This is a genomic window from Gabonibacter chumensis (assembly GCF_024741215.1).
GTDB classification, from domain to species: Bacteria; Bacteroidota; Bacteroidia; order Bacteroidales; family Marinifilaceae; genus Gabonibacter; species Gabonibacter massiliensis.
On record NZ_JANSKB010000001.1, the window covers coordinates 634,386 to 749,728 of the forward strand.

At 42.1% G+C, this 115,343-nt stretch carries 107 protein-coding genes, 3 tRNA genes and 1 riboswitch (1 of these 111 only partly in view); of the genes, 49 read left to right on the top strand and 61 right to left on the bottom strand.

Translation table 11 applies throughout. The features are described from left to right. From uvrC to NVS78_RS02775, 3 genes are all read left to right on the top strand, one after another. Window positions 1–34 carry the 3' end of an excinuclease ABC subunit UvrC gene (gene uvrC / locus NVS78_RS02765; protein WP_286358451.1) on the top strand. Its footprint begins 1,766 nt before the window's first position, so only the last 34 of its 1,800 coding nucleotides appear in the window; its start codon lies beyond the left edge, outside the window; it ends in the stop codon at window positions 32–34. A gap of 170 nt (window positions 35–204) precedes the next feature. Further along, window positions 205–1,137 carry a cysteine synthase A gene (gene cysK, locus NVS78_RS02770; RefSeq protein ID WP_286357819.1) on the top strand — a complete coding sequence of 311 codons (933 nt, stop codon included), beginning with the start codon at window positions 205–207 and terminating at the stop codon, window positions 1,135–1,137. Between the two features lie 5 nt (window positions 1,138–1,142). Further along, the gene (locus NVS78_RS02775) at window positions 1,143–2,048 is read left to right on the top strand and encodes a serine O-acetyltransferase (protein ID WP_286357820.1); all 906 of its coding nucleotides are present in this window, start codon (window positions 1,143–1,145) and stop codon (window positions 2,046–2,048) included. Here the strand turns inward: NVS78_RS02775 and NVS78_RS02780 are convergent. Together NVS78_RS02780 and NVS78_RS02785 are read right to left on the bottom strand one after the other, a co-directional pair. After that, a complete protein-coding gene (locus NVS78_RS02780; protein WP_286357821.1) occupies window positions 2,045–2,692 on the bottom strand; it encodes a response regulator transcription factor in 648 nt (215 codons plus the stop codon). The genes NVS78_RS02775 and NVS78_RS02780 overlap by 4 nt on opposite strands. 19 nt (window positions 2,693–2,711) lie before the next feature. After that, window positions 2,712–3,803: a bifunctional 3-deoxy-7-phosphoheptulonate synthase/chorismate mutase type II gene (locus NVS78_RS02785; protein WP_286357822.1), complete on the bottom strand. Its 1,092-nt coding sequence runs from the start codon at window positions 3,801–3,803 to the stop codon at window positions 2,712–2,714. A 156-nt stretch (window positions 3,804–3,959) separates the two neighbouring features. Here NVS78_RS02785 and polA point away from each other — a divergent pair, with 156 nt between their 5' ends. The 7 genes from polA to NVS78_RS02820 all read left to right on the top strand — a co-directional run bounded on the left by polA (window position 3,960) and on the right by NVS78_RS02820 (window position 10,773). Then, the gene (polA, locus tag NVS78_RS02790) at window positions 3,960–6,659 is read left to right on the top strand and encodes a DNA polymerase I (RefSeq protein ID WP_286357823.1); all 2,700 of its coding nucleotides are present in this window, start codon (window positions 3,960–3,962) and stop codon (window positions 6,657–6,659) included. A gap of 24 nt (window positions 6,660–6,683) precedes the next feature. Next, window positions 6,684–7,514 carry a DUF4271 domain-containing protein gene (locus NVS78_RS02795; RefSeq protein ID WP_286357824.1) on the top strand — a complete coding sequence of 277 codons (831 nt, stop codon included), beginning with the start codon at window positions 6,684–6,686 and terminating at the stop codon, window positions 7,512–7,514. Window positions 7,515–7,526: 12 nt separating this feature from the next. Next, complete coding sequence (locus tag NVS78_RS02800) at window positions 7,527–8,288, top strand: uroporphyrinogen-III synthase (RefSeq protein ID WP_286357825.1); 762 nt, start codon at window positions 7,527–7,529, stop codon at window positions 8,286–8,288. A gap of 18 nt (window positions 8,289–8,306) precedes the next feature. Beyond that, complete coding sequence (rnpA, locus tag NVS78_RS02805; protein WP_286357826.1) at window positions 8,307–8,762, top strand: ribonuclease P protein component; 456 nt, start codon at window positions 8,307–8,309, stop codon at window positions 8,760–8,762. Continuing rightward, window positions 8,719–8,943, top strand: coding sequence for a membrane protein insertion efficiency factor YidD (yidD, locus tag NVS78_RS02810; protein ID WP_286358452.1), 225 nt, complete (start codon window positions 8,719–8,721; stop codon window positions 8,941–8,943). Before rnpA ends, yidD begins: the two co-directional genes overlap by 44 nt. Before the next feature lie 56 nt (window positions 8,944–8,999). Beyond that, window positions 9,000–10,649, top strand: a complete 1,650-nt coding sequence (locus NVS78_RS02815; protein WP_286357827.1) for a S41 family peptidase — start codon at window positions 9,000–9,002, stop codon at window positions 10,647–10,649. 53 nt (window positions 10,650–10,702) lie between these two features. Continuing rightward, a tRNA-Gln gene (locus NVS78_RS02820) sits at window positions 10,703–10,773 on the top strand. 82 nt (window positions 10,774–10,855) lie between these two features. Here the strand turns inward: NVS78_RS02820 and NVS78_RS02825 are convergent. From NVS78_RS02825 to NVS78_RS02845, 5 genes are all read right to left on the bottom strand, one after another. After that, a complete protein-coding gene (locus NVS78_RS02825; RefSeq protein ID WP_286357828.1) occupies window positions 10,856–11,263 on the bottom strand; it encodes a hypothetical protein in 408 nt (135 codons plus the stop codon). Window positions 11,264–11,267: 4 nt separating this feature from the next. Beyond that, window positions 11,268–11,474, bottom strand: coding sequence for a hypothetical protein (locus NVS78_RS02830; protein WP_286357829.1), 207 nt, complete (start codon window positions 11,472–11,474; stop codon window positions 11,268–11,270). 211 nt (window positions 11,475–11,685) lie between these two features. Further along, window positions 11,686–13,317, bottom strand: a complete 1,632-nt coding sequence (locus NVS78_RS02835) for a DUF8614 domain-containing protein (protein WP_286357830.1) — start codon at window positions 13,315–13,317, stop codon at window positions 11,686–11,688. 245 nt (window positions 13,318–13,562) lie between these two features. Then, a complete protein-coding gene (locus NVS78_RS02840) occupies window positions 13,563–14,387 on the bottom strand; it encodes a PorT family protein (RefSeq protein WP_286357831.1) in 825 nt (274 codons plus the stop codon). Window positions 14,388–14,440: 53 nt separating this feature from the next. After that, the gene (locus NVS78_RS02845; protein ID WP_286357832.1) at window positions 14,441–14,959 is read right to left on the bottom strand and encodes a hypothetical protein; all 519 of its coding nucleotides are present in this window, start codon (window positions 14,957–14,959) and stop codon (window positions 14,441–14,443) included. 92 nt (window positions 14,960–15,051) lie between these two features. Between NVS78_RS02845 and dusB the strand changes: the two genes are divergently transcribed. Next, window positions 15,052–16,083 (top strand): tRNA dihydrouridine synthase DusB, encoded by a 1,032-nt coding sequence (gene dusB / locus NVS78_RS02850; protein WP_286357833.1) that lies wholly within the window; start codon window positions 15,052–15,054, stop codon window positions 16,081–16,083. Here dusB and NVS78_RS02855 read toward each other — a convergent pair. Both NVS78_RS02855 and glpK read right to left on the bottom strand, forming a co-directional pair. Further along, on the bottom strand, window positions 16,033–16,773 hold the full coding sequence (locus NVS78_RS02855; RefSeq protein ID WP_286357834.1) for an MIP/aquaporin family protein: 741 nt from the start codon (window positions 16,771–16,773) through the stop codon (window positions 16,033–16,035). The two genes, dusB and NVS78_RS02855, sit on opposite strands and share 51 nt — an antisense overlap. A 135-nt stretch (window positions 16,774–16,908) precedes the next feature. Further along, window positions 16,909–18,405, bottom strand: coding sequence for a glycerol kinase GlpK (gene glpK, locus NVS78_RS02860; protein WP_286357835.1), 1,497 nt, complete (start codon window positions 18,403–18,405; stop codon window positions 16,909–16,911). 227 nt (window positions 18,406–18,632) lie between these two features. Between glpK and NVS78_RS02865 the strand changes: the two genes are divergently transcribed. Further along, window positions 18,633–19,169, top strand: coding sequence for a nitroreductase family protein (locus NVS78_RS02865; RefSeq protein ID WP_286358453.1), 537 nt, complete (start codon window positions 18,633–18,635; stop codon window positions 19,167–19,169). 70 nt (window positions 19,170–19,239) lie between these two features. Here NVS78_RS02865 and gltX read toward each other — a convergent pair whose 3' ends face one another. The 8 genes from gltX to pyrH all read right to left on the bottom strand — a co-directional run bounded on the left by gltX (window position 19,240) and on the right by pyrH (window position 27,339). Continuing rightward, entirely contained in the window at window positions 19,240–20,760 is a 1,521-nt protein-coding gene (gene gltX, locus NVS78_RS02870; protein WP_286357836.1) for a glutamate--tRNA ligase, read from the bottom strand. Between the two features lie 12 nt (window positions 20,761–20,772). After that, a complete protein-coding gene (locus NVS78_RS02875; RefSeq protein WP_041503210.1) occupies window positions 20,773–21,054 on the bottom strand; it encodes a hypothetical protein in 282 nt (93 codons plus the stop codon). Then, on the bottom strand, window positions 21,054–21,188 hold the full coding sequence (locus NVS78_RS02880) for a hypothetical protein (RefSeq protein ID WP_286357837.1): 135 nt from the start codon (window positions 21,186–21,188) through the stop codon (window positions 21,054–21,056). Before NVS78_RS02880 ends, NVS78_RS02875 begins: the two co-directional genes overlap by 1 nt. 55 nt (window positions 21,189–21,243) lie before the next feature. Continuing rightward, window positions 21,244–22,383 (bottom strand): 1-acyl-sn-glycerol-3-phosphate acyltransferase, encoded by a 1,140-nt coding sequence (locus NVS78_RS02885; protein WP_286357838.1) that lies wholly within the window; start codon window positions 22,381–22,383, stop codon window positions 21,244–21,246. 178 nt (window positions 22,384–22,561) lie between these two features. Next, window positions 22,562–23,761, bottom strand: coding sequence for a pyridoxal phosphate-dependent aminotransferase (locus NVS78_RS02890; RefSeq protein WP_041503213.1), 1,200 nt, complete (start codon window positions 23,759–23,761; stop codon window positions 22,562–22,564). A 219-nt stretch (window positions 23,762–23,980) separates the two neighbouring features. Continuing rightward, window positions 23,981–24,679, bottom strand: a complete 699-nt coding sequence (locus NVS78_RS02895) for a Crp/Fnr family transcriptional regulator (protein ID WP_286357839.1) — start codon at window positions 24,677–24,679, stop codon at window positions 23,981–23,983. A gap of 18 nt (window positions 24,680–24,697) precedes the next feature. Beyond that, window positions 24,698–26,575, bottom strand: coding sequence for a 1-deoxy-D-xylulose-5-phosphate synthase (gene dxs / locus NVS78_RS02900; protein ID WP_434802115.1), 1,878 nt, complete (start codon window positions 26,573–26,575; stop codon window positions 24,698–24,700). A 59-nt stretch (window positions 26,576–26,634) separates the two neighbouring features. Beyond that, window positions 26,635–27,339 (bottom strand): UMP kinase, encoded by a 705-nt coding sequence (pyrH, locus tag NVS78_RS02905; protein ID WP_286357841.1) that lies wholly within the window; start codon window positions 27,337–27,339, stop codon window positions 26,635–26,637. 144 nt (window positions 27,340–27,483) lie between these two features. Here pyrH and NVS78_RS02910 point away from each other — a divergent pair, with 144 nt between their 5' ends. Next, entirely contained in the window at window positions 27,484–28,215 is a 732-nt protein-coding gene (locus tag NVS78_RS02910; RefSeq protein ID WP_286357842.1) for a glycosyltransferase, read from the top strand. Between the two features lie 35 nt (window positions 28,216–28,250). Then, on the top strand, window positions 28,251–28,865 hold the full coding sequence (locus NVS78_RS02915) for a lipid-A-disaccharide synthase N-terminal domain-containing protein (RefSeq protein ID WP_286357843.1): 615 nt from the start codon (window positions 28,251–28,253) through the stop codon (window positions 28,863–28,865). Between the two features lie 4 nt (window positions 28,866–28,869). Here the strand turns inward: NVS78_RS02915 and NVS78_RS02920 are convergent, their stop codons facing one another. Next, a complete protein-coding gene (locus NVS78_RS02920; RefSeq protein ID WP_286357844.1) occupies window positions 28,870–30,411 on the bottom strand; it encodes an ArnT family glycosyltransferase in 1,542 nt (513 codons plus the stop codon). Window positions 30,412–30,597: 186 nt separating this feature from the next. Between NVS78_RS02920 and NVS78_RS02925 the strand changes: the two genes are divergently transcribed. Beyond that, a complete protein-coding gene (locus tag NVS78_RS02925) occupies window positions 30,598–32,235 on the top strand; it encodes an ArnT family glycosyltransferase (RefSeq protein ID WP_286357845.1) in 1,638 nt (545 codons plus the stop codon). Between the two features lie 2 nt (window positions 32,236–32,237). Here the strand turns inward: NVS78_RS02925 and NVS78_RS02930 are convergent, their stop codons facing one another. Then, complete coding sequence (locus tag NVS78_RS02930; protein WP_286357846.1) at window positions 32,238–32,858, bottom strand: HAD family hydrolase; 621 nt, start codon at window positions 32,856–32,858, stop codon at window positions 32,238–32,240. Between the two features lie 259 nt (window positions 32,859–33,117). Here NVS78_RS02930 and NVS78_RS02935 point away from each other — a divergent pair, with 259 nt between their 5' ends. The 6 genes from NVS78_RS02935 to NVS78_RS02960 all read left to right on the top strand — a co-directional run bounded on the left by NVS78_RS02935 (window position 33,118) and on the right by NVS78_RS02960 (window position 39,471). After that, complete coding sequence (locus NVS78_RS02935) at window positions 33,118–34,029, top strand: hypothetical protein (protein ID WP_286357847.1); 912 nt, start codon at window positions 33,118–33,120, stop codon at window positions 34,027–34,029. A 24-nt stretch (window positions 34,030–34,053) separates the two neighbouring features. Continuing rightward, window positions 34,054–35,127: a FimB/Mfa2 family fimbrial subunit gene (locus NVS78_RS02940; protein ID WP_286357848.1), complete on the top strand. Its 1,074-nt coding sequence runs from the start codon at window positions 34,054–34,056 to the stop codon at window positions 35,125–35,127. A 167-nt stretch (window positions 35,128–35,294) separates the two neighbouring features. Next, window positions 35,295–36,311: a hypothetical protein gene (locus tag NVS78_RS02945; RefSeq protein WP_286357849.1), complete on the top strand. Its 1,017-nt coding sequence runs from the start codon at window positions 35,295–35,297 to the stop codon at window positions 36,309–36,311. A gap of 17 nt (window positions 36,312–36,328) precedes the next feature. Then, window positions 36,329–37,822 carry a hypothetical protein gene (locus NVS78_RS02950; RefSeq protein WP_286357850.1) on the top strand — a complete coding sequence of 498 codons (1,494 nt, stop codon included), beginning with the start codon at window positions 36,329–36,331 and terminating at the stop codon, window positions 37,820–37,822. A gap of 24 nt (window positions 37,823–37,846) precedes the next feature. Further along, a complete protein-coding gene (locus tag NVS78_RS02955) occupies window positions 37,847–38,377 on the top strand; it encodes a DUF3575 domain-containing protein (protein ID WP_286357851.1) in 531 nt (176 codons plus the stop codon). 11 nt (window positions 38,378–38,388) lie between these two features. Next, entirely contained in the window at window positions 38,389–39,471 is a 1,083-nt protein-coding gene (locus NVS78_RS02960; protein ID WP_286357852.1) for an OmpA family protein, read from the top strand. 22 nt (window positions 39,472–39,493) lie between these two features. Here the strand turns inward: NVS78_RS02960 and NVS78_RS02965 are convergent, their stop codons facing one another. The 7 genes from NVS78_RS02965 to NVS78_RS02995 form a co-directional block, all read right to left on the bottom strand. Beyond that, window positions 39,494–40,171 carry an HAD family hydrolase gene (locus tag NVS78_RS02965; protein WP_286357853.1) on the bottom strand — a complete coding sequence of 226 codons (678 nt, stop codon included), beginning with the start codon at window positions 40,169–40,171 and terminating at the stop codon, window positions 39,494–39,496. 62 nt (window positions 40,172–40,233) lie between these two features. Beyond that, on the bottom strand, window positions 40,234–41,052 hold the full coding sequence (gene tsf / locus NVS78_RS02970; protein WP_286357854.1) for a translation elongation factor Ts: 819 nt from the start codon (window positions 41,050–41,052) through the stop codon (window positions 40,234–40,236). Window positions 41,053–41,132: 80 nt separating this feature from the next. Continuing rightward, window positions 41,133–41,948, bottom strand: coding sequence for a 30S ribosomal protein S2 (gene rpsB, locus NVS78_RS02975; RefSeq protein ID WP_286357855.1), 816 nt, complete (start codon window positions 41,946–41,948; stop codon window positions 41,133–41,135). A 93-nt stretch (window positions 41,949–42,041) separates the two neighbouring features. Then, window positions 42,042–42,428, bottom strand: a complete 387-nt coding sequence (gene rpsI / locus NVS78_RS02980; protein WP_041503223.1) for a 30S ribosomal protein S9 — start codon at window positions 42,426–42,428, stop codon at window positions 42,042–42,044. 6 nt (window positions 42,429–42,434) lie between these two features. Further along, entirely contained in the window at window positions 42,435–42,890 is a 456-nt protein-coding gene (gene rplM, locus NVS78_RS02985; protein ID WP_041503224.1) for a 50S ribosomal protein L13, read from the bottom strand. A gap of 258 nt (window positions 42,891–43,148) precedes the next feature. Then, entirely contained in the window at window positions 43,149–43,940 is a 792-nt protein-coding gene (locus tag NVS78_RS02990) for a DUF4249 family protein (protein ID WP_286357856.1), read from the bottom strand. 1 nt (window position 43,941) lies between these two features. Next, on the bottom strand, window positions 43,942–46,179 hold the full coding sequence (locus tag NVS78_RS02995; protein WP_286357857.1) for a TonB-dependent receptor: 2,238 nt from the start codon (window positions 46,177–46,179) through the stop codon (window positions 43,942–43,944). Window positions 46,180–46,299: 120 nt separating this feature from the next. Here NVS78_RS02995 and hemW point away from each other — a divergent pair, with 120 nt between their 5' ends. The 4 genes from hemW to NVS78_RS03015 all read left to right on the top strand — a co-directional run bounded on the left by hemW (window position 46,300) and on the right by NVS78_RS03015 (window position 51,222). Beyond that, window positions 46,300–47,418, top strand: coding sequence for a radical SAM family heme chaperone HemW (hemW, locus tag NVS78_RS03000; RefSeq protein ID WP_286357858.1), 1,119 nt, complete (start codon window positions 46,300–46,302; stop codon window positions 47,416–47,418). Between the two features lie 190 nt (window positions 47,419–47,608). Then, window positions 47,609–49,054, top strand: a complete 1,446-nt coding sequence (asnS, locus tag NVS78_RS03005; protein WP_286358454.1) for an asparagine--tRNA ligase — start codon at window positions 47,609–47,611, stop codon at window positions 49,052–49,054. Between the two features lie 59 nt (window positions 49,055–49,113). Further along, entirely contained in the window at window positions 49,114–50,604 is a 1,491-nt protein-coding gene (gene rpoN, locus NVS78_RS03010; RefSeq protein ID WP_286357859.1) for an RNA polymerase factor sigma-54, read from the top strand. An 18-nt stretch (window positions 50,605–50,622) separates the two neighbouring features. Continuing rightward, window positions 50,623–51,222 carry a PAP2 family protein gene (locus NVS78_RS03015; protein WP_286357860.1) on the top strand — a complete coding sequence of 200 codons (600 nt, stop codon included), beginning with the start codon at window positions 50,623–50,625 and terminating at the stop codon, window positions 51,220–51,222. Here NVS78_RS03015 and NVS78_RS03020 read toward each other — a convergent pair. Both NVS78_RS03020 and NVS78_RS03025 read right to left on the bottom strand, forming a co-directional pair. Beyond that, on the bottom strand, window positions 51,219–51,680 hold the full coding sequence (locus tag NVS78_RS03020) for an SPOR domain-containing protein (protein ID WP_286357861.1): 462 nt from the start codon (window positions 51,678–51,680) through the stop codon (window positions 51,219–51,221). The genes NVS78_RS03015 and NVS78_RS03020 overlap by 4 nt on opposite strands. A 10-nt stretch (window positions 51,681–51,690) precedes the next feature. After that, on the bottom strand, window positions 51,691–52,098 hold the full coding sequence (locus NVS78_RS03025; RefSeq protein ID WP_286357862.1) for an SPOR domain-containing protein: 408 nt from the start codon (window positions 52,096–52,098) through the stop codon (window positions 51,691–51,693). A gap of 111 nt (window positions 52,099–52,209) precedes the next feature. On the opposite strand from NVS78_RS03025, the gene NVS78_RS03030 reads away from it, so the two are divergent. Then, a complete protein-coding gene (locus NVS78_RS03030) occupies window positions 52,210–53,013 on the top strand; it encodes a peptidylprolyl isomerase (RefSeq protein ID WP_286357863.1) in 804 nt (267 codons plus the stop codon). 54 nt (window positions 53,014–53,067) lie between these two features. Here the strand turns inward: NVS78_RS03030 and mutS are convergent, their stop codons facing one another. Then, complete coding sequence (mutS, locus tag NVS78_RS03035; RefSeq protein ID WP_286357864.1) at window positions 53,068–55,683, bottom strand: DNA mismatch repair protein MutS; 2,616 nt, start codon at window positions 55,681–55,683, stop codon at window positions 53,068–53,070. A gap of 228 nt (window positions 55,684–55,911) precedes the next feature. Between mutS and deoC the strand changes: the two genes are divergently transcribed. After that, complete coding sequence (deoC, locus tag NVS78_RS03040; protein WP_286357865.1) at window positions 55,912–56,772, top strand: deoxyribose-phosphate aldolase; 861 nt, start codon at window positions 55,912–55,914, stop codon at window positions 56,770–56,772. A gap of 89 nt (window positions 56,773–56,861) precedes the next feature. Here deoC and NVS78_RS03045 read toward each other — a convergent pair whose 3' ends face one another. The 4 genes from NVS78_RS03045 to NVS78_RS03060 all read right to left on the bottom strand — a co-directional run bounded on the left by NVS78_RS03045 (window position 56,862) and on the right by NVS78_RS03060 (window position 61,485). Beyond that, window positions 56,862–59,228, bottom strand: a complete 2,367-nt coding sequence (locus tag NVS78_RS03045; protein WP_286357866.1) for an efflux RND transporter permease subunit — start codon at window positions 59,226–59,228, stop codon at window positions 56,862–56,864. Window positions 59,229–59,277: 49 nt separating this feature from the next. Beyond that, window positions 59,278–59,607, bottom strand: a complete 330-nt coding sequence (locus NVS78_RS03050) for a nucleotide pyrophosphohydrolase (RefSeq protein WP_286357867.1) — start codon at window positions 59,605–59,607, stop codon at window positions 59,278–59,280. 108 nt (window positions 59,608–59,715) lie between these two features. Continuing rightward, complete coding sequence (gene dtd / locus NVS78_RS03055) at window positions 59,716–60,168, bottom strand: D-aminoacyl-tRNA deacylase (RefSeq protein WP_286357868.1); 453 nt, start codon at window positions 60,166–60,168, stop codon at window positions 59,716–59,718. Between the two features lie 96 nt (window positions 60,169–60,264). Then, window positions 60,265–61,485, bottom strand: a complete 1,221-nt coding sequence (locus tag NVS78_RS03060) for an aminotransferase-like domain-containing protein (RefSeq protein WP_286357869.1) — start codon at window positions 61,483–61,485, stop codon at window positions 60,265–60,267. 362 nt (window positions 61,486–61,847) lie between these two features. Between NVS78_RS03060 and NVS78_RS03065 the strand changes: the two genes are divergently transcribed. The 5 genes from NVS78_RS03065 to NVS78_RS03085 all read left to right on the top strand — a co-directional run bounded on the left by NVS78_RS03065 (window position 61,848) and on the right by NVS78_RS03085 (window position 66,156). Continuing rightward, window positions 61,848–61,919, top strand: a tRNA-Arg gene (locus NVS78_RS03065). Window positions 61,920–62,254: 335 nt separating this feature from the next. Then, on the top strand, window positions 62,255–63,229 hold the full coding sequence (locus NVS78_RS03070; protein WP_286357870.1) for a polyprenyl synthetase family protein: 975 nt from the start codon (window positions 62,255–62,257) through the stop codon (window positions 63,227–63,229). Between the two features lie 4 nt (window positions 63,230–63,233). Beyond that, window positions 63,234–63,659: a deoxycytidylate deaminase gene (locus tag NVS78_RS03075; RefSeq protein ID WP_286357871.1), complete on the top strand. Its 426-nt coding sequence runs from the start codon at window positions 63,234–63,236 to the stop codon at window positions 63,657–63,659. A 15-nt stretch (window positions 63,660–63,674) separates the two neighbouring features. After that, on the top strand, window positions 63,675–65,273 hold the full coding sequence (locus tag NVS78_RS03080) for a S41 family peptidase (protein WP_286357872.1): 1,599 nt from the start codon (window positions 63,675–63,677) through the stop codon (window positions 65,271–65,273). Window position 65,274: 1 nt separating this feature from the next. Beyond that, entirely contained in the window at window positions 65,275–66,156 is an 882-nt protein-coding gene (locus tag NVS78_RS03085; protein ID WP_286357873.1) for a DNA/RNA non-specific endonuclease, read from the top strand. Window positions 66,157–66,323: 167 nt separating this feature from the next. On the opposite strand, the gene NVS78_RS03090 is transcribed toward NVS78_RS03085, so the two are convergent. Together NVS78_RS03090 and NVS78_RS03095 are read right to left on the bottom strand one after the other, a co-directional pair. Next, entirely contained in the window at window positions 66,324–66,872 is a 549-nt protein-coding gene (locus NVS78_RS03090) for a TlpA family protein disulfide reductase (RefSeq protein WP_286357874.1), read from the bottom strand. Between the two features lie 23 nt (window positions 66,873–66,895). Continuing rightward, the gene (locus NVS78_RS03095; protein ID WP_286357875.1) at window positions 66,896–67,102 is read right to left on the bottom strand and encodes a hypothetical protein; all 207 of its coding nucleotides are present in this window, start codon (window positions 67,100–67,102) and stop codon (window positions 66,896–66,898) included. Between the two features lie 98 nt (window positions 67,103–67,200). Between NVS78_RS03095 and NVS78_RS03100 the strand changes: the two genes are divergently transcribed. After that, entirely contained in the window at window positions 67,201–68,145 is a 945-nt protein-coding gene (locus NVS78_RS03100) for a tRNA-dihydrouridine synthase family protein (RefSeq protein ID WP_286357876.1), read from the top strand. Between the two features lie 2 nt (window positions 68,146–68,147). Continuing rightward, complete coding sequence (locus NVS78_RS03105) at window positions 68,148–68,525, top strand: YbaN family protein (RefSeq protein ID WP_286357877.1); 378 nt, start codon at window positions 68,148–68,150, stop codon at window positions 68,523–68,525. Window positions 68,526–68,668: 143 nt separating this feature from the next. Here NVS78_RS03105 and leuS read toward each other — a convergent pair whose 3' ends face one another. Further along, window positions 68,669–71,440 carry a leucine--tRNA ligase gene (gene leuS, locus NVS78_RS03110; RefSeq protein ID WP_286357878.1) on the bottom strand — a complete coding sequence of 924 codons (2,772 nt, stop codon included), beginning with the start codon at window positions 71,438–71,440 and terminating at the stop codon, window positions 68,669–68,671. A 148-nt stretch (window positions 71,441–71,588) separates the two neighbouring features. Here leuS and NVS78_RS03115 point away from each other — a divergent pair, with 148 nt between their 5' ends. Continuing rightward, complete coding sequence (locus tag NVS78_RS03115) at window positions 71,589–73,055, top strand: sodium:solute symporter (RefSeq protein ID WP_286357879.1); 1,467 nt, start codon at window positions 71,589–71,591, stop codon at window positions 73,053–73,055. Here the strand turns inward: NVS78_RS03115 and NVS78_RS03120 are convergent. Further along, on the bottom strand, window positions 73,019–73,882 hold the full coding sequence (locus NVS78_RS03120) for a VIT1/CCC1 transporter family protein (protein WP_286357880.1): 864 nt from the start codon (window positions 73,880–73,882) through the stop codon (window positions 73,019–73,021). The two genes, NVS78_RS03115 and NVS78_RS03120, sit on opposite strands and share 37 nt — an antisense overlap. Before the next feature lie 199 nt (window positions 73,883–74,081). Beyond that, window positions 74,082–74,801 (bottom strand): pirin family protein, encoded by a 720-nt coding sequence (locus tag NVS78_RS03125; protein WP_041503248.1) that lies wholly within the window; start codon window positions 74,799–74,801, stop codon window positions 74,082–74,084. A gap of 124 nt (window positions 74,802–74,925) precedes the next feature. Here NVS78_RS03125 and NVS78_RS03130 point away from each other — a divergent pair, with 124 nt between their 5' ends. From NVS78_RS03130 to NVS78_RS03140, 3 genes are all read left to right on the top strand, one after another. Then, window positions 74,926–75,567, top strand: coding sequence for a SanA/YdcF family protein (locus NVS78_RS03130; protein ID WP_434802116.1), 642 nt, complete (start codon window positions 74,926–74,928; stop codon window positions 75,565–75,567). Between the two features lie 336 nt (window positions 75,568–75,903). Next, complete coding sequence (locus tag NVS78_RS03135) at window positions 75,904–76,950, top strand: hypothetical protein (RefSeq protein WP_286357881.1); 1,047 nt, start codon at window positions 75,904–75,906, stop codon at window positions 76,948–76,950. Between the two features lie 9 nt (window positions 76,951–76,959). After that, the gene (locus NVS78_RS03140; RefSeq protein WP_286357882.1) at window positions 76,960–77,967 is read left to right on the top strand and encodes a Kelch repeat-containing protein; all 1,008 of its coding nucleotides are present in this window, start codon (window positions 76,960–76,962) and stop codon (window positions 77,965–77,967) included. A gap of 72 nt (window positions 77,968–78,039) precedes the next feature. On the opposite strand, the gene NVS78_RS03145 is transcribed toward NVS78_RS03140, so the two are convergent. Continuing rightward, window positions 78,040–78,978 (bottom strand): ribose-phosphate pyrophosphokinase, encoded by a 939-nt coding sequence (locus NVS78_RS03145; RefSeq protein ID WP_041503250.1) that lies wholly within the window; start codon window positions 78,976–78,978, stop codon window positions 78,040–78,042. Window positions 78,979–79,141: 163 nt separating this feature from the next. On the opposite strand from NVS78_RS03145, the gene NVS78_RS03150 reads away from it, so the two are divergent. Further along, window positions 79,142–80,515, top strand: a complete 1,374-nt coding sequence (locus NVS78_RS03150) for a dipeptidase (RefSeq protein ID WP_286357883.1) — start codon at window positions 79,142–79,144, stop codon at window positions 80,513–80,515. A gap of 173 nt (window positions 80,516–80,688) precedes the next feature. Here NVS78_RS03150 and NVS78_RS03155 read toward each other — a convergent pair whose 3' ends face one another. The 10 genes from NVS78_RS03155 to rbfA form a co-directional block, all read right to left on the bottom strand. Continuing rightward, a complete protein-coding gene (locus tag NVS78_RS03155) occupies window positions 80,689–82,146 on the bottom strand; it encodes a COG3014 family protein (RefSeq protein ID WP_286357884.1) in 1,458 nt (485 codons plus the stop codon). A gap of 30 nt (window positions 82,147–82,176) precedes the next feature. Next, window positions 82,177–82,773, bottom strand: a complete 597-nt coding sequence (locus NVS78_RS03160; RefSeq protein ID WP_286357885.1) for a penicillin-binding protein activator LpoB — start codon at window positions 82,771–82,773, stop codon at window positions 82,177–82,179. A 150-nt stretch (window positions 82,774–82,923) separates the two neighbouring features. Continuing rightward, window positions 82,924–83,772: an N-acetylmuramoyl-L-alanine amidase-like domain-containing protein gene (locus NVS78_RS03165; protein ID WP_286357886.1), complete on the bottom strand. Its 849-nt coding sequence runs from the start codon at window positions 83,770–83,772 to the stop codon at window positions 82,924–82,926. A gap of 87 nt (window positions 83,773–83,859) precedes the next feature. Next, complete coding sequence (gene pheS / locus NVS78_RS03170; RefSeq protein WP_286357887.1) at window positions 83,860–84,882, bottom strand: phenylalanine--tRNA ligase subunit alpha; 1,023 nt, start codon at window positions 84,880–84,882, stop codon at window positions 83,860–83,862. A 95-nt stretch (window positions 84,883–84,977) separates the two neighbouring features. Continuing rightward, on the bottom strand, window positions 84,978–85,562 hold the full coding sequence (locus NVS78_RS03175) for a sugar O-acetyltransferase (protein ID WP_286357888.1): 585 nt from the start codon (window positions 85,560–85,562) through the stop codon (window positions 84,978–84,980). A gap of 11 nt (window positions 85,563–85,573) precedes the next feature. Then, window positions 85,574–85,888 carry an MGMT family protein gene (locus tag NVS78_RS03180; protein WP_286357889.1) on the bottom strand — a complete coding sequence of 105 codons (315 nt, stop codon included), beginning with the start codon at window positions 85,886–85,888 and terminating at the stop codon, window positions 85,574–85,576. Between the two features lie 77 nt (window positions 85,889–85,965). Continuing rightward, complete coding sequence (locus NVS78_RS03185; RefSeq protein ID WP_041503262.1) at window positions 85,966–86,373, bottom strand: VanZ family protein; 408 nt, start codon at window positions 86,371–86,373, stop codon at window positions 85,966–85,968. Further along, the gene (locus tag NVS78_RS03190) at window positions 86,373–87,197 is read right to left on the bottom strand and encodes a peptidylprolyl isomerase (protein WP_286357890.1); all 825 of its coding nucleotides are present in this window, start codon (window positions 87,195–87,197) and stop codon (window positions 86,373–86,375) included. Before NVS78_RS03190 ends, NVS78_RS03185 begins: the two co-directional genes overlap by 1 nt. Window positions 87,198–87,201: 4 nt before the next feature. Next, window positions 87,202–88,410 (bottom strand): ABC transporter permease, encoded by a 1,209-nt coding sequence (locus tag NVS78_RS03195; protein WP_286357891.1) that lies wholly within the window; start codon window positions 88,408–88,410, stop codon window positions 87,202–87,204. Window positions 88,411–88,474: 64 nt separating this feature from the next. After that, window positions 88,475–88,810, bottom strand: a complete 336-nt coding sequence (gene rbfA / locus NVS78_RS03200) for a 30S ribosome-binding factor RbfA (RefSeq protein WP_286357892.1) — start codon at window positions 88,808–88,810, stop codon at window positions 88,475–88,477. A gap of 91 nt (window positions 88,811–88,901) precedes the next feature. Between rbfA and NVS78_RS03205 the strand changes: the two genes are divergently transcribed. Then, window positions 88,902–88,974: transfer RNA gene (locus tag NVS78_RS03205), tRNA-Pro, on the top strand. Between the two features lie 270 nt (window positions 88,975–89,244). Then, the gene (gene speA / locus NVS78_RS03210) at window positions 89,245–91,137 is read left to right on the top strand and encodes a biosynthetic arginine decarboxylase (protein ID WP_286357893.1); all 1,893 of its coding nucleotides are present in this window, start codon (window positions 89,245–89,247) and stop codon (window positions 91,135–91,137) included. Between the two features lie 215 nt (window positions 91,138–91,352). Here the strand turns inward: speA and dinB are convergent, their stop codons facing one another. The 5 genes from dinB to lepA all read right to left on the bottom strand — a co-directional run bounded on the left by dinB (window position 91,353) and on the right by lepA (window position 98,001). Beyond that, the gene (dinB, locus tag NVS78_RS03215; RefSeq protein WP_286357894.1) at window positions 91,353–92,429 is read right to left on the bottom strand and encodes a DNA polymerase IV; all 1,077 of its coding nucleotides are present in this window, start codon (window positions 92,427–92,429) and stop codon (window positions 91,353–91,355) included. A gap of 251 nt (window positions 92,430–92,680) precedes the next feature. Next, window positions 92,681–93,703, bottom strand: a complete 1,023-nt coding sequence (locus NVS78_RS03220) for a 1,9-bis(guanidino)-5-aza-nonane synthase (protein WP_286357895.1) — start codon at window positions 93,701–93,703, stop codon at window positions 92,681–92,683. 133 nt (window positions 93,704–93,836) lie between these two features. Next, window positions 93,837–94,700, bottom strand: a complete 864-nt coding sequence (gene speB, locus NVS78_RS03225) for an agmatinase (protein ID WP_286357896.1) — start codon at window positions 94,698–94,700, stop codon at window positions 93,837–93,839. Between the two features lie 179 nt (window positions 94,701–94,879). Continuing rightward, window positions 94,880–96,187: an amidohydrolase family protein gene (locus NVS78_RS03230; RefSeq protein WP_286357897.1), complete on the bottom strand. Its 1,308-nt coding sequence runs from the start codon at window positions 96,185–96,187 to the stop codon at window positions 94,880–94,882. A 26-nt stretch (window positions 96,188–96,213) separates the two neighbouring features. Continuing rightward, on the bottom strand, window positions 96,214–98,001 hold the full coding sequence (lepA, locus tag NVS78_RS03235) for a translation elongation factor 4 (RefSeq protein ID WP_041503271.1): 1,788 nt from the start codon (window positions 97,999–98,001) through the stop codon (window positions 96,214–96,216). 152 nt (window positions 98,002–98,153) lie between these two features. Here lepA and NVS78_RS03240 point away from each other — a divergent pair, with 152 nt between their 5' ends. From NVS78_RS03240 to NVS78_RS03265, 6 genes are all read left to right on the top strand, one after another. Then, complete coding sequence (locus tag NVS78_RS03240; protein ID WP_286357898.1) at window positions 98,154–98,654, top strand: RNA polymerase sigma factor; 501 nt, start codon at window positions 98,154–98,156, stop codon at window positions 98,652–98,654. A gap of 11 nt (window positions 98,655–98,665) precedes the next feature. Further along, on the top strand, window positions 98,666–99,268 hold the full coding sequence (locus NVS78_RS03245; protein ID WP_286357899.1) for a hypothetical protein: 603 nt from the start codon (window positions 98,666–98,668) through the stop codon (window positions 99,266–99,268). Between the two features lie 151 nt (window positions 99,269–99,419). Next, window positions 99,420–100,181: a hypothetical protein gene (locus NVS78_RS03250; protein WP_286357900.1), complete on the top strand. Its 762-nt coding sequence runs from the start codon at window positions 99,420–99,422 to the stop codon at window positions 100,179–100,181. Between the two features lie 106 nt (window positions 100,182–100,287). Then, entirely contained in the window at window positions 100,288–101,166 is an 879-nt protein-coding gene (locus tag NVS78_RS03255) for a YicC/YloC family endoribonuclease (RefSeq protein WP_286357901.1), read from the top strand. A gap of 163 nt (window positions 101,167–101,329) precedes the next feature. Next, a complete protein-coding gene (nadD, locus tag NVS78_RS03260) occupies window positions 101,330–101,932 on the top strand; it encodes a nicotinate (nicotinamide) nucleotide adenylyltransferase (protein ID WP_286357902.1) in 603 nt (200 codons plus the stop codon). 159 nt (window positions 101,933–102,091) lie between these two features. Continuing rightward, a riboswitch (cobalamin riboswitch) is annotated at window positions 102,092–102,288 on the bottom strand. A gap of 268 nt (window positions 102,289–102,556) precedes the next feature. Further along, window positions 102,557–103,468, top strand: coding sequence for a YitT family protein (locus NVS78_RS03265; RefSeq protein WP_041503277.1), 912 nt, complete (start codon window positions 102,557–102,559; stop codon window positions 103,466–103,468). A gap of 237 nt (window positions 103,469–103,705) precedes the next feature. On the opposite strand, the gene NVS78_RS03270 is transcribed toward NVS78_RS03265, so the two are convergent. From NVS78_RS03270 to NVS78_RS03290, 5 genes are all read right to left on the bottom strand, one after another. Beyond that, complete coding sequence (locus NVS78_RS03270) at window positions 103,706–103,999, bottom strand: PG0541 family transporter-associated protein (protein ID WP_041503278.1); 294 nt, start codon at window positions 103,997–103,999, stop codon at window positions 103,706–103,708. Between the two features lie 61 nt (window positions 104,000–104,060). After that, the gene (locus tag NVS78_RS03275) at window positions 104,061–107,225 is read right to left on the bottom strand and encodes an efflux RND transporter permease subunit (protein WP_286357903.1); all 3,165 of its coding nucleotides are present in this window, start codon (window positions 107,223–107,225) and stop codon (window positions 104,061–104,063) included. Window positions 107,226–107,317: 92 nt separating this feature from the next. After that, window positions 107,318–108,361, bottom strand: a complete 1,044-nt coding sequence (locus tag NVS78_RS03280) for an efflux RND transporter periplasmic adaptor subunit (protein ID WP_286357904.1) — start codon at window positions 108,359–108,361, stop codon at window positions 107,318–107,320. A gap of 28 nt (window positions 108,362–108,389) precedes the next feature. After that, a complete protein-coding gene (locus NVS78_RS03285) occupies window positions 108,390–109,676 on the bottom strand; it encodes a TolC family protein (protein WP_286357905.1) in 1,287 nt (428 codons plus the stop codon). 108 nt (window positions 109,677–109,784) lie between these two features. Then, window positions 109,785–110,405: a TetR/AcrR family transcriptional regulator gene (locus NVS78_RS03290; RefSeq protein ID WP_286357906.1), complete on the bottom strand. Its 621-nt coding sequence runs from the start codon at window positions 110,403–110,405 to the stop codon at window positions 109,785–109,787. A gap of 214 nt (window positions 110,406–110,619) precedes the next feature. Here NVS78_RS03290 and dnaG point away from each other — a divergent pair, with 214 nt between their 5' ends. After that, complete coding sequence (gene dnaG, locus NVS78_RS03295) at window positions 110,620–112,554, top strand: DNA primase (protein ID WP_286357907.1); 1,935 nt, start codon at window positions 110,620–110,622, stop codon at window positions 112,552–112,554. Window positions 112,555–112,686: 132 nt separating this feature from the next. On the opposite strand, the gene NVS78_RS03300 is transcribed toward dnaG, so the two are convergent. Beyond that, window positions 112,687–113,376 (bottom strand): response regulator transcription factor, encoded by a 690-nt coding sequence (locus NVS78_RS03300; protein WP_286357908.1) that lies wholly within the window; start codon window positions 113,374–113,376, stop codon window positions 112,687–112,689. Beyond that, window positions 113,366–114,745: a sensor histidine kinase gene (locus NVS78_RS03305; protein WP_286357909.1), complete on the bottom strand. Its 1,380-nt coding sequence runs from the start codon at window positions 114,743–114,745 to the stop codon at window positions 113,366–113,368. Before NVS78_RS03305 ends, NVS78_RS03300 begins: the two co-directional genes overlap by 11 nt. Window positions 114,746–114,856: 111 nt before the next feature. Between NVS78_RS03305 and NVS78_RS03310 the strand changes: the two genes are divergently transcribed. After that, window positions 114,857–115,321 carry a DUF1573 domain-containing protein gene (locus tag NVS78_RS03310; RefSeq protein WP_286357910.1) on the top strand — a complete coding sequence of 155 codons (465 nt, stop codon included), beginning with the start codon at window positions 114,857–114,859 and terminating at the stop codon, window positions 115,319–115,321. The last annotated feature ends 22 nt before the right edge of the window (window positions 115,322–115,343 follow it).

Below are 115,343 nucleotides of genomic sequence, written 5' to 3' on the forward strand. Positions count from 1 at the left end.
AATCGTACGAGACTATTTTAATTCTATGGTATAAGATAGTGCTTTCATCTGTTTATCAATGATCTAAATAGAATCTATTTTTCGAGAAACTTTTTTGCGGTTAAAAACGAATACCATGAACAGGGTATGAAAATACCTTGTTTATGCGATTTTTATTTGTAAAATAAACATTTAGTTTTGATACGACTTAATTAGACAGGTAATATGGGAAAAATAGCAAAACAATTAACGGATTTGGTAGGACATACTCCTTTGTTGGAATTATCTAATTTCAATCGGGATAAAAAATTGAAAGCTAAAATTATAGCTAAGTTGGAGTATTTTAATCCCGCCGGGAGCGTGAAAGATCGTATAGCTTTGGCAATGATCGAGGATGCGGAACGGGCAGGCCTATTGAAGCCGGGTTCGGAAATTATTGAGCCTACGAGCGGAAATACCGGAGTAGGATTGGCCATGGTTGCCGCCTCCAGAGGTTATAGGCTTACTTTGACGATGCCGGAGACGATGAGTATGGAGCGGAGAAATTTACTGAAGGCTTTAGGGGCGAATTTAGTGTTGACTCCGGGTTCTGAAGGTATGCGGGGGGCTATTGCCAAGGCGGAGGAGTTACAGCAGGCAAATCCGAATTCGACCATATTGCAACAGTTTGAAAATCCTGCAAATCCTGCCATTCATGAACGGACTACGGCAGAAGAGATTTGGGAAGATACGGATGGTAGGGTGGATATTTTTATTGCCGGAGTGGGAACCGGAGGTACTATCACGGGGGTCGGTCGTCGCTTGAAACAATTGAGGCCCGGAATAAAAATTATTGCCGTGGAGCCGAGTGATTCCCCTGTGTTATCCGGAGGAGTAGCCGGTCCTCATCAAATCCAGGGAATCGGTGCCGGATTTATTCCCGGGGTTTTTTCAAATGAGGTAGTGGATAGTATCGTACAGGTTGAAACGGAAAAGGCTTTTGAAACGGCACGGGAATTGGCTAAAACGGAAGGTGTATTGACCGGAATCTCTTCCGGGGCAGCTTTGCATGCGGCTGTTATGGTTGCGAGACATCCCGATAATCAAGGAAAACATATAGTGGTATTATTACCGGATACCGGAGAAAGATACCTTTCGACACCTTTGTATAATTATTGATAAATATGAAACGAACCGATACTTTCGATATCTTGCAAAAAAACGTGGAAAAACTTTCTCTTCCATCGGGAGAAGACGAATATATATTGCAACACGAGATGCCGCTTCCTTCTATCGAAAAATTGAAAGAGGTGGTCGATTTGCTGCGTTCTGTCATTTTCTACGGTTACTACGGTGAACCCTGTGTACATCCGGAGACTATTCGATATCATATAGGAGTGAAAATAGAGCGTTTATATCATTTGTTGTCCGAGCAAATTTTATATGGGAGCTGTTTTAATATTCAGGGGCATTGCAGTGCTTCGTCGGAATGTGCCGAGGATTTGGCCTTGTTGTTCATTAATCGGATACCGGAGATAAAACGTTTGTTGCATACGGATGTCCGGGCGATTTTAGAAGGAGATCCGGCAGCTAAAAGTTACGGAGAGGTTATCTTTTGTTATCCGGCTGTACGAGCCTTGCTAAATCATCGGGTGGCCCACGAATTATTACTGTTGGGAGTTCCGATATTGCCGCGTATTATTTCTGAAATGGCTCATTCCGAGACAGGTATAGATATACATCCCGGTGCGAAGATCGGAGAATCTTTTAGCATCGATCACGGAACCGGAGTTGTCATCGGAGAAACTTGTATTATCGGTGACCGGGTTCGTCTGTATCAGGGGGTTACTCTCGGTGCCAAACGTTTTGTATTGGACGAAAAAGGAAGTCCCATGGATGTTCCCCGTCATCCGATTCTGGAAGATAACGTGGTGGTTTATGCCAACACGAGTATTTTAGGGAGGGTAACGATTGGCAAAGATTCCGTTATAGGTGGTAACGTTTGGTTAACGGTTAGCGTTCCGCCCGGTTCTCATGTTTTGCAGCAGAAAGCATTGTCCAATACTTTTTCCGATGGTCTCGGTATTTAACTTAAGTATTCGTCGGGGTTAACGAGCCGAGTACGTATCGCGTATTTTGTGGCTTCATAGGCATTGCGTACTCCTATTTTTCTAAAAATATTTTTCCGATGAGTCAGGATCGTGTGAAAACTCAGCTTCCGTTCATGTGCAATCTCTTTCGTTGTCTTACCGGAAGCAATTTCTTTAAGGATGTCCTTTTCCGTGGGAGTAAGTTTATTTTGTATTTGGAGGCCGGAGCTGTTTATTGTAAGTAATTTGTTACATATACGATTGCATATGAAACGCTCTCCGCATGTTGAACATTTTAAAGCACAGGTAATCTCTTCATTGGAACAGCTTTTCAAAATAACGCTGAATGAGTGGGTGCTGAAAATCAGTTTATTCAGAATATCGTCGCTTAAATTTTCTGAAAATAAAATCCATTTGGCTTGTTGAAAGCGTTCTTTTATTTTCAGCAGTTCATTTATGTCGACGAAATCGAATAACATATAATCTATAATTACAACGGCCTCTGGATCAGAGGTAAGCCGTTGAATCAATTCTTCTTTGTTTTTTACTTCTGAAATGGTTTTAAATCCTTTCAGCTTTTGTGATAAAAAGAGAAGTCCTGCTTTAGTAATATCTTGTATGTCCGCTATGATTAATTCGCTCATGGAAAAAATTCAATCCGTTTTATTCATTCATGATCTCAGTCTGTCTGTCTATGGATGCCTGATGGATGGCTTTAAATACTTTTTCAACCAACTCCCTGTTTAATCCGAGCTGTTTAGCTTCTGCCGTGACCCGGTTCAATATCTTTTCCCATCGGTCGGGTTGTAAGATCGTGATATTATTCTGTTTTTTGTACTGTCCGATGTCTTCTATTATTTTCATTCGGTTGGCTAATGTTTCCAATACCATGTTATCTAAATTATCTATCTTTTCTCGAAGTTCTTCGATCATAAGTTGACAGTTGGAATCCAAGGATTGTTCCGTCCTGATAATTAGCTTCGATAAAATGTGTTTAAGCGTTTGCGGTGTAACTTGTTGTTCTGCATCACTTAATGCTGAAGCGGGACAAATATGAGATTCGATAATTAAGCCGTCAAATCCGAGATCCATGGATTTTTGGGCTATTTCCTGGATGTATTCGGAATGTCCGCCGATATGACTGGGATCACAAAATAGGGGTAGATTTTTAATTCTTCGTTTTAATTCGATCGGGATCTGCCATTGCGGAGGATTCCGGTAGATTAAATTATTATACGAGGAAAATCCACGGTGGATAGCTCCCAATCGGGTTAAACCACATAGGTTCAGACGTTCGAAGGCCCCGATCCATAACTCGATATCCGGATTTATCGGATTTTTTATTAATACGGGAATATCCACTCCTTTTAATGCTTCTGCAATCTCCTGGACCGCAAAGGGGTTAGCCGTCGTCCGTGCTCCTATCCATAACAAATCGATACCGGCAGAGAGAGCCATCTCCACGTGGTGGCCATTGGCAACCTCCGTTGAGACTTTCATGTTCAACTCTTCCTGAACGCGTTTTAACCAGGAAAGCCCTTTGCTCCCGACTCCTTCGAAAGAATTGGGACGCGTACGCGGTTTCCAAAGGCCGGCCCGTAAAATGTCGATGCCGTTATTTTTTAATTCTTGTGCCGTATGGAATAGTTGAAATTCGCTTTCCGCACTGCAAGGACCTGCGATAATCAATGGCCGACGGGTATCGGAGAAAAAATTCCATTCCGTGTATGGATATATATCCGGTTTGGACAACATACTATAATTATTTTGTAATCAATGTTTTGTATATCAGATGTATTTGATTTTATTCGTTAGAAAGAAATCTTTCAAAGATATTCTTTTCTTTTTTAATAGACGCCTAATTGCATATTATTTCTAACTTTGTGAAAACTAATTTGAAAAGAAAAAACGATGATAAATGAGGAAAAAAGGTTGTATTTATTGGATGCTTACGCGTTGATTTACCGCTCGTATTACGCGTTTATCAATAATCCGAGGATTACAACGACGGGGATAAATACTTCGGCAACTTTTGGTTTTTGTAATTTTCTGCTGGAACTGTTGGAAGAAGAAAAACCGACTCATTTGGCTGTTGTTTTTGATCCGGAAGGACCCACATTTCGGCATGAAATGTATCCTCAATATAAGGCCCAGCGTCCTCCCATGCCGGAAGATTTGAAGAAATCCGTTCCCTATATAAAGAGAATAATTCAAGGATTGGGGATCAATTTGATTGCCGTGGACGGTTTTGAGGCGGATGATGTTATCGGAACCTTGGCTAAAATCGGAGAGAAAGAAAACTTTCAAGTCTATATGATCACTCCGGATAAAGATTATGCCCAGTTGGTGAGCGAGCGGGTGTTTATGTATAAGCCGGGACGGGCTGGAAACAAGTCGGAAGTGTGGGGGATTGCGGAAGTTCTGGATCACTTTGGAATAGAGCGGGTGGAACAGGTCATTGATATTTTGGGATTGATGGGTGATTCTGCCGATAACGTTCCGGGATGTTCCGGGGTAGGACCGAAGAGCGCTTCTTCTTTGATTTATAAATACGGGAGTATCGAAGGTATATATCAGCATATAGAAGAGCTGAAAGGGAAACAAAAAGAAAATTTATTGGCTTGTCAACCCACGGTATTTTTATCGAAAGAGTTGGTAACGATCAATAGCGAGGTTCCAGTAAATATCTCTATACAAGATTTAATTCGGACGGAGATAAAAGAAGAGGTGTTGGAACCGATATTTAAAGAGCTGGAGCTTTTTTCCTTGTCTAAACGGATATTTTCGATCGAGCACACTGAAGTTTCGATTGAATCTTTGCACGAGGAAGAGGTTTCTTATCAGGAAATTCAAAGCGAAAGAGAGTTGAATGAATTGATCGGGGTATTGGAAGAGTCCTCGGAATATGTTTTGCATTCAGTATTCGGGGATGGAACCCTCTATAACTCTTATCCGACTTATCTTGCTTTTTCTGTTCGGGCTAATCGGATGCGTTATTTGCGATTACCCTTAGAAAAAGAAGCTGCCGAGAAAATGATCGGAAGGTTGAGATCCGTCTTTGAAAATCCGGATAAAATATTGATTTCTAATGATGTGAAAAATGATATCATCTGGTTACGTCGGGCAGGAATTGAAATTAAAAATCGGATTTTTGATATAAAAATCGCGCATTACGTGTTGCAGCCGGATAGCTCGCACGAGTTGGAACGCATCGCCCTGGAGTTACTGAATTATCGGTTGGTTAAGGGAGATGACGGCGATAGTCAGCAGCTTACGTTGTCTTTTGAAGATGATTCCGTTAAGAATAAGGATTTTGAGGAGAGGACCGATATTCTTTTCCGGTTGAAAGGGAGACTCAAAGAGGCCTTGGAACAGGTCGGCTTATATACTCTTTTCGAGCAGTTGGAGATGCCTTTGGTTTTTGTTTTGGCAGACATGGAGTATGAAGGTGTTGCTATCGATAAGGAGGCATTGAAAGAGTTGTCCGAGGAGTTGAAATTAAAGATTGCAGATTCCGAAAAGGTTATTTATAAAATGGCGGGAAAAGAGTTTAACATCAGTTCGCCTAAGCAATTGGGGGAGGTGTTGTTCGACGATATGAATATCGGGGGAACGAATAAAAAGACCAAGACGGGTCAGTATAGCACTTCCGAACAGGTTTTATCCAAGTTGGAGGGTGAACATTCGATCATTGAACACATATTGACCTACCGTGGATTGAAGAAATTATTAACCACTTATGCAGAGGCTTTGCCTACCTATGTTGATCCGGGTACCGGTAAAATTCATACGCGTTTTAATCAGGCAGAAGCGGCTACCGGTCGTTTAAGTAGTTTGAATCCCAATCTGCAGAATATTCCCGTTCGGACAGAAGAGGGGAGGAATATCCGGAAAGCTTTTATTACCGGGGATCCTGATTACTGCTTCTTTTCTGCCGATTATTCACAGGTGGAGCTTCGATTAATGGCTCATTTGAGCGGAACGAAAGAGTTGATAGATGCTTTTTTGAACGGGGAAGATGTGCATGCAGAAACGGCCGCAAAAATTTATCATGTACCTTTGAATGAGGTTACGCCGGAAATGAGGCGTCGGGCTAAGACGGCTAATTTCGGAATTATTTACGGAATTTCGGCTTGGGGATTGGCCGAGCGATTGAAGATCCCGCGAAAAGAAGGGAAAGAGTTGATAGACGGTTATTTTAATCTTTATCCCGGAGTGAAACAGTATATGGAGAAATCCGTCGAAAAGGCCAGGAAACAAGGATATGTGGAAACCATCATGGGAAGGCGGCGTTATTTGAGGGATATCAATTCCAGGAATGCTGTCGTTCGCGGGGTAGCGGAACGGAACGCCGTAAATGCTCCGATACAAGGATCTGCTGCCGATATCATTAAAAAGGCGATGATCTGTATCCATCAGGAGATCGCGCGGAGAGGGTTAAAGTCCAAAATGATATTGCAGGTACATGACGAGTTGAATTTTAAATGTCATAGGGAAGAGTTGGAAGAATTAAAAGGGTTGGTCGTGGATTGTATGGAAAATGTGATTAAACTTGCCGTACCCTTGACCGTAAGTACCGGATACGGGGAAAACTGGTATGAAGCCCATTAATATTGTGTATAAATAATTTTATTCATGCGTGGAGAACAAGTTGATACGTTGCATTTGCCATTAACAGGAGCATCGGCAGATTCTGTTATTCGGCCTGTTTCTCTTTTTGAAAAAAAGGTATCTGTAAGGGAAGAATTTCTGTTTGACACCATTGCATCCTCAACAGCTCCTATCGGTTCATGGAAGGATGTTCCCTTGAAAGGACAACAAGATGTGGATTTTATGTCCGGGGTATTGTTGTATACGATTATCTTTTTAGGACTGTTGGCGTTTATCCGATTGAGAGGGAAAGGGCTGTTCTCTGGCTTATTCGGTTTCTTTTTTAAACAGAAAAACCAGGAGAAAGTATACACGGAAGGACTTCGTCCCAATTATTTTTTTCTGTTTATAACGTTTTGTCTTTCTGCTTCCGTTCTTTCTATATTTTTGGTTTACCTGATCAATGGCGATTTTATTTTTGACGACTCTGTTATTGTTTTTGCTTTCCTTGCGGGATATCATTTGCTCCTGGTCGGTTTTATTCGTCTTTTGGGTTGGACGTTTAATGCTCGTTATTGTGCCAAAGAGATGGTCACAAACTTGTGGGTTTACAATACGGTGATTGGATTAATGATTTCTCCTTTTGTTATCGCGTTGTTTTATGTCCGTCCGACTTCCGTTCAGCCGTTGATTTATTTTATTTTTACCATATTTTCTATCTATTTGATTTTTAGATTTATAAGATTGATTAAAATATTATTTGAATATAGAGTTTCAATTTTATATATGATTTTGTACCTTTGTGCGCTCGAAATACTGCCATTTCTTGTAATATACAAGATGTTGGAAGAGATAATTGAAGCAAGTGTTAATTAAAAACATACAGCATTGAGGATCAAGAAAATATTAGTTTCGCAGCCTAAGCCAACAACAGAAAAATCTCCCTATTTTGATTTGGCTGAGGAGTATGGTTTGAAATTAGAGTTCAAATCTTTTATTAAAGTGGAGGGTGTCTCCGGAAAAGAATTTCGGCAACAACGAATCAATATACTTGACTATACGGCCATTGTTTTTACAAGTCGAACGGCTATTGATCATTTTTTTAGGATTTGTAACGAGATGAGAGTTGTCGTACCGGACACGATGAAATATTTTTGTATTTCCGAGTCAGTGGCTTTCTACTTGCAGAAGTATATCGTATATCGGAAAAGAAAGATTTTCTATGGCGATAAAAAAGTAGAGGATATGACCAAGGTTTTGTTGAAGCATAAGACAGAGCATTTTTTTGTTCCTCTCTCCGATGTGCATAAAGAAAACGTGCCGGGATTGTTAGACGAATTGCATTTAAAATACACGAAGGCTGTTTTATATAAAACGGTAGCGAATGATCTCGTGGATGAAATTCCTGATTTGAAGGAGTTCGATATCATTGTATTTTACACTCCGGCGGGAATAAAATCTTTATTTCAAAACTACCCGAATTTCGAACAGGGTACGACTGTGATTGCCGCTTTCGGCCCGGCGACAGCAGAAGCAGTGGAAGAAGCGGGTTTGAGGTTGGATATTAAGGCACCCACGGAAAAGGCGCCATCCATGACGATGGCTTTGGAACAGTTCATTAAGGCTTATAATAAAGAGAATAAGAAGTGATAAAATGGACATCGGACGATGTCCATTTTTATTCTGTTTGTGATCATGAATCGAGAGACAATAGGATATACGTTTTGTAAGGCCGAGCGCTTGTGTAGTAGAAGTCGTTTTGAGCGTCTCCTATCGTCGGGTTTTAGCTTTATCTCTTATCCTTTGCGGGTGATTGTATACGTGTCGGAACGAGAGGAAGAGGAATTTCCCGCCCGGATGGCTATCAGTGTTTCTAAAAAACGTTTTAAGAGAGCGGTAAAGCGTAACCGGGTAAAACGTTTGGTACGGGAAGCCTATCGATTGAACAAGTTTCATCTGTATGGAAATATTCCGGAAAATGAAACATGGAATATGTTATTTATTTATCTGAATGACTCGATTGTGAAGTACGATAAAATTGAAAAAGCAATAACAGGTGCCTTTAAGAAAATGGAAACTCATATTAAAAAGGATCGTGATAGGAGTGTTGTTGATACCCCTTAAGTTTTATCAGCATTGTTTATCGCCTTTAAAGCCTCCCACTTGTCGTTATACGCCCACGTGTTCCCAATACGCGATAGAGGCCATACGAAAGCATGGCCCTGTAAAAGGACTGTGGTTGGCCGTCAAACGGATATGTTCCTGCCATCCTTGGGGTGGTTCGGGATACGATCCTGTCCCGTGAATTTGTAATATTCCGGAATATATATTATTTTCGTTCTTATGTAATAAACTAAGGTTATGAATAGAAGTACGCGTATCGTCCTGAGCATTCTCGGTGTTTTCATCTTGACATTGGGAATTTTAAGTTTAAAGGAAGATGAAAAACGTTTTGAAGTCAGTAAAGGTTTAAATATTTTTGCGACCCTTTTTCGGGATGTGAACCTTTTCTATGTCGATGAGATAGAACCGGAAAAATTAGTACAGAGTGGAATTGATGCCATGCTGAAATCGCTGGATCCTTATACGGTCTATTATCCGGAATCGAAGATGGATGAGTTTAAGATGATGACAACGGGAGCTTATGCGGGTATCGGTTCGATTATCAGTATGAAAGACGACTATGTGGTGATTCGGGAGCCTTATCGAAATTCCCCGGCCGATAGAGCCGGACTCCTGCCGGGCGACTTGATTCTTGCCATAGACGGGATGGATATGAAAGGGAAAAATACGGAATTTGTCAGTCAGCATCTGAAAGGGCAACCGGGAAAAGAGGTTACGATAAAGATAAAGCGCTTGGGAGAGGAGAAGCCTATGGAGGTGAAGGTGGTCCGGGAAAACGTTCAGTTGCCGAGTGTCCCTTATTACGGTATGTTCGACGATAAGATCGGTTATATCTATTTTACCGGCTTTACGGATAAGTCGGCGGAAGATGTGCGCCGGGCTATTATGGATTTGAAACAGCAGGGGGCGGAGTCTTTGATTTTGGATCTGCGTGGGAACGGCGGAGGTTTGTTGGATCAGGCTGTGGAAATAGCTAACTATTTTTTACCTCGCAATACATTGGTAGTTAATACGAAAGGAAAGATAAAACAATGGGATAAGGAGTATTTTACTTCCAATAATCCGATCGTCCCCGATATGAAACTGGCCGTTTTAATCGACCGTTCTTCTGCGTCCGCTTCTGAAATTCTTTCCGGTTCTTTACAGGATTACGACCGGGCCGTGATTATTGGAGAACGTTCTTTCGGTAAAGGATTGGTTCAGACGACCCGTGATTTGGTATATAATACGAAATTGAAGGTAACCACGGCGAAATATTATATCCCGAGCGGCCGTTGCATACAGGCCGTGGATTACGCTCACCGGAATCCGGACGGAAGCGTGGGCACCATACCGGATTCTTTGATTACGGCTTTTAAAACGAAGGCGGGACGAACCGTATATGACGGGGGAGGAATTACTCCGGATGTAAAAATAGAACCGGAAAAATACGCTAAAATCACGCAGGAATTGGTAATAAAGGATATGATTTTCGATTTTGTCAATGAGTATGCGTTGACACATCCCTCTATTCCTGCTCCGGCGACCTTTGAGTTAACGGATGAAATCTATAATGACTTTAAAAAGTATTTGAAAGAGCATCAGTTTGAATATGAAACGGCATCGCAAACGGCTTTGGATAAGTTGGTCGAAACGGCTAAGTCCGAAAAATATTATGATCAGGTAAAAGGTCATATAGATCGTTTAAAAGCCGAGTTGGGGCACTCCATCGACCGGGATCTGGATTTGTTCCGGAAAGAGATCGGCGAGATCCTTTCCGACCAATTGATGGGACGGTATTATATGCAGGATGGAGTGATCGAATACCGAATGAGACATGACCGGGATGTGGCCAAAGCTGTCGAAATGCTTTCCGATGAGGAGGAGTACCGGAAAATTTTAAAATAAAAGTAGGCAGTAGTTTTTGATTTTTCAAAAAACTACTATATTTGCAGCGCAATTGCCCTATGGTGTAATGGTAGCACTCCAGATTCTGGTTCTGTCTGTCTGGGTTCGAGTCCTAGTGGGGCAACAAGCTGAAAAATATCCCTTGTAACGTTAAAGTTACAAGGGATATTTTTTTAATCGGATGGGGGAGCGTTTTTATAAATAGTTTAATCGATACGTCTCTTTTGAATAACATCGAACCCTTCACTCGCTTGTCCGTAACCGAATATAAGTCTGATCCTTCTATTTTTGATCGTACTGTTTTTTTCTGTGTTAATATGAATATTGTTATCTTTTATAAAGACGCTAAACCAATCTCCCGTTATTGTATCATTATTATGCCTAACTTCATAGATTGTAATAGAATCAGCTATAGGATAATCACAAAGACGATAAAAAAAATACGGCATCGTAATCTTGTTTATTTTTACGGATATTTCGTGACTCGCCGAATTTAATACTAATGCCTCTACATCGAATAAGGTTTTTGCAAACTCTTCTTCTTTTTCAGAACAGGAATAAATAGAAATAATACAAAGTAGGTAGATGGTATAAAGAAACATGTTTTTTATCATATGTTTATAAGTAAGGTTTAATACTGGGGATCGATATATGGTGAAACGGGTCTAAATCTGCAAATTCTTTGACCAAATCCAAAGCTTTTTGATAATCTTTTTCCACTTTATTTTCAGTTTCATTTTGGGTTGTGGAAATTATTTCATCTGTGTTATTACTGCAACCGGATAAAATAAGCAATACGCATACTATGAGATAAGATGTTTTCATAAAATGAAGATTGAATGACTACTATTGTTGTTTATAATTGGATGTAAATATAGACGAATATTCTATATTTGTATTATTAATTCAATATTAATCTATTGAATTATCGTATTGTATTAACTCGGCGGTGATAAAACAAAAAAGAGGGTATAAAAATAAAAGCGCTATCCCGACGGACAGCGCTTTATAAGTTAAGTAGTCTTAGGGCCGACTGTTATTCCAACCCCAAAACGGTTTTACCTTGTTTGAAGAAGATATCTTTCGGAATTCCGGCTCCGGCGATTTTATCCAAATCTTTTTGGAGGGATGGAGGGATGACTCCTTTGGCTGCAATCAAGGCTTGTGCGCCGGCGATGTCTCCGTTACCTTGCAAGGTAATGTATTCCCCGGCGATAACGCCGATGTCTTTTTTCATTTTTTCAAAATCGATGGTATAGTATCCGGTCGTTTCGTCTTTCGTGATGGCTCCGCTTTCCATGAAATGGTTAAATTGAAGCATGTTGGCTTTCCCGTGTGCGCTGGCTGCACCGAACCGCACGGATCTGAAAATACCGGCCACGAAAGTAACGTAGTTGTCCATCAAATCTTTGTCTTTCAGAATGCCCCAATCGGCTAACTGAGTGAGGCAATACAACCCGAGGATATCGGCTTTGGCCTCTTCGATTGAAGTATAAGTATTTTGTAAAGCGGAGCGAACCTCCTGCTTGTCCTTGATCGTGTAATTGACGCCGAGACCGTGTGCCACTTCATGGAACATGGTGTTTTCGAAGAAGGCATCTCCTTTCACGTGTTTTTGTTGTTCCGGAGTGATCACTAATTTGGAGATAGGAACCACCATCGTCTGGAATTTGGCATCCATCGAGTTCTTGAGCTGCAATTTGCGACTTCCTTTGGCGGCGTGTACTCTTGGATCGTTCGGAAGGTTGATGGCTATATTTTTACTGCCGGCATTGCAATCTCCGGCATAATAGATTACGTCGTAAGCGTTTAAATCGGCGTTGGCATTGGCCTTCTCCTGTTTATAAGCGGACGGTACCGGAAGATTTTCTTGTAATTTGGGTAAATATTGGGCGTATAAGGAGAGCTTTTTACTCCACTCTTTGTCTTTGACTAAAATCTGACCGGAATGTGAAGCCTTGTAACCGAAAAGTTGGTCTTCATAGGTTTCGATCGGACCTACTACAAAATCTAAGGTGTTGTTTTGCATATCCATCCACGCTAAATCGCTGGCGAGATAATCGTCTGTCAAAAGAGCCTGGGAGCGTAGTTCCAAATACTTTTTCAATCCCGGATCTTCTGCTAATTCTGCGGCTCGTTTTAGTAATTCCGCGGCTTTGGCCGTCTCTTCGGGATAAGCCTCGTGGAACGGCACGACAATCAGCTGGCCGGAAGTATCCCGTCTGATAACGCTGTACCAATCGGTTTTCCGTGGATCTTTCAATGCCTGGAACTCCTCTTTGGTCATGTCGGCCGGGTAGAAATTGGCTCCTAAAGGTTTAGGGCCTACGCCTTCGATAAAAGGTTTATTGTCGTTTAACCGATCCCATGGTCCGTAGTTGATTTTGATATATTTCTGTGCATAGGGATCCGGGTTTTGAGCGAGTAATTCTTCTTTATCTCCATAAGCATTTTGCCAGAAAATTTCTTCCATGATGTCCGCTACCTCGATAAGGATAGGTAGCATTTTTTTCTCGTTTTCGGTTAGCTTACTCATGTCCGTCGTGAGTGTAAACTCGGCGTATTGGTCGGCAAGCGGCTTATAAGGGCTTTCTTTGGTCTCCTTTTTGGCCTCTTTACAAGAGAACGCAAAAGAACCTAAAAGTAAAAATAGGAATAGTTTTCTCATTTTGGGTTGTGTTTTTAAGTTATGCCGGCGAATTTATAAAAAGGAGGGGATTAATTGTTATAAAACGAGAAAAAATTGCTGTTTGCAAAAGAACAATAAAGGATTTTCGAAAAGGTTCCTTTTCAATTTGTCCTCTTTTTCATTTGCATTCGAGCTTGAATAGAATCTCCCGCGTGAGTTCTACCGAACTGAATGGGAAAACAGAGTTGTTTCCGGTCGTTGCCGATTACCGGATAAATAACAGGTCAGAATGTGATGCCTATCCCTATGCTATATGGATGTAGTTCTGGTCCTTTATTGGTTTTAAACATCCGGTTCAGGGAATAATTTCCCCATACGGCCAGATGTCCGTATCCGGCACGAAGAGTGGCATCGACCTTGACCGGGGTCATGCTGAAATTCCCGGAATCTTTTAAACGGCGTTTTTTCCCGTCCTCTTTTTTATAGACGACCTTTGTTTTCGTGTGTAACCTCAGACCTCCCGTAAGTCCTCCCGATACAAAGGCTTTGGTTCTACTCTTGCCGGGGAATTGGACTTCGAACAGCAAAGGAATGGTAAGATATAGGTTTTTGAAAGAGCTTTTTTTCACATGCAAATCGGTTAACGGATCGTCATGAATTACTCCGTGTTCATCCTTTACGATCGTATTTTTGTGTTTGAAACGAAAACGTTGATACTCCAGGCCGAGTCCGGTTACCAACCCGATGGTGTTGGACGGATTCAGGCGTATGCCTTTTTGGATTAAATTAAATTGCATAACCCATGAATTCCCCCTGTCCAATTCCATGTAGGCGGTTCCTCCGGATTGGATATAGTTTGTATTGTCGAAATTGATGAAACCGAAGAAGAAACCGCTCCAGTGACCTTTAAAATAGAGGAAATTATTGTTTTGATAAGAGTGACGGTGTAACGGATCGCTTAATATTTCCGTCGGGTTGGCTCTTCTTTTTTCTCTTTTTTCCTGTAAATAGATTTGTTTGAATTCCCCTTTCGTCGTATCTGATTTTGTTTTTTGAGCCCATACGGGACAAGCGATTAGGAGAATCGTAAAAAGAAGTATTGTTTTCATGGTGATGAAGATAGTTTATATTGCTGTATTTTTCGTTTTATCTTATATAAAGGTTACGGTTTCGGATTGAAAGAGACAGAATGGAAAAATTTTTCTTTTTGTATGAGAATTTCATTCAAAAGTTTCGATTTTCCCCCGATGACGATTTGGTACATGCAATTATTTCTGAATATAAACCGTTTATAATAGATCATGTTATCCTTGTCTTTCGTTATAGTATAACAGATTTCTTTTATCTCCATATCTTTATGCGGGATGTTTTTTTCTTCTTTCAGGACGGCCGATTCCATTGTCAGGGTCTCTTTTTTCATTTGTTGGTACAATTGCGTTACGGTAAGGTCTTTGAATGTCCCTTTTTCCGTATTCAATTTCGTACATACGACGCCGAATACACAGGTTAGATTTTTGGTTTGGAAAATCCATGATTGAGCACCTTCGATCTCTTTTTTTAAACGTTGGGCATGATTGGGAAATAGAAACGAGAGGTGATCCGGACCTTTAACCCGTATCCATTCGTCACTTGTTGAACTAAAAGTGAGCAGGCCTGCCAGAACAAGATGAAGTATATGCATATGAATCGTTTTATTTTGAAAGTTAAAGATATTAATTATTATTTTTGTGGCCAAACTTATAAATAAGATCTCTCTAAAATTACGTACATCTTATGATTATTGGAGGAAAAAACGTGGGAGAAAGGCCATTGATATTGGCACCGATGGAGGAGGTTACGAATCCTCCCTTCCGTAAATTTTGTAAGCGTTATGGTGCAGACTGGCTGTATTCCGAGTTCGTTTCTGCAGATGCTTTAGTACGTTCGGTGAATAAGACCGTGAAAAAATTGACGATAGAGGATAGTGAACGACCGGTAACCATACAGATTTACGGACGCTTTATCGAATCGATGGTAGAAGCGGCTAAGATCGTAGAGACCGTGCGACCGGATTTTATCGATATTAATTTTGGGTGTCCGGTGAAACGGGTAGCTGCAAAGGGTGCGGGGGCAGGTATGCTCAGGGATATCCCCTTGATGGTGGAAATGACGCGGCAGATCGTCCGGGCTGTAAATATTCCGGTGACGGTAAAAACCCGCTTGGGATGGGATTGCGATCATATTATGATCGATGAGGTGGCAGAGCGGTTGCAGGATGTCGGAATCAGTGCTTTGGCCATTCACGGCAGAACCCGTTCCCAGATGTACAAGGGAGAGGCTGACTGGGAACCTATCGCCCGGGTTAAAAGTAATCCCCGGATAAGGATTCCCGTTATTGGAAATGGGGATATAGATTCTCCTCAAAAGGTAAAGGAGGCCTTTGAGCGTTATGGTGTCGACGGCGTGATGATTGGTCGGGCTACGATCGGGAAACCTTGGATTTTCAAACAGATAAAACATTATCTCTCCACTGGTGAAGTGCTGCCCGAATTGACGGTAGCAGAACAGATCGATATCATTAAAGAGCAGATACTCTTATCTATGGAGTGGCTGGATGAGGTTCGCGGATTGTTTCACATGCGCCGGCACATGGCTTGTATGTTTAAGGGCTTGTCTCATTTCAGAGATTTAAGGATAGAGATGCTACAAGCCCCTAATATAAAAGTTTTGTGGGAGGTTTTTGACCGGATCAACGAGAGATATGGCTCCGGAGCATTAAACGGAGAGAATTCCGTAAAAGAGGGCGGCGATTCCACACCCGATTAAAGGTCCGAAAACGGGAATCCACGCGTAGTCCCAATGACTGCTGCCTTTTCCGGAAATAGGCAGGATGGCATGCACGATTCTGGGAGCGAGATCCCGTGCCGGATTGATAGCGTATCCGGTGACTCCTCCTAACGAAAGACCGATAGCCCATACGATGAAAGCCACGGGGATGGCACCGATAGAGCCTAAGCCGATGGGAGTGGTCGTATCCACGTCGGCAATGAGTTCTGCCCCGGTGATATAAAAGACGGAAAACATCAGGACGAAAGTTCCGATTACTTCACAAGAAAGATTGATGATGTTATGCCGTATTTCCGGAGCCGTGCAGAATACGCCTAATTTTGTGCCCGGATTATCCGTCGCGTTGAAATGATCGTAATAAATAATCCAGACAAGCAGGGCTCCGAGGGCTGCTCCGATCATTTGGGCGATGAGGTAGAACGGTACGTCGCTCCAGGGAAATTTTTCCGTGATGGCGAAACCGATTGTAATGGCCGGATTCAGATGAGCCCCGCTATATGGCCCTGCAATTACTACTCCGGCAAATACGGCTAATGCCCAAGCCGTGGTAATCGTGATCCACCCCGCGCCGAATCCTTTGGTTTTATTCAATACCACGTTGGCAACCACTCCATCCCCGAGGAGAATCATGACCATTGTTCCGATAAGTTCAGCTGTAAAAGGAGACATGATGATATAATTTTAAATTGAAAATGACGGTTGTAAGTGTTGGATGTAAAGGATAGCGAAAGAATTCAGAATTCGGTGGTTCAAACGAATCGCCCAATCGTGAAATCACGTAATCACCACGGATCGGATTTTATGTTACTCTTCCCAATCGCGTACCCGTTCCACGGCTTTATGCCACATGTGTAAAAGTTGTTTCACATGTTCGTCGGTATCCTGAGGTTCGAAAACCCGGTCGATGCTCCATTGTTCCTGAAGCTCTTCCGTACTTTCCCAGTATCCGGTTGCCAATCCTGCTAAATAGGCGGCTCCGAGGGCTGTCGTTTCCAATACCTTCGGGCGTACGACTTTAGCTTTGCAGATATTACTTTGGAATTGCATAAGAAAGTTGTTGGCTACGGCTCCTCCGTCGACTCTTAATTCCGGAGAGGCTTGTTTCATGTCGTGTTCCATGGCCTGGATCACGTCATATACTTCGAAAGCAATTCCTTCCAAGGCAGCTCTTGCGATATGTTCCGGCGTGGTTCCCCGGGTAATGCCTATGATACCCCCTCGGGCATATTGGTCCCAGTAAGGAGCTCCCAAGCCTGTCAGGGCCGGAACGAAATATACGCCTCCGTTATCGGATAGGGAACTTGCCATAGGCTCGCTGGCAGAGGCCGTGGAGATGAGCTTAACTCCGTCTCTCAGCCATTGGATGACAGCACCTCCCACGAAAACGCTGCCTTCAAGGGCATAGGTAACTTCTCCTTTAATTTTCCAGGCGATCGTGTTCAATAGGTTATTTTTTGATTTGACTACTTTGTTCCCTGTGTTCATTACCATAAAGCATCCCGTTCCGTATGTCGTTTTCGTCATTCCCGGGAAGAGACAAAGTTGGCCGAAAAGAGCAGCCTGTTGATCTCCGGCGATTCCGGCAATCGGTATTTTGGTGGAGAACAAGGTCGTTGCCGTTTCGGAATAGATCTCGCTGCTGGCTTTTACTTCCGGTAATAGGGATTCGGGAATATGGAACAGCTCCAATAGCTCTTTATCCCATTGTAGCGTGTGAATATTGAATAACATGGTCCGGGAAGCATTACTGACATCGGTAACATGGACTTTCCCTTGGGTAAATTTCCAGACAAGCCAGCTGTCGACCGTACCGAAACAAAGTTTCCCTTTCTCTGCGCGTTCCCGTGCTCCTTCGACATGGTCTAATATCCATTTGATTTTTGTTGCGGAAAAATAAGCGTCTATGATCAAACCTGTTTTTTCCCGGATCATATCGCCGTATCCGTTTTCCTGCAATTCCTTGCAAATATCGGCCGTCCGCCGGTCTTGCCATACGATGGCCCGGTAAACGGGAATGGAGGTCTCGCGATCCCATATGATCGTGGTTTCCCGTTGATTGGTGATCCCGATACAGGCAATATCCAATCCTGTCAGGTTACCTTTGGCGATCACCTCGGCCGCAACCGAAGATTGGGAGTACCAGATCTCCGAGGGATCGTGTTCCACCCATCCGGGACGGGGAAAATGCTGTTCTATCGGTTTTTGCGACATGGCAATGACGTTGCCGTTATGATTGAAGAGCATGGCGCGGGAAGAAGTTGTTCCCTGATCCAAGGCCAGTACGTATTTTTCGGTTTTCATGATTCTGTTTGTTTTATCGTTAAGGCTTATCTTCTCTACGGGATTTAGGATTTTTTGTTACAAATTTTATTCTAAAAAGCGTTTTTAACAAAATCATAAGCCATACGGGAGAAAAAAATGTCCTATCTTAGAATCGGTTTTAAAAGAATATAGAGATGAATAAACGAAGTGCTTTGTATGTTTTATTAGCGGCAGTATTATTTATTGTTATATTAAAGACATCCGTTATGGGAGAGAGAAATGAAAAGAAGTCGGCTCTTTTGGAGAAGGGTGCGATAGAAACGATTATGGGACGCAAAAGTGTCCGGAAGTATTTGAATAAACCGGTAGAGGAGGAGAAGATTACGACTTTATTGAAAGCGGGGATGGCCGCACCTTCGGGAAAGGATACCCGTCCTTGGGCATTTGTGGTTGTGACAAAACGGGCTGCGTTGGATTCGATGGCCGCGGGATTGCCTTATGCGAAAATGTTGATTCAAGCTCCTTTGGCTATCGTGGTTTGCGGGGATCCCTCGGTATCCTCCTATTGGTATTTGGATTGTTCGGCAGCCACGCAAAATATACTATTGGCAGCCGAAGCATTGGAATTGGGGGCTGTCTGGACAGCAGCCTATCCGTACGAAGACCGGATGGATGTGGTACGCGAATATAGCCAATTGCCTGAAAATTTGGTCCCGCTCTGTGTTATTCCGATCGGCTATCCCGACGGTCCGCAAAAAGTAAAAGACAAATATGACCCGAATAAAATATCGAGAGTAGAATAAGATAGTGAGATTGGGTGATTCGGCGATTAAAATAATCACAAGGTGGCATAATCACGGAATCGCCCAATTTTTATAGAGTCGCTAATGCTTTTCTCAACCGTTTTAGGGTCTCTTCCTTGCCCAATATTTCGATAATATCGAACATATGAGGCCCGTCGGCCGAACCGATGATGGCTAAACGGAACGGATTCATGACTTTACCGAATCCGATCTCTTTACCGGTAACCCATGCTTTCACGGCTTCTTCGGTATTGGCGGAGGTGAATTCGGATACTCCTTCCAGAATATCGATCAACTCCTGAACAAGGCCCGGCGTCTCCTCTTTCCAACTTTTTTTCACCCCTTTTTCGTCATAGGTTTCCGGTGCTTTATAGAAATACCCGGATGAAGCATATATGTCCGAAACGAAGTTGGCTCTCTCTTTTAATAATCGGCATATCTTTTCCAATTTTTCTATATCATAAGTGATACCGTCTTGGACGAGCATTTCATTCAATAAGATGGCCAGATCTTTGTCATTTTTTTGTACCAAATATTTATGATTAAACCATTTGGCTTTATCCGGATTGAAGCGGGCACCTGATTTATTAACCCGTTCCAATGAGAATTGATCGCAGAGTTCTTGTAGGGAGAAAAGCTCTTGATCCGTTCCCGGGTTCCAGCCCAATAGGGCTAACATATTGATGAAAGCCTCCGGGAGATAGCCGTCCTCCTTGTAGCCATGCCATTTTTCTCCCGTTTCCGGATCGGTAAATTCCATAGGGAATACGGGAAATCCCATTTTGTTTCCGTCTCGTTTACTTAATTTACCGTTTCCTACCGGTTTCAGGATTAGGGGAAGATGGGCGAATTCCGGCATGGTGTTTTCCCAACCGAAAGCTCGGTATAAAAGTACGTGTAGAGGCAGGGAAGGCAACCACTCTTCTCCCCGGATCACGTGCGATATTTTCATTAAATGATCGTCGACGATATTGGCTAAGTGATACGTCGGCATACCGTCGGATTTGAATAAAACTTTATCATCCAAAAGCGAAGTATTGAAATGTACCTCTCCCCGGATGATATCGCGTAAATACAGGTCTTCGTTTTCAGGCATTTTAAAACGGATCACGTAGTGGATACCGCTTTCCAACAAATTCTTAACTTCGTCGTCCTGCATATTCAACGAATTTTTGAGATTTTTTCGGGTAGCGGCGTTATACATGAACGTCTCTCCTTTGGCTTCGCTTGCCGTCCGTTGTGCGTTTAGTTCTTCGGCACTATCGAAAGAGTAGTATGCATTTCCGGATTCTACTAATTGTAACGCGTATTGCTTATACAGGGATTTGCGTTCACTTTGTCGGTAGGGACCGTATTCTCCTCCGACTCCGACACCTTCGTCCACGGTCAATCCGCACCATTTTAATGATTCTATGATATATTCTTCGGCTCCGGGTACATACCGGTTTTGATCCGTATCTTCTATTCTTAAAAGGAAATCACCACCGTGGTGGCGAGCAAATAAATAATTGAATAGGGCCGTTCTGACACCTCCTAAATGGAGTGCACCCGTGGGGCTGGGAGCAAATCTTACTCTAACTTTTCTGTCCATTTTTCAGTTTATTTATTGTAATTGATTATTATCGTCTTTTTCTTCGGTCTCTTTTTCCCGGTCCAATAGATTTCGAAAAAGATCTTTGGCGTATTGAATGGCAAAACGTTCGGCGTCGGCTTTCGCATGGAATCCGCTTCCGATTTGTTCCGCGTAACTAAATGGGGAATCCGGGCTCTCCGTTAAAAGAAACAGGGTGTAATTTGAATGATGATCCCGGCTTTTGCTGGTTAATCCAAACCAGAACTCCATACTTTTCCCTCCGGCATAGATTCGACGTCTGAATTTGTACATTACAGGTTACGTTTATTAGGGTTTTTAAAACTGATGATCGAAACGGCAATAGCGATGGATGCCATTGCGGCGATGTTAACGTAAACGGCGGTACGGTCTCCTCCATGAAACAACGAGAGAACACTTGAGATCATAATTAGAAATGCTGCAAGTATCAGTAGGTATCGAGATATACGCATAAGATCGAAGTTATTGATTGTTTCCTGTCGTGGCGTTTTTTACCGGATTGGCGTAAATTTCCAGAAAAATATTATTTAAAACAGAGCGGTTTCCGTTAAGACGTTCTATCTTTTCTGTCATCACCTGAATGAATTTCTCTTTTTCTTCCTTCGAATATTTCGAGGAAAAACGGGTTGTCCCGTGGAGTAAATCGTAAGCTATATAATTATTCGGCCATAATTTGAATCCGGAATGAATTTTAGAATCGATGTAGGTCGCTAATTCCGCTATCCGATCTCCATTATTCGATTGGGCATCGAGTTCGTCGAGCTCATGTTGAATGGGAGAACAAATCGTAAAGTGTACTCTTCCTTTGTAACCCGAAAGTCCCTGTTGCATGCTTCGCATATCTGCCGCCGGGGTTTTCACGTAATCACCGATACTTTTTTGATAAAGTTCATCGGTTTTTAAATCGTCACAGGGTTCCCATTCATATGAGATCGCAATCGGAACAATACGTAGTTCTTTAAAATTGTCAACAAACCCTTTGGGACCGCTCATCTTAAACATTTTGAGCAGACTGTGTTGCGTCCGGTCGTCCCCGTTCTTTGTTCTTCCCTCTTTTTGGGCGATCCACACGGAGTATTCATTTTCATGAATAATATCCCGGATATAATGTGAACGTAAAGAAGCGCTTGAAATCATATCTCTGACCGGTAATCCCCGTTCAATAATGAAACAGGCATTCAACTTTACCAGGTCCGTGACCCATTTATTTATTAACAGGTTACTTCCGATGGCAGCTTCACAGTAATGATCCCCCCGTTTCCTCAATAGCACATTGAGGATGGCAGAGTCGAGGATGATGTCCCTGTGATTGGTCACGAATAAATAGGATTTATCTTTTTCTATGTGTTCCAAACCTACCGCTGTGACGCCGTCTGTTGTTCCGGCGATGAGTCTTTCCATTACCGGTCCGAAGAAGCGGGCTTGGAATTCGTCTCTGGTTGTGATGCCTTCAAGTTTTTGTGCGATAAGGTTTTTATCGATTTTGGTCATATGAGAAAAAAGTTGCAAAAATTCTTCTGCCTGACTGAGACGCTCAACGGCTTCCGGAATCTCTGATCCTATATATGGCCTGATACTATCAAATTGGGGATCTGAAGTCATGTCTTGATCTTAAATTTAGAAATCTTTGGACAAAGATAGATAAAATGTTTGATAAACGAGTACTTGGTTTGCGATATTAAACGAAATGAACGTTCGTTTTCCCGGATTTCTAAAAAAGACAATAAAAAATAATCCTGAAAGACCGAGGTCATCCAGGATTATATCAAGTAGAAAAATACTATTTTACTCTTCCAGGGTATACTTCCAATGCCTTGGCTAATGTTTCCATCGCTCCTTTCAATTCGGAGATTTTTAAGACATAGGCTATTCTTACCTCGTCTTTACCTAATCCGGGAGTAGAATAGAAGCCGCTGGCAGGAGCAACCATTACGGTTTGCTTGTTGTACTCGAAGTCTTCCAGCAACCATTGAGCAAACTTATCCGCATCGTCTACGGGAAGTTTAACTACCGCATAAAAGGCTCCTTTCGGTTTGGGACAAACAACTCCGGGCATCTTATTTAAAGCTTCTACCATGAAATCCCTTCTCTCGATATATTCGTTGTAAACATCCTTAAAATACTCTTCCGGGGTATCCAAAGAGGCTTCCGCCAGGATCTGACCGATAGCGGGGGCGCACAAACGAGCCATGCCGAATTTAAGTGCGGCAGTCAGAACTTCTTTGTTCCGGGTGATTAAAGCCCCTACGCGCAATCCGCATTCGCTGTATCTTTTGGAAACGGAGTCCAGCAATATGACATTTTGCTCTATTCCTTTCAATTGCATCGTGGAGAAATGTTTGTGTCCGTCGTAACAGAATTCCCTGTATACTTCGTCCGAATAAAGGTAGAGGTCGTATTTCTTCACGATGGAAGCCAATTGTTCCAACTCTTCCTGTGAGTATAAGTAACCGGTAGGGTTATTCGGATTCACGATAACGATACCTTTCGTACGGGGAGTGATCAGCTTCTCAAATTCACTGACGGGAGGCAAGGCGAAGTTGGTCTCTATGCTGGATGTGATGGCTTTTACTTTTACACCGCACATAAGGGCGAAAGCCGTGTAGTTAGCATAGAATGGTTCCGGAATGATAATTTCATCTCCGGGATTTAAGGTAGACATAAAAGCAATGGTGATCGCTTCCGAGCCTCCTGTTGTAATCATGATATTGGTTTCATCGATTTGGATACCAATATTTTGATAATATTTAGCTAATTTTTTCCGGTAAGAGAGATTTCCGGCGGAATTCGTATAAGCGATGACTTTTTCCGTGCAATGTTTTAATGCTTCTAACGCAACATCCGGGGTTTGAATATCTGGTTGTCCGATGTTCAGGTGATATACTTTGATTCCTTTTTCTTTAGCTTTATCCGCAAAGGGAACTAATTTTCGGATCGGCGAAGATGGCATCGCCATCCCTTTTTCTGATATTTGTGGCATAGATTCGTGTTTAAGATGTTAAGTTTTGTGCACAAATATAATGCTTAATAATTAGAATTATCCTAAAAAACGGAGATTTTAAATGAAGTGATTGGGTGATTGAATGATGATGTGATTCGGAGGTTAAATTCGATGACCGGCTCTTTTAATCTGTAATTCGAACCGTCTGTCTGCAATGAGAGCACATTGTACGCCTCCTTGTGAACTGTTCGTGACGAGTTATTCCGCTAATTTTTTTAGCTTGTCGATGTCCAGTAGTTTGATTCTCCGTCCCTTGGATTCGAGAAGGCCTTCGTTTTTCAGGTCGGACAGCAGCCGGATAAGGGTTTCTGTTGCCGTACCTACAAAGTTGCTCAAATCTTCCCGGGTAACGCTTAATTTTAATGTTCCGTCCTCCTCCAAGCCGAAATCCCCGGCAATGAGTAGTAAGATTTCTGACAGTCTTGATTTGACGGATTTCTGTGCGATATCTTTGATATAGCGATTGGCATCTCCTAATTCTTTGCAGGCGATTTGCATCATTTCGTAGGCAAAGTTAGGGCTATTGGTGATCATATGCATCAAGGAGGCGTCCGGTATATAACATAAAATACAGTCCGATAATGTTTCTACGGAAGTACAGGCAGACTCTTTACGGATAACGGAACGAAAACCGAAAATATCACCTTCTTTCCCGAACCGAATGATCTGATCCTTTCCTTCGTTACCTGTCTGGAAAATCTTTACGATTCCGGAATACAGGAAATAACACCCCTTTATTCGAGAGCCTTCTTTGTAGATAAATTCTCCTTTTTTATAATGTTTGATCACGTTATCTGCAAGTAACTTTTCGATTTCCTGATCGGGCACATTCTTAAATGTCTTCTTGAATCTGGCGATGCATTCGATGTTTTCCGGTAATAAGATTTCTGCTTTCATGGCCTGGTTGAATAAACGCTATATCGAACAAATATAATTATAAATTGCTTCCGCATCAAATCCGCATTCTCGATATAATTGCTGTTGACTACCGTGTTCTATAAAACGATCGGGGATGCCCAATCGAATGACTTTGGCCGAATACCCGTGGTCGGCCATGAATTCGAGAACGGCACTACCCAAACCGCCGATGGTTGTCCCGTCTTCCAACGTAATGATTTTGGAGAATTTTTTAAAAACCGTGTGCAGTAACTCCGTATCTAAGGGTTTAAGAAAACGCATATCATAAATTGCAACAGAGCGGGGGGGATTTTTTTCAATTGCCTTTATGGCCTCTCGCCCGATAGCACCGATAGATAATACGGCGACCTCGTCTCCTTCGATAAGGCATCTTCCTTTTCCGATTTCGAGTTCCTTGAACGGAGTCCTCCAATGGAGTGCGGAACCGTTACCGCGCGGATAACGGATTGAAAAGGGACCTTTATCGGGAAGCTGAGCCGTATACATCATATTACGCAACTCTTCTTCGTCGAACGGAGCGGCAATCGTCATATTCGGTATGCAACGGAAGTACGCCAAATCGTAGGCCCCGTGATGTGTAGCTCCGTCTGCCCCGACCAAGCCTCCCCTATCAAGGCAAAAAATCACCTGTAGTTTTTGCAGTGCCACGTCGTGGATAACCTGGTCGTACGCTCTTTGCATAAAAGAGGAGTAAATATTGCAAAACGGGATATATCCCTGTGCGGCGAGTCCGGCGGAAAAAGTTACGGCATGTTGCTCGGCAATACCTACATCGAAACAACGGTCCGGCATCTCTTTCATCATAATGTTGAGGGAACAACCCGTAGGCATGGCAGGTGTAATGCCTACTATTTTTTCATTATTCCGAGCCAGTTCTAAAATAGTATGTCCGAATACATCCTGAAATTTAGGGGGAGTATCGGGCTTGTTTTCTTTGATCAGTTCACCTGTTTCCTTGTTGAATTTTCCGGGGGCGTGCCAGGTGGTCTGGTCCAGTTCGGCTTGCTTGAACCCTTTGCCTTTAACGGTAATGCAATGTAGCAATTTGGGACCCTGGATCGCTTTCAGATCCCGGAGTACCTTGATAAGGTGATTTACATCGTGGCCGTCTACCGGACCGAAGTATCTGAACCCCAGAGCTTCAAACAGATTGCTTTGTTTAAGCAGAAGTGATTTGACACTATTGTCTACTTTTTGAATGAAATTTCGCGCTCCCGGGCTGATCTTATTCAATCGTCCTAAGATTCGCCAAACGTCTTCTTTTAGTTTATTGTAAGTTTTGGAGGTGGAGATATCCAATAAATATTCATTCATGCCGCCGACATTCGGGTCGATGGCCATGTTATTGTCGTTTAAGATAACTAAGAGGTTGGCATTATTTATTCCCGCGTTATTCAATCCTTCGAAAGCCATTCCACCGGTCATGGCTCCGTCACCGATCACGGCCACGGAAAGTCTGTCTTTTTCTCCGTTTAATTTGGCAGCTACGGCCATGCCTAATGCCGCGGAAATAGAAGTTGAAGAGTGGCCGGTTCCGAAAGAGTCGTATTCGCTTTCACTTCGTTTAGGGAATCCGCTAATTCCTTTGTATTGACGATTCGTATCGAAATTTTCTCTTCGTCCGGTTAATATTTTATGAGGATAAGCTTGGTGTCCGACGTCCCATATCAGATTGTCGTAAGGGGTGTCGAAAACATAATGCAAAGCTACCGTAAGTTCAACGACTCCTAACCCTGCACCGAAATGGCCGGGATGTTCGGAACATTCGTCTATGATTTTTTGACGGAGTTCCTGGCACAGTTGAATTAAATCGTCTTCTGGGACTTTCTTTAAGTCGGCAGGAGAGTTGATAGTTTCTAATATATTTTTATTCACGATCAATAGTCTCTAAAGCGGGAAAAGGGATGCATTCTTTTCCGTTTAACTCCTTAAATTTAGTAAACGATTGTCCCGATGTTTTCACCCGTCATGACCTTTTTGAGGTTACCGGGGACATCCATGTTGAAAACGATAATAGGAAGATGATTCTCTTTGCACATGGTCGTTGCCGTTAAATCCATCACCTTCAATCCTCGGGAATAAATTTCGTCGTATGAGATTTTATCGAATTTTACGGCAGTCGGATCTTTCTCCGGGTCGGCAGTATAGATACCATCCACCCGCGTTCCTTTCAACATGACCTCGGCCTCGATCTCTATGGCCCTGAGACTGCTTGCCGTATCCGTGGTAAAATATGGATTGCCCGTGCCGCCGCTGATAATCGTTACATAACCTTCTTGCAGGTATTCCACGGCTTTTGCTTTTGAATAATACTCTCCGATAGGCTCCATGCGTATAGCCGTAAGTACTTTATTCTTACAACCTTCGTTTTCTAAGGCGGAACTTAGGGCAAGGCTGTTGATAACGGTGGCTAACATTCCCATGCTGTCTCCTTTTACCCTGTCAAAACCTTTGTTTGTACCGCTCAACCCCCGAAAAATATTTCCTCCTCCGATGACAATCCCGATCTGAATGCCCAAGTTTGCTATTTCGTGAATCTGGCGTGCATAACTCTCCAAACAAGCGGCGTCTATACCGTATTTTTGTTCTCCCATTAAAGATTCTCCACTGAGTTTTAATAAAATTCGGTTATATTGCATATCTTTGTCCGTTTAGTTTTGAAAACAAAATAATCTGAATTATAGTAATAAATTACGATATTGCATGACCGTAAAACGAACAACAAAGCTAAACAATTTTGTTGTAACTATAATTTAATTTATGCATTTAAATTTTTTTGACTTATGAATAGGACCGCAAACTATCAGTTAACCATTATCGTTCCGGTATATAATGAAGAGGGAAATATTTTGCGATTGGAAAAAGAGTTGGGTGATTTTTTGAAATCGGCGAAAGTCTCTTCTTGCGTTTTATTTGTTAATGACGGTTCGAAGGATGATAGCGAGCGGCTGATTCGTGAAGTATGTTCCAGGAACGAAAAATTCTTTTTTATGAATTTGGCCCGTAACGGAGGATTAAGTGCCGCTATGAAAGCGGGAATCGATCACTCCTTTTCACCGTGGGTCGGTTATATCGATGCTGATTTGCAAACGACGCCGGCCGATTTCAATCGTTTATTGGAATACGTGGGCGGATACGAGATGGTCATGGGGATTCGGACCGGGAGAAAAGATAGCTTGGTAAAGAATATGTCTTCTAAAATAGCGAATGGTTTCCGTCGTATGATGACTCATGACGGAGTGGAAGATACCGGATGTCCCCTGAAGATTTTGCGTACGGATTATGCCAAACGGATTCCTTTTTTCACGGGAATGCACCGTTTCCTTCCGGCTTTGATTCTGCTTCAGAACGGAAAAGTAAAACAGGTCCCTGTAAAACACTTTCCCCGGATTGCAGGTAAATCCAAATACAATTTGACGAATCGGTTGGTAGGTCCTTTTAAAGATTGTTTTGCTTACCGTTGGATGAAAAAGCGTTATATCAATTACCAAATAGCGGAAAATAACTTACAATAGGGAGTAATCAAAGGTTTAATTTAAAGTTCAGCGGCATGGTATATGTCATCGGTTTTTTGGCTCAGCTATTTTTTTCGGCCCGAATATTACTGCAATGGATCTTATCAGAGAGGGCGAAACGGGTTATTTCTCCGACTATTTTTTGGCAGCTTAGTCTGGCAGGCTCTTATCTTTTGTTTATTTACGGATGGATCAGGGATGATTTCGCCATTATATTCGGGCAGTTTATTGCCTATTATATCTATATCTGGAATTTAGATAAAAAGGAGCAATGGAAGAAATGGCCCAGAATAGTCCGAATACTTTTGTTGGTAACGCCCGTCGTGGTCGTTCTTTATTTGTTAAAAGACGCCCGGGCGTTTGCAGAACAGTTTTTCGGAAATGATTCTATCCCGTTATGGTTGTTGATTTTCGGATCGTTAGGGCAAATTGTTTTTACCTTACGGTTTGTTTATCAATGGTTTTATTCCAGGCACAAAGATGAATCTCTGCTCCCATTGGGTTTTTGGGTGATTAGTTTGGTAGGGTCGTTTATCATTGTTGCTTATGCTATTTACCGGCGTGATCCCGTGTTGATTTTGGGACAATCAACAGGTTTTATCGCTTATAGCCGAAATATTTATCTCTCCTTTTCCTGCAAGGGGAATTGATTCCTCAGTTCGGTTTTTCGATGATGTAAAATTTTCCGATGGCTGTATAGCGCGTACGGGACAGCCACGCTCTTAATTCCGGAGATTTTTGAACATCCCGTATCTTAATAAAAATGAGGTTTCCCCCTTTCTCGTATATGCGGAGCATCTTCTCTTTTTCTTTTATTTTAAAAAGGGGACGGTGAAGATAAATGTCCATATTTTCTCCGCTTCGAAAACGGTAAAAGTAAAGGTTTTCAATCGTACGGTTATTGATAATTTCTAAGGCTTTTTGAGATAAAGCGGAAAAGCCGAGATTCGGGTTCAGTTTCGGAAGAGCAAAGGAACTGACAAAGATAGAGAATAATAATCCTAAGGCTGTCGTTCGGATTGCCTGGTGAAGGTTATGCCGACGTAGGCTGACGAAGGCAAACAAAGCGCTGATGAAAAGAATTCCGATGCCTGTACGGATACAGTAAGGTCTGATAAATTCGATTCGGTCGGCCAAGAAAAAGGAGATCGGAAAAGCAAGAATAAATATGACAATAGGGATGTACAGGGTAAAACGGATCCATTTCTCTTTTATTTTTGGAAGGAGCAGTATGGAAAGATAGGCGACAAAAGGATATATAGGCAGTAAATAGATATCTAATTTCGAGCTGAACAACGATAATAGAATGAATGTTGTGGCGATGACGGAAAAGAAAAGTTTTTCCTTATCCGTTGTGATAAGTCTTTTCCAAATACCTGTGACCAGAATCAGGATATAGAAAGGAGACCAGGGAGCCAAAGCGTACCAAATGGTTGTTCCGTAGTACCAGAAAGGCTCTTTATGTTGGAAAGAATCTATTGCCCGGTTTATGGTTTGGTGAAACAGCAGGTCGTACAAGTAAGCATACCCTCCTTCCCAGAATACGCATCCGAACCATATGACGCATAGTGTCAATAGTATGGTAAATTCTTTCCATCCGAGGAATTTTCCGAATTTCCGAATCTCTTTTTTCACTATTAAAAAAACGACAATGGAACATACAGGGACAATAATGCCTATGGGACCTTTTGAAAAGAGGGCCATAAATATGCAAAAGGGTAACCAAAAGTGATTGTGCTTCCGGTCTTGATCCGTGTATCGCTTGTAAAAAATATAGAGGGATAACGTGATAAACATACACATCATCATGTCCATTCTCAATACAAGGGCAGATCCGAGAAAAAGTCCGCTGGTAAACAGTAGTAATGCTACGCTCCGACGGGAGGCCAGGGAACACTCCCGGATCCAACGATCCATTATCCCTATGGTAATAAAAGCGGGAATGACCGAAAACAGGGAGAGAAGGAACATGGAATGACTGCCCCATACGATCTTGCAAAGCATAATGATCCAGAAATATAAGGGTGGCTTATCCGCGTAGATCGTTCCGTGATTATAGAATGTAAACCAATTTCCATGGCGAATGGCTTCATCTGCGATGCTTAAATACTTTAATTCATTATTTGGTGTGAAATCTCGTAATATTAAGGCCGGTAAAACCAAAATGAATAGAAGAAAATACCGTTCTATTTTCATATTTTCCCTTTTTAGTCAGATTTAAACGACGTACAAATTTATATACTAAAATGTTTCTTTTTTGTTACGCGAATTGATTTTTTTTGCCAAAAAATATTTACGTTCATTTCTTTCTCCATTCTATCGCTTCTCTATTAATTTATTTTAAATTTGCGCTCTGACTCAAACAAATAATTATTTGGTGTTATGCAAAAAAGAGATTGGATTCATATATTATTTATCCTTGTTGTTTGTTGGTTTGCTTTTTTCGTGAACAACGATGCGATATTCGTTGATATTATGGAGTCGCGCAACCTCGTAACGGCCCACGAGATGAAGGCTTACGATAATTGGTTGGTGCCTACCATGAACGGGGAACTTCGTTTGGAGAAGCCTCCTTTACCGACGTGGATAGCGGCAGGTATTGATATGATAAGCCCGGATAATATCGCGTTACAGCGAGGGGCTGCCGGGCTTATGGCGACGATAATGGTATTTTTCCTTTATTTTTTTGCATCCGCTTTGACTCAGAATAGATTATTCGGCTTATTATCGGCGTTGGTACTTGCGACGTCGTTTAATGTGATCATGCAGGGGAGGGTTGCAACATGGGATATCTATTGTCATAGTTTTATGCTGGGTGCCATATTCTTTTTTTACCGTGGGATGGCGGCGATGCGGACGAGGTGGTGGGATTTTTGCGTGGCCGGAATATTATTAGGACTATCTTTTTTAGGAAAAGGGCCGGTTTCGTTTTATGCTCTTCTTTTGCCCTTTCTGGTGTCCTATTTCTTTATTTATCGTCCGAAATTCGGACATAAATTATGGCCTGTTTTACTGATGGTTTTGATTTTTATTCTGATCAGCTTCTGGTGGCCGCTCTATTTGTATGTCTTCCATAAAGACATGGCTTTATTTGTGATGGCTAAAGAGTCCACGGCTTGGATAGAGCGGAATGTTCGTCCATGGTATTATTATTGGAAATTTTTTGCGGAGTCGGGTATTTGGTCTTTGTTTTTGTTAACGGGACTATGTTGGCCCTGGTTAAAACATAAAATAACCTTAAAGAAAGAGTATAAGCTGGCGATTGTTTGGACATTGCTTTCTTTGGTTTTACTTTCTTGCTTTCCGGAAAAGAAAACGCGCTATTTGTTACCGTTGCTGATACCTTCCGCTATGGTGGTTGCTCATTATGTGCTATACATTTTTATAGCCGTCAAAGAAAAGAGTTTGACGAAGGGCGATAAGATCGTATTCCGGATAAATGCTTTCCTGCCCGCGATCATTGCCTTGGGAATGCCTGTTGCGTTGTATGTATTGTTTTTTCAAACCCGGCAAATCGGTTGGGTCTACTATATCGTAGTCTCTTTCCTTTTTTGGTTAGTCTCTTATTCTATTTTTGTAGGAGGCATAAGGCTAAAGCCTCTGAAAGTTTTTACGGGAATGGTTATTTTATTGATTCTCGTGGAGACTTTGTTGATGAATTCGGTGGCGACGATGTTTAATAATGAGGAGATAAAAAGTATACGGGCGGTCAGGGAGATTGAAAGTATCAATAAGTTGCCTTTTTATTATCCTCAAGAGGAAGAGTTGCGGATGGAGTTGGTATATGAAGCCGGTCGCCGGATTTTGCCGTGGAATGTACGTCAGGATACATCGATGTTGAATGTACTTCCCATCGTGCTCGTATCAGGGCGTCCAGCTGCAGAAGTATTGCCGGAAAATGTATTAGAACGGGTTAACCTCCGCTTCGTGGACGTGTATGATAATAATGCTCGAAAAAAGAATACCAAATATCACTCCCCGAAATTTGTCCGTTACGTCACAGTTATAGAGAAGAAATGATCCTATATTTTAAATAAAGGCCGGAGATCTTCGTACGGTTGTACCGTATAGGTTCTAAACCCGAAAGGTTTTGCCGCTTCGATATTTTGAGAAGAATCGTCCAGGTAGAAGGTGGTTTCGGGATGAATTCCGGAGCGGCGGATTACCTCTTTGAAAATAGCGGGATCCGGTTTGGTCATTTTTAATTCGTAAGAAAGAAACAGTTCGTCGAAATAGTTTTTCCAGCTTGCGCCTTCGTCCTTAAAGTAGGTATTCCGGATGTAATCCATCATGATTGGGTTCGTGTTGCTTAACAATAATATTTGATAATGCTCTTTTAATTGTCTCAGCATTTCCAGTTTGTACCCTGGAATACCGGCTAATATCTCCCGGTAAGCATCATCTATGCTTTCGTCCGTTACAGATCTTCCGATAAGTTTTCGGACACCTTCGTGAAACTCATCGATGCCGATTTGTCCTTGTTCTAATTGTTTGAAAACTCCTTCTTTAGGGAGGTAAATATCTAAATATTCATCTATATCTTTAAAGCCGATGGCTTGAAATGCCCGTATGCAGGCATTTTTATCCAGGTCTACGAGGACGCCGCCCAGGTCGAATAGGAGCGTTGTAATTTCTTTTTGCATATTGTATTATTTAATGTAATCTAAAGGGATATACGAATTTTTTGTTTTTATGATACATTAAAAATAAGGAATAGAAATGAGTTAGAAAATGGATTTTTTTCCATGATAGAAGAATTATGTATCAAATAAAGATCTTTTTCTATAAACATAACATTAACATAAGATTCACTATTTTCTTTATTAATTAAGTTAATTCGGATGTGTCGGTCAGTAACCTATATTGAAGGAGGTCGTTTAAGATTATATTAATAAACATAAAATGGATACTAAAAAACACCGACCATTCGTGTTACATGGACTTCTGTTAGGGGTTATATACACACTTGTTTTTTCCTCTTGTTTGTCTGAACCGGATAGGAGTTGTCCTGCGGAGTATCAGCTTCGTTTAAGTGTTGGAGACAAAAACTATGTAAATATTTCGGAGATTCCTCAGTTATCACCTAAAGATGAATCGTTACCTTTTCGTGCGTACGTGGGGAATGTTATGTATTGCTTGGAAAATGTAGCCACCGGGCAGGTTTTTATCGATGCCTCGTCCTCTCCTGTAGAAGGAAATGATGGTTTTTACACGCTTCGAACGACCGATATCCCTGACGGACGCTATGCCTTGTCCGTTTTGGGTAGCACCGACGTGACGAATGTGCCTGAGGATGGAGTCTTTGTTTTGCATGCAAATAATCAGGAGAGTTTCGACACCTATTTTTTTCACGATACGATTACATTGAATCAAGAAAAGACGACATACTATTTTTCGTTGAGTCGAGTTAAAGGTTTGTTGGTTGTTTTATTGGAAGATGCTCCCGATTCTTTGGCGAGGGTAGAGGTGAATATAAGTTCCGTACAACAAAACTTCGATTTAGTAAACGGTTATTCGGGAGAATCTTTCGTTCATAAATCCTTTATGAGAGACGGGATTCAACCGGATCTCTTTTCAACTTTTGTTGCTCCGACGGTTTCGGGTAAAAAATCTGTAGTACGCCTTTCTCTTTTTTCAAAGAACGAAACGATGCCTTACGCAATTTTACCGGATATAGAGCTTGTGGTCATGCAAAATGAAATAGCCTTTGCTAAAATTGGTTTCACCTCGTCGGGTGTTGAAATATGGATTTATGTTTCCAGAGCTTGGCAAAAATTGCATAATATGGATATCAATATAAATGGATTAAATTAATTTCTAAAACTAAACTAACTTTGTATGAAAAAATGGTATTTTATGACATTAGCAAGTATATTAATGCTTGCTTGTTCAAAGAATGAGTCCGAGGGACCACGGGATATTTCTCAAGGAAATATCGTATTCGAATTGGCAACGGTTAACCAATCGGAAAACGGAATTAAAGCAAAAACTCGTCCGCTTTACAGTCAGGAAGCAGTTCAAGAAGTGGAAAGGGTATTTATTTATGCCTTTAAGAACAATGGAACCAATTACGTGTATGATACGACGTATACGACAGCTTGGCCAAAAGGAACTACTTTTATGCGTTATTTCGTGGCCAATAACAATAAATTGGAAGCTGGAGATTATCAGTTTTTAGTTGTCGGGCGTGAGCTTACAGATAATTTTACACTTACAACACCGGTAATCGGTACAACGCAAATTACTGATATGACGGCGACAATTCCTTCTGTAGGTAAGGAATCCGAGATTTTTGCCGGAGAGAAAAATGTATCGGTTACTTCCGAGGGTGTGAGGGTTAGTGTGGAGATGACTCGTAAAATAGCCGGTATCTTAGGTTATTTTATAAATGTACCGGCTGTGATCGGTAACGTAAATGTGGCAACATTGCGTCTGACTATTACCAATGCATCCACGCAATTGAATCTGTATAGTGGTTTAGGTTCCAGTCCTACCGGAACGAGTTTTAACGTTTTTAATATAGACCTTACCGGTCAGGCAGTTACCTCGGCTGGTGTATTTGCCGGGAATGATCTGACCGGACAAGGAGTAGTGAAACTCGACAATACGCAGTTGATGGGCCGCTTCTTTATTCCGACAAGCAATATATCAATGACTCTCGGATTGTATGATGCTGCCGGTAATGCGTTGAAAACATGGAGTGTTGTTAACGAAAGCAGTACGACATTCGATCTTCTTCCCAATCATTTTTATACTTTGGGTAAGAAAGTGACGAAAGGGGATACGACTGGAGGCGGAACACCGGATAAAGGAGACGATGATGCTCCGATTGATTTGTTGAAAGATCAGGTTATTGCAATAACAATTAACCCGAACTGGTCGCAATTTCATAATCTTGTCATTCAAAATTAATTAATACTACAAATGCGTTCAAAAAGTACTCGTGAGCGGGTTATTTTTACTCAAAGTAACTTATATCCTCAATTGAAATTTTGCTCTTGGGTGCTTTTTGAACGACTTTTAAAAGTTGTTCGTTTACTCGTTAAGGGATAAGTGTTTTATACTAAATAGGAAGAGAGATGAAAAAGGTAAAGTCATATCTTTTATTCTTCTGTTTGTGTACGATTGTATTTATCGGGTGTACCCGGAAAGAAGAGATAGAACAATCGGAGGTCGTTCTTCCGTTAAAGCTTTTATTCGATAATAATTTAAATGCAAAGGCTTTAGGAGATCCCGTACATTCGGTTAACAGGATTTTGGTGTTGCCTTTTCAAAAACTCAATCCGTTACTCCCCGATAATAATTTAAACAATTATGCTCCACTCTATCTTTTTGCTCGTCAATGGAATGTTGCAAGTTTTCCCGTGGGAAATTTGGTGTTGAAATTGCCGAGAAATTTTGCGTATAAAGTTCTGGTTATCGGATACAATTCAAATGATTACGATTTTAATAATCAAGGGGCGACTTCAAATCGATTCTCTATCGGTTCGGCTGTTTCTCCTACACGTCTCGATAATTTTCATTTGTATCCCAAATCTCCTAATGTAGTTCCTGAATTTTTCACATGTTATCTTACAGCAACCAATGGGTCGATCGTTATCGGAACCACTTTTACTCCCACGAGCGATGTTAATCTTACGTTAAGTGGCCAATTGAATCGCATTGTAAGCGGATTGACCGTGAAAATTACGGCTATTCCCGGTTATGTAAAATCGATATCTCTTATGGCCGAGAGAATGGTGAAGGCTATTCGAGTATCCGACACGATTGCTTCGCTTGTTCAAACAACTGGAGGTACAGAGAGTCGATTAATACAGAAACTTGTTCCTTCGGCGGGACAGGTACTTTTTAGTAACATTCTTCTACCGACGATGACCACCTATAAAACAAAACTCTATTTGAATGTTAGTTATGGGTCTGTGACAGACATATATACGATTAAAATTAATGATTCACAAGTTTCTTCGGATAATAGTATTATTCTTAAACCCAATAGAGTCGTAAATATCTCCGGGCCGTATAATAAGATTAATTTGGGGTTTGAATTGAGTTATACGATTAAATTGGACGATGGGAAATGGGATGGATTACAATAAGTTAAAATGGATTGAATATGAAAAAATGGACCTATATATTCGGAATATTCTTCGTGCTGATAACATGGGGTTGTAACGATGACGTGGAACAATGGGAAACGGAATCTCCTTCTATTGAAATTCCTTCGGAAGTTCCGGAAGGTTATTTTGTAGTTACGTTTAATCAATCGGCTAGGACACCTGTTTCCGGATCCGATACGCGCGTTCAGTCTTTGCTTTATATTCTCTACAAATCTACCGGGGAGTATGTTAAGGAACGTGTCATACTTGTGCCGGGTGGAGCAACTCCTTCTTGGCCGCTTCCGGTTGTTCGAGATACGCTGCCTTTGGGTAAATATCGGGCTGTTTTTATGGGGAATGCCGATAAAACCTTATTTCCTTATAAAGTGACTGGAGGTGGTGGTGCCACGGCTTTGTCCGATATTTTAGTGAATTATCAGTCGACTTATAGTAATGCCAGACTCAACCTTCCAAATGTAGAGTTTGCCGATAACACGGAATATTACTGGGCAAATGACACTTTTTCGCAGAAAACGCCGAATCCTCCCGTGTTGTTGCAACGTATTTTGGGTAAACTCAACGTGCATCGTAATGTTGTGGATGCTCAGCAAGCCCTCAACCAGTTGGTTCAGAATATCGTTACCCAGATGGGGTATAAGAATGTTATACGGAATACGGCCAAAACGATTCTAACGGATAAGGTGAAGACGGCTCTCGGACCGGCCGGTATTTTATTGCTTCCGTTAGGAGGAATTACAGCAGCGACCGACACGATCGTGGGGAGATTACTTAACCCGGTAGTCGATACCTTATACAATCATTTGCTAAAAGAACTTGTCAATCAAATCAGTGTCGCTCTTACGGGAAACTCCGATCAAGCAACTCTACTGGAGAAACTCGGTTCTTTGCTTAATCCTTGGGAATTCAGTCAAGCCAATACCGCAATTGTTACGATTAAAGATTTTCCGAAATCAATCGATTTTAACCTGGTCGTAAAAGAGTTGTATACAGGTAAGAAACGGTTTGCTTGTAAATTCAGTACAGATCAATATTTTAAACAAAAAACGATCAATATAAAGGGCTTTTCGGGCTTGTATAATATTCAGGAGATTAATGTGATCAAAGAGGGACTTATTTCCGGTCTGCTCGTAGACCAGGTAATTGACAATACGTTGTTATTGGATGGTACGTTTGTCGATATCAGAGACTCCTTAAGAAACAATACGGCGACAAACATACAATATAAAGCGGATTATTCTCTTGTGGATATCGGGTTGAAATCGTACGACCCGCAAACGGGGACCTCCCCTTTGTCATTAACGGTTAGACTCGGTAATGTGACGAATATAACTCAACTTTTAACCGGACTTCCGGGGATAGGAGATTTGTTGGCTCTTGTACTTACACCATTAAATAATATTACGGTTACCGTTCCGGTTAATTTGCCTTTGCTTGCCGTTTCGAATTTGACGATCAGTGGGAAATGGAGTGTTCCGGCGGCATATCAATAAGTAGATTGCCATTAAAAAAAGATTATGAAAAAAATAGTTACGTTTTTGTTTGTCTTGTTTACAATACCTTCTTTTGCTCAAGAGATAGCTGTAAAAACCAATGCGGCGTATTGGGTCACGACAACACTGAATATAGGAGCCGAGTTGGCCATTGCTCCGAGAATGACATTGGATATTACGGGAAATTACAATCCTTTTGTTTTTCGGGATAATAAAAAAATCATGCATTGGGCTGTACAACCGGAGTGGCGTTACTGGACCTGTCAACGTTTTATGAGTCATTTTTTTGGAGTACATCTCCATTATGGTCGATATAACGCCGGTCTTGAGAAATATCGTTACAAGGGTTGGCTTGTCGGGGGAGGAGTGTCGTACGGTTATCAATGGCTATTGGGGAAACGCTGGAATCTTGAGGCCGAGCTCGGACTCGGATATGCTTACCTGAGTTATGATAAGTACTGTCGTAGTGCTTGTGGAAAGCGTATCGGTCCCGGACACAAAAACTATGTCGGACCGACAAAATTCAGTATTAGTATTCTTTATGTCATTCGTTAAAATACAATGCTATGAACTATTTATATCTTGCTCTTGTTTCCGGTGTCTTATGTTTAAGTTCCTGTGGAGGATTTCAACATTTCGATAAAAAAGAGGCTTTAACCGTTACGCCCGCCAAATTGGAACTTGTTGTCGATCAGAATACGGATCCTTATACTGTTCCAGTAAAATTCGATATAGATGTCCCGTCTCACTACGTTCCTTCTTGTGCCCGTCTTGTTATTACACCCCGTTTCGTGGGCGAGGGAAATGAGCATGCCTTTTCCCCGATAATCATACAAGGTAAGAAATATACTGAAATGGAACAGCGCCTACTCTATTTGCAAGAGGCTGTACAGGATTATCCGAACGTGAAACGATATCTCTCCACGAGAGAAAAAATGCAGATTCAGGTTGATGAAAAGGTCCCTTTCCAAATCTGGATGCTGAATGCTAAGTTTGTTCTAACCTCCGTACTGGAAACTTGCAATAAGACGCATTCGATTCCTGAACATCTGTTAGCCGACGGTGTAATTTATATTCCGCTCGGTCCCGGACCTGTACGCGTAAAATATGTAAGAACAGTTGAAACACGTAAAGAAGAAGGTTTTACTCGTCTTTTTTATCCCGTGAATGGCTATACCATCGATACGCTTTTGTTTCAGAATCGGGAGCAACTTGCTGAAATGACAACATTGATTCGTAATACATTAAGTGATACTTCTGCACGAATCGATCGTATTGTTGTTACCGGAATCTGTTCACCGGACGGAGCATGGAAATTCAATGAAATGTTGGCTCGGGAACGGGCGAATTCCGTTAAAGATTATTTGGTACACGAGTTGGGAATAGATGCAAGTCTGATTACAACTCAGTATATTGCTGAAGATTGGAGAGGGTTAGTTAAGTTGATTGACGTATCGGATATGGCAAATAAAGAACAGGTTTTAGGTGTGATAAACCGGGTTGATAATGACGATCAACGGGAAGTTGCTCTTCGTAAACTGCCTCAATACAAATACATAAAACAGACCCTTTATCCTCAATTACGAAAGGTTACATACGAAATTTATTATACGGTAGAAGAGGTAAAGGAGACGGTCGAACCGACATAAGAACGAGTATGCGTTGTTATATTTACAATCGGTCGAGAGAATTTTTTAACAACAGGTCGGAGAGGGATTGTATATCTTGAACGATATAATTTGCTCCAGCCTTACTTAATTCTTCTCTGTCGCCGTATCCGTAAAGTACTCCTATGGAGTCTATTCCTGTTTTTCGGGCACCCTCGATGTCATATTTGCGGTCTCCGATCATTACGATGTCTTCTTTATTTTCAATCGAGTTCTGCTCCATTACGAGACGAATGACTTCATCTTTATGCGAAATAGAACCGTCTAAACTACTTCCTCCTATATAAGAAAAATAGGGGGTAAGATGAAAGTAATCGATGATCTGACGTGCGTAGATTGTTGGTTTGGAAGTGGCTAACATCACTTTCTTTTTTGCTTTGTTCAACTCCTTCAATAAAGATTCGATACCCGGATACAGGTTATTTTCGTAAATTCCGATTTTTTCAAATCGTTTTCTGTAAACCTTGATAGCCTCCATTGCCATTTTTTCATTGAATTGATAGTATTCCATGAACGATTCTTTCAGGGGTGGGCCTACGAATTTTTGTAACGTATTGATATCCGTTACTTGAATGTCGAAACAGGATAAGGCATATTGTACGGATCTGGTAATGCCTGGCATGGAATCCGTGACGGTTCCGTCTAAATCCAATAATATGCAAGTGTAATTTTTCTGAGGCACGGTACGTTTTAGGCAAAAAAAACAGGCTATATAGCCTGTTTTTATATGAATTGATCCACCAATTAAGCATTCAGAGTGAAACGTAAAAATCCGGTGGCGGTTAAATCTTTGTCAATACTCTTCAAGTATTCCCTTACGGACATTTTTCCGTCCTGTTCGTAAACTTGATTTAATAGAGTCGATTCTTGGAAGAATTTATTCAGACGTCCTTGTGCGATTTTATCTAACATGGCTTCTGGTTTGCCTTCTTCCCGTGCTTTTTCACGACCGATTTCCACTTCGTGATCGATGACACTCTGGGGAATATCGTCTTTATCCAATGCGACAGGAGCCATTGCTGCTACCTGCATGGCGATGTTTTTCATTGCCTGCATGTCGGCTTCTTTATTGAAGCCTACGACAGTAGCCAGTTTGTTTCCCGGGTGAATATATACAACGGAAGCTTCAGCTTCTAATTTTCCGTAATAACTTAACTCTAATTTTTCTCCGATAACGCCTGTTTGCTCGGCAATCTGTTCCGCGATAGTTCTTCCATCCAGTTGGAGGTTTAACAAAGCTTCTATGTTTTCCGGCATATTAGCAAGAGCTGCTTCCAGAATACGGGTCGTGAATGCGATGAAGCCTTCGTTCTTAGCCACAAAATCTGTTTCACAATTCAGTGAAACGATTACGGCTTTTTTCCCGTCGGTTTTAGCTAATACACATCCTTCTTTAGCATCTCTGTCAGCACGTTTGCTGGCAATAACCAGACCTTTTTTACGGATAATGTCCACGGCTTTGTCAAAATCACCTTCAGCTTCCTGAAGAGCGTGTTTACAGTCCATCATTCCGGCGTTTGTTGCTTTACGCAACTTCATTACGTCTGCTGCTTTTATTTCCATTTGTCTCCTTTTTTTAATTTGTAAATGATCATTTACAGTGGCAGACTTACGATACAATCGTAAGTCTGTAAGATCGTAAATTAATTTTCTTCTTCTGAAGCTGATTCTTTTACCTCTACTTCTTCTACCTCTGCTTCCTCCTGATCTTCCACTTTCTCTGCTTTTTCTACTACGGCTTTTTTGTCTCCGCCCTCTTTTTCCCGTTCAACTTTTCTTTCGGTTAACCCTTCTTTAATAGCAGAAGCCACTTTTTCAATGATCAATGAGATGGAAGTCGAAGCATCGTCATTACAAGGTATTACGAAGTCGATTCCGTCCGGATTAGAGTTCGTGTCTACCATTGCAAATACGGGGATCCCGAGGGTATTTGCCTCTTTAACAGCGATGTATTCTTTCATAACATCGACAACAAAAAGAGCGGCCGGGAGCCGGGTCAAATCGGCGATACTACCCAAGTTTTTCTCCAATTTGGCTCTTTGACGGGAGATTTGGAGTTTCTCTCTTTTTGAAAGATGATCGAAAGTTCCGTCTTTCTCCATTTTGTCGATGGTCGTCATTTTTTTCACGGCTTTCCGGATGGTGGGGAAGTTGGTTAACATACCGCCCGGCCATCTTTCCGTTACATACGGCATGTTGATATTAGAAATTTTTTCGGCAACAATGTCCTTAGCCTGTTTTTTTGTTGCTACAAACAGAATTTTTCTACCTGATTTAGCGATTTGTCTTAAAGCAGCACTTGCTTTGTCCAACATAATAGCTGTTTTGTTCAGGTCGATGATGTGGATATCATTACGCTCCATAAAGATATAAGGAGCCATTTTGGGATTCCATTTACGGGTAAGGTGTCCAAAGTGACAACCTGCATTTAATAATTCGTCGAAATTTGTATTTGACATTTTTGTTTTTTTATAAAGTTTACATTCTTACATTTAATCAATTGCCGGGTAGTTCTCATTAGAAGTCCCGCCAATTTAGATACTAAACCTCCATTAACGTTTAGAGAACTGGAATCTCTTACGAGCACCCGGACGCCCCGGTTTTTTACGTTCCACTTCACGCGGATCTCTGGTCATGAATCCTGCTGCTCTTAATTTTGGTTTGTCTTCGGCATTGATTTTTACCAATGCTCTGGCAATTCCTAAACGTAATGCTTCTGCCTGACCGTTGAAGCCACCTCCTCCAAGATTTACTTTGATATCGTATTGTCCGGTTACTCCTAACAATTCAAGCGGTTGTTTTACAATGTATTGAAGGGTCGGCAAGGTGAAATACTCTTCCAAATTTCTTTTGTTGATCGTAATATTGCCTTTTCCCTCGCTGAGATAAACACGTGCTACTGCCGTTTTTCTTCTACCGATTGCATTAATTACTTCCATACCTTGTTATTTAAGTGAGTTTAAATCAATTACTTTTGGCTGTTGAGCCTCTTGCTTGTGCTCCGTACCGGCGTACAAGTAAAGATTTTTCATGACAGCTCTGCCAAGGCGATTTTTCGGAAGCATTCCTTTAACAGCGTGCTCGATAATTCTTTCCGGGTGTTTTGCCAACAACTGTTGCGGTGTTGAAATTCTTTGTCCACCGGGATACTGGGTGTGTCTGATGTACTGCTTGTCGGTCAATTTCTTACCGGTTAACTGTACTTTTTCCACGTTAATGATAATTACGTTGTCTCCGCAATCAACATGAGGTGTGTAGCTGGGTTTATATTTGCCTCTTAAGAGTTTCGCAACTTTTGAAGCAAGACGTCCCAAAACCTCGTTTTCTGCGTCAATTAAAACCCACTCTTTTTTAGCGGTGGCTTTATTGACGGAAATTGTTTTGTAACTAATTTGATCCACTTCTTTTGTAATTTAAAATTATACTTCTGTTTGTCTTTTTTCGTGGTTTACTTTAGCATCCCTTTTCGGTGAAAACAAACGAGGTTAGTCGGGCGACTGTTGAACGTTTTCATCCTCGGGTCTGCGATGCAAGGTAAATGGCTAAGGTTCACTCCTGCATTTTTTCGAATAAACTACTCCAAAATGAGGGACAAAATTACATAAAATTTCGGGTATACAAAAAGTTTGCGGTAAAAAGTTTGAATATGAAGCGTTTGTTTATTTGAGAGCGATGCTTTTCGTGTCTTCCGTGTAGCAAGTGAAGATTCCCAAAGCTCCCTCGATGTTTCCCTCTAAAGGCACCGGAGTCGTGATACTCCCCTGATTCGCGCTATTGGCTTCATTTAAGGATATCTGATAGTTATAACAATCTTTTGTGATGCGCATCAGGCTGACAAAGGCTATATCTGCCTCTGCGATTTGTGAACAGACGATACGACGTGTTATGGTAGAAACTGATTTGTAATGACTGAGATTCAGGTAGGAAACCTCTTTTCTGAATATCGAATCGTTGGCTGAGAGCTGAAGCGTGTAAATATAGTAATTTTGGGTCGGATCTTCCGAAGTGGAAAAATGGATGCTGGCAACGTTATTTTTGATTTGATATGAATCTATTTTGATCGCTTCCGGAACGGCTGTTTGTGCTGTTATCTGATTTTTTTCGGGCGTTATTATTTTTAAATAGAGCGTGTCGTTACCGGGTGCCAGTTTTTTTTCGCTCCCGTAATTGTAAATGAAATCGGAACCGGGGAGAGTAAAGATGACGTGTTCCATTTTGATCAATTCGTTTGCCCGGATCGAGATATCGAATTCCGTCGAAAAGTCTGGAGCCAAATTGCCCGAGATGGGCAAAACGGGAATGGCACTCAAGGAGAAAGTTTCTTCCGGTTGGCAATAGCACTCGATAAAGTAGCCGGAAACGGTTCCCATGTTTTTTATGGGAAGATCTTCTTCCGGAATGCAGGCGTAAACGGAGAGCAAAATTCCTAACAATACACTTTTTTTCTTCATGTTACCATCTTAAACGTAGCGAAATATACGGAATAAACGGTAACATTACCTTGGATTTGGGTACGAATTTTGTCCCCGTTTGTCCCGTACGTTCCGGTCTGAAATAAATAAATGAGGGATTGGACTGATTGTATATGTTGTACGCGCCTATCGTCAATTTGAAGAAGAGATTCCGGAAATTGAACTTATAGTTGATGTCCGCGTCTAATCTATGATTGTTAGGGAGTTTGTAATTGTAACGGTCTGTATAAACCGGAATAAGAACAGGATGATCCAGAATGTCCGTAATGTTATGCGCGATAACCGCTCCGACGGGGAAAGTAGTGTAAACTCCCGAGGAGAATGACCAGAGTGCGTTCCATGTAAGGCGTGAAGAGAGGTTATAGGAAAAGTTGATAATGATATTGTGCTTGACATCGTAGGGGGGATAAAAAGACCTGCCGTTATTGATCTCCTTGAATTGCCTTTTGGATTCCGATAGGGTGTAGTTCGCGTGTGCGTAAAAGGCTCGGTTATTCAAGGTGAAATCTATTTCGAATCCTTTCGCGTGGCCTTTCCCTTCGATCTGGTTATCGGTTAATGCCGTATATTCCGTTTTTATATCGGATGCAAAATCTTTGACGTGACGCATGTCTTTATAGAAAACTCCCGCGTAGATGGATAAAATTTGACTGACGGTCTGATTTATTCCGATGGAATATTGATGACAGATAGCCGGTTTCGATTTTTTTTCTAACGGATACCAAATGTCGATGGGAGTCTTCACCGTGAAATAGGGATAAAGACTCAAGTATTGGGCGGTCTTGGCGTAGTCCATCCAAAGGGTAAAGCCTCCTTGGGTGTAGCTGATTTTGAAGCGGGGAGAAAACGTATGTCGGAGGGTTGCTCCCTGATAAAATTGATAATTGACCCCTCCGTTGATATTGAAGTAAGGGTTAATTTGATAAATTATATCTGTATATAAATCATATAAATTAAATGATTTATCTGAACTTTTTATTAATAAGTTGTGGTAGTCGTCCATTTTGTTTGCCGTTTCAAAGCGGGCGTACTCGAATTTGCCTCCGGTATTGAATTGTATCCGTTCCGAAAAGGAACGGGAGTAGGAGAGTTTTGCAAGAACCGAGTAGTGTTGGTTACCCCCTCCCATCGGGATACTGCCTGTGGCATCTCCTTTGCTGTAAGCGGTGTTCATTCCGACCTGTAAACTCCAGAACCGATCGGAGGATGGAACGTAAGTGGTGTTTACGATACCGGATAACGTGTGCCAATTGAATTTGTATTGGATATGGTCGCTTAGCTTCATCTTTAAATTATCGATGGTGAATAATCCGAAAGCGTTCATGCGCCATTTGCCGGAGATTTTGGAATCTAAGCTAACCGTAACGTCGCTGAAACCATATTCCGGCATGTAGTTCGGTTCTTGTTGATCCTTGATGGTTTGGTTATATATTCTTGCGATATGTTCGAGATAAGATGTCCTGAGAGATACGGCAAAGGAGGTTTTATTTTTTATAATCGGTCCTTGTGCCTTTATCGACGAGGAGACTAACCCTAACGTAATCTCTCCCTCGTAATTTTGTTTGTTCCCTTGTTCCGGTCGCATGTTGATATAAGACGAGAGAAAACTGTTGTATCGGGCCGGAAATCCGCTTTTGTACAAGGTCGAATTGCTGATGATGTAAGGGTCGAAGGTGGAAAGAATTCCGGTCAGGTGATCTGGATTGGCGATAGGCATGTCATTGATTAAAAATCCGTTTTCATTGCTGTTGCCTCCCCGTACGTATATTCCTGAATTCAAGGCATTGGTGGTAATAATTCCCGGCAGGGTAGCCAAGTATTTCATGATATCCTGTTCCCCGAGGATGGCCGGAATCCGTTCGATATTGTTCGATGAGGCAAAAATCTTACCGCTGGCCGGAAAACCGGTCACGATAACCTCTTTTAAGTTATTGTGTTTATTTCGTAAGACAATCACAAAAGAGGTTCGATTATTCAGTAGCTTATAGGTCTCCTTTTGATAATTCACGTGCGATAATTCGAGGGTACATGGAAGTTCACATTCCAACCGGAAGTGCCCGGTCGAATCCGTTGTCGTCCCTGTTTTCCCTTCCACGTAATAAATATTTACCCCTTGTACGGCTTCTCCCGTGTTGGATATCACTCTTCCCAGGATTACGGTTTGCGCCTGAAGGTAGATAGGCCCGAATAAAAATAAGAAGGCGATAAGCTTAAACATGGTTTTAATTTTAACTTGCACTTCCCACTGAACTTTACAAATGTAGCAAACAATTCATAATTCAATGTGAGGGATACGCGATAATTGTTGTTAAATTTGTCGCTTAATAAATTTTCGTTCATGGGAATATACGTGCATATACCTTTTTGCCGAAGTAAATGTTTTTATTGTGGTTTCTATTCCGTGGCTTCCATGCAACGGAAAGAGGAGTATGTCCGGGCATTGTGCCGGGAGGTTGAATTAAGAAAGGAGTATTTGCCGTCTCGACAGGCGGATACGCTTTACTTCGGAGGAGGTACTCCCTCTTATTTAGAGGTGAATGAATTGGAGAAGATCGTGAGGAAAGTGGAGTCCTGTTGGACGTTTTCTCCCGATTCCGAGCGTACGTTGGAGGCGAATCCCGAAGATATTACTGTTGAAAAGCTGAGATTTTGGAAAGAGGTGGGGTTTAACCGTCTAAGTATTGGCGTGCAGTCTTTCGACGATAAGGTTCTGAAGCAGATCAACCGGACACACTCGGCTCGCCGGGCGGAAGAGGCGGTGTACCGGGCTGCTGATTGCGGATTTGAAAATATCGGAATTGATTTGATTATCGGTCTGCCCGGAAGTACCTCTTCGGATATGGAGCATCATCTGAAAATACTTGAGAAATTACCGGTATCCCATGTTTCGGTTTACCTGTTGAGCATCGACTCTGATACTGTTTTCGAACGCTTGGCGGCCCGCGGAAAATTTGTTCCTTTGGATGATGACCGCTTGGCCGAACAGTATCTTTGGGTTTCCGGTTACTTGAAGCATATTGGTTTTGAGCATTACGAAATATCTAATTTTGCTAAAAAACGTAAATATTCGAAACACAATACTTCTTACTGGATGCAACGTCCTTACCTCGGTTTGGGGGCAGCGGCCCACTCTTATGACGGGGATTCCAGGCAATGGAATGTGGCTCATTTGGAAAAATATATGGATGCTTTGCAGGAAAATCGGTTATATTTCGAGCGGGAAGAGTTAAGCGATAGGGACAAGTATAATGAATGTATAATGACGCGTTTGCGTACGATGTGGGGGTTGGACATAAAGCGGCTTGAACGGAGGTACGCCGTTTATTGGAACCGGGTAAAACACAAGTTACCTGTTTGGAGGGAAAACGGACTTTTAGAGGTAGAGAATAATACAATTCGGTTGTCTCCCCGGGGGTGGCTGGTTTCTGACGGAATTTTTAGCGAGCTGTTTATTTGAAACGAGAAAAATTCCTTCTTTTCGTGGAGGATATTCAAAACTTATAACGGGTTTGGAGACGGAACTTTTTCAGGATATGAATCTAAGAGGTATCTATTTGTGAATTGATGCTTAATTTATTATTTTTGCCCATCCGTGTTTCGGGTGGAACATGGTGTAGATAAAATGATAATGGTGTAAATGTAAGATGATGGACACACAAAAACGATTAATCAAAGAGCTGTTACAGTCTGAGGATTGTGACAAAGAGGTCGAGGTAAGTGGTTGGGTTAGAACCAAACGCGGTAATAAACAGGTTAATTTTATAGCCTTGAATGACGGCTCTACGATAAATAATATACAGATTGTCGTGGAAATGAATAATTTCCCGGAGGAGTTAGTGAAAAAAGTGACAACGGGAGCCGCTATTCATGTAAAAGGAATGTTGGTAGAGAGTACCGGAAGCGGTCAATCTTACGAAATCCAGGCAAAGGAGATAGTTGTTTTAGGAGAAGCGGATCCGGATAAATTTCCGATTCAACCCAAAAAGCATTCGTTGGAGTTTTTGCGAGAGGTTGCTCATTTGCGTTTCCGGACCAATATTTTCGGTGCTGTTTTTCGCATTCGCCATGCTATGGCTTTCGCGATACATCAATATTTTAATAATCATGGCTTTTACTATTTACATACTCCTTTGATTACCGCATCAGATTGTGAAGGTGCTGGTGAAATGTTCCGGGTAACGACCCTCGATCCGAAGAACCCGCCTTTGACCGAAAGGGGAGAGGTCGATTTTAAACAGGATTTTTTCGGTAAATCGACAAATTTAACCGTAAGTGGGCAGTTAGAGGGAGAATTAGGAGCTATGGCTTTGGGGAAAATATACACGTTCGGACCGACATTTCGTGCTGAAAACTCCAATACGACTCGTCATCTGGCCGAGTTCTGGATGGTCGAGCCGGAGGCTGCTTTCTATGATTTGAAAGATAACATGGATCTGGCGGAAGATTTCTTAAAATATTTGATTCGTTACGCTTTGGAACATTGTATGGATGATCTTCAGTTCTTGAGTAAGCGTCTTCAGGACGAAGAGAAAGACAAGAAAGCGGAGGATCGTTCCATGGAGTTGATTGAAAAATTGCAATTCGTGCTGAATCATGATTTCGAACGGGTTACTTATACGGAAGCTATTGATATTTTGAAAAATAGCAAGCAAAACAAGAGCGGTAAATTCCAATACCCGATAACGGGGTGGGGAGTAGATCTACAAAGCGAACACGAACGTTATTTGGTTGAGAAGCACTTCAAACGTCCGGTTATTTTGACGGGTTACCCGAAGGAGATAAAGGCTTTTTATATGAAGCAGAACCCGGATGGAAAAACCGTGGCGGCGATGGATGTGCTTTTCCCGCAGATCGGAGAGATTATTGGTGGGTCCCAACGGGAAGAAGATTACGATAAATTGGTGACAAGAATGAAAGAGGTAGGGATTCCCGTGGAAAGTATGAGCTGGTATCTGGATACCCGTCGCTTTGGTTCTGCCGTTCATAGCGGATTTGGCTTGGGATTCGAACGTCTATTACTTTTTGTGACCGGAATGGGAAATATTCGTGACGTGATACCCTTCCCGCGGACACCGAAAAGTGCAGAATTTTAATACAGGAAGAGATTCAAATAACGATTGAATCTCTTTCATTACAACAACGATGAAGAGAGATGCTAAAGCAGAATTTACAACAAAAATTGGGATTGAAAATAAATCCGTTGCAGATTCAGTTGATAAAACTGCTGGAGCTTCCTACTTACCAATTAGAGCAAAGAATAAAGGAGGAATTGGAATCGAATCCCTTGTTGGATTTGGGGGAAGAAGAGCAACAGGAGCACGAGGAGGAGTACGGGGAAGAGAGCGAGGAGGAGTATGATCAAGCTTCCGACGAAGAGGAAGATCACGATACGGTCGAGGATGAATTTTCTTTGGATGATTACCTGAGTGACGATGATGACATTCCCGATTATAAGTTGTCTGCTTCCAATGTTTCCAAAGACGATGACGGACGGGATTTTGTGTTGTCCGGAGGAATCTCTTTTCGAGAGAATTTAATCGCTCAATTGGGGGTAAAGCCATTGAGCGAGATGGATCGTAAGATTGCGGAATACATCATCGGCAATATGGATGAGGATGGTTATTTACGACGGGATATTGAAAATATCGTGGATGATCTGGCCTTTGGTGCCGGGATAGAGATAGATGAAGAAAAAGTACTGCGTCTATTGCATATCGTGCAGGAGTTTGAGCCGGCAGGAGTAGGGGCACGAGATTTGCGAGAGTGTTTATTGTTGCAAATAAAACGTCGTTTGGCAGGAAATCCGACTCCCTCATTACGTCATGCACAGATGATTTTGGAAAATTTCTTTGAGGAGTTTTCCAAAAAACATTATGAAAAGATTACCAAACGTATGCGGCTTTCGGATAAAGAGTTGAGAGAGGCTATCGATGAAATTTTAAAGTTGAATCCTAAGCCGGGAGGACAGGTTTCGGATTCGGTTAATTCCGGTTCTGAAAAAATTATTCCGGATTTTAATTTGGATATTGTAGATGGTGAGTTGCAGCTGAGCCTTAATTCTGGAGATGTTCCGGAATTGAGATTAAACAAGTCTTATCTGAATCTATTGGAGAAATATCAGAAAAGTGCTACTTCGAAAGAAAAAAAAGATGTGGTTTCTTTTGTGAAGTATAAATTGAATTCGGCTCGTTCGTTTATCGATGCCGTAGAGCAGCGTAATAATACCCTCATGCTGACCATGACTGCTATTGTTCAATTTCAGAAACAATTCTTTTTGACCGGCGATGAAAGTCGCTTGAAACCTATGATTTTGCGGGATATTGCAGATATTACGGGATTAGATGTTTCGACCATTTCCAGGGTTTCCAATTCGAAGTATGTACAAACATGGTTTGGAATATATTCGTTAAAGCAATTCTTTTCGGGGAGTATGCCTACCAATAGCGGGGAAGAGGTGAGTACCGGAGAGATTAAAAACGTATTGAAGGAGATTGTAGACCAGGAAAATAAACGTAAACCGTTTACGGATGACGAGTTGGTAGAATTAATGAATAAGAAGGGATATCAAATAGCCAGGCGTACGGTTGCCAAGTACAGGCAGCTATTGGATATCCCGGTTGCTCGTTTAAGACGGGAAGTATAACTTAACAGTGTGTGTGTTATGAAGAATGTCGCTTTTCTTGTGTCTTTATTGGTTCATCCTGTTGTGATCCCTTTGTATGCCTTGTTTATTATCTTCCATTCGGGAACTATTTTTTCTTTTATTCCTTCGCAGACTCAATATACGGCCTATTTGCTAACGATTACCGGTCCTGTTTTTATTCCTCTGGCATGTTTGCCTTTGTTGAAATATTTGCGATTAATAGATAGCTATGCCATGTGGAACAAGCAGGAACGTATTTTCCCGATTCTGATAACGATCGTCTGTTTTTTTGTCGTTGTCTATTTGCTTCGGGAGTTCCCTTACGCCCATATCGTTCGTCAGTTTTACCTGCTTATCATTATTTTATTGTCCGGTTTTCTGTTTGTCACGATCTGTTGGAAAATGAGTATACATATGATGGCGATAGGAGCTTTATGCGGTTTCGTTTTTATCTTGGGAACGAAATATTTTGGGGATGTAATGAATACGCTATCCTTCCTGATCCTGTTATCAGGAGTTCTCGGTAGCTGCAGGCTGTATTTGAAATGTCATACCCCCGCCCAAGTGTACTTCGGATTTTTATACGGAGCTACCTTTATCGTTGTCGTGCTTTATTAATATCGGATCACCCAAAGATCATCCCGATCGAGACGTTTTTTCCAATTATTTGTTTGACGAATAGCCTCTTCTTTATCTCTATACTGGGCGACACTCACGCGGAAGCGATTATTTTTGGTGATGATCCGTGATTCCGTGTATCCTTGTTCTACCAGACGATTCAATCTTTTTTCGGCGGATGATAGTTCTGGATAACTGGCTACGATAACGTAATAGCTTTCCGTGGGAGAAGTGATAATGCGATCTTTTCGCGATGGGCTTCCCGCTTGTAAGGCTTCGGTTTTATGCTCTTGCCGTATGGCCGTCGTGTCCTCTTTCGGCGTAGCTATACTGTCTTTTAAAACGGCAGTCAGATCTCTCGTGACATTTGCCGTCGTCAATTCTTTGGAGTCTAATTTATTATGCTGGCAATGACCGAATAGAAAGAGTATTGCCAGAAATAATAAGATTTTTATCATTCTTCTTTACTTATTTGGCGTGGTACAACCAGGTTTTTTGCTTACTGGCCTCTTTTTGTATATTCTTCAAGGCTACGAGCGCATCCGTTTTTTGAGCATACCCCTCGTAGACGACCAAATAGAGATTCTCAAAATAGTTCAGTACTTCCGCTTCGGAGAAACCTTCTTTTTGGAGTCTTTGACACAGTTTATCCGCGTTGCTTTTATATTCAAAACAGCCGGCAACCAGGAAGTAGTTTTTTTTCTCTTTTGCTATCGGTTTTACATCTTTCGTTTTTTCTACCTCTACCTTGGGAGAAGTCGTGTTTTCCGTTTTAACGACTTGTACGGGAGTCTCTTTTTTCGGAGCTTGTTTTTCTTTGCAAGCTGAAAAAAAAACAAATATTAAAGCGGTTGTAAAAATTAAAACAGTTTTCATGATCGTCTTTTTTTATAAGTTAGCCAAGATGAACACAAAAATATTGTAAATAAAACAAATTCCTCTATTTTTGTCGATGAAATTATTCGTTTTAATTTTAAAATCAGGTTTATGAATAAATTTTTTTTATTGATACTCTTATTCTGCAGCGGTATCTCTTGTAGTAATCAGAAAGAACGGATCGTGAGCATGTCTACGACGATGGGAGATATAAAAGTTAAGTTATATAACGAGACGCCTAAGCATCGGGATAATTTTTTGAAGTTAGTGAAGGAACAATTTTATGATAGCGTTTTATTTCATCGTGTTATTCAAAATTTTATGATACAGGCTGGAGACCCGGAATCGAAAACAGCGGCATCGGGAACTTTATTGGGAGAAGGTGATAATGGGTACACCATCGATGCGGAGTTTCAACCTCGTTACTTTCATAAAAGAGGTGTACTTGCGGCAGCCCGGGAGGGAGATGAGGTGAATCCTCAGCGAAAGTCCAGCGGCTCGCATTTCTATATGGTGCAGGGTGTCGTTTATTCGCCGGAGAAGCTGGATAACACGGTTAAGCGGATTAATGAACGCCGGAAGATCGCTTTGTATAACCGTATCAAATCGGGTTATGAAGCCGAATATGCTCGTTTGCAAAAAGCCGAAGATCAGGAGGGAATGGATCGGTTGACGGAAGAGATATCTCATGCCTGTGACAGTCTTTTTGTTCAAGAAGAGTTGGTGTTAACTCCGGAGCAGAAAAAGATTTATACGACGGTGGGAGGAACTCCTCATTTGGATGGTCAGTATACCGTATTCGGGGAGATTGTCGAAGGAATGGAGGTTATGGACAAAATAGCTGCCGTACAAACCGATGCCAACGATCGTCCTTTGGAAAACGTCGCAATCCTGCACATGGAAATTATTAAATGACCGTTTGAATTGACGATTGCAGAGGTCAATCGTCAATTTGTAACTTAAACGTTTTTAGATTCCGGTGATCTTTTTAATCTCGTTTAGCTTATTCAAAGCCTCAAGTGGGGTTAGACTGTTGATGTCCAAGCCGGCGATTTCGTCTCTAATCTGGAGAAGAACAGGGTCTTCCAATTGGAAAAAGCTGAGCTGGACCCCTTCCCTTTCATGGGCAATCCGACTCACGTTTTTTTGTAAGGTCCCGCTTTTGTTCTTGTCGTTTTCCAGCTGTTTCAGAATCTCAGAAGCCCGTAATATGACGGATTGCGGTAATCCTGCCATTTTAGCGACTTGGATTCCGAAAGAGTGATTTGAACCTCCTTTTACCAATTTACGCAAAAAGACAATTTTATTATTCACTTCCTTTACCGAAACATTGTAGTTTTTGATTTTCGGGAACGAACGTTCCATTTCGTTCAATTCGTGATAATGGGTGGCAAACAGTGTTTTCGTACGGTATTTGACATGCTCGTGTAAAAATTCCACGATGGCCCAGGCAATGGAGATTCCGTCGTAAGTAGAGGTCCCTCTTCCCAACTCGTCGAACAGAACGAGGCTCCGATCGGATATATTGTTTAATATATTGGCGGCTTCGTTCATTTCTACCATGAAAGTAGATTCTCCCAAGGAGATATTGTCTGAGGCCCCGACTCTTGTGAAGACCTTATCGACATACCCGATTGATGCGGAGGCTGCCGGAACGAAACAACCGGCTTGTGCCATAATGACGATAAGTGCTGTCTGGCGTAACAAAGCCGATTTTCCGGCCATGTTAGGTCCCGTGATAATAATGATTTGTTGTCTTTCATTATCTAAAAACAAATCGTTGTGGATATAACTTTCTCCGGGGGGAAGCTGCTTTTCGATGACCGGATGACGCCCGGCTTTTATATCGATAAAATAGGAGTCATTGATTTCAGGACGGTGATATTGGTTCGTGATGGATACGTTAGAGAACGAAATTAAAGCATCGATCCGGGAGATGATATGGGCATTAGTTTGTATGGCTTTGATATAGGATGAGGCAACGAGTAACAATTCGTTGTAAATCGTACTCTCCAACTCCTGAATACGATCTTCTGCACCTAAAATCTTTTCTTCATACTCCTTTAATTCGGGCGTGATGTAGCGTTCTGCATTCACTAATGTCTGCTTCCTGATCCAGGTGTCGGGGGCTTTACTGTTGTGAGTTTTGGTCACCTCGATATAATAGCCGTATACATTATTAAAACCTATTTTTAATGAAGGGATACCGGTTTTTTCTATTTCCCGTTGTTGCATTTGAAGCAGAAGTTCTTTTCCATGGGAGGAAATTTCTCTCAACTCGTCTAACTCCGCGTTAACCCCGGGGGCAATGACATTTCCCTTGTTCAGCTGAGCGGGTGCTTCTTCCTGTATTTGTTGCGCTATCTTTTGGTGAAGAGCCTCGCATTCGTTTAATTGCTCGATCCATTGGGTTAATTGGGGATTGTTGATATTCCGGCAATGTTTTTTTAGCGGGATTAACGTTTGCAAGGCTACTTTCAATTGTACCATCTCTCGCGGGGAGATCCGGCATACGGCAATTTTAGAGGCTAACCGTTCCAGGTCCCCGATGATCCGTAATAGTTGTTCCAGCTCGAGACGTTCGGTTTCGTGTTGAATGAAACTTTCTACGATATCCAGCCGTTCGTTGATCTCTTCCGGAGATTTCAACGGCATGCAAATCCAACGGCGAAGCATCCGACTGCCCATGGGAGTAATTGTTCTATCAATAATATCGGTTAACGAACAACCTCCCTCGTGAAGCGATTCCAATATTTCCAGGTTTCGTAGCGTGAAGCGGTCTAATAATACACAAGTGGATTCATCGATTCGTCCAATAGAGGTGATATGCCCCACCAACTCGTGCTTGGTCATGTCTAAATAATAGAGAATGGCCCCGGAAGCGGCGATACCGCATTCTAATTTATCAATTCCAAAGCCTTTCAGAGAAGAGACATCGAAATGTTTCTTCAGCCGATCTTCCGAAGAATCCGGTTCGAAAAACCAGGCTTCTACCGGGTAAGTATAGTATTTATTTCCGAAAAGTTCATGGAATAAGGCTTCAGAGCCTTTAGGATATAACACCTCTTTGGGTTGAAAACTATTCAATAATTTGTCTACCGTGGAAGGAGTTCCTTCCGTCGTTAAAAATTCACCCGTGGAAAGATCCAACAACGAGATCCCGGCCTTGCTTTTGGTAAAATAGACGGAGGCCAGAAATACGTTATTTTTATTGTCAATGGTATTTTCGTTGTACGAAACACCGGGAGTTACTAATTCTATGACTCCCCGTTTGACTAACTTCTTGGTTTTTTTAGGATCTTCCAATTGTTCACAGATGGCTACTCTCTGACCGGCACGGACTAATTTAGGAAGATAGGTATCTATGGCATGATGGGGGAAACCGGCCAGCTCTACGTCTCCGGGGGAGCCATGAGATCGTTTCGTGAGGGTAATCCCTAAAATCTTTGAGGCAGTGATGGCATCTTCCCCGAAGGTTTCATAGAAATCTCCCATTCTGTAAAGAAGTAGTGCATCAGGATATTGAGCCTTAGCTGCATAGTATTGTTGCATCAAAGGTGTTTGTATTTCTGATTTTGTAGCCATTTGGTTTTGCTTATGAATTTATAGATCGTGTGAGTGTTTACGCATCCCAAAAATAAATATTTTGCATGATATTTGTTTAAAAATCTCAGAAGTATTATGTAATTTTGTCGAACTGAAAACAAGCGAGCATAAGTTTGTTAATAAAAATTAGGGAAGAATAAACTTGGCACGAGGAAATTACGTATAGATATTTCCAGTCGCTTTATGGAGGAAATAAATTGAATGTTTATGAAAAATATATCGGGAATATTAGCTACTTATAATTTTTCGAATTTAGAAGATCGGATAGAGTTCGAGTTGGACGGAGTTATAGAGAAAGAGATTGCTTTGGCCTACTGTCCGGAGAACTTCGAGCTATGTATAACCTGCATGGATTATACGACATTGAAGGTGACGGATACGGATAGGTCCGTGACGGAATTTGTTGCGGAACTGCTTAAGAAAATCAAGAAGAATACTTTGCCTGAGGTAGCTTCGGTATGTGTATTCCCGAAATATGCTTCGATTGTAAAAGACGGATTGAGTGAAACATCCATTAAAACGACTGTCGTGGGAGCTTGTTTTCCCTCTTCTCAATCTTTTATGGAAGTAAAAATTGCAGAGTGTAAAGCGGCCGTTGCCGCCGGGGCGGATGAAATCGATGTGGTTCTCTCCGTGGGGGATATTCTGGAGAGAAATTACGAGAGGGTATACGAGGAGCTTGCGGCCATCCGGGAAGCTTGTAAAGGCGTTTTATTGAAAGTGATATTGGAAACCGGGGAGCTGAAGGATATCGAGAGTATATTTAATGCCGCGTTGATCAGTGCATACGCGGGAGCGGATTTTGTGAAAACATCCACGGGAAAAGTGCCTGTGAATGCTACTCCCGAGTCTGTTTACGTGATGTGTGAAGCCGTTCGTCAGTATCATGCCCAAACGGGTAAAATGGTGGGAATAAAAGTGGCTGGAGGCGTTTCCAAAGTACAAAATGCCATTCGTTACCTAACCATCGTCAACCATGTTTTGGGGAAAGAATGGGTAACTCCTCGCTATTTTCGAATCGGGACGTCCCAGTTAATGGATGATATCTTGAAAGAGATGAAGAAATAATGGAAGACCGGCATAAGCCGGTTTTTTTTTATTAAAAATCCGTTAGTGATAACGGCTGACCTGAGAGCAATGAGGGATCACGAATATATTTATCTATGTTTCTCCCTTCCGTCTTCTTCGTCGAAAATTTGAATGACCGGTTCTTTAAAAGTCTTGTTTGTCGTATGCTTATCTAAGGTCAACAAGAGCGAGGGTAATATAATGAGGTTGGAAAGCATAGCTGCCAATAGGGTGATGGAAACAAGGATGCCTAAAGCAACGGTTCCGCCGAAGTCCGACAAGGCAAAGATTCCGAAACCGAAGAAAAGGATAATGGCGTTATAAATCATGCTTTGCCCTGTCTCTTTCAAAGCCAGGACGGCAGACGACCGAATACTCCAGTTTGTCCCTTGTAACTCTTGCCTGTATTTTGCTAAATAGTGAATGGTCCCGTCGACTGAAATACCAAAAGCAATACTGAATACTAATATGGTCGAAGCTTTGATAGGGATACCGCAGTATCCCATAATAGCGGCTGTAATAATTTGCGGGATGAGGTTTGGCAGGAGGGCGACGATGACCATGCGTTTGCTCCGGAACATCCATGCCATGAAAATGGCGATAAGGATAATGGCTAATAGCAGGGAGGTAAATAGATTGGTGACTAAATACTGGGTCCCTTTAAAAAAGATGACACTTGATCCGGTTACCTTTACAACGTTTCGGTCTCCAGGGAAATATTTCTCAATGATCTCGTATAATTTATTCTCTTTTTCCTGCATTTTTTTAGTACCGATATCCTTTATACGGTAGCTCATCCGGACATTTCTTAGGGTGGAGTCAACAAATGAATTTGCTTTTCCCCCGATACTTCCCGCGGATTGGGAAGCGTATTTTAAAATAAAATTTTTCGTTTGATTGCTCGGCAATTTGTAATAGGCCGATTTCCCGTTATAAAAAGCCTGATTGGCGAATTTAATCACTTCAACGATGGAAATGGGTTTAGAAATGTCTTCGTCTTGGGAGAGTTCTTGGGCTAATAAATCTAATTTCTCCAAGTTGGACAACTTGATGACTTGATTCGGTTTTTTGAAATCAATCGTGATTTCCAAAGGCATTAAACCGTCAAAATTATCCTCGAAAAACAGGAGGTCCTGTCGGATCGGGTCGCTCTCTTTCAGATCGTCTACCATGTACCCTGTAGATTTCATCAAAGAGATACCGATAAACCCTAAAACGACTACAATGGAAGCAGTAATATAAACTTTATTCCGGTGATTAATAATAATTTCAATAACCTTATTTAAGGTGTCGTTTACAAATTTATTATGTAAATGCTTGATTTGCTTGCTGTCCGGAGACGGCAGAAAGCTAAATACGCAGGGAATCATGATCAGGCAAACCAAATAGACAAAGCTGATGCCGATGGAAGCGGTGATACCGAATTCAACGAGAATCTGGCTGGAGGTAACGATAAATGTGGCAAAACCGGCAGCTGTAGTCAGGTTACTAAGGAAAGAGGCGTTTCCTATCTTTTGAATCATTCTCTGTAAAGCCTTGATCTTGTTCCCGTGGCGATCGTATTCAGCGTGAAATTTATTAATCATGAAGACCATGTTGGGAATACAGATCACGATTAATAATGGGGGTAACATAGCTGTTAAAAGCGTGATTTTAATTCCGAGCATAGCCATGACACCTACGGTCCAGCAAACGCATGTAAGTACGATTAATAAACAAAACCCGATGATTCGGAAAGAGCGGAAGAAGAGGTAAAGGATAAAAGTCGAGATCAGCAAGGAGAGAATGATGAACATATACATCTCTCCCTTGATATTTTCGGCGTTTACGACCCGAATGTAGGGTAAGCCGGAATAATGCATTTTAAGCTCGTGTTTGGCAGAAAATCCTTCCGTGATTTTTAAGATATCTTTGACCAGTCCTACGCGTGCCGGGGAGTTCATGACATCAGCCGAAACGGAAACCATCATGCCATAAATCGCTTTTTTCTTGTTAAAAAGTGTTCCGTCGTAAAAAGGGAGATTCTCCACGATTTGAGACAAACTATCGGCTTCCCGCTGGTGTTTGATGTGATGTGGAAATATGGGTTTTATGTCGAATCTGCGATTGGCCGTATCTTTACAGAGATTGAAAGAGTGAGTGATGTCCACTAAGGCGATGACTCCGCGTAAAGCTTTTAAGCTATCGCACATTTGTATCCAATCGTTGAGTTTGTTCACTTTGTAAAAGGAGGTGTCCTGGATGGCAAAAACCATGACATTCCCCTCTTGACCGAATTTTTCATGAAAATCGATGTAATCGAGAAAAGCACTGTCTGTTGATGGGAGAAGATTGGCGTATTCATATGACATTTCGACCTTTCTGATTTGAGAAGCCAGAAAGAGGGTAATAATCGAAATGGCAATAATAAAACCTATCCGGTTTCTAAGAAGAATTCCGGCAATCTTAATCCACATATTTCACATGTTAATTGTATATATTGTCGCAAAAGTAGGATAAATGCATTTAATCTTTAAACAGTTTCGGATTTTTTTTATGTCGCTTTACATCTCTTGCTGTTTTTTTTGCAAAATTATTATTTATGGCGGAGTTTAAATCTACCCCCGTTTGATTGGCTAAACATACTAAAACCCAAAGAACGTCAGCCATTTCATCGGCTAAATTATCTTTTTCTCCTTCTTTGAAAGACTGGTCCCCGTATTTCCTGGCCATGACTCTTGCCAATTCTCCTACTTCTTCTGTCAGAATGGCCATGTTGGTGAGTTCTCCGAAATACTTTACCCCGTAAGTTTTGATCCAGGCATCAACAGCCGTTTGTAATTCTGTCAAGTCCATACTATAATAATTTAAAATTCGTCGTCGTCCTTTTGTTGCTCTTAAAAAGCCATGTTATTCATTCGTTGAAATCTCCTGTTGGAGTGAAGCGTTTACGGATCGGCTGTTTTATAGCTTGTTCTTACTGTCCATGATGATGGTTACCGGTCCGTCGTTGAGGAGTTCTACTTCCATTTCTGCACCGAATTGTCCGGTTTTGATCTCATTTTTAATCTCTTTTTGCAATGTGGAGACGAATTGCTCGTAAAGGGGAATGGAGATGGACGGTGGTGCCGCATCGATATAGGAAGGGCGATTTCCTTTTTTGGTACGGGCCATCAAGGTGAATTGACTCACGGCTAAAATCTCTCCTCCGGTTTCTAATATGGATTTATTCATTACTCCGTTTTCGTCGTCGAAGATGCGGAGATGGATGATTTTTGATACTAACCAATTGATATCCTCTTCCGAGTCGTCCGATTGTATCCCGACAAGTACCAACATGCCTTTATTTATGCTTGAAAAGAGGTGCCGGTTTATGGTGACGCTGGCGCGGGAAACTCGTTGGATGACTACTTTCATGATGAATAAGGTTTAAAATCACGCGGGGGATCTGTTATAAAAACTAAAAGTCGGAGTTCCCTCCAACTTTTAGCTTAAAGTTCATCGTGTATCGTTTTATTTTTTTGCGTACAATTCTTTGATCGCTTCGGCCAATCTCTTCACTCCCTCGATATTTTGTTCCTCGCTCATGTAAGAGAAGTTGATACGCATGGTGTTTTTACCTTTTCCGTTACAAAAGAAAACGGTACCTAATACAAATGCCACGTTCTTTTCGATTGCAATTTTGAAAAGATCTTCTGCATCGTATTGCTCCGGTAAGGTTAAGAACAAGAAAAGACCTCCTTCCGGATGAGTCCAGCTGACGCCTTCCGGCATGTATTTTTCGAATGCCCCTATCATTGCATTCAATTTACCACGATAGAGTTCGACAATCTTTTTCACGTTGGCATCGAAATAGTTCTTTTGGAAGAATTTCACGGTAATCTTCTGTAAAAATGCAGAAGTACAAAGGTCCGTGCTTTGTTTTGCCTTCACGAAGTTGTCAATGATCATCGGGTGTGCCAATACCCATCCCATACGGAATCCCGGCATGAATATTTTAGAGAAAGTTCCCAGCGTGATAACATTACCTTCGCCGTTATCTAATTCGTATAACATATGTTGCGGCTTGCCGGAAAAGCGTAATTCCCGGTAAGGACTGTCTTCAACGATTAAGATCTCGTATTTTTTAGCGATAGCCAAGATCTCTTTTCTTCTGGCATCCGGCATAGTCATTCCGGCAGGATTCTGGAAGTCGGGGATCAAATAGATAAATTTGGGTTTTTCGCCTTTGGCTTTCATATCGGCCAATGTTTTCTCCAGTTCGATGGCGCTCATTCCCTGTTCGTCCTGAGGAATTCCGACAGCAATCCCACCATAGGAGTTAAAAGCACCGAGAGCCCCTAAGTAGGAGGGTAATTCGCAAATATATTTGTCACCCCGGTTAAGGAAAATCTTACCTACAGTATCCAGCCCTTGTTGAGAAGAGGTGATGATGGTGATGTTCTCTTTTGTAACATAACTTAATCCTTGATCCCGGTAACGTTGGGCCAGAATTTCCAATAATTCGGGAACTCCTTCGGTCGAACCGTATTGGCAAGCCGCTGCTCCGTCAGTGGCGATTACCTCTGCACAAATTTCTTGCAATTGTTCTAATGGGAAGGATTCTTTTGCGGGAAGACCTCCGGCAAATGAAATGATTTCCGGTTTCTGAGTCAATTTCAATAACTCTCTGATTGCAGAGCGCTTCATCCCTTTGGCGCTGTCTGATAAAATTTCTTTGTAGTCGCTAACCATGTTTATCTTAATTAAATGAATAGACGCTTAATACTATTTGTGTTGCGAAGTTAATAATAACTTTTTGAAATAAAATTTTTCGTATCAATTTTTTATTAATGCGGGTAGTCCTGCTTTCATTTTTTATGTTTAAAGGCTTTTTTAGTAATAATTTTGTTTCCGTGATCACGATAGATGACGCGTACACCGTGTTTTTTAAGGATTTGAGAGCCTGTCGAAAGAAAACACAAGATGATTAAAAAGGGATCGTATTCCCTTGCCGATATTACCAATGAAATAATAGTGAATTTTTTTGCCGTTGGTTGCCGTTTAAATAATATTTGGAACTGCCATTTTTTTCAATTACTTTTGCAAACCGTAAAGGTCCCATAGTTCAACGGATAGAACGGAAGTTTCCTAAACTTTAAATCCAAGTTCGATTCTTGGTGGGATCACAATTTTTTAATTGATGGTCAATGGATTAGTTTTTGGTTTACGATTTAAGACGGAATTTTGATATTCCCTTTTTAAGTCGTCAATTTGAAAACGATCGTCGATCTTTTTTAATAGCATTTTCACCCTTTTCCCGGGTGCTGGGATTGAATAATCCTTTCATCTCCCTGTTCCTCATCTTTCATCCGTTAATCTCCCAATCTCTTAATCTTCTAATCTTTTAATCTATCTCCTAATCTTTGTAATTTCCTCATTCTTTAATTCTTTTAATCTACGATTGTCGATATATAGTTTTTTTTATACTTTAGCCGAATTATAATGTGTAAAATTTGGGATTATGTATACGATAGACGAACTTCGTGAAATTGTAAAGAAAGAAATGGCGAAACAGGAGTATATAGAAAAGCCTTACTCGCTGTTCGAACCGATTAAATATATTTTGGAAGATGGAGGGAAACGGTTGAGACCGATTTTAACCTTGTTGGCCTATAACTTATACCGGGAAGATATAGAAAGGGTTCTGAAATCTGCCATCGGCATAGAAATCTTTCATAACTATACGTTGTTGCACGATGATGTGATGGATGATGCGGAGTTGAGGCGGGGGAGGCAAACCGTGCATAAAAAATGGAATAACAATGTGGCTATTTTGAGCGGTGATGCTGCTGCTATCACGGCTTATAAATACATTGAGCATTGTGAAGACCGCTACCTGAGGCGGGCTATCGACGGTTTTAATCAGGTGGCGATGGATGTTTGCAAGGGACAACAGTATGATATGGAGTTTGAGACCAGAAATGATGTGACGGAGGAAGAGTACCTTCATATGATTTATTTGAAAACTTCTGTTCTTATTGCGGGAAGTTTGCGACATGGAGCCTTGATCGCGGGAGCTCCGGAACATGAGTATAAAGCCTTGTATGATTTCGGCGGATTCTTGGGCTTGGCTTTTCAACTTCAAGACGATTACCTGGATGTTTACGGGGATGTTTCGGAATTCGGGAAGAACATAGGAGGGGATATTGTTTCCAATAAAAAGACTTATATGTTGATCCGGGCTTTCGAGTTGGCTGATGAGGCGACTAAAAAAGAGTTGACGAGCTGGATTGAGATGAAGGATTTCTGTCCGGAAGAAAAGATTAAGGCCATAACGGATATATACAACCGATTAGGAATCAAACAGGTCACATTGGATGCCATTAACAAATATTTGAAGAAAAGTCGGGAGATATTGTCTCAAATAGAAGTTCCGGAAGAGCGCAAACGGGTGCTTTATGAGGAAATAGACGCGTTGTGTGACCGTAAGAAATAATACGATGGAAAAATCTAAACAGCGATTATTGGATGAACGTTACCTGAGGATGGCCCGCATATGGGCGGAAAATTCTTATTGTGTACGTCGTCAGGTCGGAGCGTTGATCGTGAGAGGGAATGCTATTATTTCTGATGGATATAACGGGACTCCGTCCGGGTTTGAAAATATCTGTGAAGATGATATGAATAAGACGAAGCCTTATGTTTTGCATGCGGAGGCAAACGCTATTACAAAAGTTGCCAAGTCGAATAACAGTAGCCTGGGGGCCACGTTATACGTGACAGCGTCTCCTTGTATCGAGTGTGCTAAATTGATCATACAGGCAGGAATTAAGCGTGTGGTGTATTCTGAAGATTACCGTTCGGCGGATGGAGTGGAATTGCTGCGGAAGGCCGATATCGAGGTGGAATTGATAGAGATAGAGTAAATAAAACAGATGAAAATGAACAGAGAAAATTTAAGGGCCGTTTTAACACCGATCGTGCTGGCGTTGGCGGTTGTATTTGGGATGATGATTAATCATTTTATACCGACGAAAAGGAATAATGCGGCCGCTTCTAAAATATTTCTACCGGTTAATGGTAGTAAAATGGACGTTATTATCAACATGATTCAGCATTCGTATGTGGATACGGTTAACGCGAATGAATTGGTGGAAAAAGCCATTTCGATGTTGTTGAAAGATTTGGATCCCCATACGGTCTATATCCCGGCTGAGGATATGCAAAGGGCCAATGAAAGTATCGTGGGAAATTTCGGAGGTATCGGAGTGCAATTTTACAATTATTTAGATACGGCATTAGTGGTTAAGGTCGTTCCGGGAGGTCCTTCGGAGAAGGCCGGAGTACAGGATGGGGATCGCATCATTCGGGTAAATGATTCGCTCATTGCCGGGAAAAATATGGATTCGAAAAAGATCATGAGTATGTTGAGGGGGGAGATGGGAACGGATGTGAAATTGACTATCCTTCGTAGAGGAGAGCCTCAATTGTTGATCAAAAACGTTACGCGGGGAAGTATTCCAATAAAAAGTATAGATATAGCTTATATGCTGAATGATACAACGGGTTATGTCAAGATAAGAACATTCGGGATGCACACTTACGGGGAGTTTATGCGGGCATTGGCGGATCTGACTCAAAAAGGGATGAAGAAGGTGGTGGTGGATTTGAGGGATAATGAAGGAGGGGTCCTTCCGATAGCCATCCAGATGATTAATGAATTTTTGGAGGAGGGTCAATTGATTTTATACACCCAGGGGCAAGCTTCTCCTCGCAGCGATTTTAATGCGAATGGAAAGGGGAATTACAAGGATTTGAAATTGGATGTATTGATTAACGAATTCAGTGCATCGGCGAGTGAGATTTTTGCGGGGGCAATTCAGGATAATGACCGGGGAACAATCATCGGTCGCCGGTCTTTTGGAAAAGGATTGGTGCAGGAACAACGGATGTTGCCGGATGGTTCTGCCCTTCGCTTGACGGTAGCCCGTTATTACATTCCTTCCGGTAGGTCGATACAAAAACCTTATAATGAGGGAAAAGAAAAATATTACAATGATATATACAACCGGTTGAAGCACGGTGAATTTTCTCAGAAAGACAGTATTGTATTCGATGAGAAATTAAAATTCCAGACGGTTGGCGGGCGTACGGTTTACGGGGGAGGAGGCGTGATGCCGGATATTTTCGTACCCGCGGATACGACGGGTGCTTCGAGATATTTAGTCGCGTTGTCTGAATCTCAATTGTTGTATGATTATACCTTTGATTTTATGGAGCATCACCGGGCCGAAATGAAGGAGCTCAAGGATTATAAATCGATCCAGAAGTATTTGAAGCGCTTCGATTTGGTAGGCGATATGGCTGATTATGCGGCAAAGCGAGGATTGAAAAAGGATAAAAGGGGAATAAAGGATTCGTATGAAATACTTCGGGTGCGTTTGGAAGCGTTTATAGCCCGCCACCTGATCGACGACGAGGGTTTTTATCCTATACTTGGTGAAAAAGATATAACGATACAGAAGGCAATAGAGGAATAATATGTTTTTAATAAAATTAGGATACGGGAGGCTGTTAAGCCTCCTATTTCTATTTTTGACCGGTACAGGGCACATCTATTCGCAAGAATATACTCCTTCCGGTACAGGGATAAAAGTGAAACATGCGTTTTATTCCCTGGGTTTCGATACGGTTCACAGGCAGGCCAACTGGGTGTATTACGAACTAAAGAGCAGGGGGAATAAAACCGTTGGCCGCGAGAATGATTTTCGGGTAGACCCCCAATTGAACTTGTTTTCGGCAACTCCCGACGACTATAAACGCAGCGGTTACGACCGGGGGCATTTATGTCCGGCAGCCGATATGGCTTTTGATAAAAAGGCGATGAGTGAAACGTTTTATATGTCGAATATGTCTCCGCAAGTTCCCGCTTTTAACCGCGGAATCTGGAAACGATTGGAAGATTTGCTGCGAAAACGGGGAAGGAAAGAGTTGCTTTACGTGGTTACCGGCCCGGTTTTTAAAGAAAACAAAGGTCATATAGGCAAAAATAAGGTTACGGTCCCGGGGTATTACTATAAATTGTTTTATGCTCCCGCCTCACAACAGATGATCGCCTATCTGCTTCCCAACGCGGGGAGTGATCAGCCTTTAAAAGATTTTGCCGTACCGGTGGACCGGATAGAAGCTTTAACGGGGATTGATTTTTTTCCGCAACTACCGGATGAGATAGAAAAGTTGCTGGAGGCTGATACCGCTGCACATCCCGAACTGGTTTCCGGTTTGAAAAGGGGGGATAAACCGGGAAAACGGGAACAGGCTGTCTTGGTGGTTGCGACCGTTGTTCTTTTTGTTGCCTTGCAGTTTTTGATCCGAAAAAAGGGCCGGAAAAGAAAAGGCAGAAGAAAGAAGAGAAAGAGGTAGTTCTCGAGTTTTTTTCGTTTGGGATGATACAAAGAATATGGAAAAGACAAATTCACTCCCGTTTCATTTACGGGGGTATCGATGTTTTTCGTGGGAGTATATTTCCCGTGCAGAGGAGGATCTAAAATGAGACCGGCGGCAGATGGGACGCCTTTTCAGCCGTTCCGTTATCGATCTTTTGTCGTGTCCGTCTGCTTCTTTTTTAGCAATTGGTTGATAACCTTTACCATTTCATCGAATTCTTTTTTGTCATAAAGGCGGGTCATAAAAACGATCTTTCCGTTTTCGTCGATAATGACATTCCGGGTAACTCCTGCTCCTTGGGCGGCAAAAGCATAAAACGCTTTACCTTCCGGATCGAGTAAAAGAGGGTAGGTAATTTTTGTCTCTTTGGCGAATTTCTCGATAGTCTCTTTGGACTCTTTCAAGTCGATTCCGAAAAGGAGGAACTTAAAGTTATCCTTCAGCTTTAGCCATATATCTTTTTCTATAAAAGGCATTTCCTTTCGGCATACTCCGCACCAGCTGGCGGTGAACTGTAACATAACGACCTTCCCCCGTAAATCTTTCAATTGTTTTTTGGTCCCGTCGGGAAAAAGAAGTTCTATATCGGGAGCCTCGTCCCCTACTTTAACAATATAACCTCTATCCTCTGACTGCACTTGAGTAAAAGAGCAAGCGAGTACGACAAGTAATAACCCTATAAGTTTTTTCATTTTATCTTTTTATCTGTTTCTGACTAATATTTTTTCAGACGTTTGACGCTCCCGCTCCAGGAGCAGCCTAAGCAATAAACAATTTCCGTGTCGAAACCTTCCAATGAATCTCCTTCATTCACGGGTACGACTTCGTATGTTGCGGTAACCTGGACAAGGCATTGATTGCCGTTGCTGTCTTTCACGTAAAAACGCCGGATTCCGCATTGCGGGCAAAGTAAAAATCTCATCTATCTTCGTTTTGTTTTCAAAGATAAGAAACTTTCAGTTGAAAACAGAAGCCTATTCGGGGTAAAATCATACTTTTGCAACGGTAATGGGATTAATTATGGAATTGAAAGATTACAAAATACATTTTGCTCCGGTACAGGGTCATACCGATTGGATTTATCGCAATTTGCACGAAAAACATTTTGGAGGCATAGATGCTTACTATACGCCTTTTATCCGTGTTGAAAAGGGGAATGGGTTCCGGACGAAAGATTTGAGAGATATTACGCCGGAAATAAATCGAGTCGGGGAATTGATACCCCAGGTACTCGGAGGAGATCCCGACGAATTGCGGGTAATGCTTGCCATGCTGGCGGATAAGGGATACGGTCGGGTCGATTTGAACTTGGGATGTCCTTTTTCAATGATCGCGCGAAAAGGGAGGGGTGCGGGAATTTTATCCTATCCGGAGAAGGTTGCGGCTCTAATGGACGTAATCGATGCTTTTCCCGTTTTGCATTGCTCCGTGAAAATGCGATTGGGATGGGAGAGTCCGGAAGAGGGAATGAAACTCTTACCCGTGTTAAACGAGGCCCCGTTGAAGGCTGTTATTTTACATGCGCGGGTGGGAGTTCAGGAGTATGGGGGAGAGGTGAACCGGGAGGCCTTTCGGGCTTTTTACGAAGGCTCTCGTCATCCGCTTTATTATAATGGTGATATTCGTACCCTTGAAGATATACGGGAAGTCGTAACATGTTTTCCTCTATTGGAGGGAGTCATGATAGGGAGGGGATTATTGGCGAATCCGGCTTTGGCGATGGAATATCGGGAAAACCGGGAACTGTGCCGGGAAAATCGTTTGAGAAAGTTCAGAGAATTTCATGATGAGTTGTTTGAGCTTAACGGGGAGCGTTTGCAGGGAGATCATCAGCTGTTGATGAAAATGAAAACTTTTTGGGAATACTTTTTACCCGGAACCGATCGGAAGGTTTTGAAAAAGATCAAAAAGGCCAATAAAGTGACGCAATATAACGATGCCGTGGCAGAGGCTTTTAAAGAGTAGATATGGGACAGATCCGAAAAGCTATATATATTCTGGTGGGTTGTATTTCCATTGTCTTGGGGGTTATCGGCATTTTTGTCCCGGGGCTGCCCACGACTCCGTTTCTATTATTAAGTTCCTGGCTTTTTTATAAAAGTTCCAAACGAATGCACGATGCGTTGCATCGTTCCCGATGGCTCGGCCCCTACCTGAAACGTTTTCAAGAGCGTCGAGGCGTCAGTTGGAAGACGAAATGGGTTTCTATTGCTTGCATGTGGACGATGATCTCCATTTCGGCTTTTGGCTTTATAGAGCATGTGCACCTTCGCTTGTTGTTACTGGGATTAGGGATGATCGGAACTTGTAGCGTTTTATTCATCGTCCCGAATGAGAAAAAATAGCATTTGGAGACGGGGTAAAAGTACTATCGCCATAGAGTAAAAAATTCTGTGATTAGAAAATTTATAATTGAAACCGTTTCCTAATCACAGAATACCAAAATGAAATGAATTTATCTCGTTGCGGATAAAGGCATTTAAATATTTTACCCCAAGACGACGTTGATAATCTTTTTGGGTACGATGATTAATTTTTTTATCTCTTTTCCGTCTGCCCATTTGGCAAATTCCGGAGCGGTTTTTACGGCCGTCTCTATCTCCGGATGGCTGGCAGATAAGGGCATGGGTAATTTGAATCTTACTTTTCCGTTAAAAGATACGGGGTATTCGAATTCGTTTTCTACTAAATATTTCTCTTCCCATTGCGGAAATCTTTCCTTGGTTACGCTGTTCGTATGCCCCAGTAAGTGCCATAACTCTTCAGCCATATGCGGGGCGTAAGGAGCGATGGTGATAACCAGGGGTTCCAAAATCTCTCTTTTGTTGCATTTTAGGGCTGTCAACTCGTTCACGCATATCATAAAGGCCGGAATAGAAGTATTGAATGAAAAGTTCTCCACGTCGAACTCGATCTTTTTAATGGTTTTGTGTAAAATTTTTAATTCTTCGGGAGAAGGTTTGTCCTCGCTGACCTGAAATGCCTCTCCGTTTTGGAACAGACGCCAGAATTTACGCAAGAATTTGTATACCCCGTCGATTCCTTGGGTATCCCAAGGTTTACTGGCTTCAAGCGGTCCGAGGAACATTTCGTACAAACGCAATGTATCAGCACCGTATTCTTCGATTATGGTGTCAGGATTTACCACGTTGAACATGGATTTCGACATCTTTTCGATGGCCCAGCCGCAGACATATTTCCCGTTCTCGAGAATAAATTCGGCACTGGCATACTCCGGCATCCATCGTTTGAAAGCTTCGATATCCAAAATGTCGTTTTTCACGATATTGACATCCACATGGATTTCAGTCGTTTCATACCGGTCTTTCAGCCCGACAGAGACGAACGTATTTGTTCCCTGAATGCGATACACGAAATTGGATCGTCCTTGTATCATTCCCTGGTTGATCAGTTTCTTAAAGGGTTCCGGTTCGCATACCACTCCCAAATCGTATAGGAACATATTCCAGAAACGGGAATAGATGAGGTGTCCGGTAGCATGTTCCGAGCCTCCCAAGTACAGGTCTACGTTACGCCAATACTTGTCCGCCTCTTCGCTTACTAAAGCCTGATCGTTGCGGGGATCCATATAGCGAAGGTAATAAGCCGATGATCCAGCAAATCCGGGCATCGTGTTCAATTCCAACGGATATCCCTCCTCGGTTTTCCAATTTCGAGCTCGTCCGAGAGGAGGCTCTCCCGTTTCCGTCGGGAGGTATTTGTCGATTTCCGGTAATTCCAAGGGCAGTTTAGATTCGTCCAACATATAAGGCATGCCTTCCTTGTAATATACCGGGAACGGTTCTCCCCAATAACGTTGGCGACTGAAAATGGCATCTCTCAAACGGTAGTTTATTTTGCTTTTGCCGATACCCCGTTTTTCAATCTCTTCGGCAATGTAACGGATAGCGTCTTTAACTTCCATTCCGTTGATCATACCGCTATTGATCATTTTTCCGACTTTGGCATCGTATGAACCTTCGCTCATGTCGTGGCCTTCTCCGTCATCGACTACTGGAATAACAGGCAGATTAAAATGTTTTGCAAAGGCATAGTCCCGGCTATCGTGGCCCGGAACAGCCATAATCGCTCCTGTTCCGTAGCCGGATAAAACGTATTCGCTGATCCAAACAGGAATGGCATTGTTCGTGAACGGATTGATGGCGTAGGAGCCTGTGAATACTCCCGTTACTTTTTTGATTTCCGTCTGGCGTTCCCGTTCCGTCCTTTTGGCAACATAATCCAGATACTCTTTAACGGCCTGAGCCTGTTCGGGAGTCGTAAGTTGTTGGACGTAATCCGATTCCGGAGCCAGCACCATAAAGCTGACGCCGAATATCGTATCGGGACGGGTGGTGAAAATCTCTAATTTTATATCGGAATCTTTCACGTCGAACCGCACGTCCGCACCCTGTGAACGTCCGATCCAGTTACGTTGTATGTCTTTTAAAGAATCGGACCATGCGATCGTGTCCAATCCGTCCAATAATCTTTGTGCGTAAGCGGATACCCTTAAAGACCATTGTCTCATTTTTTTCTGTACGACAGGGTAACCTCCCCGGAGGGATAAACCTTCTTTAACCTCGTCGTTTGCCAAAACCGTTCCGAGTTGAGGACACCAGTTGACCATCGTATCCGCAAGATAGGCAAGGCGGTAATTCAACAAAATCTCCTGTTGTTCTCTTTCCGGCTTCCTTTTCCACTCTTCTGCCGAAAAGTGTAAATCCTCGCTGCATGCCACGTTCAGTCCTTCCGTCCCGGAGGTCTCGAATGCTTTCACCAATTCACCGATCGGCATGGCTTTTTGTTCGTCATAGCAATAAAAGCTATTGAACATCTGAATGAAGGTCCATTGAGTCCATTTATAATATCCTGGATCACAGGTACGTATTTCCCGGTCCCAATCGTAAGAAAAACCGATTTTATCCATTTGTTCCCGGTAACGGTTGATGTTTTTTTCCGTTGTGATTGCCGGGTGCTGTCCTGTTTGGATAGCGTATTGTTCCGCCGGAAGTCCGTAAGCATCATATCCCATAGGATGCAGGACATTGAATCCTTTCAAGTGTTTGTAACGGGAAAAGATATCGGATGCAATATAACCAAGAGGATGTCCCACATGCAAACCTGCCCCGGAAGGGTAAGGAAACATATCCAACACGTAGTATTTGGGCTTGGAGTGATCCACTTCGACCCGATATGTCTTATGCTCTCGCCAATAGTTTTGCCACTTTTTTTCTACCTCTTTAAAATTATATTCCATATCTGTATGAATGATTTAAGATTTACGATTTTTGATTAGTAGGCAAAGATATAAAACTTACAAGAATAAATTTTCAATTTTCAACTTTCAATTTTTAATTATTTCGTAGTTTTGTCCAAATACAAATTTATTTCAAATGACGTCGGGTGTGGTATTGACAATTCTCTTGTCCTATTTCGTTTTGTTGATCATTGTCGGTTTTTTTACGACTCGTAAACTGAATAGCGAATCTTTTTTTACGGCAAACCGGAATTCTCCCTGGTACTTGGTCGCTTTCGGTATGGTCGGAACCTCTTTATCCGGTGTCACGTTTATTTCCATTCCGGGAGAGGTGGGTAGTAGCGATTGGACTTATTTGACCTTAGTGATGGGTAATTGTGTGGGGTATATCATTATCGGCATCGTGCTTTTACCCCTGTTTTATCGGTTAAACTTGATCTCTATTTATTCCTGGCTGGGGGATCGTTTCGGGGAGAAAGCCCGGTTGACGGGATCTTTTTTCTTTATCGTGTCCCAGCTTTTGGGGTCTTCCTTTCGTTTGTTCCTTGTGGTTGGGGTATTGCAGTTGGCGCTTTTTGATGCGATGGGAATTCCCTTTTGGGTGACGGTATTCATTACGGTCGGATTGGTATGGATATACACGGTGCGTGGGGGGATAAAGACGATTGTCTGGACGGATACGTTACAGACTGTTTTTATGTTAGTGTCCGTGGTGTTGACCATTTGTGTCATTAACCGGGCGTTGGACTTTAGCTTTTTGACTGCTATTGAAAAAGTGAAGGAGAGTTCTTTTTCCCGGGTTTTCGACTGGGATTGGAGGTCGGGCCATAATGTCTGGAAACAGTTCTTGGCAGGAGTCGCCATTACCGTATCAATTAACGGGTTGGATCAGAATATGATGCAAAAGAGTTTGACGTGCAGAACATTAAGGGACTGTAAGATAAATATGTTTTCTTTTTCCTTTTTGTTTTTGGTCACGAATCTTCTTTTTCTCTTTTTGGGAGCTTTGCTTTACTTGTACGCGGGAGCTAACGGAATCGACCCTCCCGAAAAATCGGATGATCTTTTCCCGTTTTTGTCCTTGAACTATTTCGGGGCTGTTGCCTCTTTGTTTTTTCTGCTGGGAATCACGGCTGCTGCTTACTCCTCTGTCGATTCTTCATTAACGGCGCTAACCACTTCTTTTTGTATCGATTTTTTAAAACTGACACCTCGGGAGGTAACTCAACGGCGTAAACGGATGATGGTACACGTGTTTTTTTCCTTGCTGATGTGTTTGGTCGTGATCCTTTTCAGGGAGTTGAATAACAGCAGCGTGGTTTCGGCGGTATTGAAAGCCGTGGGATATACTTACGGTCCTATACTGGGACTTTTTACATTCGGATTAACAACGAAATATGCTGTAAAAGAGACCTATTTGCCCTGGGTATGCCTGCTCTCCCCGCTGCTCTCTTTTGGAATCAATTGTTATTCGGAACAGCTTCTTTTCGGGTATCGTTTCGGGTTTGAAATACTTTTGCTTAACGGTTTGTTGTGCTTTGGCGGGTTGTGGCTGATTCGAAAGAGAAGATCCGGAGTCTATAGTTCGATGCCTGTAAATATTCGTAAGGCATAACCGATTCCAAAGCTGACGGCAGCTATTCCAAGACTGATGATTGCCATTTCTGCAAATCGATGTCCAAATCTTTCGGAGCGGACAATAGAGTAATAATAATTGAAAATGGCAATGATTGATAGGGCGCTGAGCAAACAGATGCCTAATGCCCAGTAGACATTCTGCATAAGGACGAAAGGAAGGATCAACGCAATGACTGTAATGAGGTAAGCGATGCCGGTATAAACGGAAGCTTTGACTGCGTTTTTCCCGTCGTTGTCGGCCCGGGTTGAGAGATACTCCGAGGCTGCCATGGAGAGAGCCGCGGCAATACCCGTGATCCCTCCGGTGAGGGCGACTAATTTGGGATGTTGTAAGGCAAAGGTGTAACCGGCTAATGCTCCCGTGAATTCCACCAGGGCGTCGTTTAAACCTAAAACGACGGCACTCATGTAATTTAATCCCTCTTCATCGATTAAGGAAATCAGTTTGTTTTCATGTTCTTCTTCCTCTTTTGCCATAACCTGTAATTCTTCGATCTCTTCCCATTGGCGATAAGTAAGTCGGGTGCGGATCTCTCCTTTTTCCATTAACTTGATACCGAAAATTAAACCAAACAGGCGAGCAATGGTAACGTACCAGAAAATTCGCCAACGATTGGGTCCGGGAGTTTTTCCGGTGAACTTTTGGAGGGTGTGGTAATGCCTTAACTCCTCTCGAGAAAGGCCTTCCAGTACATGCCGGTTATGTTCTTTCTTCTGTATTTTTGCTAAACGCCGGTAGATGATATTTTCAGTCGCTTCATTGACCTGAAAGGCGATTAATTGTTTTATTTCTTTCGTAGTCATGCCGGATAACTTTATATGTTCAATTGGGAAAGTAGGATGTTTAGTTTAAAAATGAAGGTAATGATCCGGTTCTTTTTTGAATCGCAATGGTCTTGTGCGGCACAAGAATTTTTTGATTCTGTGATTAAGATCGATCGCTTAATCACAGAATCCGAGGCTTAATCGTCGATCTAAAATAAATTTACAATTTGTAGCTTGTTTAGCTGTATGGTGGAACTTCGATGAGTAGGATTTTGGTATATTCGTTTGCTTTGATTTCAAAACTTTCTGTATCGTATATACCTAATCCGTCCCGTTTTTCCAGCTCTTTTCCGGCGACCGTGGCTTTCCCTTCGATGAGGAAGGCGTAAACGCCTAAACTGTTGGGCGATTTTAATTTATAACCCTGTAATGTGTTTTTTTCCAACTCTCCGATAGAGAACCAGGCTTGTTGGTATATCCATAATCCTTTGCCGTCTCCGGGATAAGGAGAAACGATTTCCGTAATCTCGTTTTTCTTGAGTAAATCGGCAATAACGGCATTTTCATATCTTGGAGATACATTCATACGATCGGGTATAACCCATATTTGTAAAAATTCAGCAGGGGTATTATTGTTTTTATTGTATTCGCTATGGCGGATACCGGTTCCGGCACTCATCGCTTGTATCTCCCCTTCCTTTATAACGGAGGCGTGTCCTAAACTGTCTTTGTGTTCTAAGGCTCCTTTCAAAGGAATGGAGACAACTTCCATATTCTGGTGTGGATGTAGACCGAAACCGGTCCCTCCCGCGATTTTATCGTCATTCAATACCCGCAGAGCTCCGAAATTAATTCTTTCCGGATCGTAGTAATCTGCAAAACTGAATGTATGATGAGTTTTCAACCAACCATGGTCGAAAAAACCTCTTGTTGCTGCTTTGTGTAATATTGTTTTCATAATTTATAATTATTATTGTTTATACGGAAAAAGAAGAATATAAGTTTTATGAACCTTTGTTTCGTGAAAATATATATTTAATTTTGGTCGGAATATACCGATTCTTGTTTCTAAACTCTGTATCATGAACTGGATGAAACGATTGGGATTTTGTTTTTTGATATTGCTGTTGATGATTACGGGAATTATTTTTGCGTGTAATTGGATCATCGAAAAGTCGGCGGAAGGTCGGGTATACGGGAATGTCATAGAGATTCCGGCGAATCGAGTGGGGTTGTTATTGGGGACTTCTCCGAAACTTAAGGGAGGAAAGGCAAACCGGTATTTTGATTATCGTATCGAAGCGGCCGTTTTTTTGTATCGTAGCGGGAAGATCGAACGTATTTTGGTAAGCGGAGACAATAGGCAACGGAATTACAATGAACCGGTAGAGATGCGGAAAGCCTTGTTGGCGAAAGGAGTTCCGGACAGTGTCATCGTGATGGATTTTGCGGGGATACGTACGTTGGACTCCGTCGTAAGGGCTAAAAAAGTATTCGGACAAGATCGTTTTACAATTATTTCCCAACGTTTTCATAACGAGCGGGCTCTGTATATAGCCAAATATAACGGTATAGAGGCTGTCGGGTTTAACGCTACGGACGTGGATGCCTATAGCGGATTAAAAACCAATACGCGTGAACTTTTAGCCCGGGTAAAAGTGTTTGTCGACCTTTTGTTCGGTAAAGGACCCCGCCATTTGGGAGAACCTATAACGATTTCCTGATACTTCAAAATTAATATAATCATATTAGATTCTATATTGATCCACGATATATTAATATTTTAATTAATATAACATCATTGCATATATTGTAATAACATTATACTATATTTGCATTGCGGGTATTGTTAAATAATATAAAAGCCGTTTTTATAGGAAAGGAGAAAAATGCAAACGGTAGGATTTCATTATTAACTTATAAAATTAACAAGTTATGAAAATATTAAAAAATAGAGTGATTCTTATTTGCTTATATAGTATCTTATTTTGTATTTTATCTTGTTCGGACAATATTAATGAAATAAAGCCACAAGATAATAAGGCTCAAAACGAAGTACAATGATTATTTCTAACTATAAAGTTTTAGAGGCAATTATAAATGGAAAGCAATCAATTAACTACGATCCATTTATTATGACGTTTAGATCTCAGCGTGATGTCATGGATGAAATTATTGAAGCGGAAAGTGGTCAAATTGATTATTTAAGAACTCTTAATGAGGTAGATTTGGGAAAAGCTATTAAGCATAGTAAGCTTTATTATAAGTATTTAAAAGAAGATTTTATCAAAGAAGTATTTTATAATGACGGCTCAACCTCTTATGATCTTAATTTAGCTACTCCTTACTACGCTAAAGTTTTGAATGAAAAAGGGTATTTTGCTGTTGGAGATACGATCTATCAAGTAACTCCTAAATATTTGAAAATATGGATTGGTGGTGACATAAATAGATATACCGAGTTGAATAATTATACGAGTTCAGACGAATCTCGCAGAATTTTTGTTACAGATTATAGTCAAAAAGATACGTCTATTGAAGAGCCATTAGCTCGTACTACTTATCCGATAACTTTTTATAATATAACTAAAGGTGTTTATGGGATTAGTCCTTATAATGAGAGGGTTGTTGTGATCTTTTATGATAAAACAAATCTTTTAATAGCTCAACATGGATATACAAGAGAAACATATTGTCGTGCAATAGGGCAAGAACCAATACCAGGAACAAATTCATATAGTTTTAAGGTAATAAATTATAGTTATAATTTTATGTTTGGTACTCAAACAGCAGGAGTTAATGATTCTTTTCAACAAAGGGGAGATGCATTGGGCTATGATGATTATTATACGGTTTATTTACCCTATAAAATGGTTGTTGCCGGTAAAACAATATTGGAATCAACAGATGAATTTCCTTATTTATCTTGGTTTGAGTGTATTATATATAGAATAACACGAGTAGACGAATCTTCTACTTTTCAACTTCGAGTTGCATTTAGAGGAGAACGACAAACACCAACAAGTGGACCGTTTTTTTACACGTTTGTTAACGGAAGTTCGGTTCCTCCTGTGGATGGTGGGATATTGGAAGAGCTTATTCCATGATATTTTAATATGATGAAAATCTATTCTTTTTTCATATTTATCGGTATTTTGTTGTTCGCTCAAATTTCTTGTAATAAAGATAATGATGCGGGTGTGGTGCCTAAAGGAGTATGGCAACAGAAATTTATGGATCCCCAGTTTCCAATTTGTTTTAAAGAAGGGGTCTCTTTTACATTTAAGGATACGCTTTATGTTGGATTCGGAATGGCTAATTGGAATAAAATGACAAGTCCCTATTTTTTGCGCTATACTCTTAACGGCGAGGAAGAGGAATGGAGATTAGTCGCTGTTTTTCCTGGGAAGCCGCGGAAAGGAGCTGTTGCTTTTGTCCTTGGATCAAAAGCTTATGTAGGGTTGGGCTATGCGGAAAATGAAAAAAAGGAAGAGGTTTATTATGATGATTTTTGGGTATTCGACATAAAGACAGAACGTTGGGAACCGGAGCCTTTGGTGTTTAAATTTCCTGGGATCGCTCGTAGAGGAGCTGTGGCATTTACTTTAGACGGAAAGGGATATGTAGGTACCGGAGATAACGGGAAAAATATTTTTTTTGATGTGTACACGTTTGAATCGGGCGTGGGGTGGAAACCATTTGAGTCTTTAGAAACTCCTATGACTGGAGCTGTAGCTTTTGTTGCGGATGGGAATGCCTATATTTGTACAGGAGGAAGGGCTGGAGAATGGGCTCCTTGGCTGTTTCAAGGTATATATAAATTTTCTTCTGGTGCGAAAAAGTGGTCCTTTATGAGTCCTTTAGAGGGGGAAGCGGCGGAAGTTTCCCGGAAATATGCTTCGGCTTTTGTATTAAACGTGAAAGGTAAAGATTATGCCTACCTCGTGTCGGGTGTCGATGTGTTTGGAAAAGAACTTTTTTCTTGTTGGGGATATGATCCAAGAAAGGATATTTGGCAAAAGATAACGGATTTGCCAGGATCTATTGCAAATGGAATTGGAGTTTCTCTTGGAGGGAGAGGATATATATTAGGAGAAGTAATCTATATTTTTAATCCACAATAGGAAATAAGGCATTGTAAAATAACAAAACAGCCCGGTTTCTACCGGGCTGTCTCTATTTTTGTTCCGGACAGCTTACATGATAAAACTGTCGCTGATGGATTTATGTTCGTAAATGTTGCGGATCGTGTCGGCAAACATCGGGGCAATCGGTAAAACCTTGATTTTGGAGCAGGGTTGTTTCTGCGGAATGGAATCCGTGAAAATGATCTCCGTCAATTTGGATTTTTCGATATTTTCGTATGCTTTACCGGAAAGTACGGCGTGGGTTGCGACAGCGCGTACGCTGGCAGCGCCTTTGTCAACCAACATGTCGGCGGCCTTGCAGATAGTACCTGCCGTATCGATCATGTCGTCGACCACGATAATATTTTTACCTTCCACGTCTCCTATCACCTTCATATCGGCCACTTCGTTGGCTCTGATCCGGGTTTTGTGACAGATGATCAGTCCCGAATCAAAATGTTTTGCCCAGGAGTTGGCTCTTTTGGCTCCCCCGATATCAGGAGAAGCAATGGATAGATCTTTCAGTCCCAATGATTTGATGTATGGAACCAAAACAGTGGAACCGTAAAGGTGATCTACCGGAATGTCGAAAAAACCTTGAATCTGATCCGCATGAAGATCCATCGTGATGATTCGATCTACACCGGCCGCCTGAAGCATGTTGGCAACCAATTTAGCTCCGATCGCCACGCGCGGTTTGTCTTTCCGGTCTTGGCGGGCAAAACCGAAGTAAGGAATTACCGCGATAACCTTGTAAGCTGATGCTCTCTTGGCCGCATCGATCATTAAAAGTAACTCCATGAGATTATCACTTGGCGGGAAGGTAGATTGAACAAGATAGACATGCTCTCCTCTCACCGTTTCATCGAAAGAAGTGACGAATTCTCCGTCACTGAATTTCGTAAAACTCTTTTTACCAAGTTCAAGCCCTAAAGAATGAGCGATGCTATCAGCGAGATAGGTACTCTGTTCTCCGGCGAAAACTTTGATTTCGGGAAAATTTGGCATAGATTTTAATTCTTAGTTGAAACACTTGGCAAAAGTATGAAATTAATCGAAAACTAAGTATTGATTTTGGAAATTATTCATTCCTTTCTTTTCATTTGTTTTTGTTATATTTACCACCGTAAAGTCGTAAATCAATCAATTATTAATATAATATGTAAATTAAATGGAAGCTGTCAAAAATTACATCGAGGAAAACAAAGAGCGCTTTTTAAATGAACTTTTTGAATTGATTCGTATCCCGTCGATCTCTTCGTTGGCGGAACACAAACCGGATATGTACCGTTGTGCCGAACAATGGACAAAACTGATGCTGGCAGCCGGGGCTGACCGGGCGGAAGTTTATGAAACCGAAGGAAATCCGGTAGCGTACGGCGAAAAGATCATAGATCCCTCTCTTCCTACTGTATTGGTGTACGGACATATGGACGTGATGCCGGTAGATCCTGTGGATTTATGGCATACGAAACCTTTTGAACCGGTGATTAAGGACGGGAAGATTTGGGCCCGCGGATCGGATGACGACAAAGGACAATCCTTTATGCACGCCAAAGCGTTCGAATATATGGTAAAGACCGGAAAGTTGAAATGTAACGTGAAGTTTATGATCGAAGGGGAAGAGGAGATCGGTTCCCCGAGTTTACCTAAATTTTGCCGGGATCATAAGGATATGTTGAAAGCCGATGTTATTTTGGTTTCCGATACCAGTATGATTGCCCGGGATATCCCTTCTATCACGACCGGGTTGCGGGGATTGGCTTATTGGCAGGTGGAAGTTACCGGACCGAATGCCGATTTGCATTCCGGAATTTTCGGCGGAGCCGTGGCCAATCCGATTAACGTGCTTTGCAAGATGATAGCCGATATGCAAGATGAGAAAGGACATATTACGATTCCGGGATTTTATGACGACGTGTTGGAGGTGAGTGCCGAGGAGAGAGCCAAAATGGCTAAAGCTCCGTTCGATCTCGAAAAATATAAAGAGTCGTTAGGGATCAAGGAGGTGAAAGGCGAAGAGGGATTCACGACCAACGAACGCACGGGAATCCGTCCGACTTTCGACGTGTGCGGAATATGGGGCGGTTACACGGGAGAGGGAGCCAAAACGGTTTTGCCTTCCAAAGCTTATGCTAAAATCAGTTGTCGTTTGGTTCCCAATCAAAAGTACGAGAAGATTGCCGAACTTTTCAAAGAGTATTTCGAATCGATCGCTCCGGATTATGTGACCGTGAAGGTGGAATATTTGCATGGAGGCCCCTCTTACGTGTGTCCGATCGACCTGCCGGCTTATAAGGCTGCCGAAAAAGCCTATGAACAGGTATACGGTAAAATGCCGGTCCCGGTACGTTCAGGCGGTAGTATTCCGATCATTGCTACTTTTGAAGAGGTATTGGGCATCAAGTCCGTTTTGATGGGATTCGGATTAGGTTCTGATGCGATTCACTCTCCGAACGAAAACTATCCTCTGGAGCAGTTCTTCAACGGTATCACCACGATTCCTTTGTTCTACGACTATTTTGTAGAGATTATGAAAAAATAATTTCTCGAATTTATATAGAAACGGGGTAAAGCGAAAATTGGCTTTACCCCGTTTTTATTTGAATAATAATCAAAAATGCACGTATTGTTGTCGTGTTTATATGTATTGTGATGATTTCCCTATGGCGTAAATAATCAAGCTCCGTAATCGTTCGAACGATGGCGACAAGAGTTTTAATGATTGTTCTGAATATCCATGGTTTGGAATACGCGGAAATGGGTTTTACGGGAGTGGCTTTCGACGGTTATCGGCTGGATAAGGGGAGCTGCTTTGTCGGAGGAAAAACGGAGATCGATCCGGTTTTCTCCCGAAGAGAGAGGAATACGGGCGTAATATACGGAGTAGGGAAGAGTTTGCCAGTTCCGGGTATCCGCTTTCTCCGTGATCGCGTTGGCTAATCCGACAGCGAAGCCTAACCACTCGTTTTGTTTCCGTGCCGCGTACTCGATTCCTTTTTTGGTCGCTACCCGCAACAAGGAGTTGGAGAGTTCCCGCACCATACGATCGTGTAAGGTTTTAAAAGCGATTTCATTGATATCTTCTGCTAACTCAAAAGGGTAAACTTGTCCCGAAAGGGTAATCGAACCTTTGGAGTAGAGCGGATTGCGCTTCATGTATTTGGGAAATACGACCCGCACTACTTGAAGGTCGGCTAAAGATTGCTTTTCGTTGTCGTTCAGGTTGCCGATAAAAAAGGGGAATGCGAGTCCGAGTTCCTGGTTGTAAAAGACAATAGCTCCGTCTCCTCGTTTTTGCTTGGCAAAATTAAGACTCCATTCGGATTTTACCGGACCGAATCCGTTTAACCAGAAAAAGACCAGTTCTCCGTAAGTCGGGTCCGCCGAAGGCGTGTAGGTTATATCGAATACCTTCTCGTATTTCCGCAGTTCGTCCGTAAAGCCGCATCTGTAAGCTGTCCGGAGCAAATCCTTTTTCAACTGTTCGGGAGGATATACCCCGAAATTTTTCACGTAATCGGTTTGATATACTTCATAAGCATTCCGGTAAGCGATGAAGGCATTGTTGATATCTCCCGCGGCATCGTAAATCAGTCCCATCAACAGGTGGGCAAAAGCGTCTTGCTGGTAGCGATTTTTGTTGTCCGGGTATTTGTCGTTTAATTGATTGAGTTTGATATTGATTTTCCGGACTTCCACCAAAGCTCCCTCCATGTCATTCATCTCGAGGTAATTCAACGCTTTGTAATAGTTGATCATGATTACTTCGAAATCTTCGGGATGATAGGGCCTGGCTTCCGGATTGGTGACTAAAACGGCCGCTTCGTTCAATAGATTTTTAGTTTGTTCGTCGGTAAGGATCTCTGCGGTTTCGAAAGCCTGATTGCTGGCCTCGTGGTTTCCCAGCATAAATTCCGTATAGCCTTTGTTCAGGTAATAGAGTATGCGGTTTTTACCGTTGGCTTGCTTTTTGTCTTTTGCCAGCAGTTTGTTCGCTTTTTCAAAATTACCGCTTGTAACGGCAGATTGAAATTCTGCTGTCCGCTGGTACCAGGTCGCACAACCTGAGGGTAGCAAAAAGAGGGAGATACATGTAAAAAAGCCAAGTTGGCGTAACAAGTACCCCAACTTCCGCTTTTGAATTTCTTTCGCGTATTCTGCTGTCTTTTGCATGAATAAACCCTAACGAGTATAATTTCAGTCTTAAAGTACCCGGTCTTTGATCTGCTTCTTGATTTTCTTATCACCCATCCAAACTACTTCATTGGTTTCGATATTGGTCAGTTGCAGGTCTATTTGATACATCACTACCTTTTGTTTTTTATAGGAATCGACGATGCTGTTGATGGTTCCCTGGAGAATAAAGTCGGCTCCTAATTCGCGCCCCCATTTTTTGATGGTCTCGGGAGCTGAATAATCTTGCTGTTCGGCCCGTTCTTTCCGGAGTTCGTTTCGTTTCTCTCCGGCAACCACAAGACGGATGTTCCCGTCCCGGATAACGGCTTTTTCAATGTCTTTGATAAATGTTTCGGAATTGATGTGTTCGTGACTCTTGTTTTCGATCAATCCGACGACAATAACAGGGCGTTTCCCCGTATCTTTCGTGTATTTGGCAGGCCAGGGGGCGGTAAGTAGATCGGCAACCATTTCTTCCGATACTAACCGGGAATCCGTGTCATTCCACCTTCCGCTTAAATCGATGGTTTCGTTTGAATTTACACGGGTAATGTTTCTGCTTCCGCATCCGCTTAAGAAAGCAAACGTTATGAAAAGAAATGTTCCGACAAATAGTTTTTTCATATTTTCTCTTTTTAGGTTATACATGTTAGGAGAACCTCTCGGTTTTAGTAATATGGGATAATTACGTGAAAACCGATCATTTGGTTGACTCTTCGAGAATTTTATTACAAAAATTTGACCAAATATAGAATTTGTTCGGGCGTACTGATGTTAATTTAAGTTAACATTTAAAGGACGAGCGATCATAATGCCCGTATGAGAAGGAATCTGACTTAAATAGAGGGAGAGGGGAATGTCGGAAAGGATTACTTTCCGAGCGGCAAGAGAGGCGTGTAAAAGATAGATATTTCCGTTCTTTTCAATGGCGATTCCCACGTGTGAAGTATCAAGTCCTTTTTTATTCGTCGTGATCAGTATAATATCTCCGTTTTGAATTTGCCCGGCTTTTTCATTTACTTGTTTTTTAGGGATATAAAAATAGTTTCTTGCATTAATGGTTCTTTCGATTCGTGCGATTTCGGGAAGTAAGAGGGTGTCTTTCGTCAATGCCGGATATTTCCGGTAATTCAGGGAGATAAAGCCGACTTTGTTCGGAAACGGAATCCCCCCGTTTGATTTCGTTACGTCCGAGACGAGCCCGATTCGTTGCATTTCGTAAAGCCAGTCCGTAGAGTAGTGCAATCGGGAAGTGTAGTTCAATATTTTACGGTCTCTGTACCTGATTTTTTGCAGATTGGATAAAAATTCCTTACAAGCTTCTGTATCGTATTGTTTTAACAGGGCGAGGGCCATGACGTTGTCTACGAAGGTGACGCAGTCCAACTGCCGCAGATTCACCACCAATTGCTCTTTTTCTTTTCCTTCGAGAGTGCCTCCCCGGTAAGGGGTATTCAGAAAAAATTCACCTGTTTTTACGATTCGTTCCTGAAAAGAGAGACGTGAGAGTTGGTTTTTTTCCGCGTATTTAAAGAAACGGTCCAGTACGACCTGATCCTCCGGTTGCAACGGATTACTTGGCTGACAGCAAAAGAAAAAAATGATACAAAAAAGTATGTTCATATATTTTACGATTAAAGGATTAAGCGATTCGGCGATTGTAGAAGTTTCAATCACAGAATCCCTTGATCACAACATCATAGAATCGAGTTAGATTCCCGCGGCGGAAAATTGTTCTAAAAACCGGATATCGTTTTCGAAGAAAAGGCGCAGGTCTTTGATGCCGTACTTTAACATGGAGATACGTTCGATGCCCATTCCTAAAGCGAATCCGGTATATTTGTCTTTGTCTATCCCGTTTAATTCCAGTACATTGGGATCAACCATCCCGCAGCCTAATATTTCTAACCATCCTGTTCCTTTACACACGTTACATCCTTTTCCGTGACATAGGGTACAAGATACATCCATCTCGGCAGAGGGTTCCGTGAAAGGGAAGTAAGAGGGCCTCAGACGGATTCGGGTCTCCGGTCCGAACAACTCCTTTGCGAAATAGGTTAGAGTCTGTTTCAGATCGGCAAACGATACGTTTTCATCGATATAAAGGGCCTCGATCTGGTGAAAGATGCAGTGAGCCCGCGCAGAGATCGCTTCGTTACGGAACACGCGTCCCGGCGTCACCAAACGGATCGGTAATTCATGGGTTTCCATGTCCCGTACTTGAACGGACGAGGTATGGGTATGCAATACCAGATCCGGATTCTTCTGGATGAAAAAGGTATCTTGCATATCGCGGGCCGGGTGTTCTTCCGGGAAGTTCAGGGCTGAAAAATTGTGCCAATCGTCTTCGATCTCCGGTCCTTCGGATATGGTAAAACCTAATTTATTAAAGATAGACAGAATCTCGTTTTTTACGATAGAGAGCGGATGGCGGGTTCCTAATTTAAGAGGATCTCCCGGCATGGTCAGATCGATGTCGCTTTTGCCCTCCTGAACGTTGGAGAGCGTCTCCTTCAACTCGTTCACCTTGGCTATGGCGGTCGTTTTTAGCTCATTCAAAGCCTGTCCTATCTCTTTCTTCTGCTCTACAGGTACATTTTTAAAGTCATCAAAAAGAGCGGCAATCGTTCCCTTCTTGCTTAAATGTTTAATCCTGAATTGTTCCACTTCTTCAAGGTGGCTTGCTCTGAAATTGCCGATTTCGGCGCAGAGTTGTTTAATCTTGTCTAACATCTTCTCTAATTTTGAAATCCTTGGAGGACAAAGTTAAAAAAAAGAGTTTTCTATTTTCCACTATCGCGGGTTATTTTTATGAGGAATCTCCGCTTTTAACGTGTTTGCGTTTTATCCTCGTCGTTTTCACCGAGTTGCCGGATGATCCTGCAAGGATTACCTGCGGCGAGGACATTCGCCGGAATATTTTTAGTGACGATACTGCCTGATCCGATGATGCTGTTGTCCCCGATCGTAATACCCGGATTGATGATCGTTCCTCCTCCTATCCATACGTTATTACCGATCGTGATGGGATAAGCGTATTCCAGACCTTTGCTTCTTTCGGTTGCTTCTAACGGGTGTCCGGCTGTAAAAAGGGATACGTTGGGGCCCAAAAGGACATGATCTCCTATTTTTACCTCGGCGCAATCCAGAATAGTGCAGTTATAATTGGCATAAAAGTTTTCTCCGATGGTAATGTTGTAGCCGTAGTCGCACCGGAAGGGAGGTTCTATGTAATATTGCGTTCCGGTCTTTCCTAATAATCGCTTCAGGATAACGCTCCGTTTTTCCTGTTCGCGGGGAGGCGTAGTGTTGAATTCGAGCAAAAGTTCTCTTGCGTGTAATCGTTCGGCCGTCAACTCTTTCCCGGAGGCGATGTACATCTTTCCGGTCAGCATTTTTTCTTTTTCTGTCATGGTTCGTGTTCTTAAAATAATCTCCAAAGATGTTTTTTTAAATCGACACAACCGTTCGATTTGAAAGTGATATTTTCCGATAGAAGCGATTCCCTTTGTTCCGTCCATCCCGGAACCGTGCGCCCTTGACTGTTAACAACCCGGTGACAGGGTAAATTTAGGGAGGCAGGGGCATGAGACATAGCCCGTCCTACCCGTCTGGAATATTGCGGTTGTCCGGCCAGGCGGGCAATCTGTCCGTAAGTACTTACGAAGCCGGGAGGTATCTCTTTTACGATTTGATATACATCCGAATAAAACTCTTCTTTTGTTCCGTTTTTTTTCACGGGTATAAATTCAAAACAAGGAACAAATTTATTCGAATGGGGGGAGAATTCCAAATGTTCTATTGTCGAGAGTGCAATCAGAACTTGTTTTTGATTCGGGATAATAGTTTGTCTTTTTGTCTTTTGACCGCGGGATAGAGCAAACAACCGGCAACAGCACCCAATACGTCTGCCAGCAGATCGCCCCACTCTCCTCCGCGTTGGAAATAGGTCATCTGTAAAATCTCGATCAGTCCGCCGTAGATGAAGCTGAATATCACGGTTATCCAAAAGATGGTATGGGTACGTATTCTGGTTTGATAATGCAGTTCACTGCATAAAAAAATGGCCATGATAAAAAACATACCGAAATGTACGACTTTGTCTAAGTGCGGGATGTTTAAATGAGGATCGGGAACCGACTCGGAGGGCATGGCACATAGAATAAATATGACGAGAGCCCAAATGATATTTCTAAATAGCAGGGTTTGTTTACGTGGTATCATTATTCGATGATTTTTACGCGGATGATTTTTACGTCTGTAAGCGGACGGTCTTGCTTGTCCGTCTTTAAGGCGGCAATACGGTCGATGACATCCAAGCCTTCGATCACCTCTCCGAATACCGTATACTCTTTATCCAAATGATGGACACCGCCCAAGGTCGTGTATGCCTCGATCTTATCTTCCGGCATGTGGATTTTGTCGGTATTCAGATTCCATTCGAAAGCAATATCCGTTTTTATTTTTTCAGCGATTTCCCGAAATTCCGCCACTTTTTTCTGCGCGCGCAACGTGTCTAAAATAGCTTTTTTTTCTTTCGTGAAATATTTCTGTTGGATGGCTTTTTTAATCGGAACGTTCACGGCGTTTTCTATTTTCTTTAACTCCTCGGGAGTATATTTTTTCCCTTGTACGATATAAAATTGGGAGATATCCGATTCTTTGAAGAAATTGACCCGGTCCGGTTGACGGGGTGCTGCTAAAGCCCCTTTTTTATGGTAATGGTTCGGTTTTATCTCCGCATCGATAATAACTCCTTTTCCGAATCCGATAACTTGTCCGGGAACGGCATTCCTGCTGTCGGAAGAACCGCCTTGAATGATAAAGTTTTTGATCGTTCTGTAAAAAAGGGTCCCGTCATAATGCCCGGCTTTAGCCAGTCTGATAAAATGATCCCGGTGAATGGGCGTGTCGTTGTATAATTTAGCTTTCATCGTCCCCATATTGGTTTCGATCAGGACGAGAGTCTCTTTTGTTTGTCCGAAACTACGGACGGAAGCTGTGGTGAATAGGAAACAGAGCAAACCGATAAAGAAATAAGGTCTCATGGAATTAATTTTTAACGATTTTACGAATAAGGTATTTTACGGGAAAATGTGATGCCAGGTAACCGATAGCAATGACCGAGATCAGGATAATCAATATATCGTGACCTATCAGTTTAACGGGATAGGCATCGATCATGTAATTTCCTTCACCCAAAGTAATCCATCCGAAATGTTCCTGCCCCAAACAGAGTAAGGAACCGACGATAAGTCCGAAAAGGGCTCCGATACCGGTAATCAGGTTTCCTTCCAATTTGAATATGGAGATGATTTTTTCCCTGCTCATTCCAAGGGCCTGATATATGCCGATATCCTCTTTTTTGTCGATGATCAGCATGGATACGGACCCGATGATATTGAAAGAGGCGATTAAAAGAATAAAGAGCAGGATCAGGAAGATGGCTAACTTCTCCGATTTCATCATGGCGTAGAACGAACGGTTGGTATCGTATTTGTCTTCGACCTTATATTGTTGTTGGTTAATGGCGTTCTTGAGTTCGGCTTTGATGTTAGAGATCCGGTCCGGATCGTTTAATTTGATTTCGATTTGAGAGATCTCTCCCGGTACCATAAAAAGCGTACGGGCGAAATCGATGTCCGTGATGACGTATTTGCCGTCAATGTCCTGTTGAGCGGAGAACAGGGCTATCGGAAAAATGTTTTCGCTGTTCAGGGACGATGCCGCCGAAGAGGAGTTTTTGTCCGGATAATAAAAGGTCATGGGCGTCGTTAGCCCGATTCGGAGCTTGAGTGTTGCGGCAATCGAATATCCGAGGACGGCCGTGTATTTGTCTCCTTCTTTTAAGGAGTACTTTCCGGTAGAGATCGTGTGGTCTATCCCGGTGTGTTTGTTGTAATTTTTATCGACTCCTTTTACCGTTACAGGCATAAGTTTTTTCCCGTACTTTACCAAAGCTTTTTCTTCTATGACGGGATCGTAGGATCGAATTCCTTCCATGTGTTTCAACGTCTTTATCAGTAAAGAGTCCGTTTTAAAAAATTTTCCTTTTACCGGGGACACGGTGATGTCAGGGGTAAAACTATCGGTAGCGTCGGTTAGAAGCAAGTCGATCCCGTTGAAAACGGAGAGGACGACAATCAGGGCCGCCGTACCGATAGCAACCCCGATCATGCTGATGATCGAGATAATATTGATGGCATTCTGCTTCTTTTTTGAAAACAGGTATCGCCGTGCGATGAAAACCGATAAATTCATGAAAGAGAGCTTTGGTTTCAGCCTCGCCGACTGTTTGATTTGGCTCGACTCGAAGGTATCGAAATTATTTTAAAAGTTCGTCGATTTTTTCGATATAATCGAGACTGTCGTCCACGAAAAATCTCAGTTCGGGAATGATGCGGATCTGTTTACCGATTTTTTTCCCGAGGATAAAACGGATGTTTTTATTTTTTTCCGTTAAGCTGTTCAGAACCTTTTCCGTCAGTTCGGAAGGGAAGATGCTTAGGTATACCCTCGCGTAGGATAAATCCGGACTGACTCTTACGGCTGTAACGGATAAAATAGCTCCCACGGCATACTCCTTACACTCTTTCTGAAACATTTCGCTTAAGTCTTTTTGAATTAAACGTCCTACTTTATTTTGTCTGATTGAGTCCATTATAAGAAAAATTGATGATTCGGTAAAAATTTCTACAAAGATAGTGATTTTAATTTAGACTTTTATTATCTTTGCCCTCGCAAAACGAAAACGGGATGTAGCGCAGTTGGTAGCGCGCCACGTTCGGGACGTGGAGGCCGCTGGTTCGAGTCCAGTCATCCCGACCGTTAGAAATGAACACGCTGATTTACAGCGTGTTTTTCTTTTGGATGGCATGTCGCGTCGTCCCTGATCGTTATCGAAACGGATAGTCGTATTTTACTACTGTTTTGTTCTTGCTGCTGATGGCTTAAGTTGTAATTTTAAATATACGGTCTGCAATTTAAAATTTGTAACTAATATTCTGCTGACAATCTGTCTGAAAAGTGTATTAATATTGAAAATATATTGTAGATTTGCGCAAACAATCAATCTTAAAACGGTCTTACATAGAAATGAGAAAATGGAGTATTGACGATTCGGCCGAACTGTACAATATCAACGGTTGGGGGCTGAACTATTTTTCAATCAACGAGAAAGGACATGTTACGGTGACCCCTAAAACGGGAGGGCCCCGTATTGATTTGAAAGAACTGATGGAAGAACTTCAGGTTCGTGACGTGTCGGCTCCTGTATTATTAAGATTCCCGGATATTTTGGATAACCGGATCGAGAAGATTTCGAATTGTTTCGAGGCTGCGGCGAAAGAGTACGGTTATACGGGAAAAAATTTTATTATCTACCCGATAAAGGTGAATCAGATGCGTCCGGTAGTGGAAGAGATTGTAAGTCACGGGACCAAGTATAATATCGGATTGGAGGCCGGTTCGAAACCGGAATTACACGCGGTATTGTCTATTGATATCGATGATGATGCCATGATCATTTGTAATGGCTATAAGGATGAGAATTATATCGAATTGGCTCTTTTGGCCCAAAAAATGGGACGGAATATATTTTTGGTGGTCGAAAAGTTAAACGAACTTCGGAATATTGCCTCTATTGCCAAACGATTGAAGATACGTCCCAATATCGGGATCCGGATTAAATTGGCAAGTTCTGGAAGTGGAAAATGGGAAGAGTCCGGGGGCGATGTCAGCAAGTTCGGCGTAAATTCGAGTGAATTGCTCGAAGCCCTGGATATCCTGGAAAAGAACAAACTGATGGATTGTCTTAAGCTGATCCATTTCCATATCGGTAGTCAGGTAACCAATATCCGTCGGATAAAGACAGCTTTAAAGGAGGCTTCTCAGTTTTACGTGCAATTGCAGTCCATGGGATACGATATCGATTTCGTTGATATCGGCGGAGGCTTGGGAGTGGACTATGACGGAACGCGTTCGGCTACGAGTGGGAATAGTATGAACTATTCGATTCAAGAGTATGTAAACGATGCGGTTTCGGCGATTGTCGATGCCTGCGAGAAGAATGAATTGAAGCAACCCAATGTTATCACGGAATCCGGTCGTTCTTTAACGGCTCATCATTCGGTATTGGTCTTTGAAGCATTGGCCAGTACCAGCTTGCCCGAATTTAACGAAAACGAGGAGATAACGGAGGATGCCCATGAATTGGTAAAAGAACTTTACGATTTGTGGGAAAACCTGAATCAGCCGCGTTTGATTGAAACTTGGCACGATGCCATGCAGATCCGGGAGGATGCCTTGGGACTCTTTAATTTAGGACTGATAGATTTGCGGACGAGAGCACAGGTGGAGCGTCTTTTCTGGTCGGTGGCCCGTGACGTGTACGACATGGCTGTCAATACGAAACACGCTCCGGATGAACTGAAAAAGATTTCCAAACTTTTGCCGGATAAGTATTTTTGTAACTTTTCACTGTTCCAGTCTTTGCCGGACTCTTGGGCCATCGATCAGATATTCCCGATTATTCCGATTACTCGGTTGAACGAGCAACCGACCAAATCGGCTACGATACAGGATATTACTTGTGATTCGGATGGAAAGATAGATAATTTTATCTCTACCCGTAATTTCTCCTATCATTTGCCCGTGCACGAGTTGAACGGGAAAGAGCCCTATTATTTTGGCGTCTTCCTCGTCGGGGCTTATCAGGAGATATTGGGAGACCTGCATAACCTTTTCGGGGATACCAACGCCGTGCATATTAAAGTGAAGGGAGACGAGTACGTGATCGATAAGATCATCGAGGGAGAGACGGTAGCCGACGTGCTTGAATATGTACAATTTATGCCGAAACGAATGGCTCGGACTGTAGAGGTTTGGGTTACCAGTTCAGTGAAAAAAGGAATTATATCGGCGGAAGAAGGACGGGAATTTTTATCTAATTACCGTTCCGGCCTGTATGGATATACTTATTTGGAATAATTTAGGCAGATAGAAAAAGGTCCGTGCTGTCGCAGCAGGGACCTTACAGTATCAATAACAAATTTATGAAAAAAAACGTCTAAGTTCAGTTTGAAATCCACTACAAACGTAGTGGATTCTGTTTTTATAAATAAGACAACTCTATTACATCTCGGTTAATGAGTAGTTGTTTCTTGTGTTCTTTTACGGAGACTGTGCCCTAAATGTTTTCGTAATTATTTAAAATTAAAGCTAAGTTGTGTAGGTTGGTGAGGGGACGAACCGTCAAAAGGATTGGAAACGGATAAACCTAACAGGCGAATGCGGTAGTCTTCCAATTTCAACTCGTTCAATAAATTCTTCGCCAAAGGGAGGATCTCTTGTAAGGTAGTCAATTCGTTGCTTAAACTGATACTGCGGGTTTTCTGTGTAAAATCGTGAAATTTTACTTTTAAGGTTAGTGTATGCCCTTTGAAGTTGTTTTTTTTCAATCGACGAATGAGCTCTTTCGTGATGTGATAGAGCTCTATAATAAGAGCGGTATGGGTTGTCAGGTCTTTATCGTAAGTTTGTTCGCATCCTACCGATTTACGGATTCTAAGCGGTTCCACGGGACGGGAATCGATGCCGTGAGCGAAATCGTAATAGAGCGTTCCCGCTTTTCCGAAATTGCGTGTCAAAAATTCCGGGGAACAGTATTGTAAATCCTGTCCCGTATGTACTCCGAGCTCATGCATTTTTCGGGCTGTGACTTTTCCGATACCCCAGAAAGCTTCAATAGGGAGCTTCGCGATAAACGAGAGTGCCCTGTCCGGATGAATCGTGTAGAGACCGTCCGGTTTCCGGTAATCGGAGGCGATTTTTGCCAGAAACTTATTGTAAGAGATTCCAGCCGAAGCGATAAGTCCTAATTTTTCCTTGATCTCTTTTTTGATTGCTTTGGCAATGTCGACTGCCAGAAAGATACCTTTTTTATTTTCGGTTACATCTAAAAAAGCTTCATCGATGGAAAGCGGTTCGATCAGGTCCGTGTATTTTCTGAAGATCTGATGGATTTCCCGGGAAACGGCCTTATATACCTCCATACGGGAAGAGATAAAGATCAAGTCGGGACAAAGCTTTAGGGCCTTCATGGAGGACATGGCCGAATGGATTCCGTACCGACGTGCTTCGTAGCTGGCGGCAGCGATGACTCCCCGGGCTTCCGGACGTCCTACCACAACGGGTTTTCCCCGGTATTCCGGATGGTCGCGTTGTTCGATGGATGCATAAAAAGCGTCCATATCGATATGGATGATTTTTCGGTTGTACATGTTGGTCGTTACGAAGGTAACCGATTATTTGTTATTCCGTTAAAAGAGACGGGCATTTCTTTTTTTATTCAATTCTTTTTAAGAATAACAGCACAAAAATGATGTGGAAATGAGGAAAATAAATGAAAGTGATTTCACTCTTTTTTGTCGCTAACCATCCATATTCCTTAAAAAGGGAAATACCTGATAAAATAAAAACTGTCCCGAAAATAAATTAGGGACAGTTTTATATGGTAAAAACCGGGAATGACTTATTTTACAAATAGTCTATTCCAGTTTTTGTATTCTCTTGCCTTCCATGCATTGCTATGATATATATAGCTGGCGATTAACGGAATGACGGTGGTTCCTTCTGCATATACCATTTGTTCGTAGGTGACATCTACCTTACCCCAGGAGCAAGCTTCTTTTAATGTGGATGAAGAGCAGGCTCCGTCCCGAACATCGGCTACGGTGATTTGGATGGCGTATTTATGCATAGGTACTTCGTAACCTAAGATTTCAGCACATACAACCGTGTCCTGTGCAAAGTTTTTCGGAGTTCCTCCGCCTACCATGAATAAACCGGTGGTTCCTGCTTCGATTTTAATTTTGGTCAATTCGATAAAATCTTTCACGGAGTCGATAGAAACATGTTTATCCGGGTGTTCCCATTGATGTTTTCCGATACCGAATCCGGCGCTACAATCGGAAAAAGCAGGACAGAAGATAGGTACTCCGCATTCGTAGCATGTTTGAATCAAGCTGTCTTTTTTCACGGCATGTCCCTCGTGCAGCCATTTCCCGATTTCCCAGATGAACTCGCGGGAAGAGTAAGGACGTGGCTCTAAATTGTTGGCGATCTCGTAAGTCGTATGGTCGCAGGCCTGAAGTTCTTCCTCATCGATGAACGTATCGTAGATACGGTCAATGTAAAGTTCGCGTAATTGCATATCCGGCACGTCCTGGCTACCTTTGTAGTGCTTGAAACCAAGAGCCTCGAAAAGGTCCATATCGATAATGGAGGCCCCGGTAGAAACCACGACGTCGACCATTTTGTTGCGAACCATGTCCACGTATACCTGCATACATCCGGCGGCACTGGTGCTACCGGCAATGGTAAGAATATTAGTACACTCTTTCTCTTTCACCATTTTCATCAAGATATCGGCGGCACGAGCGGTATCGCGAGAGGTGAATGACATATCGCGCATCGCGTCGATTAATTGCGTTGAGTCGTACGATTTGATGTCGATGTGTTTGATGGTGTCTTTTAATAAATCTTTCTTTTCCATTTTTGTTAATCTTAAAAATATAAAGGTGCAATTATGAGGACCTTATAGACTCAATATTTTTAATTGGAAGTTGATTGAACGATCGGGTGATTTTTTAGTCGTAAAACCACGGAAACGCTTAATCATAAATCTTTTATTGGTTGTTGTATTTCATGCTCAATATCTGATAAATCAGCTTGCTGGCCAAGAAATCGGGAGCTTTATTCGACTCGTTCGGGCATAGTTCCACGACATCCATACCGATGATGTTATGTCTCTCGTTGATCAGTTTCAGGAAATTCAGAACTTCCCGGTAATAAAGTCCGTCCGGTTCTGGAGTTCCGGTAGAGGGCATGATGGCCGGGTCGAACACGTCGAGATCGATGGTGATATACACGTTGTCGTGTAATTTTTGAGAAACCATGTACATCCAGTTACTACCTTCCTTGGCATCATGTAAGTCATGGGCATAGAAGATGCGGTCCGGCATGATATTCTCTTTCTCTTCGATGGCAGAACTTCTGATTCCAACTTGGGCTATGGTTGCGACTTCTTTTGCCCTGGCCATAACACAGGCGTGGTTATGGGTGGAACCTTCGTATTCGCTACGCATGTCCGAGTGGGCATCGAGTTGTAAAACCGAGAATTTATCGAAATGTTTGGCAAAAGCCCGAAAAGCTCCGATACTTACGGAGTGTTCTCCTCCTAAGATAACAGGAAACTTCTTGTCTTTTAGTATCGCATCGACCCGGCGTTCAACTTCCTGAGACATGGCTTCGGGAGAAGATGCTTCCGAGACAGGCTCTACGGTTGCAATGCCTTTTCTATATACTTCAGAATCTGTTTCGATATCGTAAAGCTCCATATTGGCAGAAGCTTCTAAAAGTGCATCCGGACCTTTATCGGCACCTTTTATCCAAGTACTTGTCCCGTCATAGGGGACCGGTAATACTACGATTTCGGCTTTGTCGTATGCTGTATACTCTTCTTCCAGTCCGCCATAATTTAAATTTTCCATATCTTCTTGTGTTTATATCGTTTATAAACTTTTTCTTTTATAAATAAGGATTGCAAAGCTAAACTATTTAATTGAAAATTGAAAGATGAAAATTGAAAATTACTTGCTTCCGTCCTAATCTTTTTACGAATCGGAAGAAATAGGCTCAAAGGATAGGAATTTTTTAAATACAAATCCTTTTACGAAAGACGAAACGAGCAGGCAATTCGTTTCACTGCCTTTAAGGTCTCTTCTTTATCGATGTGCAATACCTCCCGATTTTTCATGATCCATTCCCCGTTTACCATGGAATAACGGATGTTTTTGCTGTTCATGGCATAGACGATCGCGGAGTATTCGTCGTAAACGGGAATCATATTGCTGGCATTAGCATGCACGAGTATCAGATCCGCTTTTTTCCCTGTCTCTATGGAACCGGTGATTCCGTCTAACCCCAGAGCCTTTGCCCCGTTGATGGTTGCCATTTGTAAGGCCGTACGGGCCTGGATTGCCTCCGGGTTGTAGTGGACTACTTTAGGCAATAGGGCGGCGAAGCGCATCTCCTCCACCATATCCAAGGTGTTGTTGCTTGCGGTGCCGTCGGTTCCGATTCCGACCGTGATACCTGCTTTCCGGTAGGAGTCCGTATCGGCAATTCCGCTGGCTAATTTCAGGTTGCTTTTGGGACAATGCCCGATAGAAGTACGTGTGCTTGCGAATAATTCTGTTTCTTTCGGGGTCAGCCACACGCCATGGGCCGCAATGACGTTTTTGTCCAATAACCCGATGGAATGGAGATATTCTCCCGGAGTTTTTCCGGTACGGATTTTGATATCTTCCACCTCTTTTCGTGTTTCCGAAACATGAATCTGTAAGAGCGTATTGTATTTGTCGGCCAATCGCTTACCGCTTTTCAATGTCTTTTCGGAACAGGTATAAGGAGAGTGAGCGCAAACGGAAGGATGAATCAAGCTGTCGTTTTGCCACTTTTGTATCAATTGTTCGCAAAGAGAGAGTCCTTCTTCTACTGTTTTAAAGCTGGCCGTCGGGAAATCGATAAGCGATTCCCCCACTACCCCCCGAATCCCTGCCTTTTTAGCCTCTTCCGCGATGATATCTTCAAAAAAGTACATGTCGTTGAAACAGGTCGTGCCTGATTTGATCATCTCGATAAAAGCCAACCGACTGGCAATCCGAACGTTTTCGGGCGTGACGAGACGAGCTTCTGCCGGAAAAATGTGTTCCGTCAGCCACTCGTGCAAGGGAAGATCATCTGCAAATCCGCGCAAAAGGGTCATGGGAACATGGGTATGAGTGTTAACGAAACCGGGCATAACAATCATTCCTGCCGCATCCGTGATCTCTATTTCGGGACTGTTTGTTTGGCGTTCATCCATAGATCCGATACGGAGGATTTCATCTCCTTCGATATCGATAAAGCCGTTTTTTACCACCTCCATTTGGGAATTCATCGTAACGATGCAGGCATTGATGATCTGTTTTTTCATGTCCGTTTGTTTATGAACAGGTTATTTTAATCTAACTTCAAAACGGCAAGGAATGCCTTTTGCGGTACTTCCACGTTTCCGATCTGTTTCATTCGCTTCTTTCCTTTTTTCTGTTTTTCCAGCAATTTGCGTTTCCGGGAGATGTCACCCCCGTAACATTTGGCCGTAACGTCTTTCCGGACGGCCTTTATCGTCTCCCGGGAGATGATTTTGGCTCCGATGGCAGCTTGGATGGCAATATCGAATTGTTGTCGGGGAATGAGTTCCTTGAGTTTTTCACAAATCCGTTTTCCGAACGAATAGGCGTTATCGAAATGAATAAGTGCGGAAAGGGCATCCACGGACTCCCCGTTCAGCAGGATGTCCAGTTTAACCAGGTTGGCTTGCCTGTAACCGATCTGGAAATAGTCGAAAGAGGCGTATCCTTTGGTGATGCTCTTCAGTTTATCGTAGAAATCGAACACGATCTCGGCAAGCGGCATTTCGTAGTTTAACTCGATGCGGTTACCGGTCAGGTAGTGTTGTTTGATCAAAGTTCCCCGCTTTCCGAGGCAGAGGGTCATGATCGGACCGATGTATTCGGTCGGGGTGATGATCTGTGCTTTTATATAGGGTTCTTCGATGTAATCCAACGTGGTCGGAGAGGGCATGTCCGACGGGTTGTGCATCTCGTATACCTCTCCTTTGGTCGTGTGAGCGATATACATTACGTTAGGAACCGTCGTGATCACATTCATGTCGAATTCGCGGTCTAACCGTTCCTGAATGATCTCCATATGCAACATCCCCAAAAATCCGCAGCGAAAACCGAAGCCTAAAGCTGCTGAAGATTCCGGTTCAAAAGTCAGGGAAGCATCGTTAAGTTGCAGTTTTTCTATGGAAGTTCGTAAATCTTCGTAATCTTCCGAATCGATGGGGTATATTCCCGCGAATACCATGGGCTTAACCTCTTCGAAACCCTCGATAGCTTTGTCGCAAGGGCGGTTGATATGAGTAATCGTATCGCCGACCTTCACCTCCGAAGAGGTCTTGATGCCGGAAATAATGTAACCGACATCCCCCGTCGGCAATTCGGCGCGGGGTTCCTGATTCAGGCGTAAAACACCGATTTCGTCCGCGGTATACTCCTTTCCCGTGTTTACAAATTTGACCTTATCTCCGCTTTTTAAAGAACCGTTCACGATGCGACAATAAGTGATGATCCCGCGGAAGGAGTTGAATTCGGAATCGAAAATCAAAGCTTGCAACGGAGCTTCAGGATCTCCCGTGGGAGCTGGAATCCGTTCCACGACGGCTTCCAATATCCGGTCGACACCCATTCCGGTTTTACCGCTGGCTTCCAATATATCTTCTCTTTTACAACCTAAAAGTTCTTCGATCTGGTCTTTTACCTCTTCGGGCATGGCGTTGGGCATATCCATTTTGTTCAACACCGGAATGACCTCCAAATTATTGTCTATTGCCAAATAAAGGTTGGATATCGTTTGGGCCTGAATACCTTGTGTTGCGTCCACGATCAGTAGAGCCCCTTCGCAGGCCGCGATGGAACGGGATACTTCATAGGAAAAATCCACATGTCCCGGCGTATCGATCAGGTTTAGCACGTATTTTTCTCCCTTGTAATTGTAATCCATCTGAATGGCATGGCTTTTAATGGTGATTCCCCGCTCTCTCTCCAGGTCCATGTCATCGAGAACCTGAGCCTGTAAGGCTTTGCCTGTCACTGTTCCCGTGTATTCCAGCAGCCTGTCTGCCAATGTACTTTTTCCGTGATCAATATGTGCGATAATACAGAAATTCCTAATGTGCTCCATGTATGAAATTTGCAATTAATAATTTGGAGTGCAAAGATAGTGATTTTCCGTGAATATGAAGTGTCGGGTTTTGAAAATGAAACGGGCTAAACGACAGAATCGTATAAAATATTTTTTAGTCTGCTGTGATTTTTGTTTCTTGCGTGCGTCTTATGAGAAAAAAATCGATGGATCAGGAGTTAGAAAAAGAGTTTATTGCTTTTATTCAGGAGCACCAACGAATCATTTATAAGGTCTGCTATTTATATTCCCGGGATACAGGCCATTTAAACGATTTGTATCAGGAGACGGTAATCAATTTGTGGAAGGGGTTTCCCGATTTTCGCCGGGATGCAAAACCTTCTACGTGGGTGTATCGGATTGCTTTGAATACCTCCATCTCCTATTTCAGACGGTTTATAAAAAAGTCGAAGATACTATCGATTGATGTCGCGTCGAATTTGCCGGACGATGACAGGGATGTAGCGGGAGAGATAAAAGAGATGTATGTTTTGATCGATCGGCTGGGGCAGCTGGAAAGGGCATTGGTGTTGCTTTATCTGGAAGAAAAGTCGTACCAGGAAATAGCGGTGATTACGGGATTGTCGGTGACGAATGTTGCGACAAAACTCAGCAGGATCAAAGAAAAATTGAAAAACATGTCTAATGGTTAAATTATTGTGTTATGGAATTGGATAAAATGAAAGATAATTGGAATTCCTGGGAAGAATCCCTCAAAAGAAGAGAGATTCTCGATGAACGGATGATTAGAAAAATGATAGAAGGGAAACGGAATCGGGCTATCGATAAATTGATCAATGCCGAGATTTGGTCGGGAATATGTGCTTGTATAAGTATCATTTGTTGTACTATCGTGTGGAGTGGGCCGGTTGGGAAGACACATATGCAGGAGTGGTTCTTGTGGGTTAATCTTTTGGTCTTGTTGCTTATGGTCTTATACGTGTGGAGAGGTCTACGATCGTTACACCGGATGGATGCGATAAAGAAAAACATGAAAGAGCTTGCCTTGTCCATTCATCGTTATAAAAGGAGCTCTCAGACAGAATTATTGTTTACTCCTTTTCTCGGTATCATGTATGCTGTTTTATTCCTTACCTCTCTTAAAGCTTTTAGCGATATCGCGTACTATTTCATTCTTGTTTTTGTTGCAATAGGTCTTTTGTTTGCCGTTTTATTAAGTTGGACTATCTATCGGCGTTTTACGCTGAAAAATATTCAGGAGATACAAGAGAGTATCGAAGAGTGGGAGGAAGTCGAGAAGGATTGATAGGAGCTTTACAATCGGCAGATTTGTAAATCCTTTCATCTTATGAATGATAATCTGTTCAGAAAGTAGTTACAGGGTAATATGTTCGAATAATTTTTTAAGTTTGTGCGCTTGAAAAAGCATCAGACCGGAAATTTTATTATTTGAAAACATGGAGGCAAAATTTTATAAAGAGAAGATTGTCGACCTTATGACTTTGTTATTCGGTCCTTTTTCGGGAGGATTGTTGATGAGTGTAAATTTTTTTCACATGGGCCGTAGAAAGGCAGCTTGGTTTACCTTGTTGATATCTTTACTTTTGACCCTTGGGATCGTACTTGTTTTATGCTCTTTACCGGATGAGCAGGCAGATCGGGTTCCCCGATTTCTGATACCGGGATTGAGCGTAATCATTATCGGTTTTGTTGTTTATAAGACCCAAAGAAACCGTTTGGATGAACACGCCCGGGAGGGCGGTACGTTCTATTCTGCCTGGCGGGCTTTGGGTGTTAGCCTCGTGGGTCTTTCGGTTTTGCTCTTGTTGCTGGTCGCCACTCTGTTTTTTACGGATATAGGGAATGTATGGCCGGAGGAACTGGATCTATATGAAGAAAAAGCGTTGAAGGTTTACGAGATGATTGAGTGGGAAGAGGACCCGGAAATTGTTCGTGCTTACGTGGATACGGTCTCTCTCGTTTGTTGGAAAAAATATCAGGATGCGTTGCGGACGGTAGAGCGTTCGAAGGATTTGGGAAAGGAGGATCGTTTGGAACTTGCCTACCTGAAAAAATACGTGGAATTGCGGCTTCAAGAGTGCTCCCGGATGTTGATCTGGTTGGAAAATCCTTTGCTCCGGGACGAGGAGCTGAACCGTATTCAGGAGGAGATAGATAAGATTTTGTCAGAGTACCGTCAAGAAATGTTGGGAGAGTAGTATTTTCCCGGGTGCTTTCCTGAACTTTTTCGATATTTTGTAACCTTATTTCTAAAATAAAAGCCCTACTTTTGCAAGGAATTGTAACCTAACAAAAGTGAAAATTATGGTAAAATCAATGACCGGTTTCGGGAAAGCAACTGTTGAAAGTGGTGATAAGAAGATTGTGATTGAGGTAAAAAGCCTGAACTCAAAACAATTGGATGTTAATTTGAAGACTCCGAATTTATATAAAGAGAAAGACATAGAGATTCGGAATACGATAAAAAATTACCTGGAACGAGGTAAAGTAGACATGTTCATTTATTTTGACGGTACGGATGCGGATAAAGAAGTAGCTGTAAATAAATCCGTCGTTTCCCAATATTACCAACAAATGCTTGATGTTGCTTCTTCTTTGGGGGTAGAACCGGATAGAGGGGAGTTGTTACAGACGATCATGCGTTTCCCGGATACACTTCAGGTAAAATCCGAAGAGTTGGATGAAGAGGAGTGGCTTCATTTGAAGGCCGGAATCGTGAAAGCTCTGGAAGAGGTCAATAAGTTCAGGGTACAAGAGGGAGCCGTATTGATAAAGGATATATTGAATCGTATAGAGCTGATTAAAAGTTTATCGGCAGAGGTCCCTCGGTTTGAATCCCAGCGTGTTGTGGCGATAAAACAGCGTTTGCAGGAGAAGATGAAGGAGTGGGGGGAAATCAAGAATATAGATGAAAACCGTTTGGAGCAGGAGATCATCTATTACTTGGAGAAATTGGATATCACGGAAGAAAAAGTGCGTTTAGCCAATCATTGCAAATACTTTATAGAAACGGCTGAAAAAGAAGAAGCCCCGGGACGTAAATTGGGTTTTATCGCCCAGGAGATCGGTCGTGAAATCAACACGATGGGGTCGAAGGCAAACGACCATGACATTCAGAAATTAGTAGTGCGAATGAAAGATGAGTTGGAGAAAATTAAGGAGCAAAGCCTTAATGTTTTGTAGGTCGAAAACGAACCGGAATTTAAATAGCACGCGGGAACGGGTGCAATGGGTTATTTTAGATGGCACGTTTAAAAACGGGAGGACTCGGAGGGTAGGAAGAGCTTGATAAAGTCACCTGATCGTTGATTACGGAATGAATGAGATAGCGACTAATTTTTGAAAAATGAATTATGATAATCAAATACCTATGCGGATAGGATTGTTTTTCGGTTCTTTTAATCCGATTCATAACGGTCATATCGGAATTGCCCGTTATCTTCTTGATAATGGATATTGTGATAAGTTGTGGTTTGTTATTAGTCCTTGTAATCCTTTTAAAGTTAATCAGGCATTATTGCCTGAACAAGATCGGTTGGAGATGGTAAAAACAGCCATTGCCGGAGACGAACGGATGTCGGCTTGCGACATCGAATTTTCCATGCCTAAACCTTCTTATACGGTAGATACCTTAAGATTACTTTCATCCCGTTATCCGGATTGCCTGTTTAAATTAATCATAGGAAAAGATAACCTGTGTAATTTTCATTTATGGAAAGACGATCAATGGATTCGAACGCATTATCCCCTGCTCGTTTATCCCCGTAAAGGGTTTGAGTGTTCCGGGGAAGAGTATCCGGATATATCTTTTGTCGATGCTCCTTTGTTTCCTTATTCGTCGACGGAGATAAGAGACCGGGTTCGTTCGGGAGGTGATATTTCCGACTGGGTTCCTTCCTGCTTACGGTCTCTGGTTATAAAGAAATACGAAGGGTCTGAAAAAGAATAAGTGAGCTTCTATTTTATTATAGAATTAAGTTGGCAGAGAAATTCTATAAAAAATACCTACTCACCTATTCAGCAGAACAACGCTTGTTGGAAAATGGGGAAGAAGAAAATTGTGGCAAGCACAATAGACATCTTACCAGCTTCTTTTCCCGAAAGCTACAGTAAAAACTAATGTTTGGCAGGTTTTCTGACTCGCTTCCTTTTTGTCGCCTTCCCATTTTTATAAACAGTGGCAGTAGAGACTAAAGTTAACGAAGCTTACAGCTGCGGGTACAGTTCACGATTTTCACATGATTCCCTCGGAGCGTTCGAAGAACATTCACTATCCAAAGCGAAGACAAATATAAACAAATAAATGAAAATAAGGATGGGATAAATAATAATTTTGAAAGACCTATTTTCTTTTGATTGAGGGTGAGATGAGTTGATACGGCTTTTTTTTGTTTTTTGTATAAATATGTGGTCTCTTGTATAAATATGCATGATATTCAAAGGTTAAATCTAAGATTATCAATATTTTACATGATTTGTAATTACATCGAAAACGTTGTGGGAAATCGAAAACAAGTTGTACTTTTGTGCGTCTGAAAAAGTGGAATTAATAACTCAATAAATAAGTTTAAACATGGGATTTGTAACGAAGGAGAAATTATTCTCCAAGGATTTCTTTATTACCTATTCTTGGTTGATAGGTGGTTGTTTTGTGTTTGCGTTGGGAGCCGTGATGTTTGCCGAACCCTATGGATTTGCACCGGGAGGAACATATGGTCTCTCTATGGTTTTCCATCATTTGTTCGGTTGGAGAACGGAAGCAACGGCTTTATGTATGGATGTGCCCCTGTTGTTGCTCGGTATCTATTTCTTAGGAGCCAAGTTCGGTATTAAAACGGTAATCTGTACTTTTGCTATTCCGGGTTTTATGTGGTTGATTCACCAATCTTATGGTTTTGATGCTTTGTTGGAACCGGGAGTAGAAAATCGGGCCGATCTGCAGGAACAACTGTTGTCCTCTATTTTCGGGGGTATCGTATACGGTATAGGGATCGGTATGATTTTTAAATCCAGGGCTACTTCGGGAGGGTCGGATATCATTGCGATGATTCTGAACAAATATACGCATATCTCTTTGGGCACACTGGTAATTATCGTAGATTGTACGATCACGTTGACGACTGTTTTGGCTTTCGGGGATTGGAAATTACCGATGTATTCCTGGATTATCGTGTTTATCGAAGGTAAGGTGATCGATTTGATCGTGGAAGGAGCTTCCGTACATAAGACCTTGATGATTGTAACGAAAGAGGTCGAGTCGGTAAAGAGTATCATATTGAAAGACATTAACCGGGGAGCAACCCTGTTGCCGGCCGTCGGAGCCTATAAGGGAGAATCCCGTGAGATTATTTATACGATTCTTACCCGTCGGGAGATGATGATATTGCGTCATCGTATCCGTGAGATAGATCCGGAAGCTTTTATCAACGTCATCGACTCCCGTGAGATATTGGGTAGAGGATTCAAATCCTTAAAAGAAGATTAAGCATATTCTTTTCTGAAAAAAGAGATGTTGTAAAAATAGATAAAGGCATCTTGATTTCAAGATGCCTTTATCTATTTTCGTTGTCGAACTCTATCTTTACGGTAGAGTTTCATTAAGAGATTTCGTGATCCTGAAATGAAATGATTGGGTGATTCATTTGGAACATGCAAACTTTGAATCATCAAATCTTCCAATCGCTTAATCACGGAATCTTTTAATCATAGAGTCCATTGATCGTCAATAGGTTTGCGTGATGTCCCAGACAAAGGCTCTGATACCGTTTTCTCTGTTCACGTTGTCTAATTTTTCCACGTATTTGAGGATCAAGGGAACCTTGTGGTCTTCCACGATGGTAAGAATGGCCGAGTTCATTTCGGGCCAGGTGTGTGTCCCCATGCGGGGTTCTCCCGTGTTCGTTCCCCTACCGTTTACTAAAGGGAACTGGGTCCAGCCTCGTACTTGCAACTGGTCGAGTAAATAGTCCACCCGTTCTGTTAAGGCCTGATTATAGGATATAAATACAGCTTTCATATGAATTTGGTTTATAACCCGGGATCCGAAAGTTTACTCTTCCGAATCCCGGGTTGTAAATTTATTTTTGTTCTAACTCTTTCGGATCAAAGTCCCGCATAAACTTGAATTGTTTACTTAACGCCTTTTTCTTGTCACGGCTACCGCTCTTATCCATAGCAGCATAGATGACGGGGACGATAATCATGGTGATGATGGTAGAGAATACCAAACCTCCGATTACGGCGACTCCCATCGGGCGCCATGTTTCGGAACCCTCTCCCGTGCTCAGTGCCATCGGCAACATACCCAAGATAGTCGTTAATGCTGTCATCAATACCGGACGAAGACGGGACCGACAGGCTTGTGCGATGGCATCGTATAACCGGATACCTCTTTCCCGCATCAGATTGATGAAGTCGATCAATACGATACCGTTCTTCGTTACGATACCAACCAGCATGACGGCGCCTAATGCCGCGATCACACTCATGGTCGTATTTGTCAGCAACAGGGCCAGGATTACCCCGGAGAAAGCGAACGGAATAGACAACATGATGATGAACGGCATTTTGAATGATTCGAACTCGGAGGCCATAACAATGTATACCAATAACATGGCTAACACCATCAGCATGGCTAACGAACTGAATGACTCCTGTTGGTCTTCGTAGCTACCTCCCACGTATACGGAGATCTCTTGAGGGATTTCGTTTTTCATGTCGTCGATCACTTTCTGGGCGGCGACAGCAATGTCTCCCAATGAGACTCCCCTGGAAGGGGTAATGGATACTTTTACCAAACGTTGTTTACTTTTACGTTCGATGTTTGGCGGAGACCAATACTCTTTGATTTCACCCAACTCTTTTAACCGGATCTTTTCTCCCGCGGCATTCGTAATCAGGATATTTTCTATTTCGGTGATAGAACTCCGGTATTTTTCCTGCAAGCGGACGATCACGTCATACTCCTCTCCGTCTTCCTTGTATTTCGTGGGCTTATATCCGTATACCCGGTTACGTAGGGCGTTGGCTACTTCCGTGGTGGTCAAACCGTGTCTTGAAAGTTTATCTTGGTTCAAGAATAGCTGGAGTTCCGGCTTGTCGTCGTCCCGGCTGATGTTGATATCCTCGGCACCGGGTACGTCTTCCATCTTTTGTTTGATGGTTGCGGCCAGTTTATTGGTTTGTTCGAAATCAAATCCGGAAATTTCGATGTCTACGTTATTGCTCGACATGGAACCTCCGCTGGAGGTACTAACCGTATATACCAAAACATCAGGCAGCTCTTTCAATCGGGAACGAAGGTCGTCGGCGATGGTAAATACACTGCGATTTCTATCTTTCAGATCTACTAATCTGGCTCTGATATTCAAAATATTACTACCGGTTTTATTGAACAGGGAGGAGAATCCCGCATCCTCGTCTTCACTACCGTAAGAGAGATTGATCTGTCTGATCTCCGGGTAATTCGTTCTCATAATCGAGTCGATTTGCAGGGCAACCCGTTTGGTCTCCTCTACTCTTTGTCCGGTCTGCATCTTCACGTACACGTTCATGGAACCCTGGTCGTTCTGGGGCATAAAGTCCGTACTGATGTATTTGGCCAAGAACATGGAAGCCACGAAAATAACCACGGCTGTTAGTGTGATGGTTGTTTTGTGATACAAAGACCAACGGATTAATCTTTCATACCAGGCATCCAACTTATCCAATAATCGCATAACGGTACTGTTATAACTGAATTTGCTTTCTTTTTTCTGCACATCCTTATCTTGTAAGCGCAGTAGCTGGGAAGAGAGCATAGGGGTCAAACTGATAGCCGTTACGGTAGAGGTACAAACGGTAATACATACGATATAGCCCAATTGTTTGAACAGGATTCCGGTCATACCCGTTACCAAGGTCAACGGGAAGAATACGGCCACGGTAACCAAGGTGGTTACGATAACCGACAACCATACCTCGTTTGTCCCGTATTTGGCCGCTTCGCGCGGGGCACTTCCCCGTTCGATGTGTTTCGTGATGTTTTCCAAAACCACGATAGCGTCGTCCACAACCATACCGATAGCAATCGAAAGGGAGGACAGGGAAATGACATTTAGCGATTCGTTCGTGATAAAAAGATAGATAAATGCCACGATCAACGAGATCGGGATGGTCAGTGCGATGATAAACGTCGCCCTCCACCGTCCGAGGAATAGTAATACGACCAAGACTACGAAGATCAAGGCGTACATCAATGTTTCCGACAGGTTGTTGATGGATTGAACGATGAAGTCGGACGAGTCGACCAATACGTCGATTTTAATGTCGGGAGGCAGTTCTTTCATGATCTGAGCCATCTCTTTCTTAACGGTTTTAGCGATGGCTACCGTGTTGGCATCGGATTGTTTGGTTACTAACAAAATCGCTCCCTGTTGCCGGTTGATCAATTGCTCTAAGGTGATATCCTTGATCGTATCTTTAACGATAGCGATATCTTTGAGCAGTATGGATTTGCCGTTATTCGTTGCGACTACGATATTCTTGATTTTTTCGCTGTCGTCGAACTCTCCTTCCACGCGGACCTGATAATCCATGATACCCATTTTCAAATTACCGGCCGGAAGATTCTTATTCTCGGCGGCGATCAGATTTCCAAGGCTCTCCACGGTCATGTTGTAGGCATCCAGTTTGTTCGGATCGAGATCCACGTAGATAACCCGTTTGGGAGAACCCGCGATGGTTACGGAAGCGACCCCGTCTACCCGGTTTAACCGGTTGATCACCTTGTCGTCGACGATCTTTTCGATCCCGGGATAAGAAGCGTCTGCCGTCAAAGAGTAAATGATTACCGGCATCATGGACGTGTTGAACTTGAACAAGGAGGGACGATCGATATCGTCCGGAAGATTATCCATGGCCTTATCGATAGCGTCGCGAACGTCATTGGCGGCCTCGTCTAAGTTGGCTTCCCATTCGAACTCCAACTGGATAACGGAAAGATTATCGTATGAGGTAGAGGTCAGCTCTTTCAAATCTTCCACGGAATTCAACTGATCCTCTAATATTTTTGTGATATTGGTTTCTATATCCGCGGCGTTTGCTCCCGGATAACTTGTCATTACCGATAGATAGGGAGGGTCCATCTTAGGATACTGGTCAACGGGGAGTTGGACCAGCGAGAAGACTCCCAGCACGATGATACCGACGAAAATCATCAATGTCGTAATCGGTTTTTCTACGGCTGTATTAAATATACTCATCTTTTTTGTTTTAGATTTATGATTCGGATTTATGAGGGTTGCTTGTGGTCCCCTCTCTTCGCGTGATGATGCTTAAATCCTGCGTGTTACTATTATTTCGTGATTTGGATGGGAGCTCCGTCCACCAACCGGGCTTGACCTACGGTGATCAATTCGTCTCCTTCCTTGATCTCATCGGAAATCAATTCCACCTGATCGTCGAAACGTTTTCCTAAGATAACTTCAACCCGTTTAGCTTTGCCGTTGTCGTTTAAGAACACGTACCGGTTATTGGCTCCTTGTAATTTCAAAACTGCCAAGGCGGGAACAACCATCGTTTCCGTTTCTCCGATAAAGAAGGTAATCGAACCGAACATACCCGGACGTAGCGTCAGGTCATTGTTCGGAATCTTTACCTCGACGGTGAAAGTACGGGAGTCCTTGTCTATCGTCGGATATACGATACTTACTTTTCCGGGGAATGTCCGGTCGGGATAGATGGCGCTCTTTAATTCAACGGGAGTACCCTGTTTGATGAGCGGGAAATATTGTTCCGTCATGTTTACCTTAGCCTTTAGCGGGTTGATCTGCTCGATGGAGATCACGGAGGCTTTGGCGGCACCTCCGGTAGGGGAACCGGAATACATTTCACCGTTCTCGTAAAATTTTCCGGTTACCACTCCATTGAACGGGGCTAAAAGTTTCGTGTTTTCCCGTAGAAATTCCACGTTGGATTTAGCTACCTCGTACTGGGTAACGGCTGCATCATAAGCTTGTTGTGAAATACTTTCCGTCTTTTTCAACATGACGGCCCGGTTGTATTCCGTTTCTAAGTTTTTCAATTGGACTTCGGCCTGATGTAATTGGGTCCGGTCCATTTCGACTAAGAGTTGTCCTTTTTTAATCGGGTCGCCTACCTCCACGTGAATCTTTTCAATTCTTCCGGTGGAGGAAGGAGCGTAATAGACTTGCTCTTCGGCTTCCAAATTGGCCGTGTAATCTATCGTTTTAGCAATCTTTTTCTTTTCAAGTTTCATAACCTTCACGGGTACGGCTTGAACAGTTGCGTTCGATGTGTCTGCTGCCTTGTCTTTCTTGTTAGAGCAGCCGGTAAGTATAGCTAACGCTATAATCGATAAAATGAGATTCTTTACCATTGTATTTCTTTTTTTGTTATTCCAAGTATTAATGAGGAAGTTGATTATACAATCTTTCAATATTCAGTTGAGCTTGCAATAAGGTCAAAACGGCATTCGTGTAATTGTTTTCAGCTTGCAGGTAATTGTTATTGGCCTGAGTCAGATCCAGGCTGGAAACGGCTCCGAATTCATATTTCCGTTGATAATTGGCTAATACCCGTCCGGCTACGTCGATATTTTCCTTTTGGAGGTTATAGTTTTCAATTGCGTTTCTCAATTCGAACTTCAATTGTTCATCCTGTAAGTTCAACTGATCTTCCAACAGGCTTTTGTTTATATTAGTTTGATCCAATTGAATTTTTGCCTGTGCGACCTTTGACTTTCTTTCGAATCCTGAGAAGATAGGAATGGTCATCGTCAAACTTGCCGAGTGTTTGGCACTCATGTCGAATTCCGGCTTCAACAGTTTGTGGTTAAAGGTGTAGGAACCGGAAATCGTCGGAGCATAACTCCATTTCTCCAATCCCAGCATTTTTTTGTTTAGTTCCGTTTGGGTCTGCATAATCTGAAATTCGGGATTTTTCTGGATATCGAATGTCGTTTCTGCCAGTTGTCTGGCTTTGTTCTCGTCAAGAAAAACGGTTAAGTTATCCGTCAGCTTGACGGTCGTACCGGCCACTAATCCCAATTGAAGGCGTAATAAATTGTAATTAACCTCCACGGTCCTTTCCATGGAAAGTAAACTGTTTTTCAGTTGACCGACGGTAATTCGGATTTGATCGACATCCGTAACCTCTACGGTTCCTGCTTTATACATGTTATCGGTGTGTTGATAAATCTTATTCATGTTTTCGAGATTCTGGCGCAGAATGTCCAACATTCGTTCGCTTACCAAAATCGTGTAATAAGAATTACAGATGTTTTCGACGATATCCAGTTCGGTAATCTCCACCTGTTGCTCGGTCAAACGTTCGGCGATCTTGCTGGTTTGTATTCCTAAAATCCATTGTCCGCTAAAAATTAATTGTTGTAAACTTGCTTTTACATTGGATTGATCTTTCATCTTCATGGAATTACCTCCAAAATCCATTTTGTAACCGAAATTGGTATTATAATCCAAAGTACCGTTGATTTGCGGCAACCCCTGTGAAACGGATTCCCGTACTTTCTGTTTATACAGGTCTATTTCCAGTTGTGAAGATTGTAATTCTTTGTTGTGCTTGATAGCATACTCGATAGCCTGTCTTAAGGAGAGTGTTTGAGGAACCTCCTGTGAACGAAGTAGCCAAGGCACGAGTAGAAAAATAAGAAAGAATGGAACTCCTTTTTTCATGATTTATAGATTAAATTGTTATTATTCTTGGGGAATTTTAAATATAATACGCTTTACAAAAACAATACCGCTTATTTCATCGTGTTTATTTATTATAATTTATTTACTTTATTTTGCGTTGCTTTGTTTTTCAATTTCTTTGATTCCTTTCTCCGTGCATATTGCCATTAAAAAATTATTGATGATGGTTTCTACTACGGTCTCTATCGGATAGGCGATTTGGCTGAAGACCTCGGGCTCCCGTAAGAAACTCAATTGTTTTCCCAACAGGTAGACTTGTAGTTCCGCATCGATTTCCGATCTGAAGTATTCTTGGTTGATACCTGTTTTTATTAAACCGGTTAAAAAATTTTTTGTGAAGTTTTCATCGTTTTTCATGATTTTTTGATATACCGTCGGATGGTATTTTTTAATATCGAAATAATTTGCCGGGACCCTTCGGGAGAGGTCGTGAATCATGTATGTTTTAATTTTATTCATGATCTCGATCGGATTCATTTGCTGAACGCCTTCCATATCGGCTTGTTTGCTTCTGGCTAATCTTCGATGGACTAAAACTTGCTCAACGACGTCGTCTTTGTTGTTGAATAATTGGTAAAGAGTCTTTTTCGAGATATTCAGATGATTGGCTATATCATCCATGGAAGTACTCCGGAGACCGTATTTCAGAAATAATTCGGAAATATTCTCCAATAATTCCTCTTTTTGTTGCGGGTTGTTGTAATCCATCGTTTCTTGTATTAATGTTGCACGAGGAAACGAAACACCTTTAAAACGTTTCCGTGGGCAAAGGTATATAATAATTGAAACTATACGAATGCGGCGTAGTTAATTTTCTGTTAATTTGCAAGTGAATTAGGGGATTCGGGTGATTAGGTTTTCTTCCGTATATTTTCAATTTTTAATATTCTGTTTTCCGTGGTATAATGTTTATCTTTGCCACATGATTGATCAGGCTACGATACAGAAAATTTTCGATGCGGCGGATATATACGAAGTAGTTTCCGATTTTGTAAGTTTAAAAAAACGGGGGGTGAACTACTTGGGGTTATGTCCTTTCCATAACGAAAAGACCGGTTCTTTTACCGTTTCTCCAGCCAAGGGTATTTACAAGTGCTTTGGTTGCGGTAAAGGTGGGAATGCCGTGAATTTTATCATGGAGCACGAGCAGATGTCTTACGTGGAGGCATTGAAGTACCTGGCGGCCAAATATCATATTCCGATAGAAGAAAAAGAGCTTACGGAAGAACAGAAAAAGGAGAAAACGGAGCGGGAGAGTATGTTGGTCGTTACGGCTTACGCTCAGGAATATTTTAAGTACCAGTTGCATCACACGGATGAGGGGCGTTCTGTCGGGTTAGGTTATTTGCGTCACCGGGGGATCAGCGATGAGATGATTGAGAAATTCGGGTTGGGGTATAACCCGGAAGAGTGGGGGGCTTTCAGTCATACGGCTATCAATAAAGGCTATAAAAAAGAGTATTTAATAAAAACGGGGTTGTCCATAGAAAATGAGCGGGGAGTCTTTGACCGTTTTCGGTCGAGAGTGATGTTTCCCGTGTTGGATTTGGCAGGGAAAGTGATTGCTTTCGGCGGACGTACCATGACGGCCGATAAGAAGATAGCCAAATATGTGAATTCTCCCGAATCGGAGATCTACCACAAGAGTAAAACCCTGTATGGAATTTATTTCGCTAAAAAAAGTATCGTACAACAGGATCGCTGTATTTTGGTAGAGGGATATACGGACGTGATTTCGTTCCACGCCAAAGGGATCGAAAACGTCGTGGCCTCTTCCGGTACTTCCTTGACGATTGAACAGATTCGCCTGATCCGTCGGTTGACCCCTAACGTGACCATTATTTATGACGGGGATGCGGCCGGGATTAAAGCTTCTTTGCGGGGAATCGATTTGGTGTTGGAGGAGGGGTTGAATGTACGGGTGTTATTGCTTCCGGACGGAGAAGATCCCGATTCATTTGCGAGAAATCACTCTTCGCGGGAGTTGACGGAGTTTATCACTAATAATGAGACTGATTTTATCAATTTTAAAACGAAATTATTACTTGGAACAACCGGAGATGACCCGGTGGAGAAAGCCCGTTTGATTAGCGATATCGTACGCAGTATTTCCAAAATTCCCGATAATATTACCCGTTCCGTTTATGTACGGGAGACGGCTCATCAGTTAGAGGTAGAAGAACGTATCCTTTACACGGAGATCGCTAAAATACGGCAAAAGAGCGAGGAGGAAGCCGGCAAGAAAGTAACCGGTCAGCTGACGGAGATGGCTGTCGGAATGGAAAGAAACGTGAGGAGTGTTACTCCCTGCGATTTGGAGGAGACCGTGTTGGTCCGTTATCTTATTCTTTATGGAACCAATGGTTTGTATGAAGAGGAGGAGAACGGCATCCGGCGTACGGTTTCCGTGGGAGAGTTTATCATCCGGGAGTTGGCGGAAGATGACCTTGAGTTATTGAATCCGGTCTTTAATACAATCCGGGAAGAGTATAAAAGGGAGTATCAGTCGGGGTCTTTTATTCCTGCCCGTCATTTTATTGCCCATGCGGATATCAAAGTCAGTACGGTTGTTGCGAACATTTTGAGTGAACCTTATGAGCTGAGTAAGATTTGGAATAAGATGGATAATTTCGTGCAGACGGAGCAGATGAAACTGATGGAGTTATTGCCTAAAATCTTGGACAACTATAAAATGCGAAGAATCGAAATGCTTACCCGTGAAGCCGACAATCGCATATTGGAATCACAAAATAGCGGAGATACCGCTCAGGTATTGGAATGGATCAAACGTAAGAATGCCATTAATAAGATCCGGGCGAGACTAAACGAAAAACTCGGGCGCACGGGAATCAATTAAATAATTGGTCCGTAAAGTCGTCAGGTCCATAAAGTCAAAAATCCGAAATCGTAAATCTTTTTCATCTTCTAATCACCGAATCTCTAAATCACCGAATCCTTCAATCTACAATTTACAATGGGCGAAGGGCATTCATAATTCCGTGATGAGAATATATCCGTTTTCCCGGTACTCGATTTTTAGGGAGGAGTCGACTTTTAATAGTTTACGGACCCGGCTGGCGTATTTTTTGAGCTCGGATGCTTTGCCGAGGTTAGCTTGGCCCCATACTCCCTCGATAAGGTATTCACGTGAGGCCACTTCCTGATTCTTTGCGCACAATAATTGCAGGAAACGGGCATCGATGGTTTTTAAGGATGTACTTTCGCCATCGATTGTCAGTGTTTGCGCATTGCTATTGTAAGTTGTACAGGGTGAAAGTTCGTACAGATGAGGGGTATTCAGGTTTGTCATGATTTTTTGGCTGATACGTTTCAGGTAGGCCACGAGTATTTCCGGCGGACGCTCTTTACAGATGAATTCGTCTGCTCCGGCATCCAGGATCGCTATTTCTTTTTCTGCCTCTCCGTGCAAAGAGTAAACGATGATAAAAGTTTGGAAATCTTGCTTCCGGACGAGTTGAGTCAATTGAAGCCCGTTAATACCCGGCATATCGAGATCGAGCAAGAGAATATCCGGCTTTTTTCTTTTGTAAGCTTTCCAGGCTTCTTCGCCGTCAGGAGCGATCTCGACCAGAAAATTATGCTTTTCGAGAATTGCTTGAGTCAGTGCTGCTCCCAGTAGATCGTCTTCAGCGTAGAGTATATTGATCTTATTTTCCATTTTTAGCGATGTTGTTTTTCTTCCGGCGATTTTTTCGGGGTAATGTAATGGTGATCGAGGTTCCTTCTCCTTCGGTACTCGTCAGATCGATTTTTCCCCCGTGAGCGGAAATTACCGTGCGAACGTAATGTAAACCTTGCCCATGTCCCTTTATCTCGTTATTGTTTTGGTGATCTCCGCGATTGTAGCGTTCGAATACTTGTTTTTGGTTTTTGGAAGAAATTCCGAAGCCGTTATCCTGAATCGTGATTCGGATAAATTGGACATCTATCTCTTCACACGTGATTTTTATGACTACCCGGTCTCCGGAATACTTTAAAGCATTGTCCACGAGATTCTGGAAAACGGCACTTAAGAAATGATAGTCTCCCGAGATGATGTTATCGGTCGGTAAAAAATCGACCAGAATCGTAAATTCTTTTTCTTCTTTTACGTTCCATTGTTTTTTTTCTGTTAGGGCTTGCAACATTTCCGCCAGATCGAAATCCCGTAATTTTAGTCGCAACCCGTGTTCATCAGTGGATTGAAGTAACATCTGATGGATGGTGTGTAACATCTCGTTCAATTGTTTTTCGCTTTGTTTAAGAAAGGAATGTTGTTCCGGGGATATCGTGTCGTGTAATAGGTGGCAGATGTTGATTTGATTTACGACGGGACGTTTCAGGTCGTGTACTATATTGTTGATAAACAGTTCCCGGTGTTTACCGTTTATTTTTTCCTTTCGAACGGTTCGATTGAGGTTCACGATACACAGGATAAGTAAAGCGGTCATAAAAATAACAAGAATGACCTGTCCGGAGGTCGATTGCAGGAAAAGTGCGGTCGGGTAGTCATAAGCGACAAGCAAAATATCTTTGGAGATAAATCCGAGGGTATCCTTATATTCGTAAGATGCGGGAAGATCGACCTGTTTTTTCGGGTAAGTATCGATATTTTTTCCGGTCTTGTCTGAAACAAGGAAACGCATGGAAAGTTTTTTCAACATTCCGGAATCCTGTTTTTCCTGTAAATAGCTGTAAAAATGCTCTAAGGTCCAAAGTTCCGGATCCCGAATATCGTAAGTACATTGTTCCATGACATGTTTGATGTCGTCTTGCGGGTATAGTTGGTGTTTAAACTTCTGATTATTAATGATGTATCTTAATTCGTTATTTCTCGCGTTGAAACTGATCGAGTAACCCGATTTTTTCAGATTGGTAGACTTCATGTTAAATTCGTGGATAGCTCCTTTGATCATTTCATTTTGTTGATATATGTGTGCATTTTTTCTCAGCCTGTATAAATTATTCACGTGAATCAATTGGTTGCACAAAAGAATAGATCCCGCAAAAATTGTAATATTCCAAACAAAACGCATTCTTTGATCCATTTTTCATTTATTTTGCTTCAAAATTATAAAATTCGCAACCCTCTCGCAACCTTTTTTTAATTTTAGGTGATTCGTAGAGTGTATTTTTGTAAAAATAAAAAATATAAAACTATGAAAAGTGGAGCTATATTGATTCTTATATTTTGGATAGTAATTATAGGATGTAATGGATCTAAAACATCGGACACAAAAAGTAATTTTCCGAAAAAAGATCTTGTATTACCTGAGGCATATGATACATTAACAAAGAAACAAGAGAATAAAGCATATTTGAAATTTGTTAAGAAACAATATGATTTTGGAACCATTAAGAAAGAAAAGTTTCCTCAAATAGCTATTAATTATGAATTCACGAATACAGGAGAAGTCCCTCTTATTATATATAAAGCGGATATAACATGTAATTGTTTGTTTGCCGAGATTCCTAAGCGTCCGATTAATCCCAATGAAAGAGATACGATTAAAGTATTTGTCAATACGACCGGACAGCGGGGTGCTTTATACAAGATAATTTATATTAAATCGAATGCTAACAATGATATCGAATCAATTCAAATCAAAGGTTTTGTAAAATAAATTTATGTCTAACAATAAAAAC

Coding starts and splice junctions, on each gene's coding strand:
- cysK (WP_286357819.1), top strand. CDS start 205: ATGGGAAAAATAGCAAAACAATTAACGGATTTGGTAGGACATACTCCT.
- NVS78_RS02775 (WP_286357820.1), top strand. CDS start 1,143: ATGAAACGAACCGATACTTTCGATATCTTGCAAAAAAACGTGGAAAAA.
- NVS78_RS02780 (WP_286357821.1), bottom strand. CDS start 2,692: ATGAGCGAATTAATCATAGCGGACATACAAGATATTACTAAAGCAGGA.
- NVS78_RS02785 (WP_286357822.1), bottom strand. CDS start 3,803: ATGTTGTCCAAACCGGATATATATCCATACACGGAATGGAATTTTTTC.
- polA (WP_286357823.1), top strand. CDS start 3,960: ATGATAAATGAGGAAAAAAGGTTGTATTTATTGGATGCTTACGCGTTG.
- NVS78_RS02795 (WP_286357824.1), top strand. CDS start 6,684: ATGCGTGGAGAACAAGTTGATACGTTGCATTTGCCATTAACAGGAGCA.
- rnpA (WP_286357826.1), top strand. CDS start 8,307: ATGTCCATTTTTATTCTGTTTGTGATCATGAATCGAGAGACAATAGGA.
- NVS78_RS02815 (WP_286357827.1), top strand. CDS start 9,000: ATGAATAGAAGTACGCGTATCGTCCTGAGCATTCTCGGTGTTTTCATC.
- NVS78_RS02825 (WP_286357828.1), bottom strand. CDS start 11,263: ATGATAAAAAACATGTTTCTTTATACCATCTACCTACTTTGTATTATT.
- NVS78_RS02830 (WP_286357829.1), bottom strand. CDS start 11,474: ATGAAAACATCTTATCTCATAGTATGCGTATTGCTTATTTTATCCGGT.
- NVS78_RS02835 (WP_286357830.1), bottom strand. CDS start 13,317: ATGAGAAAACTATTCCTATTTTTACTTTTAGGTTCTTTTGCGTTCTCT.
- NVS78_RS02840 (WP_286357831.1), bottom strand. CDS start 14,387: ATGAAAACAATACTTCTTTTTACGATTCTCCTAATCGCTTGTCCCGTA.
- NVS78_RS02845 (WP_286357832.1), bottom strand. CDS start 14,959: ATGCATATACTTCATCTTGTTCTGGCAGGCCTGCTCACTTTTAGTTCA.
- dusB (WP_286357833.1), top strand. CDS start 15,052: ATGATTATTGGAGGAAAAAACGTGGGAGAAAGGCCATTGATATTGGCA.
- NVS78_RS02855 (WP_286357834.1), bottom strand. CDS start 16,773: ATGTCTCCTTTTACAGCTGAACTTATCGGAACAATGGTCATGATTCTC.
- glpK (WP_286357835.1), bottom strand. CDS start 18,405: ATGAAAACCGAAAAATACGTACTGGCCTTGGATCAGGGAACAACTTCT.
- NVS78_RS02865 (WP_286358453.1), top strand. CDS start 18,633: ATGGGAGAGAGAAATGAAAAGAAGTCGGCTCTTTTGGAGAAGGGTGCG.
- gltX (WP_286357836.1), bottom strand. CDS start 20,760: ATGGACAGAAAAGTTAGAGTAAGATTTGCTCCCAGCCCCACGGGTGCA.
- NVS78_RS02875 (WP_041503210.1), bottom strand. CDS start 21,054: ATGTACAAATTCAGACGTCGAATCTATGCCGGAGGGAAAAGTATGGAG.
- NVS78_RS02880 (WP_286357837.1), bottom strand. CDS start 21,188: ATGATCTCAAGTGTTCTCTCGTTGTTTCATGGAGGAGACCGTACCGCC.
- NVS78_RS02885 (WP_286357838.1), bottom strand. CDS start 22,383: ATGACTTCAGATCCCCAATTTGATAGTATCAGGCCATATATAGGATCA.
- NVS78_RS02890 (WP_041503213.1), bottom strand. CDS start 23,761: ATGCCACAAATATCAGAAAAAGGGATGGCGATGCCATCTTCGCCGATC.
- NVS78_RS02895 (WP_286357839.1), bottom strand. CDS start 24,679: ATGAAAGCAGAAATCTTATTACCGGAAAACATCGAATGCATCGCCAGA.
- pyrH (WP_286357841.1), bottom strand. CDS start 27,339: ATGCAATATAACCGAATTTTATTAAAACTCAGTGGAGAATCTTTAATG.
- NVS78_RS02910 (WP_286357842.1), top strand. CDS start 27,484: ATGAATAGGACCGCAAACTATCAGTTAACCATTATCGTTCCGGTATAT.
- NVS78_RS02915 (WP_286357843.1), top strand. CDS start 28,251: ATGGTATATGTCATCGGTTTTTTGGCTCAGCTATTTTTTTCGGCCCGA.
- NVS78_RS02920 (WP_286357844.1), bottom strand. CDS start 30,411: ATGAAAATAGAACGGTATTTTCTTCTATTCATTTTGGTTTTACCGGCC.
- NVS78_RS02925 (WP_286357845.1), top strand. CDS start 30,598: ATGCAAAAAAGAGATTGGATTCATATATTATTTATCCTTGTTGTTTGT.
- NVS78_RS02930 (WP_286357846.1), bottom strand. CDS start 32,858: ATGCAAAAAGAAATTACAACGCTCCTATTCGACCTGGGCGGCGTCCTC.
- NVS78_RS02935 (WP_286357847.1), top strand. CDS start 33,118: ATGGATACTAAAAAACACCGACCATTCGTGTTACATGGACTTCTGTTA.
- NVS78_RS02940 (WP_286357848.1), top strand. CDS start 34,054: ATGAAAAAATGGTATTTTATGACATTAGCAAGTATATTAATGCTTGCT.
- NVS78_RS02945 (WP_286357849.1), top strand. CDS start 35,295: ATGAAAAAGGTAAAGTCATATCTTTTATTCTTCTGTTTGTGTACGATT.
- NVS78_RS02950 (WP_286357850.1), top strand. CDS start 36,329: ATGAAAAAATGGACCTATATATTCGGAATATTCTTCGTGCTGATAACA.
- NVS78_RS02955 (WP_286357851.1), top strand. CDS start 37,847: ATGAAAAAAATAGTTACGTTTTTGTTTGTCTTGTTTACAATACCTTCT.
- NVS78_RS02960 (WP_286357852.1), top strand. CDS start 38,389: ATGAACTATTTATATCTTGCTCTTGTTTCCGGTGTCTTATGTTTAAGT.
- tsf (WP_286357854.1), bottom strand. CDS start 41,052: ATGGAAATAAAAGCAGCAGACGTAATGAAGTTGCGTAAAGCAACAAAC.
- rpsB (WP_286357855.1), bottom strand. CDS start 41,948: ATGTCAAATACAAATTTCGACGAATTATTAAATGCAGGTTGTCACTTT.
- rpsI (WP_041503223.1), bottom strand. CDS start 42,428: ATGGAAGTAATTAATGCAATCGGTAGAAGAAAAACGGCAGTAGCACGT.
- NVS78_RS02990 (WP_286357856.1), bottom strand. CDS start 43,940: ATGAAGAAAAAAAGTGTATTGTTAGGAATTTTGCTCTCCGTTTACGCC.
- NVS78_RS02995 (WP_286357857.1), bottom strand. CDS start 46,179: ATGTTTAAGCTTATCGCCTTCTTATTTTTATTCGGGCCTATCTACCTT.
- hemW (WP_286357858.1), top strand. CDS start 46,300: ATGGGAATATACGTGCATATACCTTTTTGCCGAAGTAAATGTTTTTAT.
- asnS (WP_286358454.1), top strand. CDS start 47,609: ATGGACACACAAAAACGATTAATCAAAGAGCTGTTACAGTCTGAGGAT.
- rpoN (WP_286357859.1), top strand. CDS start 49,114: ATGCTAAAGCAGAATTTACAACAAAAATTGGGATTGAAAATAAATCCG.
- NVS78_RS03015 (WP_286357860.1), top strand. CDS start 50,623: ATGAAGAATGTCGCTTTTCTTGTGTCTTTATTGGTTCATCCTGTTGTG.
- NVS78_RS03020 (WP_286357861.1), bottom strand. CDS start 51,680: ATGATAAAAATCTTATTATTTCTGGCAATACTCTTTCTATTCGGTCAT.
- NVS78_RS03025 (WP_286357862.1), bottom strand. CDS start 52,098: ATGAAAACTGTTTTAATTTTTACAACCGCTTTAATATTTGTTTTTTTT.
- NVS78_RS03030 (WP_286357863.1), top strand. CDS start 52,210: ATGAATAAATTTTTTTTATTGATACTCTTATTCTGCAGCGGTATCTCT.
- mutS (WP_286357864.1), bottom strand. CDS start 55,683: ATGGCTACAAAATCAGAAATACAAACACCTTTGATGCAACAATACTAT.
- deoC (WP_286357865.1), top strand. CDS start 55,912: ATGAAAAATATATCGGGAATATTAGCTACTTATAATTTTTCGAATTTA.
- NVS78_RS03045 (WP_286357866.1), bottom strand. CDS start 59,228: ATGTGGATTAAGATTGCCGGAATTCTTCTTAGAAACCGGATAGGTTTT.
- NVS78_RS03050 (WP_286357867.1), bottom strand. CDS start 59,607: ATGGACTTGACAGAATTACAAACGGCTGTTGATGCCTGGATCAAAACT.
- dtd (WP_286357868.1), bottom strand. CDS start 60,168: ATGAAAGTAGTCATCCAACGAGTTTCCCGCGCCAGCGTCACCATAAAC.
- NVS78_RS03060 (WP_286357869.1), bottom strand. CDS start 61,485: ATGGTTAGCGACTACAAAGAAATTTTATCAGACAGCGCCAAAGGGATG.
- NVS78_RS03070 (WP_286357870.1), top strand. CDS start 62,255: ATGTATACGATAGACGAACTTCGTGAAATTGTAAAGAAAGAAATGGCG.
- NVS78_RS03075 (WP_286357871.1), top strand. CDS start 63,234: ATGGAAAAATCTAAACAGCGATTATTGGATGAACGTTACCTGAGGATG.
- NVS78_RS03080 (WP_286357872.1), top strand. CDS start 63,675: ATGAACAGAGAAAATTTAAGGGCCGTTTTAACACCGATCGTGCTGGCG.
- NVS78_RS03085 (WP_286357873.1), top strand. CDS start 65,275: ATGTTTTTAATAAAATTAGGATACGGGAGGCTGTTAAGCCTCCTATTT.
- NVS78_RS03090 (WP_286357874.1), bottom strand. CDS start 66,872: ATGAAAAAACTTATAGGGTTATTACTTGTCGTACTCGCTTGCTCTTTT.
- NVS78_RS03095 (WP_286357875.1), bottom strand. CDS start 67,102: ATGAGATTTTTACTTTGCCCGCAATGCGGAATCCGGCGTTTTTACGTG.
- NVS78_RS03100 (WP_286357876.1), top strand. CDS start 67,201: ATGGAATTGAAAGATTACAAAATACATTTTGCTCCGGTACAGGGTCAT.
- NVS78_RS03105 (WP_286357877.1), top strand. CDS start 68,148: ATGGGACAGATCCGAAAAGCTATATATATTCTGGTGGGTTGTATTTCC.
- leuS (WP_286357878.1), bottom strand. CDS start 71,440: ATGGAATATAATTTTAAAGAGGTAGAAAAAAAGTGGCAAAACTATTGG.
- NVS78_RS03120 (WP_286357880.1), bottom strand. CDS start 73,882: ATGACTACGAAAGAAATAAAACAATTAATCGCCTTTCAGGTCAATGAA.
- NVS78_RS03125 (WP_041503248.1), bottom strand. CDS start 74,801: ATGAAAACAATATTACACAAAGCAGCAACAAGAGGTTTTTTCGACCAT.
- NVS78_RS03130 (WP_434802116.1), top strand. CDS start 74,926: ATGAACTGGATGAAACGATTGGGATTTTGTTTTTTGATATTGCTGTTG.
- NVS78_RS03135 (WP_286357881.1), top strand. CDS start 75,904: ATGATTATTTCTAACTATAAAGTTTTAGAGGCAATTATAAATGGAAAG.
- NVS78_RS03140 (WP_286357882.1), top strand. CDS start 76,960: ATGATGAAAATCTATTCTTTTTTCATATTTATCGGTATTTTGTTGTTC.
- NVS78_RS03145 (WP_041503250.1), bottom strand. CDS start 78,978: ATGCCAAATTTTCCCGAAATCAAAGTTTTCGCCGGAGAACAGAGTACC.
- NVS78_RS03150 (WP_286357883.1), top strand. CDS start 79,142: ATGGAAGCTGTCAAAAATTACATCGAGGAAAACAAAGAGCGCTTTTTA.
- NVS78_RS03155 (WP_286357884.1), bottom strand. CDS start 82,146: ATGCAAAAGACAGCAGAATACGCGAAAGAAATTCAAAAGCGGAAGTTG.
- NVS78_RS03160 (WP_286357885.1), bottom strand. CDS start 82,773: ATGAAAAAACTATTTGTCGGAACATTTCTTTTCATAACGTTTGCTTTC.
- NVS78_RS03165 (WP_286357886.1), bottom strand. CDS start 83,772: ATGAACATACTTTTTTGTATCATTTTTTTCTTTTGCTGTCAGCCAAGT.
- pheS (WP_286357887.1), bottom strand. CDS start 84,882: ATGTTAGACAAGATTAAACAACTCTGCGCCGAAATCGGCAATTTCAGA.
- NVS78_RS03175 (WP_286357888.1), bottom strand. CDS start 85,562: ATGACAGAAAAAGAAAAAATGCTGACCGGAAAGATGTACATCGCCTCC.
- NVS78_RS03185 (WP_041503262.1), bottom strand. CDS start 86,373: ATGATACCACGTAAACAAACCCTGCTATTTAGAAATATCATTTGGGCT.
- NVS78_RS03190 (WP_286357890.1), bottom strand. CDS start 87,197: ATGAGACCTTATTTCTTTATCGGTTTGCTCTGTTTCCTATTCACCACA.
- NVS78_RS03195 (WP_286357891.1), bottom strand. CDS start 88,410: ATGAATTTATCGGTTTTCATCGCACGGCGATACCTGTTTTCAAAAAAG.
- rbfA (WP_286357892.1), bottom strand. CDS start 88,810: ATGGACTCAATCAGACAAAATAAAGTAGGACGTTTAATTCAAAAAGAC.
- speA (WP_286357893.1), top strand. CDS start 89,245: ATGAGAAAATGGAGTATTGACGATTCGGCCGAACTGTACAATATCAAC.
- dinB (WP_286357894.1), bottom strand. CDS start 92,429: ATGTACAACCGAAAAATCATCCATATCGATATGGACGCTTTTTATGCA.
- NVS78_RS03220 (WP_286357895.1), bottom strand. CDS start 93,703: ATGGAAAAGAAAGATTTATTAAAAGACACCATCAAACACATCGACATC.
- speB (WP_286357896.1), bottom strand. CDS start 94,700: ATGGAAAATTTAAATTATGGCGGACTGGAAGAAGAGTATACAGCATAC.
- NVS78_RS03230 (WP_286357897.1), bottom strand. CDS start 96,187: ATGAAAAAACAGATCATCAATGCCTGCATCGTTACGATGAATTCCCAA.
- lepA (WP_041503271.1), bottom strand. CDS start 98,001: ATGGAGCACATTAGGAATTTCTGTATTATCGCACATATTGATCACGGA.
- NVS78_RS03240 (WP_286357898.1), top strand. CDS start 98,154: ATGAGAAAAAAATCGATGGATCAGGAGTTAGAAAAAGAGTTTATTGCT.
- NVS78_RS03245 (WP_286357899.1), top strand. CDS start 98,666: ATGGAATTGGATAAAATGAAAGATAATTGGAATTCCTGGGAAGAATCC.
- NVS78_RS03250 (WP_286357900.1), top strand. CDS start 99,420: ATGGAGGCAAAATTTTATAAAGAGAAGATTGTCGACCTTATGACTTTG.
- NVS78_RS03255 (WP_286357901.1), top strand. CDS start 100,288: ATGGTAAAATCAATGACCGGTTTCGGGAAAGCAACTGTTGAAAGTGGT.
- nadD (WP_286357902.1), top strand. CDS start 101,330: ATGAATTATGATAATCAAATACCTATGCGGATAGGATTGTTTTTCGGT.
- NVS78_RS03265 (WP_041503277.1), top strand. CDS start 102,557: ATGGGATTTGTAACGAAGGAGAAATTATTCTCCAAGGATTTCTTTATT.
- NVS78_RS03270 (WP_041503278.1), bottom strand. CDS start 103,999: ATGAAAGCTGTATTTATATCCTATAATCAGGCCTTAACAGAACGGGTG.
- NVS78_RS03275 (WP_286357903.1), bottom strand. CDS start 107,225: ATGAGTATATTTAATACAGCCGTAGAAAAACCGATTACGACATTGATG.
- NVS78_RS03280 (WP_286357904.1), bottom strand. CDS start 108,361: ATGGTAAAGAATCTCATTTTATCGATTATAGCGTTAGCTATACTTACC.
- NVS78_RS03285 (WP_286357905.1), bottom strand. CDS start 109,676: ATGAAAAAAGGAGTTCCATTCTTTCTTATTTTTCTACTCGTGCCTTGG.
- NVS78_RS03290 (WP_286357906.1), bottom strand. CDS start 110,405: ATGGATTACAACAACCCGCAACAAAAAGAGGAATTATTGGAGAATATT.
- dnaG (WP_286357907.1), top strand. CDS start 110,620: ATGATTGATCAGGCTACGATACAGAAAATTTTCGATGCGGCGGATATA.
- NVS78_RS03300 (WP_286357908.1), bottom strand. CDS start 113,376: ATGGAAAATAAGATCAATATACTCTACGCTGAAGACGATCTACTGGGA.
- NVS78_RS03305 (WP_286357909.1), bottom strand. CDS start 114,745: ATGGATCAAAGAATGCGTTTTGTTTGGAATATTACAATTTTTGCGGGA.
- NVS78_RS03310 (WP_286357910.1), top strand. CDS start 114,857: ATGAAAAGTGGAGCTATATTGATTCTTATATTTTGGATAGTAATTATA.